108 protein-coding genes (2 of these 108 only partly in view) are annotated in these 113,327 nt (G+C 68.5%); 43 read left to right on the plus strand and 65 right to left on the minus strand.

Going from position 1 to position 113,327, the window contains the following annotated elements; translation table 11 throughout:
* Positions 1-453, minus strand: partial view of an LLM class flavin-dependent oxidoreductase gene (locus EV649_RS23590; RefSeq protein WP_130385730.1) — the 5' portion only. 399 nt of this gene lie to the left of the window's left edge; the window shows 453 of its 852 coding nt (coding positions 1-453); the start codon lies at positions 451-453; its stop codon lies off the left edge, out of view.
* A 93-nt stretch (positions 454-546) separates the two neighbouring features.
* Between EV649_RS23590 and EV649_RS23595 the strand changes: the two genes are divergently transcribed.
* Genes EV649_RS23595 through EV649_RS23605 form a run of 3 tightly spaced genes read left to right on the plus strand, consistent with a single transcriptional unit; the run spans position 547 to position 2,639 of the window.
* Positions 547-1,014, plus strand: coding sequence for an Lrp/AsnC family transcriptional regulator (locus EV649_RS23595; RefSeq protein ID WP_130385731.1), 468 nt, complete (start codon positions 547-549; stop codon positions 1,012-1,014).
* 12 nt (positions 1,015-1,026) lie between these two features.
* A complete protein-coding gene (locus EV649_RS23600) occupies positions 1,027-1,866 on the plus strand; it encodes a hypothetical protein (RefSeq protein WP_241998574.1) in 840 nt (279 codons plus the stop codon).
* Positions 1,863-2,639, plus strand: a complete 777-nt coding sequence (locus EV649_RS23605; RefSeq protein ID WP_130385732.1) for a sugar nucleotide-binding protein — start codon at positions 1,863-1,865, stop codon at positions 2,637-2,639. Before EV649_RS23600 ends, EV649_RS23605 begins: the two co-directional genes overlap by 4 nt.
* Here the strand turns inward: EV649_RS23605 and EV649_RS23610 are convergent.
* Positions 2,628-3,071: a MarR family transcriptional regulator gene (locus tag EV649_RS23610; RefSeq protein ID WP_198682647.1), complete on the minus strand. Its 444-nt coding sequence runs from the start codon at positions 3,069-3,071 to the stop codon at positions 2,628-2,630. The two genes, EV649_RS23605 and EV649_RS23610, sit on opposite strands and share 12 nt — an antisense overlap.
* 68 nt (positions 3,072-3,139) lie before the next feature.
* Here EV649_RS23610 and EV649_RS23615 point away from each other — a divergent pair, with 68 nt between their 5' ends.
* Positions 3,140-3,934, plus strand: a complete 795-nt coding sequence (locus tag EV649_RS23615) for an alpha/beta hydrolase (RefSeq protein ID WP_198682648.1) — start codon at positions 3,140-3,142, stop codon at positions 3,932-3,934.
* On the opposite strand, the gene EV649_RS23620 is transcribed toward EV649_RS23615, so the two are convergent.
* From EV649_RS23620 to EV649_RS23630, 3 genes are all read right to left on the minus strand, one after another.
* Positions 3,921-4,331, minus strand: a complete 411-nt coding sequence (locus EV649_RS23620; RefSeq protein WP_241998576.1) for an OsmC family protein — start codon at positions 4,329-4,331, stop codon at positions 3,921-3,923. The two genes, EV649_RS23615 and EV649_RS23620, sit on opposite strands and share 14 nt — an antisense overlap.
* Positions 4,332-4,401: 70 nt before the next feature.
* Positions 4,402-5,052: an SDR family oxidoreductase gene (locus EV649_RS23625; protein WP_130385735.1), complete on the minus strand. Its 651-nt coding sequence runs from the start codon at positions 5,050-5,052 to the stop codon at positions 4,402-4,404.
* 125 nt (positions 5,053-5,177) lie between these two features.
* The gene (locus EV649_RS23630) at positions 5,178-7,052 is read right to left on the minus strand and encodes a propionyl-CoA synthetase (RefSeq protein ID WP_130385736.1); all 1,875 of its coding nucleotides are present in this window, start codon (positions 7,050-7,052) and stop codon (positions 5,178-5,180) included.
* Between the two features lie 49 nt (positions 7,053-7,101).
* Here EV649_RS23630 and EV649_RS23635 point away from each other — a divergent pair, with 49 nt between their 5' ends.
* A complete protein-coding gene (locus tag EV649_RS23635; RefSeq protein WP_130385737.1) occupies positions 7,102-8,022 on the plus strand; it encodes a threonine/serine dehydratase in 921 nt (306 codons plus the stop codon).
* Here the strand turns inward: EV649_RS23635 and EV649_RS23640 are convergent.
* Entirely contained in the window at positions 8,015-8,623 is a 609-nt protein-coding gene (locus EV649_RS23640) for a rhomboid family intramembrane serine protease (RefSeq protein WP_130385738.1), read from the minus strand. The two genes, EV649_RS23635 and EV649_RS23640, sit on opposite strands and share 8 nt — an antisense overlap.
* Positions 8,624-8,733: 110 nt before the next feature.
* On the opposite strand from EV649_RS23640, the gene EV649_RS23645 reads away from it, so the two are divergent.
* On the plus strand, positions 8,734-9,933 hold the full coding sequence (locus EV649_RS23645; protein WP_130385739.1) for a Cmx/CmrA family chloramphenicol efflux MFS transporter: 1,200 nt from the start codon (positions 8,734-8,736) through the stop codon (positions 9,931-9,933).
* Here the strand turns inward: EV649_RS23645 and EV649_RS23650 are convergent.
* Complete coding sequence (locus EV649_RS23650) at positions 9,875-11,284, minus strand: APC family permease (protein ID WP_130385740.1); 1,410 nt, start codon at positions 11,282-11,284, stop codon at positions 9,875-9,877. The genes EV649_RS23645 and EV649_RS23650 overlap by 59 nt on opposite strands.
* 40 nt (positions 11,285-11,324) lie before the next feature.
* Here EV649_RS23650 and EV649_RS23655 point away from each other — a divergent pair, with 40 nt between their 5' ends.
* Positions 11,325-12,278 carry a DUF389 domain-containing protein gene (locus EV649_RS23655; RefSeq protein ID WP_130386265.1) on the plus strand — a complete coding sequence of 318 codons (954 nt, stop codon included), beginning with the start codon at positions 11,325-11,327 and terminating at the stop codon, positions 12,276-12,278.
* Positions 12,279-12,434: 156 nt separating this feature from the next.
* On the plus strand, positions 12,435-13,382 hold the full coding sequence (locus EV649_RS23660) for a LuxR C-terminal-related transcriptional regulator (protein ID WP_130385741.1): 948 nt from the start codon (positions 12,435-12,437) through the stop codon (positions 13,380-13,382).
* Here the strand turns inward: EV649_RS23660 and EV649_RS23665 are convergent.
* From EV649_RS23665 to EV649_RS23680, 4 genes are all read right to left on the minus strand, one after another.
* Positions 13,379-14,020, minus strand: coding sequence for an HNH endonuclease family protein (locus EV649_RS23665; protein ID WP_130385742.1), 642 nt, complete (start codon positions 14,018-14,020; stop codon positions 13,379-13,381). The two genes, EV649_RS23660 and EV649_RS23665, sit on opposite strands and share 4 nt — an antisense overlap.
* Before the next feature lie 137 nt (positions 14,021-14,157).
* Positions 14,158-14,970: an MBL fold metallo-hydrolase gene (locus tag EV649_RS23670; RefSeq protein ID WP_130385743.1), complete on the minus strand. Its 813-nt coding sequence runs from the start codon at positions 14,968-14,970 to the stop codon at positions 14,158-14,160.
* 125 nt (positions 14,971-15,095) lie between these two features.
* Entirely contained in the window at positions 15,096-15,857 is a 762-nt protein-coding gene (locus tag EV649_RS23675) for a peroxide stress protein YaaA (protein WP_130385744.1), read from the minus strand.
* Positions 15,854-16,798: an aldo/keto reductase gene (locus tag EV649_RS23680; protein WP_198682649.1), complete on the minus strand. Its 945-nt coding sequence runs from the start codon at positions 16,796-16,798 to the stop codon at positions 15,854-15,856. Before EV649_RS23680 ends, EV649_RS23675 begins: the two co-directional genes overlap by 4 nt.
* 34 nt (positions 16,799-16,832) lie before the next feature.
* On the opposite strand from EV649_RS23680, the gene pepN reads away from it, so the two are divergent.
* The 3 genes from pepN to EV649_RS23695 all read left to right on the plus strand — a co-directional run bounded on the left by pepN (position 16,833) and on the right by EV649_RS23695 (position 21,629).
* Positions 16,833-19,289 (plus strand): aminopeptidase N, encoded by a 2,457-nt coding sequence (gene pepN / locus EV649_RS23685; RefSeq protein WP_130385745.1) that lies wholly within the window; start codon positions 16,833-16,835, stop codon positions 19,287-19,289.
* A 188-nt stretch (positions 19,290-19,477) separates the two neighbouring features.
* Positions 19,478-20,818 (plus strand): septation protein SepH, encoded by a 1,341-nt coding sequence (gene sepH, locus EV649_RS23690; protein WP_130385746.1) that lies wholly within the window; start codon positions 19,478-19,480, stop codon positions 20,816-20,818.
* A 403-nt stretch (positions 20,819-21,221) separates the two neighbouring features.
* Positions 21,222-21,629, plus strand: a complete 408-nt coding sequence (locus EV649_RS23695; RefSeq protein ID WP_130385747.1) for a hypothetical protein — start codon at positions 21,222-21,224, stop codon at positions 21,627-21,629.
* A gap of 291 nt (positions 21,630-21,920) precedes the next feature.
* Here EV649_RS23695 and EV649_RS23700 read toward each other — a convergent pair whose 3' ends face one another.
* A complete protein-coding gene (locus tag EV649_RS23700) occupies positions 21,921-22,328 on the minus strand; it encodes a helix-turn-helix domain-containing protein (protein WP_198682650.1) in 408 nt (135 codons plus the stop codon).
* Between the two features lie 56 nt (positions 22,329-22,384).
* Here EV649_RS23700 and EV649_RS23705 point away from each other — a divergent pair, with 56 nt between their 5' ends.
* On the plus strand, positions 22,385-23,194 hold the full coding sequence (locus tag EV649_RS23705; protein WP_130385748.1) for an NAD(P)H-binding protein: 810 nt from the start codon (positions 22,385-22,387) through the stop codon (positions 23,192-23,194).
* Here the strand turns inward: EV649_RS23705 and EV649_RS23710 are convergent.
* Positions 23,166-23,732 carry a TetR/AcrR family transcriptional regulator gene (locus EV649_RS23710; protein ID WP_130385749.1) on the minus strand — a complete coding sequence of 189 codons (567 nt, stop codon included), beginning with the start codon at positions 23,730-23,732 and terminating at the stop codon, positions 23,166-23,168. The two genes, EV649_RS23705 and EV649_RS23710, sit on opposite strands and share 29 nt — an antisense overlap.
* 91 nt (positions 23,733-23,823) lie before the next feature.
* On the opposite strand from EV649_RS23710, the gene EV649_RS23715 reads away from it, so the two are divergent.
* Positions 23,824-25,185: an MDR family MFS transporter gene (locus tag EV649_RS23715; RefSeq protein ID WP_130385750.1), complete on the plus strand. Its 1,362-nt coding sequence runs from the start codon at positions 23,824-23,826 to the stop codon at positions 25,183-25,185.
* Between the two features lie 125 nt (positions 25,186-25,310).
* The gene (locus EV649_RS23720) at positions 25,311-26,399 is read left to right on the plus strand and encodes a Gfo/Idh/MocA family oxidoreductase (protein ID WP_130385751.1); all 1,089 of its coding nucleotides are present in this window, start codon (positions 25,311-25,313) and stop codon (positions 26,397-26,399) included.
* A gap of 18 nt (positions 26,400-26,417) precedes the next feature.
* On the opposite strand, the gene EV649_RS23725 is transcribed toward EV649_RS23720, so the two are convergent.
* From EV649_RS23725 to EV649_RS23760, 8 genes are all read right to left on the minus strand, one after another.
* Complete coding sequence (locus tag EV649_RS23725) at positions 26,418-26,975, minus strand: GNAT family protein (RefSeq protein WP_130385752.1); 558 nt, start codon at positions 26,973-26,975, stop codon at positions 26,418-26,420.
* Positions 26,976-26,982: 7 nt separating this feature from the next.
* Positions 26,983-28,248, minus strand: coding sequence for an ROK family transcriptional regulator (locus tag EV649_RS23730; RefSeq protein ID WP_130385753.1), 1,266 nt, complete (start codon positions 28,246-28,248; stop codon positions 26,983-26,985).
* Positions 28,249-28,303: 55 nt separating this feature from the next.
* Positions 28,304-29,557 (minus strand): enolase C-terminal domain-like protein, encoded by a 1,254-nt coding sequence (locus tag EV649_RS23735; RefSeq protein WP_130385754.1) that lies wholly within the window; start codon positions 29,555-29,557, stop codon positions 28,304-28,306.
* Positions 29,557-30,432 carry an NAD(P)-dependent oxidoreductase gene (locus EV649_RS23740; RefSeq protein ID WP_241998578.1) on the minus strand — a complete coding sequence of 292 codons (876 nt, stop codon included), beginning with the start codon at positions 30,430-30,432 and terminating at the stop codon, positions 29,557-29,559. Before EV649_RS23740 ends, EV649_RS23735 begins: the two co-directional genes overlap by 1 nt.
* The gene (locus tag EV649_RS23745) at positions 30,429-31,310 is read right to left on the minus strand and encodes a carbohydrate ABC transporter permease (protein WP_130385755.1); all 882 of its coding nucleotides are present in this window, start codon (positions 31,308-31,310) and stop codon (positions 30,429-30,431) included. Before EV649_RS23745 ends, EV649_RS23740 begins: the two co-directional genes overlap by 4 nt.
* Positions 31,307-32,221, minus strand: a complete 915-nt coding sequence (locus tag EV649_RS23750) for a sugar ABC transporter permease (RefSeq protein ID WP_130385756.1) — start codon at positions 32,219-32,221, stop codon at positions 31,307-31,309. Before EV649_RS23750 ends, EV649_RS23745 begins: the two co-directional genes overlap by 4 nt.
* Before the next feature lie 3 nt (positions 32,222-32,224).
* A complete protein-coding gene (locus tag EV649_RS23755) occupies positions 32,225-33,619 on the minus strand; it encodes an extracellular solute-binding protein (protein WP_130385757.1) in 1,395 nt (464 codons plus the stop codon).
* Between the two features lie 130 nt (positions 33,620-33,749).
* Positions 33,750-34,523, minus strand: coding sequence for an alpha/beta hydrolase (locus EV649_RS23760; RefSeq protein WP_130385758.1), 774 nt, complete (start codon positions 34,521-34,523; stop codon positions 33,750-33,752).
* An 88-nt stretch (positions 34,524-34,611) separates the two neighbouring features.
* Between EV649_RS23760 and EV649_RS23765 the strand changes: the two genes are divergently transcribed.
* Entirely contained in the window at positions 34,612-35,088 is a 477-nt protein-coding gene (locus EV649_RS23765) for a GNAT family N-acetyltransferase (RefSeq protein WP_130385759.1), read from the plus strand.
* On the opposite strand, the gene EV649_RS23770 is transcribed toward EV649_RS23765, so the two are convergent.
* Positions 35,085-36,140, minus strand: a complete 1,056-nt coding sequence (locus EV649_RS23770) for a DUF4185 domain-containing protein (RefSeq protein WP_198682651.1) — start codon at positions 36,138-36,140, stop codon at positions 35,085-35,087. The two genes, EV649_RS23765 and EV649_RS23770, sit on opposite strands and share 4 nt — an antisense overlap.
* Positions 36,141-36,340: 200 nt before the next feature.
* Between EV649_RS23770 and EV649_RS23775 the strand changes: the two genes are divergently transcribed.
* The gene (locus tag EV649_RS23775; protein WP_241998580.1) at positions 36,341-37,087 is read left to right on the plus strand and encodes an SDR family NAD(P)-dependent oxidoreductase; all 747 of its coding nucleotides are present in this window, start codon (positions 36,341-36,343) and stop codon (positions 37,085-37,087) included.
* A gap of 4 nt (positions 37,088-37,091) precedes the next feature.
* Here EV649_RS23775 and EV649_RS23780 read toward each other — a convergent pair whose 3' ends face one another.
* Positions 37,092-37,913, minus strand: a complete 822-nt coding sequence (locus EV649_RS23780) for a sulfurtransferase (protein WP_130385761.1) — start codon at positions 37,911-37,913, stop codon at positions 37,092-37,094.
* Positions 37,910-38,563, minus strand: a complete 654-nt coding sequence (locus EV649_RS23785; RefSeq protein ID WP_130385762.1) for a thymidine kinase — start codon at positions 38,561-38,563, stop codon at positions 37,910-37,912. The genes EV649_RS23780 and EV649_RS23785 overlap by 4 nt, the downstream gene beginning before the upstream one ends.
* Before the next feature lie 109 nt (positions 38,564-38,672).
* On the opposite strand from EV649_RS23785, the gene EV649_RS23790 reads away from it, so the two are divergent.
* The gene (locus EV649_RS23790) at positions 38,673-40,316 is read left to right on the plus strand and encodes a S8 family serine peptidase (protein ID WP_241998582.1); all 1,644 of its coding nucleotides are present in this window, start codon (positions 38,673-38,675) and stop codon (positions 40,314-40,316) included.
* A 9-nt stretch (positions 40,317-40,325) separates the two neighbouring features.
* Here the strand turns inward: EV649_RS23790 and EV649_RS23795 are convergent, their stop codons facing one another.
* The 5 genes from EV649_RS23795 to EV649_RS23815 form a co-directional block, all read right to left on the minus strand.
* Complete coding sequence (locus tag EV649_RS23795) at positions 40,326-41,450, minus strand: nucleotide pyrophosphatase/phosphodiesterase family protein (protein WP_130385764.1); 1,125 nt, start codon at positions 41,448-41,450, stop codon at positions 40,326-40,328.
* 4 nt (positions 41,451-41,454) lie between these two features.
* On the minus strand, positions 41,455-42,069 hold the full coding sequence (locus tag EV649_RS23800; protein ID WP_130385765.1) for a DUF5998 family protein: 615 nt from the start codon (positions 42,067-42,069) through the stop codon (positions 41,455-41,457).
* Between the two features lie 57 nt (positions 42,070-42,126).
* Positions 42,127-43,776 (minus strand): FtsX-like permease family protein, encoded by a 1,650-nt coding sequence (locus EV649_RS23805; protein WP_130385766.1) that lies wholly within the window; start codon positions 43,774-43,776, stop codon positions 42,127-42,129.
* Positions 43,773-44,474 (minus strand): ABC transporter ATP-binding protein, encoded by a 702-nt coding sequence (locus tag EV649_RS23810; RefSeq protein ID WP_130385767.1) that lies wholly within the window; start codon positions 44,472-44,474, stop codon positions 43,773-43,775. The genes EV649_RS23805 and EV649_RS23810 overlap by 4 nt, the downstream gene beginning before the upstream one ends.
* A gap of 98 nt (positions 44,475-44,572) precedes the next feature.
* Positions 44,573-45,622: a P1 family peptidase gene (locus EV649_RS23815; RefSeq protein ID WP_130385768.1), complete on the minus strand. Its 1,050-nt coding sequence runs from the start codon at positions 45,620-45,622 to the stop codon at positions 44,573-44,575.
* A gap of 297 nt (positions 45,623-45,919) precedes the next feature.
* Between EV649_RS23815 and EV649_RS23820 the strand changes: the two genes are divergently transcribed.
* Entirely contained in the window at positions 45,920-46,429 is a 510-nt protein-coding gene (locus tag EV649_RS23820) for a DUF2087 domain-containing protein (protein WP_130385769.1), read from the plus strand.
* 232 nt (positions 46,430-46,661) lie between these two features.
* On the opposite strand, the gene EV649_RS23825 is transcribed toward EV649_RS23820, so the two are convergent.
* On the minus strand, positions 46,662-49,358 hold the full coding sequence (locus EV649_RS23825) for a bifunctional GNAT family N-acetyltransferase/acetate--CoA ligase family protein (protein WP_241998584.1): 2,697 nt from the start codon (positions 49,356-49,358) through the stop codon (positions 46,662-46,664).
* A gap of 41 nt (positions 49,359-49,399) precedes the next feature.
* Here EV649_RS23825 and EV649_RS23830 point away from each other — a divergent pair, with 41 nt between their 5' ends.
* Genes EV649_RS23830 through EV649_RS23845 form a run of 4 tightly spaced genes read left to right on the plus strand, consistent with a single transcriptional unit; the run spans position 49,400 to position 53,175 of the window.
* Positions 49,400-50,446 (plus strand): SLC13 family permease, encoded by a 1,047-nt coding sequence (locus tag EV649_RS23830; protein ID WP_241998586.1) that lies wholly within the window; start codon positions 49,400-49,402, stop codon positions 50,444-50,446.
* A gap of 10 nt (positions 50,447-50,456) precedes the next feature.
* Positions 50,457-52,157 (plus strand): AMP-binding protein, encoded by a 1,701-nt coding sequence (locus EV649_RS23835; protein WP_130385772.1) that lies wholly within the window; start codon positions 50,457-50,459, stop codon positions 52,155-52,157.
* A 5-nt stretch (positions 52,158-52,162) separates the two neighbouring features.
* Entirely contained in the window at positions 52,163-52,930 is a 768-nt protein-coding gene (locus EV649_RS23840) for an ABC transporter permease (protein ID WP_130385773.1), read from the plus strand.
* The gene (locus tag EV649_RS23845; RefSeq protein ID WP_130385774.1) at positions 52,927-53,175 is read left to right on the plus strand and encodes a DUF2630 family protein; all 249 of its coding nucleotides are present in this window, start codon (positions 52,927-52,929) and stop codon (positions 53,173-53,175) included. The genes EV649_RS23840 and EV649_RS23845 overlap by 4 nt, the downstream gene beginning before the upstream one ends.
* A 9-nt stretch (positions 53,176-53,184) precedes the next feature.
* Here the strand turns inward: EV649_RS23845 and EV649_RS23850 are convergent, their stop codons facing one another.
* The 4 genes from EV649_RS23850 to EV649_RS23865 are packed head-to-tail and all read right to left on the minus strand — an operon-like array spanning position 53,185 to position 55,923.
* Positions 53,185-53,607: a TIGR03667 family PPOX class F420-dependent oxidoreductase gene (locus EV649_RS23850; RefSeq protein WP_130385775.1), complete on the minus strand. Its 423-nt coding sequence runs from the start codon at positions 53,605-53,607 to the stop codon at positions 53,185-53,187.
* A complete protein-coding gene (locus EV649_RS23855) occupies positions 53,607-54,023 on the minus strand; it encodes a CoA-binding protein (RefSeq protein WP_130385776.1) in 417 nt (138 codons plus the stop codon). Before EV649_RS23855 ends, EV649_RS23850 begins: the two co-directional genes overlap by 1 nt.
* Positions 54,024-54,025: 2 nt before the next feature.
* Entirely contained in the window at positions 54,026-54,679 is a 654-nt protein-coding gene (locus EV649_RS23860; RefSeq protein ID WP_130385777.1) for a response regulator transcription factor, read from the minus strand.
* On the minus strand, positions 54,661-55,923 hold the full coding sequence (locus EV649_RS23865; protein ID WP_130385778.1) for a sensor histidine kinase: 1,263 nt from the start codon (positions 55,921-55,923) through the stop codon (positions 54,661-54,663). The genes EV649_RS23860 and EV649_RS23865 overlap by 19 nt, the downstream gene beginning before the upstream one ends.
* Positions 55,924-56,030: 107 nt before the next feature.
* On the opposite strand from EV649_RS23865, the gene EV649_RS23870 reads away from it, so the two are divergent.
* The 7 genes from EV649_RS23870 to EV649_RS23900 all read left to right on the plus strand — a co-directional run bounded on the left by EV649_RS23870 (position 56,031) and on the right by EV649_RS23900 (position 65,158).
* The gene (locus EV649_RS23870) at positions 56,031-56,798 is read left to right on the plus strand and encodes an ABC transporter ATP-binding protein (protein ID WP_130385779.1); all 768 of its coding nucleotides are present in this window, start codon (positions 56,031-56,033) and stop codon (positions 56,796-56,798) included.
* Positions 56,795-58,732, plus strand: a complete 1,938-nt coding sequence (locus tag EV649_RS23875; protein ID WP_241998588.1) for an FtsX-like permease family protein — start codon at positions 56,795-56,797, stop codon at positions 58,730-58,732. The genes EV649_RS23870 and EV649_RS23875 overlap by 4 nt, the downstream gene beginning before the upstream one ends.
* Positions 58,733-58,866: 134 nt before the next feature.
* Entirely contained in the window at positions 58,867-61,314 is a 2,448-nt protein-coding gene (locus EV649_RS23880) for a DNA topoisomerase IV subunit A (RefSeq protein ID WP_130385781.1), read from the plus strand.
* A 5-nt stretch (positions 61,315-61,319) separates the two neighbouring features.
* The gene (locus EV649_RS23885; protein WP_130385782.1) at positions 61,320-62,024 is read left to right on the plus strand and encodes an LppX_LprAFG lipoprotein; all 705 of its coding nucleotides are present in this window, start codon (positions 61,320-61,322) and stop codon (positions 62,022-62,024) included.
* Positions 62,021-63,679, plus strand: coding sequence for an MFS transporter (locus tag EV649_RS23890; RefSeq protein ID WP_130385783.1), 1,659 nt, complete (start codon positions 62,021-62,023; stop codon positions 63,677-63,679). Before EV649_RS23885 ends, EV649_RS23890 begins: the two co-directional genes overlap by 4 nt.
* A 46-nt stretch (positions 63,680-63,725) precedes the next feature.
* Positions 63,726-64,664, plus strand: coding sequence for a sucrase ferredoxin (locus EV649_RS23895; RefSeq protein ID WP_130385784.1), 939 nt, complete (start codon positions 63,726-63,728; stop codon positions 64,662-64,664).
* Complete coding sequence (locus tag EV649_RS23900; protein WP_130385785.1) at positions 64,661-65,158, plus strand: carbonic anhydrase; 498 nt, start codon at positions 64,661-64,663, stop codon at positions 65,156-65,158. Before EV649_RS23895 ends, EV649_RS23900 begins: the two co-directional genes overlap by 4 nt.
* A gap of 304 nt (positions 65,159-65,462) precedes the next feature.
* Here the strand turns inward: EV649_RS23900 and EV649_RS23905 are convergent, their stop codons facing one another.
* Positions 65,463-66,080 carry a carbonic anhydrase gene (locus EV649_RS23905; RefSeq protein WP_241998589.1) on the minus strand — a complete coding sequence of 206 codons (618 nt, stop codon included), beginning with the start codon at positions 66,078-66,080 and terminating at the stop codon, positions 65,463-65,465.
* Positions 66,081-66,304: 224 nt separating this feature from the next.
* Between EV649_RS23905 and EV649_RS23910 the strand changes: the two genes are divergently transcribed.
* The gene (locus EV649_RS23910; RefSeq protein ID WP_130385787.1) at positions 66,305-67,627 is read left to right on the plus strand and encodes a hypothetical protein; all 1,323 of its coding nucleotides are present in this window, start codon (positions 66,305-66,307) and stop codon (positions 67,625-67,627) included.
* Between the two features lie 32 nt (positions 67,628-67,659).
* On the opposite strand, the gene EV649_RS23915 is transcribed toward EV649_RS23910, so the two are convergent.
* The 6 genes from EV649_RS23915 to EV649_RS23940 form a co-directional block, all read right to left on the minus strand.
* Positions 67,660-68,961 carry a Gfo/Idh/MocA family oxidoreductase gene (locus tag EV649_RS23915; RefSeq protein ID WP_130385788.1) on the minus strand — a complete coding sequence of 434 codons (1,302 nt, stop codon included), beginning with the start codon at positions 68,959-68,961 and terminating at the stop codon, positions 67,660-67,662.
* Between the two features lie 9 nt (positions 68,962-68,970).
* On the minus strand, positions 68,971-69,801 hold the full coding sequence (locus EV649_RS23920) for a carbohydrate ABC transporter permease (protein WP_130385789.1): 831 nt from the start codon (positions 69,799-69,801) through the stop codon (positions 68,971-68,973).
* Positions 69,798-70,784, minus strand: a complete 987-nt coding sequence (locus EV649_RS23925) for a sugar ABC transporter permease (protein WP_241998591.1) — start codon at positions 70,782-70,784, stop codon at positions 69,798-69,800. The genes EV649_RS23920 and EV649_RS23925 overlap by 4 nt, the downstream gene beginning before the upstream one ends.
* Before the next feature lie 5 nt (positions 70,785-70,789).
* On the minus strand, positions 70,790-72,256 hold the full coding sequence (locus EV649_RS23930) for an extracellular solute-binding protein (protein WP_241998594.1): 1,467 nt from the start codon (positions 72,254-72,256) through the stop codon (positions 70,790-70,792).
* Positions 72,257-72,274: 18 nt separating this feature from the next.
* Positions 72,275-75,382 carry an endo-1,4-beta-xylanase gene (locus tag EV649_RS23935; RefSeq protein WP_241998596.1) on the minus strand — a complete coding sequence of 1,036 codons (3,108 nt, stop codon included), beginning with the start codon at positions 75,380-75,382 and terminating at the stop codon, positions 72,275-72,277.
* A gap of 114 nt (positions 75,383-75,496) precedes the next feature.
* Positions 75,497-76,591 (minus strand): LacI family DNA-binding transcriptional regulator, encoded by a 1,095-nt coding sequence (locus EV649_RS23940; protein ID WP_130385791.1) that lies wholly within the window; start codon positions 76,589-76,591, stop codon positions 75,497-75,499.
* 274 nt (positions 76,592-76,865) lie between these two features.
* Between EV649_RS23940 and EV649_RS23945 the strand changes: the two genes are divergently transcribed.
* The gene (locus tag EV649_RS23945; protein WP_130385792.1) at positions 76,866-78,785 is read left to right on the plus strand and encodes a hypothetical protein; all 1,920 of its coding nucleotides are present in this window, start codon (positions 76,866-76,868) and stop codon (positions 78,783-78,785) included.
* Here EV649_RS23945 and EV649_RS23950 read toward each other — a convergent pair.
* Together EV649_RS23950 and EV649_RS23955 are read right to left on the minus strand one after the other, a co-directional pair.
* Complete coding sequence (locus tag EV649_RS23950) at positions 78,769-79,452, minus strand: HAD family hydrolase (RefSeq protein ID WP_347233148.1); 684 nt, start codon at positions 79,450-79,452, stop codon at positions 78,769-78,771. The two genes, EV649_RS23945 and EV649_RS23950, sit on opposite strands and share 17 nt — an antisense overlap.
* 112 nt (positions 79,453-79,564) lie before the next feature.
* Positions 79,565-81,649 (minus strand): DNA topoisomerase IV subunit B, encoded by a 2,085-nt coding sequence (locus tag EV649_RS23955; protein ID WP_130385794.1) that lies wholly within the window; start codon positions 81,647-81,649, stop codon positions 79,565-79,567.
* Positions 81,650-82,042: 393 nt separating this feature from the next.
* Here EV649_RS23955 and EV649_RS23960 point away from each other — a divergent pair, with 393 nt between their 5' ends.
* On the plus strand, positions 82,043-82,276 hold the full coding sequence (locus EV649_RS23960; RefSeq protein WP_130385795.1) for a hypothetical protein: 234 nt from the start codon (positions 82,043-82,045) through the stop codon (positions 82,274-82,276).
* Between the two features lie 107 nt (positions 82,277-82,383).
* On the opposite strand, the gene EV649_RS23965 is transcribed toward EV649_RS23960, so the two are convergent.
* The gene (locus EV649_RS23965) at positions 82,384-83,859 is read right to left on the minus strand and encodes a PLP-dependent aminotransferase family protein (RefSeq protein ID WP_130385796.1); all 1,476 of its coding nucleotides are present in this window, start codon (positions 83,857-83,859) and stop codon (positions 82,384-82,386) included.
* Between the two features lie 90 nt (positions 83,860-83,949).
* On the opposite strand from EV649_RS23965, the gene EV649_RS23970 reads away from it, so the two are divergent.
* Positions 83,950-84,576: a LysE family translocator gene (locus tag EV649_RS23970; protein ID WP_130385797.1), complete on the plus strand. Its 627-nt coding sequence runs from the start codon at positions 83,950-83,952 to the stop codon at positions 84,574-84,576.
* On the opposite strand, the gene EV649_RS23975 is transcribed toward EV649_RS23970, so the two are convergent.
* A complete protein-coding gene (locus tag EV649_RS23975) occupies positions 84,534-86,546 on the minus strand; it encodes a glycogen debranching N-terminal domain-containing protein (RefSeq protein WP_130385798.1) in 2,013 nt (670 codons plus the stop codon). The genes EV649_RS23970 and EV649_RS23975 overlap by 43 nt on opposite strands.
* A gap of 23 nt (positions 86,547-86,569) precedes the next feature.
* Here EV649_RS23975 and EV649_RS23980 point away from each other — a divergent pair, with 23 nt between their 5' ends.
* The 4 genes from EV649_RS23980 to EV649_RS23995 all read left to right on the plus strand — a co-directional run bounded on the left by EV649_RS23980 (position 86,570) and on the right by EV649_RS23995 (position 90,041).
* Positions 86,570-87,073, plus strand: coding sequence for a DUF456 domain-containing protein (locus tag EV649_RS23980; protein WP_241998598.1), 504 nt, complete (start codon positions 86,570-86,572; stop codon positions 87,071-87,073).
* 143 nt (positions 87,074-87,216) lie between these two features.
* Positions 87,217-87,753: a hypothetical protein gene (locus EV649_RS23985; protein WP_130385799.1), complete on the plus strand. Its 537-nt coding sequence runs from the start codon at positions 87,217-87,219 to the stop codon at positions 87,751-87,753.
* 87 nt (positions 87,754-87,840) lie between these two features.
* On the plus strand, positions 87,841-88,542 hold the full coding sequence (locus tag EV649_RS23990) for a response regulator transcription factor (RefSeq protein WP_130385800.1): 702 nt from the start codon (positions 87,841-87,843) through the stop codon (positions 88,540-88,542).
* Positions 88,542-90,041, plus strand: coding sequence for a HAMP domain-containing sensor histidine kinase (locus tag EV649_RS23995; RefSeq protein ID WP_130385801.1), 1,500 nt, complete (start codon positions 88,542-88,544; stop codon positions 90,039-90,041). The genes EV649_RS23990 and EV649_RS23995 overlap by 1 nt, the downstream gene beginning before the upstream one ends.
* Here EV649_RS23995 and ppk2 read toward each other — a convergent pair.
* The 3 genes from ppk2 to EV649_RS24010 form a co-directional block, all read right to left on the minus strand.
* Positions 90,024-90,944 (minus strand): polyphosphate kinase 2, encoded by a 921-nt coding sequence (gene ppk2 / locus EV649_RS24000; RefSeq protein WP_241998600.1) that lies wholly within the window; start codon positions 90,942-90,944, stop codon positions 90,024-90,026. The genes EV649_RS23995 and ppk2 overlap by 18 nt on opposite strands.
* Before the next feature lie 124 nt (positions 90,945-91,068).
* The gene (locus EV649_RS24005; protein ID WP_130385803.1) at positions 91,069-91,695 is read right to left on the minus strand and encodes a class I SAM-dependent methyltransferase; all 627 of its coding nucleotides are present in this window, start codon (positions 91,693-91,695) and stop codon (positions 91,069-91,071) included.
* A gap of 61 nt (positions 91,696-91,756) precedes the next feature.
* Entirely contained in the window at positions 91,757-93,070 is a 1,314-nt protein-coding gene (locus EV649_RS24010) for an MFS transporter (RefSeq protein ID WP_198682652.1), read from the minus strand.
* Between the two features lie 92 nt (positions 93,071-93,162).
* Between EV649_RS24010 and EV649_RS24015 the strand changes: the two genes are divergently transcribed.
* On the plus strand, positions 93,163-93,972 hold the full coding sequence (locus EV649_RS24015) for a phosphotransferase (RefSeq protein WP_130385804.1): 810 nt from the start codon (positions 93,163-93,165) through the stop codon (positions 93,970-93,972).
* Here the strand turns inward: EV649_RS24015 and EV649_RS24020 are convergent.
* Positions 93,965-95,443, minus strand: a complete 1,479-nt coding sequence (locus tag EV649_RS24020; protein ID WP_130385805.1) for an MFS transporter — start codon at positions 95,441-95,443, stop codon at positions 93,965-93,967. The genes EV649_RS24015 and EV649_RS24020 overlap by 8 nt on opposite strands.
* Before the next feature lie 118 nt (positions 95,444-95,561).
* On the opposite strand from EV649_RS24020, the gene EV649_RS24025 reads away from it, so the two are divergent.
* The gene (locus tag EV649_RS24025) at positions 95,562-96,284 is read left to right on the plus strand and encodes a TetR/AcrR family transcriptional regulator (protein WP_130385806.1); all 723 of its coding nucleotides are present in this window, start codon (positions 95,562-95,564) and stop codon (positions 96,282-96,284) included.
* Positions 96,285-96,329: 45 nt separating this feature from the next.
* On the opposite strand, the gene EV649_RS24030 is transcribed toward EV649_RS24025, so the two are convergent.
* The 10 genes from EV649_RS24030 to EV649_RS24075 all read right to left on the minus strand — a co-directional run bounded on the left by EV649_RS24030 (position 96,330) and on the right by EV649_RS24075 (position 105,694).
* Positions 96,330-97,385 carry a Gfo/Idh/MocA family oxidoreductase gene (locus EV649_RS24030; RefSeq protein WP_130385807.1) on the minus strand — a complete coding sequence of 352 codons (1,056 nt, stop codon included), beginning with the start codon at positions 97,383-97,385 and terminating at the stop codon, positions 96,330-96,332.
* A 1-nt stretch (position 97,386) separates the two neighbouring features.
* Complete coding sequence (locus tag EV649_RS24035; protein WP_130385808.1) at positions 97,387-98,193, minus strand: TIM barrel protein; 807 nt, start codon at positions 98,191-98,193, stop codon at positions 97,387-97,389.
* A 35-nt stretch (positions 98,194-98,228) separates the two neighbouring features.
* On the minus strand, positions 98,229-99,383 hold the full coding sequence (locus tag EV649_RS24040) for an ROK family transcriptional regulator (protein ID WP_130385809.1): 1,155 nt from the start codon (positions 99,381-99,383) through the stop codon (positions 98,229-98,231).
* A gap of 84 nt (positions 99,384-99,467) precedes the next feature.
* On the minus strand, positions 99,468-100,145 hold the full coding sequence (gene yidC / locus EV649_RS24045; RefSeq protein ID WP_130385810.1) for a membrane protein insertase YidC: 678 nt from the start codon (positions 100,143-100,145) through the stop codon (positions 99,468-99,470).
* 45 nt (positions 100,146-100,190) lie between these two features.
* Positions 100,191-100,457: a DUF6412 domain-containing protein gene (locus EV649_RS24050; protein ID WP_130385811.1), complete on the minus strand. Its 267-nt coding sequence runs from the start codon at positions 100,455-100,457 to the stop codon at positions 100,191-100,193.
* A gap of 4 nt (positions 100,458-100,461) precedes the next feature.
* Positions 100,462-101,778, minus strand: coding sequence for an RNA polymerase sigma factor (locus EV649_RS24055; protein WP_130385812.1), 1,317 nt, complete (start codon positions 101,776-101,778; stop codon positions 100,462-100,464).
* Between the two features lie 192 nt (positions 101,779-101,970).
* On the minus strand, positions 101,971-102,591 hold the full coding sequence (locus EV649_RS24060) for an HhH-GPD-type base excision DNA repair protein (RefSeq protein WP_130385813.1): 621 nt from the start codon (positions 102,589-102,591) through the stop codon (positions 101,971-101,973).
* Position 102,592: 1 nt separating this feature from the next.
* Positions 102,593-103,021 carry a universal stress protein gene (locus EV649_RS24065; protein WP_130385814.1) on the minus strand — a complete coding sequence of 143 codons (429 nt, stop codon included), beginning with the start codon at positions 103,019-103,021 and terminating at the stop codon, positions 102,593-102,595.
* 342 nt (positions 103,022-103,363) lie between these two features.
* Positions 103,364-104,842, minus strand: coding sequence for a glutamate--cysteine ligase (locus EV649_RS24070; RefSeq protein ID WP_130385815.1), 1,479 nt, complete (start codon positions 104,840-104,842; stop codon positions 103,364-103,366).
* 90 nt (positions 104,843-104,932) lie between these two features.
* Positions 104,933-105,694, minus strand: coding sequence for an MBL fold metallo-hydrolase (locus tag EV649_RS24075; protein WP_130385816.1), 762 nt, complete (start codon positions 105,692-105,694; stop codon positions 104,933-104,935).
* Between the two features lie 36 nt (positions 105,695-105,730).
* On the opposite strand from EV649_RS24075, the gene EV649_RS24080 reads away from it, so the two are divergent.
* Both EV649_RS24080 and EV649_RS24085 read left to right on the plus strand, forming a co-directional pair.
* Positions 105,731-107,086, plus strand: a complete 1,356-nt coding sequence (locus tag EV649_RS24080) for a DNA polymerase IV (protein ID WP_130385817.1) — start codon at positions 105,731-105,733, stop codon at positions 107,084-107,086.
* Complete coding sequence (locus EV649_RS24085) at positions 107,079-108,011, plus strand: tetratricopeptide repeat protein (RefSeq protein ID WP_130385818.1); 933 nt, start codon at positions 107,079-107,081, stop codon at positions 108,009-108,011. The genes EV649_RS24080 and EV649_RS24085 overlap by 8 nt, the downstream gene beginning before the upstream one ends.
* On the opposite strand, the gene ddaH is transcribed toward EV649_RS24085, so the two are convergent.
* On the minus strand, positions 107,980-108,777 hold the full coding sequence (gene ddaH, locus EV649_RS24090) for a dimethylargininase (RefSeq protein ID WP_277875693.1): 798 nt from the start codon (positions 108,775-108,777) through the stop codon (positions 107,980-107,982). The genes EV649_RS24085 and ddaH overlap by 32 nt on opposite strands.
* Positions 108,778-108,827: 50 nt before the next feature.
* Here ddaH and EV649_RS24095 point away from each other — a divergent pair, with 50 nt between their 5' ends.
* Both EV649_RS24095 and EV649_RS24100 read left to right on the plus strand, forming a co-directional pair.
* Positions 108,828-109,346 (plus strand): hemerythrin domain-containing protein, encoded by a 519-nt coding sequence (locus EV649_RS24095; protein ID WP_130385819.1) that lies wholly within the window; start codon positions 108,828-108,830, stop codon positions 109,344-109,346.
* A gap of 9 nt (positions 109,347-109,355) precedes the next feature.
* Positions 109,356-109,799 (plus strand): SRPBCC domain-containing protein, encoded by a 444-nt coding sequence (locus EV649_RS24100; protein ID WP_130385820.1) that lies wholly within the window; start codon positions 109,356-109,358, stop codon positions 109,797-109,799.
* Here EV649_RS24100 and EV649_RS24105 read toward each other — a convergent pair.
* The 5 genes in view from EV649_RS24105 to EV649_RS24125 are tightly spaced (at most 8 nt apart) and all read right to left on the minus strand, a layout consistent with a single transcriptional unit that may run on beyond the window.
* Positions 109,796-110,527: an MBL fold metallo-hydrolase gene (locus EV649_RS24105; RefSeq protein WP_130385821.1), complete on the minus strand. Its 732-nt coding sequence runs from the start codon at positions 110,525-110,527 to the stop codon at positions 109,796-109,798. The genes EV649_RS24100 and EV649_RS24105 overlap by 4 nt on opposite strands.
* Positions 110,524-110,910, minus strand: coding sequence for a YccF domain-containing protein (locus tag EV649_RS24110; protein WP_130385822.1), 387 nt, complete (start codon positions 110,908-110,910; stop codon positions 110,524-110,526). The genes EV649_RS24105 and EV649_RS24110 overlap by 4 nt, the downstream gene beginning before the upstream one ends.
* Positions 110,907-111,761 carry an alpha/beta fold hydrolase gene (locus tag EV649_RS24115; protein ID WP_130385823.1) on the minus strand — a complete coding sequence of 285 codons (855 nt, stop codon included), beginning with the start codon at positions 111,759-111,761 and terminating at the stop codon, positions 110,907-110,909. Before EV649_RS24115 ends, EV649_RS24110 begins: the two co-directional genes overlap by 4 nt.
* Entirely contained in the window at positions 111,733-112,869 is a 1,137-nt protein-coding gene (locus EV649_RS24120) for a saccharopine dehydrogenase NADP-binding domain-containing protein (protein ID WP_130385824.1), read from the minus strand. The genes EV649_RS24115 and EV649_RS24120 overlap by 29 nt, the downstream gene beginning before the upstream one ends.
* A gap of 8 nt (positions 112,870-112,877) precedes the next feature.
* A protein-coding gene (locus tag EV649_RS24125) for an SDR family oxidoreductase (RefSeq protein WP_130385825.1) crosses the window boundary here: on the minus strand, positions 112,878-113,327 show its 3' portion. Its footprint extends 441 nt past the window's final position; only the last 450 of its 891 coding nucleotides appear in the window; its start codon lies beyond the right edge, outside the window; it ends in the stop codon at positions 112,878-112,880.

Below are 113,327 nucleotides of genomic sequence, written 5' to 3' on the forward strand. Positions count from 1 at the left end.
CGCTCCGTTGCCGTAGTCCGCCGTATCGGCCCACGCGCGCCGCACCTCGGCGAGCACCTCGTCCGTACGCCGACCGCGGTGCGCATGTTCCGCGCCGAGCGCCTCGAACTCCTGCCGCGCCCAGCCGACCCCGACGCCGAGCACGAGGCGGCCGCCGCTCAACGCGTTGAGGTTGGCCGCCATCCTTGCTACGAGCAACGGATGCCGGTACGGCGCGATCAGCACCGTCGTGCCGAGCCGGACCCGCTCGGTGATCCCGGCCAGCCAACTCAGCGTCGTGAACGGCTCGTAGAACGGCGCGGGGTACTGCTCCGCGACGTCCGGTGTGATCACCATATGGTCCGACACCATCAGCAGGTCGTACCTGAGTCCCTCGACGACGCGCGCCCAGTCCCGCAGCCGCGCCGGATTCGTCCCCGGGCCGAAGTTCGGCACGTTCACTCCAAGTTCCACGCCTTCAGGCTATCCAGGCGCCGACCTGGTTCTGAAGAGAGTCCTCCCGGCGTACGTCGTCTTGAGCCGGGAAATCGCCGGTAGATTATGCGTATGACCGAGAGTCTCGATCCGACCGACTGGGCGATCCTCACCGAACTGCAGGAGGACGCCCGGCTGTCCCTGACGCAGCTCGGCAAGCGGGTCAACCTGAGCGCCTCGGCCACCACCGAGCGGGTACGCCGGCTGGAGTCGATCGGTGTGATCACCGGGTACCGCGCCGAGGTCGACCTGACGAAGGTCGGCTACCCGGTGCTGGCCGTCGTACGGCTGAAGTACCCGGGCAACAAGCACGAGCCGCTGCACCGACTGCTGGCCGAGCGGCGCGAGATCCTCGAGTGCCTGCGAACCACGGGTGATGACTGCTACACGCTGAAGGTCGCGGCCGCGTCGATGCCGCACCTGGAGGAACTCGTCAACGAGCTCACCGACTTCGGCAGTACGACGACCAACCTCGTCTACTCACAGACCCAGCGCTACCGCGGCCCACAAAAGCCAGTGACCGATCAGGCGCGAGGATGAGAGCGTTGGCCGGTGCTGACCGTGCTGGGGATCGACGTCTCGCCTGATCTGCTGCAGCGATGGGTCGACTGGCTCGCCCCGGACGAGCAGCCGTTCTTCGTGACGAAGAGGCAGGCGACTGCCTGGAAGTTGGCGACGGACGATCGGGAGCCGAGCCGGGAGGACCGCGACACCTACCGGACCTACGCAGTCGACCGGAAGGCCGCTCGGACTGCGTGGCTGAGTGAGGCGGCGTACGACGACCTGCCGAAGGCGACGCGTGCCGCGCTGGTCCGGGCGCAGGTCAACTACGACCGAGGTGCAGTTCCGACCGTGAGGAAGTGGTCGCCGATCGTCGGGCCGGAGGTTCGGCAGCAGGCGGACGGGCATCGGTTCGTCTGGTGGAAGTCGCTGCTCCGGGAGCCGGCGCGGGTGTTGCCCGAGGTCGTGAGCGAGGATCTCGGGCCGAGCCGGCACGCCGAGGTCCGGACCTGGCCCGCGGCGCTGCCACGCGTGCGCGAGTTGGCCGGCACGTTTCCGGACGGCAGCGGGCCGAACTGCTTCGGCACCGTGATGGCTGCCTGCGGCATCGAAGGCGCCGAGTCGGTGTGGATGGTGCGCGAGCCGTTCGAGGAATGGCTCGCGAACCACACCGAGCGCGGCGGTAAGGACGATGTACCGGGCACGGTGTTCGTCTGGCGCGACGCCGGCCGGCTGGTCCAGCACGCGGCGCTGACCATCGGAGACGGGTGGATGCTGCACAAGCCGTCGCAGTCGTGGATGACGCCGCGGAAGGTGCGGACGGTCGCCGAGGTGAAGCGCGCCACGCGGACCGCCGGCTGGCGGCTCGAGCGCCATAGGCTGGTCGGGTGAGATTGCTGGTCACTGGGGCCGCTGGTCTGCTGGGACGTGAACTCGTGCGCACGGCCGACCACGACGTCATACCGGCGTACCACTCGCAGGTCGTGCCGGGTGGCGTGCAGCTCGACGTACGGCGACGTGACGCGGTGCGCGATGTGATCCGCAGCGTTCGGCCGGACGGGATCATCCACACCGCCTACAAGCAGGACGACTGGGCCGCGACCGCCGACGGCGCGGTCAATGTCGCGCTGGCGGCCGGAGGCGCAAGGCTCGTGTTCGTGTCGAGCGACGCCGTGTTCGGACCACGGCACACGGCCTATCAAGAGGACGACTCGCCCTGTCCGATCACGCCGTACGGCGCGGCCAAGGCAGCGGCCGAGACCGCGATCCAGGCGATGCTGCCCGAGGCGGTCATTGCGCGGACGTCGATCATCGTTGGCTCGGACGGTCAGTCGGGCGAGGAACAACGGGTACGTCGCTTGGCGGCCGGCGAATCCGGTGCGTTCTACAGCGGCAACATCCGCTGCCCAGTCCACGTCACCGACCTCGCGTCGGCGCTGCTCGAACTGCTCACGTCGGACGTCACCGGCATCGCCCATGTCGCGGGACCGGAGGCCCTGAGCCGGTACGAGCTGGGCCGGAGGATCGCGATCCGCGACGGACTCGATCCGGATCAGCTGCCCTCGGAGCCGGGCGAGCCGTCGGACATCCAGCTCGACTGCCGGCGTACCCAACAGCTGTTGAAAACGCGCCTCAGACCGGCCGCCGAGTTCCTACTCGCCTGACCTCTGCAGGTCGCGGGCGAGTTGCTGCAGGGTGCGCGCGACCTCCGCGACGCGTGCGGGGTCATCGGTGCCGAGCGCCGCGGCGAGGGCCGGTTCGATGCTGGTGGCACGGACCTGAGCCAGGCGGTCCGAGACGTCGGGCGCCTGACTGACCAAGGCCCGGCGGCGGTCGGCGGGATCGGTTGTCGTGATGACCGAGCCGGCCTCCTTCAGCCGGGCGATCGCGGTCGACACCTGGCTCTGCGGCAGGCCCGTGCGGGCAGCGATCTCCCCCACCGCGCTCGCCGGATGCTCGGCGATATCACTCGCGACGATCAGCACCATCCGCGCGCTGCCGGCGTACTTCGCGGCACCGCCCGGCGGCTCCGGCAACGCATCCTCGCCGATCTTCATCAGCGCCCGCCCGAGCAGGAAAAGCTCCACACCGTTCACCCGACGGAATCTACATCAAACTCGATGCATCTTGCTGGATACATCTAATCAGATGTAATCTCCGAATCATGATTGACGTACCTGGAGCACGCATCCACTACCAGCTCGAAGGCAATGGGCCGCTGCTGCTGATCTCGCAGAGCGGTGAAGGCGACGCCGACCGCAGTACCGACCTCATCCGGCAGCTCGTCGACGACTACACCGTCCTCACCTACGACCGCCGCGGCCTGTCCCGCAGCAAGCTCGAGGAACCGGGCGCCACGATCGCCGACCACGCGGACGACGTACACCGTCTGCTCCAGCACGTCACCGACGAACCCGTCGCCATGCTCGGCTGCAGCCTCGGCGCGGTCATCGGTCTGCATCTGACCGTGAAGCATCCGACGCAGCTGCACACGCTCGTCGCGCACGAGCCGATCGCGCCGTGGCTGCTCCCCGAGCCCAAGCTGCATCGCGATGAACTCACCGAGCTCCGCGACCAGTACCTGGCCAACGGACTCCAGGCCACCATCCCGGCCATCGTCCGCTCACTGGGCATCGACCCGTCGAACGGCGAACCGGGCCGCACCGACTTCCCGATGGACGCCAACCGGCTCGCGAACTTCGACTACTTCATCCGCCACGACTTCACCGCCGCCGCGGACGACGACCTCGATCCGGCCGCGCTGTCAGCAGGCGGCGTGCGGATCGTTCCGGCAGCGGGTACGACGACTCCGCGGACCGTCTTCGACTACCAGTGCGCCGAGGCCCTGGCCGAGCTCCTCGGCCAGGACCTGCAGACCTTCCCGGGCGGTCACAACGGCAACCTCAGCCACCCGAAGGCCTATGCGCAGCGCCTTCGCGAAGTGCTCAGTCGTCGTTGACCGTCGTGGTGACCGGGGTGCCGAGCTCGACGGTGCGGCTGACCGTGCAGAGGCGGTCGTGGGACATCTTCACGGCGCGCGGCAGGGCTTCGCGGGCCTTGTCGCCGTCCTCGCCCTCGGGGAAGCGCACGGTGAACTCGACCGCGAGGTTCTCCATCCGGTTGCCTTCCTCGGCGTCCCGGATCTTGTCGCCACGGACGACCGCGCTGAACTCGGCCGGCTCGGCCCGGCGGCTCACCACGATGTCGACGTCGATCGCCGAGCAGGTCCCGATCGCCGCCAGCAGCAGCTCGACCGGCGTGAAGTCGGTGTCCTCGCCGCCCGAGCCGATCCGGATGCTCCCGCCGCGGGCGTTCCGCACCTCGTAGCTGCTGTTCGCGAGGCGCTCGAAGGTCACCTGCCGGAGTGTGTCTGCCATAGTGTCGCAGTCCCGTCACATTCTGTTGCTTGTGGCAACGCCATAAGGGTCAGAGGTGCTCGATGGCCTCACGGACGGGTGTGTCCCCGCCGATGAGCTCGAGCGTCCGGCCGATCGAGGCCGGAGCGTCACAGAGGCCGGCCAGCACCAGCGCGACGTCGTCGCGGGTGACCCGGCCGCGACCGGTCTTGTCGGCGAGGTACACCGTGCCGGTCCCGGGATTGTCGGTCAGACTGCCGGGCCGCAGCACCGTCCAGTCCAGATCCCTGGCCCGCAGGTCCTCCTCGGCCGCCCACTTGGCCCGGAGGTAGACCGTGAACGTCTCGTCGTCGGTCAGCGACGGCGCGAGTTCCGCGTTGATCGAACCGACCTGGATGTGCCGCCGTACGCCGGCCTCTTCGGCAGCGTCGGCGAACAGCGCGGCCGCACCGCGGTCGACCGTGTCCTTGCGCGCGTTCCCGCTGCCCGGCCCGGCGCCCGCCGCGAAGATCGCGACGTCCGCGCCCGCCAGGACCTTGGCGACCGCGCCGACGTCAGCCTGCTCGAGATCCAGCACGGCGGCCTGACCACCGGCTGCCGCGATGTCGGCCTCATGGTCCGGGTTCCGCACCACCCCGACCACCTGGTGCCCGTCAGCGCTCAGCACCCGCGTCAGCCGCAGCGCGATCTTCCCGTGTCCACCCGCAATCACGACTCGCATACCTGCAGCCTATCGCCGCAAAGAATGTGCAAGCTCGACAGGACGTCTCAGCCCGGCACCGTGAGCCCCACGCTCAGCCGACCGCGCGATCTGTCCCAGTGGAGGTATATGTCCTGTCGAGCTTGCTACCCGCGCAGCACCGGGCGGAGGGCATCTAGTACGGAGGGGTCCTCGATGGTCGACGGGACCGGTTCGTCGCGGCCGTCGGCGATTCCGCGCATCGTGCGGCGCAGGATCTTGCCCGAACGGGTCTTCGGCAGCGCATCGACCACCGACACGTCCCGGAACGCGGCGACCGGCCCGATCTCCCGGCGTACGGCGGCCACCAACTCATCTCGCAGTACGTCGTCAGACACCGTCGCGCCTGCCTTGAGTACGACGAGTGCCCGCGGCAACTGCCCCTTCAGCGCATCGTGCACGCCGATCACCGCACACTCGGCGACCGCCGGGTTGGCCGCGACGACCGCCTCGATCGAGCCCGTCGACAAGCGGTGGCCGGCCACGTTGATGACGTCGTCGGTGCGGCCCATCACGAAGATGTAGCCGTCGTCGTCGATGAACCCACCGTCGCCGGTCAGGTAGTAGCCGTCGTACTCCTTGAGGTAGCTGTCGATGTAGCGCTGGTCGTCGCCCCACAGCGTCGGCAGGGCGCCCGGCGGCAGCGGCAGCTTGATCGCGATCGCGCCCTCCTCGTGCGGCAGCAGTTCCTTGCCGTTCGGGTCGAGGATCTGCACGTTCCAGCCCGCCATCGGCACGGTCGCCGAGCCCGGCTTGGTCGGCAGCGGCTCGAGTCCGCGCGGGTTGGCCGCGATCGGCCAGCCGGTCTCGGTCTGCCACCAGTGGTCGACGACCGGTACGCCGAGATGCTCGTGCGCCCAGTGGTACGTCTCCGGGTCGAGCCGCTCCCCCGCCAGGAACAACGTCCGGAACGTGTCGAGCGGGTACTTCGCCAGCTCGCCCGCCTCGGGATCGACCTTCTTGATCGCGCGGATCGCGGTCGGCGCGGTGAACAACGCCTTCACACCGTGCTCGGAGATCACCCGCCAGAACGCGCCCGCGTCCGGCGTCCCGACCGGTTTGCCTTCGTACAGGACCGTGGTCGCGCCGACCAGGAGCGGCGCGTAGACGATGTACGAGTGGCCGACGACCCAGCCGACGTCGGAGGCGGTCCACCACACGTCACCCGGACCGATGTCGTACACGTTGCGCATCGTCCAGGCGAGTGCGACTGCGTGGCCGCCGTTGTCGCGGACGACGCCCTTCGGACGTCCCGTCGTACCGGAGGTATAGAGGATGTAGAGCGGGTCGGTCGCCGCGACCTGCACCGGGCCTGCCGGCTGGGTCTTCGCGGTCAGGGTGGTCCAGTCGAGATCGCGTTCGCCCAGTTCAGCGGGGGCTTGTTCGCGCTGGAAGACGACAGTGTGCTCGGGCTGGTGCGACGAGATCTTCAGCGCCTCGTCGATGATCGGCTTGTACTCGACGATCCGCGTCGGTTCGATGCCACAAGACGCCGCGACAATCACGCGCGGCCCGGCGTCCTCGATCCGGGCCGCGAGCTCACGGGGCGCGAAGCCGCCGAACACCACCGAATGGATCGCGCCGAGTCGGGCGCAGGCCAGCATCGCGACGACCGCTTCCGGGATCATCGGCATGTAGACGATCACCCGGTCGCCCTTGCCGACGCCTAGCGAGGCCAGCGCACCTGCGAACGCGGCCACCTCGTCCCGCAGTTGCGCGTAGGTGTAGGTCCGCCCGAACCCGGTGACGGGTGAGTCGTAGATCAGCGCCGTCCGGCCGCCGTCACCTGCCTCGACATGCCGGTCGAGCGCGTTGTACGACGTGTTCAGCACGCCGTCGGGGAACCAGTGGAAGATCGGCGCATCGGTCGCGTCGAGCGCCTGGGTCGGTGGCCTGGTCCAGGAGATCGCCTCGGCCGCCTCGAGCCAGAACCCATGCGGGTCGTCCAGGCTCCGCCGGTAGGTCTCCTCGTACGCGCCCATTCCCTGGCCTCCGTCCGTCGGCTTGTCACCATCGTGGCAGGGTTGAGCTATGACGGTAAGCCTGGACGACGTGAAGCAGGCCGCGGAGCGGATCGCTGGGCGGGTACGGCGTACGCCGGTGATCGAGGTGGCGCCGGGGCTCACGTTCAAGCTGGAACTGCTCCAGCACACGGGCTCGTTCAAGCCACGGGGCGCGTTCAACCGGCTGCTCACCGCGAAGGACAGCGGTGAACTGACCGGTCAGGGCATCGTCGCCGCATCCGGCGGCAACCACGGGCTGGCGGCGGCGTACGCGGCCCGCGAACTCGGCGTACCGGCCCGGATCTTCGTCCCCGAGACGACCCCGGCCGCGAAGCTCGGCAAGCTGCGCACCCTCGACGCGGACATCGTGCAGGTCGGATCGGAGTACGCCGAGGCGTACCAGGCGGCGCTCGCGGCCCGGGACGACACGGATGCCCTGCTGGTGCACGCCTACGACCAGCCGGAGGTCGTCGCCGGCCAGGGCACGGTCGGCCTCGAACTGCTCGAACAGGCCGGCATGTTCGACACAGTCCTCGTCGCCGTCGGTGGCGGCGGCCTGATCGCCGGTATCGCGACCGCCATCGGCAACAACGCGCAGGTGGTCAGCGTGGAACCGGCGCTCGCCCCGACCTTGCAGCGGGCACTCGAAGCGGGCGAGCCGACCGACGGAGCCGTCGGCGGAGTGGCCGCCGACTCCCTCGGTGCGCGGCGCATCGGGTCACTGGCCTTCGAGGCCGCCCAGACGTATGGCGTCCGGCCGGTGCTCGTCGACGACGAAGCGATCGTTGCTGCCCGCAATGAGCTGTGGCGGCAGTACCACCTGGCGACCGAGCACGGCGGCGCGACGGCGTACGCAGCGTTGCTCTCGGGCGCCTACCGCCCGGCTGCCGGTGAGCGGGTGGTCGTCGTGGTCTGCGGGGCGAACACCGACCCTGCCACGCTCATTTGACGCGTTGTTGTTTGTCGTCGGCCAGGACCCAGGCCGCGAGCACACCGGCGATACCGCCGAGCAAGTGACCCTGCCAGGAGATCCCGTCCTGCGGCAGCAGCCCGCTGAGCAGGGCACTGCCCCAGACCATCACCACGACGATGCCGAGCAGCACCTGGCCGAGCCGGCGGTTGAACAGGCCGCGGAGGATCAGGTACGACGCGTACCCGAACACCAGCCCGCTGGCGCCGATCGTGATCGTGTTCGGCGGTGAGATCAGCCAGGTCCCGAACCCGCCGATCACCGTCACGATCGCGGTCACCGCGAACAGCCGGGCCGCGCCGCTGACCGCGATCAGCGCACCGAGCGTCACCAGCGGCAGCGTGTTCGAGATCAGGTGACCGAACCCGAGATGCAGGAACGGCGCGGTCAGGATGCCGATCAGGCCGCGGGGCTCGCGGGAGATGATCCCGTACTGGTCTAGCGCGCCGTGCGTCGCGGTGTCGACGACCTCGCTGAGCCACATCAGCCCCACCAGACCGACGAGCAGCTTCAGCCCACTACCGATCCGCGCGGTGTCCACAGCCCGCCCGGTCCGCTTGGCCGGAGTCTGAAAGCTCATACACCAACGATGCCGTATCGGCTCAAATCTCAACCCGTGACAGGCGCGGCGACAGCGGACAGTAATCCCTGAGACACTACGAGTGGCACTCGTCGAGGTGAGGGGGAACGATGCCGATAGCTGTCTATGTCCTGGGGCTGAGTATCTTCGCGCAGGGCACGTCCGAGCTGATGCTCGCCGGACTGCTTCCGGAACTCGCGACCGATCTGCACGTCTCGATCCCCCAGGCCGGACTGCTGATCTCCGCGTTCGCGATCGGCATGCTCGTCGGAGCCCCGGTCCTCGCGGTCGTCACGCTCACCTGGTCCCGCCGTACGGCGCTGCTCCTCTTCCTCGCGATCTTCGCCCTCACCCATGTCGCGGGCGCCCTGACCTCCAGCTACGCCGTACTGCTCGCCACCCGGATCGTCGGCGCCTTCGTGTACGCCGGGTTCTGGTCGATCGCCGCGGCGACCGTGGTTGCCCTCGTACCAGCGAACAGCCGCGCGCGAGCGATGAGCGTCGTCACCGGCGGCCTCACGATCGCGACCATCGTCGGCCTCCCGCTCGGAACCGTCCTGGGCCAGCACCTCGGCTGGCAGTCGGCGTTCTGGACCGTGGCCGGCCTCTGCGTCCTCGCGACGGCCGGCGTCCTCGCGACCCTGCCGGCCGACCGGCCTGACCTCGCGAGCGCACCCCGGCTCGCCGACGAGTTCCGGGTGCTCCGCAACGCGCGGCTCTGGCTCGCGTTCGGCACGACGGCGCTGGTGACCGCGACGATCCTGGTCGTCTTCAGCTACCTCGCCCCGCTGCTGATCCAGACCACAGGGCTGCCGGCTGGAGCCGTTCCCGGCGTACTCGCCCTCTACGGTCTCGGCTCGTTCATCGGGATCACCGTCGGCGGCCGGTTCGCCGACGCGCTCCCGTTCCACACGTTGTTCATCAGCATCACGGGACTGATCGTCCTGTCCGGCGCACTGGCGGTCACAGCGTCCGTCCCCGCGGTAGCGATCGGCGTGATCGCGCTGCTCGGCGGGTTCGGCTTCGCCGCGAACCCGGCCCTCAACGCCCGCGTGTTCAGCCTGGCCGGCAACGCGCCGACGCTCGCGACCGCGACGAACTTCTCCGCGTTCAACGTCGGTATCACGGTCGGGCCGTGGCTCGGCGGCCTGGCGATCGACGCCGGCGCGGGTTACCCCGCGCTCGGCTGGATCGCGGTGGTCATCGGGCTCGCGGCTCTCGGCACCGTCCTGGTCGCGGCATTCCTTCCGGTCAGTTCACCGGACCCTGCGGGTCGAGGTGCGACGGGTCGAAGTCGGCGTGCCGGTTGAACACGTACTTGTTCAGCAGCCAGGTGATGATCCACAGCCCGACCCCGATGAGCATCAGCCAGCCGGCGATCTTGTAGTCCGCCGACGCCCGCCCGGACAACGGGCTCGCCAGGTACACGCACAGGACGACGCCCAGGACCGGCAACGCGGTCGGCGCGTGGAAGTGCTTGTGCTCGACCCGATCCCGCCGCAGGACCAGCACCGCGACGTTCACGATCGCGAACACGCACAGCAGCAGGAACGCCGTCGTACCACCGAGCGCCGCGAGATCGGCGTACCCGATCAGGACGAACGCGAGCAGCGTGGTGAACAGGATCGCGATGTACGGCGTACGGCGCCTGCGCAGCACCCGGCCGAGCGGACCTGGCAGCACCTGCTCGTGCGACATGCCGTACAGCAGGCGGCTGGCCATCAGCATGTTGATCAGCGCCGAGTTCGCCACCGCGAACATCGTGATCCACGCGAACAGCTCGAGCGGGAACCCGGGCGCGCCGGCCTGGACGACCTTGAGCAGCGGCGTCGCGCCCTTGTTCAGCTCGTCCGGCGAGACCAGCGCGACCGCGGAGATCGCGACCAGGACGTAGATGACGCCGGTGAGGCACAGCCCGATCAGCATGATCTTCGGGAAGATCCGCACCGGGTCCTTGGTCTCCTCGGCCATGTTCACCGAGTCCTCGAACCCGACCATCGCGAAGAACGCCAGCGCGGTCGCGGCCGTCACCGCGCTGAACGGCGACTCGCCCTCGGGGACCTTGAAGTCGGTCAGCCGGGAGGTGTCGCCGTCGCCGCCGATCAGCGCCCAGGCGCCGATCCCGATCACGATCAGCAGACCGCTGAGCTCGACACAGGTGAGCACGACGTTCGCCTTCACGCTCTCGCCGACCCCGCGCAGGTTCACCAGCGCGATCAGCGTCATGAAGGCGAGCGAGGTGATCATCAGCAGCGCGCCGCGGTCGGCGTCGATGTGCGCGGCGGAGAAGAAGTTCGCCGCGAACGCCTTCGACGCGCTCGACGCCGAGGTCAGGCCGGAGCACATCACCGCGAACGTGAGCAGGAAGGTGAGGAAGTGGATCCCGAACGCCTTGTGCGTGTAGACCGCGGCGCCACCGGCCTTCGGGTACTTCGTGACGAGCTCGAGGTAACTGGTCGCGGTCAGCAACGCGACCACGAACGCACACAGGAACGGCAGCCAGACCGCGCCGCCGACCTCACCGGCGACCTTGCCGGTGAGCGCGTACACACCGGTCCCGAGGATGTCTCCGACGACGAACAGAAGGAGCAGTCCGGGGCCCATGACCCGCTTCAGCTCAGGACGCTCACCAGCTTGCGCTACTGCGGCGGAATCACTCATGAAGGCTCCCCGGAGTCGGTCTGACAGCATGTGGCCCGTGATGCACCTTCGACTCATCGTCCCATCGGACCGCAGCGAGCGCGTCCTGAACACGCTCGTCGCCGACCCGCGAGTCACCAGCATCGTCCGGCTGCCCGGCGCCGCCCGCCGTCCCGAAGGCGACGTGGTCGAGTGCGACGTGACCCGCGAGGCCACCTCCGACATCCTCACCTGGCTCAAGGCACAGGGCCTGTACGACGAGGGCGCCGTGGCGCTGGCCTCCGTGGACGCGGCGCCGTCGCGGAACGCCCAGGCCGCGGAGAAGGCGGCGCCTGGCGCACCTGACGACGCGGTCATCTGGGACGCGGTCGTGGACCAGGCGTACAACGAGGCCGGCGGGTCCTGGGTGTACTACGCGTTCCTCACGCTGGCGACCATGATCGCCTCGGTTGCTGTGATCACCGACTCCGCGATCCTCGTCGTCGGCGCCATGGTGGTCGGTCCGGAGTTCGGCGTCGTCGCTGCTCTGGCCGTCGGCATTTTCCTGCGCAAGGGCGGTCTGACCCGGAGGTCGTTGTCGCTGCTCGTAAAGGGGTTCGTGCTCGCCATCGCGCTGACAGCACTGACGGCGTTGCTGGCGCGCGTGGTCGGCTGGGTCGACGTCAGTGACGTCACGGCGGCGCGGCCGCTGACGGGCTTCATCTGGCGACCTGACAAGTGGTCCGCGGTCGTCGCCGTACTCGCGGGATGCGCCGGTGTCCTGTCGCAGACGGCCGGCCGCGGCAATGCGCTGGTCGGCGTATTCATCTCGGTCACGACGGTTCCGGCCGCGGGCGACCTTGCGCTGTCCGTCGCCCTCTGGGCACCGCACCACATCGGCGGGGCCGCGGCCCAGCTCGGCATCAACCTCGCCGGGATGACCGCCGCCGGCGTCGTCACCCTGCTGCTGCAGCGACTGATCTGGCGCAGCTACCTGAAGGTGAAGCGAAGGACGGGCGCGCGCGTTGAGGCTTGACCAGACGTCCCCTGTCCGATCCGCGCGCGCCCGGCACCGTCAGACATACCCCACCTGAGGGGTCCCCGCACCTGCGAGTGGGTTGACGTATCCCGGACATGGCGCGAAGTAGCCAAACCGGTCGAGTCCGTCCACGGGACGAGATAGCCTGATCGGATGCTGGAGTCGGTGGGGGTGGAGCCGTCCGATGAGGAGGCCTACCGCGCGTTGCTGTCGGCGCCGGGTTGCGGTGTCCTCGAACTCGCCGACAGCCTCGGCCGTGACGAGCAGGAGGTCGTCGCGACGATCGGCCGGCTCGAGAAGCTCGGTCTGCTGACCAGCACCTCCGACGACCCGGTCCGCCTGCTCCCGACCCGCCCGGACGTCGCGGTCGACGCGTTGGTCGCCGTACGCCGGGCCGAGCTCGATCGTGTGCGCGCCGAGGCCCGGGTGCTGCTGTCCGAGCTGAGCACGCAGGAGCAGTACCGGCCGGAGAATCTGGTCGAGGTGATCGTCGGTCAGGAGGCGATCGCCGCCCGGTTCGCGCAGCTGCTCAACGGGACCGATCACCAGCTGCTCGTCCTCGACCGGCCGCCGTACGCCGCGCAGGCCGCCGAGTCGGACAGCACCGTTCGCGGGCTGCTCGGCGACGGGGTCGTCGTCCACGGCATCTACTCCCCCGACTCGCTCGACATCCCCGGCGGCGTCGACGAGGCGTACAGCGCGGCCGACGCCGGCGAGACGTCGCGGGTGCATCCGCAGGTGCCGATGAAGCTGGCCGTGTTCGACGGCAAGATCGCGCTCCTGCCGCTGTCGGTCGACCAGTTGGTCGACAGCGCGCTCGTCGTACATCCGTGTGCATTGCTGGACGCGTTGATCGAGATGTTCTGGCTGCTCTGGGACCAGGCGGTGCCCGTGGTCCCGGCCGCCAAGGCCGACCCGACGGACGCGCGGCTGATGACACTGCTCGCAGCCGGGTTCAAGGACGACGCGATCGCCCGGCAGCTCGCACTGAGCAGTCGGACCGTCGGGCGCCGCGTGGCCGAGCTGATGGAGACGCTGGGTGCGCGGACCCGGTTCCAGGCCGGCATCCACGCCCAGCGCCGCCACCTACTCGAGGACTAGCAGGTGCCCAGCATCTGCGTGAGTGCCGTCTTCTCCGCAGACTGCAGCGACAACTTGTAGGTGTACTTCACCCAGATCCACTCGCGCGCGTAGATGCAGTGCACCGAGGTGTTCGGCGGCTTCCACTCCGACGGGTCCTTGTCACCCTTCGAGCGGTTGCTCGACGCCGTCACCGCGATCAGCTGCGAGATGGTCAGGTTGTTCGCGAACTCTTGACGCTTGGCCGTGGTCCACGCGCTGGCGCCCGACTTCCATGCCTCGGACAACGGCACGATGTGGTCGATGTCGACGTCCGAGGAGTCCTCCACCCAGGTCGAGTCGTACACGCTGTACCAGCGGCCGGCGGTCGGCTGGCAACTGCTGTCCACGGTCACACCTGAGCCGTCGCGCTTCAGCACCTCTTCGCGGGTGTCGCACGTCCCGGACTGGTTGATCCAGTGCGGGAACTTGTCCCGGCTGTAGCCGTCGCTCGAACCCTCCGTCTTCACGGTCAAGGTCGCCAGCTGGGTCGCGGCGGTGCTCGCCGACGGCGGGGTCGGCGGGTACGCCAGCGCCGGTCCGGCACTCAGCGTCCACGCGGTCGCAGCCGCGACCACGGTTGTCAGCACAGCTGTCGTACGTTTCGTGGTACGGGGCATCGGTCAGGCCTCCGAGGGTTAGGGCGGATCCCCCCTGACGTTGCTGCCCTTCAGCCTTCCCCGATCACGCGCTGTAGGAAACCACTCACCAGTAACAGTCCAGTGAACGTCAGTCGTGTTCGACAAGCGGCGCCTGCTCAGGGTGCGGCGGACGCCGGCTCGAAGCCGGCGAGCATCTCCTCCAAGGCGTGCTGGTCCGGTCCGACGAACGCATCGGCCTGCGGTGCCGTTTCGAGCAGATCCAGGAAGTTCGTGGTGTGCCCCGGAGCCGGCGGCAGGTGGCTGCTGAGAATGACGTCCGGGTTCATCTCCCGCAACGGCTGGACAGTACGCCGGAACGCTTCCTGGTCGACGTTGTGCACCCACGGGCTGTCGAGCGTGGCCCACAGCAACTGACCGCCGCGCAGCGCGTCCCGCGGGGCATCGCTGACATCGCCGCAGTCGGCGAGCTCCGAGGTCGGCATCGGCGCTCCGAAGCAATCGGAGCTGAAGCAGGCCCGCGACCGGTCGTCGTAGAAGCCCACGGTCGCCGGGCTGTCGTACAGCGGCGGCCGGAAGGCGGTGACGGTGCGGTCGCCCAGCGAGAGCGACTGGCCGGGGTTCAGCAGGTACAGCCGGTCCATGGGCAGCGGCCGCTCGGTCGACATGATGCCGGCGCCGACGAACGTCGTGATCAGGCGTGCCTGCGGTGCCGCTTCCAGCAGGTCGAACAACGAGCCGGTGTGATCGCGGTCCGGATGGGTCAGCCAGATCCACCGCACATCGGCCGGATCGACCACCGAGCCGAGCGCGTCCATGAAGCCGCGGCCGGGCAGACTCAACCCGGTGTCGACCACCAGCGGTTCGGCCGCGAGCAGTACGAACGCGTTGACGGGCAGGAAGCCGATGCCCGGTACCGGCAGTTGATCACTGAGCACGCTGATGTCAGCGCCGACACGATTGATCCGCATGGTTCCCCCTGTGGAGTGCCGCCGTCACCCACGGCGAGCGGCCCCGGAGCTTGTTCTCTTCGGAGCGTCCGCCGCGATCCGGATCGTGTCAAGCGCGGGAGCGTAAGAGATGCCGAAGGCAAAGATCAGTCGTGTTCCACCACGGTCAGCGTCCAGCCGGACGCCCCGCGGTCGAGTTCGGCGTTCCAGCGGTCGCTGATCAGTTTGTGAAGTGATTTGGGCGTTCCCGGGTCCTTGCCGGACTCAAGCAGGTGCCGGGCGACCAGCCCGCGGGTGTGCTTCGCGTTGTGCGAGACGACCGACCGCACACCGTTGCGTTCCCGGACCACGTTCACCGACACCCACTTGTCCGCCTGGTCGCCGGACGGTCGCCACGCGGCGACGTACGTCGACGACCGGCAGTCAACGATCACACCGTCGACACCTGCCAGCGCGGTGTTCAGCGGATCGCGCCAGACCGACGCGAGCGGTCCGTGGCCCGGCAGCGTCGTACCCATTGACAGCCGGTACGGCGGAACGCGGTCGGCGGGTCGGAGCGCGCCCCAGGCCGCCGAGATGACGAGCAGACGATTCGCGGCGCGGCGCTTCGAGCCTGCGGAGAGCGTGGAGTAACCGAGGGCGTCGTACAGGACACCTGAGTACAGCTCGGAGACCGGCACGGACGGTTCGGAGCGCCACCGGGTGTTCCGCTCGACCTCGTCACGCAGCGAGGCGCCGACTTCGAGTACGTCGTGCGCGTCGGCGGACGCGGAGACCTTCGCCAGCGTCTCGAGCACCTGCTCGCGGACCGGGTTCAGCTCCGGGAACGACAGCGTGCCGAAATCAACGGCACGACCACGCGACCGCCCGGTCTTGCCTTCGGACGGCGGCAGAAGAATAAGGGTCACGTCAGTTCGTCCAACGCGGCCAGGTCGGCTGGTGTCGGGTCCCATCGACCGGCTGCGACGTTCTGCGTGATCTGCTCGGGGGTGGTGGCGCCGGCGATCACCGAGGCGACCGCGGGCTGCGCGGCGAGGCCGCCGATCGCGATGTCGATCATCGTGAGGTTGCGCTCGGCCGCGAACGTGTCGAGCGCCTCGATCTTGTCGAAGTCCGCGCGCGCCAAGCGCTCGGGCTGCGTCGCGAGCCGGGAGCCGTCGGGCGCCGCCGTACCGCGCTGGTACTTGCCGGAGAGCAGACCGGAGGCGAGCGGGAAGAACGGCAGGATGCCGAGGCCGAGGTGCTCACAGGCCGGGGCCAGCTCGTCCTCGACGTCGCGCTCGAGCAGCGAGTACTGGTTCTGCGCGCTGATGAAGTGCTCCAGGCCGTTCGACCGGGCGGTCCAGTCGGCGTCGACCACCTGCCAGGCCGCGAACTGCGAGCTGCCGATGTACCTGACCTTGCCCTCAGCAACCAACTCGGACAACGCCGCCAAAGTCTCCTCGATCGGCGTCACCGGGTCCGGGAAGTGCAGCTGGTAGAGATCGATCCAGTCGGTGCCGAGCCGCTGAAGGCTCGACTCGACCGCCTTGCGGATGTACCGGCGGGAGCCGCGGACGCCCCAGTCGGGCCCGTTCACACCACCCAGGTCACCGCCGAACTTGGTCGCGATCACGACCTCGTCGCGGCGCGCACCGAGCGCCTTGCCGAGCAGTTCCTCGCTGAACCCGTGCTCGCCGCGGTAGATGTCCGCGGTGTCGAACAACGTGATCCCCGCGTCGACCGCGGCGTTCACCACCGCGTCCGTCCGGCCCGCATCGAGCCGCCGCCCGAAGTTGTTGCACCCCAGCCCAACAACGCTCACCGTAAGACCCGAGTCACCAAGCTGCCGGTACTCCATATCCGCCATGTGCTCAGCCTAGTCTCGGCATACAGTGGCCCTCATGCCGAGTCTCACCGTCGACGGGGCCCGCACTCGGGCCGCCGCGCTTTCCGTCCAGTCGTACGACGTCGACCTCGACCTCACCCAGGGCGAGCGGACGTTCGGGTCCACCACCACGATCAGGTTCACCGCCACGGATCCCTCGAGTTGGCTGGACGTGAAACCCGACGAGCTGATCTCCGTGACGCTCAACGGTACGGCGGTCGACGTCGCTGGACTGAACGACGGACGGCTCGAGCTGACCGGCCTGCAGCCGGAGAACGAACTCGTCGTGGTCGCCTCGATGCTGTACTCGCACGACGGCGAAGGACTGCACCGCGCGGTCGACGCCGCCGACGGTCTCGCCTACACGTACGCGATGTCCTTCCTCGACGCCGGCCCGCGGATCTTCGCGTGCTTCGACCAGCCCGACCTCAAGGCGCCGTACCGCTTCAGAGTGACGGCCCCGGAAGCGTGGCTGGTGCTCGGCAACGGCGCTGCGACGCAGGTCTCCCCCGGCCGCTGGGAGCTGGCCGAGACCAAGCCGCTGTCGACGTACTTCGTCACCGTCGTCGCCGGGCCGTACCACCAGATCACCGACTCGCACGACGGCATCGCGCTGAGCGTCGTCTCGCGGCAGTCGCTGAAGGACGCGCTCGACCGTGAGGCCGCGGACATCTTCGAGGTCACCAAGCAGTCCTTCGACGCGTACCACCGGATGTTCGGGTACCGGTACCCGTTCGGCGACTACCACCAGGCGTTCGTGCCGGAGTTCAACGCCGGCGCGATGGAGAACCCGGGCTGCGTGACGTTCCGCGACCAGATGGTGTTCCGCTCGGCCGTCACCGACGGCGAGCGCAGCCAGCGGGCCCGGACCATCGTGCACGAGATGGCGCACCAGTGGTTCGGCGACACCGTGACGATGAAGTGGTGGAACGACCTCTGGCTGAACGAGTCGTTCGCCGAGTACATGGCGCACCGGGTGTCGACCGAGGCGACCCGGTACACCGACAACTGGATCGACTTCGCGTACATGCGCAAGTGGTGGGGCCTGCAGGCCGACCAGCGGTCCTCGACCCACCCGGTCGCCGCCGACGCGGTCAAGGACGCGCTCGCGTCGCTCGACGACTTCGACGGGATCTCGTACGCGAAGGGCGCCGCAGTCCTCAAGCAGCTCGCGGCGTACCTCGGTGACGACGTCTTCCTGGCCGGCGTCAACGCGCACATCGCTGCCAACGAGTTCGGTAACGCGACGTTCGCCGATCTGGTCGCGAAGTGGACCGAAGCCGGCGCGGTCGGTCTGGAGGACTGGGCGCAGGCCTGGCTGCGGACGCCGGGCCTCGACACGATCAGCGTGTCCCGGACCGCCACCGGCATCAAGCTGCACCGCAAGGCGCCCGAGGCCTACCCGGCGACACGGCCGCACAAGCTGACCGTCGGCGGGTACGACGCCGAGGGCCGCCGTACGACGGTCGACGTGCTGATCGACTCCGACGAGGTGGACGTCGACCTGGACCCGTCGCTCGCGGTCGTGATCCCGGACGTCGGTGACGACAGCTGGGCGAAGATCCGGCTCGACTCCGTGAGCCTGGAGAACCTCGCGGCGCTGCTGCCGAAGATCACCGACGGCGTCACCCGCGCCGTCATTCTGAACAGCGTGCGCGACGCGGTCGCCGACGCGGAGCTGGACCCGAAGGTCGGGTTCGACGTCGTCCTCGGGATGCTGCCGACCGAGACCAGCGACATCGCGGTCGGGACGCTCCTCAACTGGTCGAGCACCCACCTGCTCGGTGTCTACCTGCCGTACGAGCCCTACCGCGGGCAGCTGGCCGAGGTACTGCGTTCGCGTCTGGAGACCGTCGAGGTCGGAAGCAGCGTGCAGCTGTCGGTGGCCCGCGGGTTCGCGAGGTTCACCGACGACGTCGACCGGCTGAAGGGCTGGCTTGCGGGCACCGGCGTACCTGATGGCGTCACGATGGACGCCGACCTGCGCTGGATCGTGACGCTGCAGCTCGCCCGGCTCGGTGCGATCGGCGAGGCCGAGATCGACGCCGAGCTCGAGCGGGACTCCTCGTCCGAGGGCATCGTCCACGCCACCCGGTGCCGGGCCGCGTTGCCGACGGCTGCCGCGAAGGAGCGGGCGTGGACGCAGATCACCACCGACGCCGACATCGCGAACTACGAGCTCTACGCCGCGTGCGAAGGGTTCTGGCACCCGACACAGGCCGAGCTCACCGCGTCGTACGTCGACCGGTTCTTCGCGGAGTTCCCCGGCACCGAGAAGCTCCGGTCCGGCTGGGTCGTGGGGACCAGCGCGCAAGGTGCGTTCCCCCGGTACGCGATCGAGCAGCGGGTGGTCGACCGGGCCGCCGACCTGATCGCCGACGAGTCCGTGGCCGCCGCGATCCGGCGGGCCGTCGGCGACCGGGCGGACGACCTGAAGCGTGCACTTGCGGTGCGATCCGTCTTTGCTGACTGACGAGTGGTTAGCAGTCACACCGTGTTGTGACTAATGTGACTGGTGTGATCAGGAGGACCCTGGTGACCAGGCAAGATGTGGATTCGTGACGTAACCTCCACAATGACCGCGCGGCACGGCGCGCCGGTCTTGGTCAGGCAGTACGTCCCGGGAGAGACTGTCGAGAACCGCACAGGAGAACAAGGTCAATGCGCGAGGCGAGGCTCGTCGGTCTGAGCCAGGATGGGAAACAGCTCATCCTGGCGATGGCAGAGACGGGTGAGGAGTTCGCCGTACCGGTCGACGACCGGTTGCGTGCGGCCCTCCGCGGCGACCGTGCCCGACTCGGCCAGCTGGAGATTCAAATGGAGAGCGCGCTGCGCCCACGAGACATCCAGGCTCGTATCCGCGCCGGCGAAAGTCCCGAGGCGGTCGCTGCCATCGCCCAGATGCCGATGGAACGCGTGATGGCGTTCGCCGGCCCCGTTCTGGCCGAGCGGGACCACATCGCCAGCCTCGCGCAGCGTGCCTCGGTCCGTCGTCGTGGCGGCGGTGATGCGCCCACGCGGAACCTCGGTGCGTGGGTCACCGACCGGCTGCGGACGCGGCAGGTCGACCCGGCCTCGGCCGAGTGGGACGCGTGGCGGCGCGAGGACGGCCGCTGGGCGGTCCGGGTGTCGTACTTCGTCGAGTCCGAGAACGAGGCGGAGCAGAAGGACGAGAAGATCGCGATGTTCGCGTACGACGCCCCCGGGCGGTACGCGGTGCCCGACGACGACGAGGCGCGGTGGCTTGTCGGCGAGCAGGCTCAGGTAACGACGACGACGCCGGTGCAGCCGCAGCCTGGTGAGCGGCGGCTGGCCGCGGTCGCGGACATCGACCCGCTGATCGCCCCCGACCACGGCGCGGACAGCTACGAAGCAGGCTTCGAAGACACCGTCGGCCTCCGCCGCCGAAACCACCCGGTTTCCGGCGACGGCCGAGAATTCGGCCTGGAATCCCGCGAAGGCGTTCGCGACAGCGGCCGTGACGCTCGGGACGGCGGACGGGACGCTCGCGAGCGTGAGGTTGCGCGGGAGAGTTCGCGTGAGGCCGATCGGGGTCCGCGGCGGGTGCACTCGGTGCCGAACCCGGACGAGGAGCCGACGCTGATCGACGTACCGGTCGACCAGCCCCCGGCCCCGCGCCCCGCGGTCCGCGCCGTCGAACGCCCCGCCGACCCACCCGCCTTCGCCTCCCCCGCCACCCCGGACGACCGCCCCGAGGCCGCCCGCCCGGAGCGCCAAGAACCAGCACCGCGTCCAGCAGCCCGTACGTCGGAGGCCCGCCGCCCGGACCCTGTCCGCGAGCCGGCATCCCCCGAGCCGCCGACCACTCCCGAGCAGACCCCAGCAGCCAGCGCGCAGCCGGACCTGCCCGACAGCACCGAGACCACTCAGCCCGCAACCGACGACGCCGGCGCCGAGCCCAAGAAGAAGCCCGCCCGCCGAGGCAAGCGCGCCAGCGTCCCCAGCTGGGACGAAATCATGTTCGGCAAGAAAGCAGACTGAACCCGCGGTCCCGTGGTTTCACGGACCGTGCCCACCGACCTCGAACTGTCTGCACTGGCGGCTGCGAAACTCGCCGTACGACGAGATCCGGCCGCTGCCGGAGGCGACCCGATGGTTCCGTCAGTACATCGAGGCGGGCTACGTGGCTCATCAGCTGGCGGCAGCGCATCTCGGCGAGCTGAGCCGAGCAACGGATGGCCGAACTGCTGGCTGGTTGACACATCACGGACAGGCGTCCCAGATCGCGGACGGTGTTTGGTGGTGGACCCTGGGTGCTGTCATGATCGTCGGCATGCAGATGCTGTGTTGTTGCTGTTGTCGCTGACGCGCGCCGACTCTCCGGCGCACGAGGCCCTGACCTTTCCGTGGCCCGCCCGCCGACACAGCACTCACAGGAATTCGCATGAATCTCCCGGCTCTCGCCGATCTGCTCGCATCCCGTGGTCTCCGGCTCCTCCCCGGTTCGTACGCCGTACCGGTCGAGCTGCTCGTCCAGCTGCCTGACGCCACGATCGTCCAGTTCACGGCCCGCGGCACGACGCTGCGGCTGCGCAGCTACTCCCCCGACGCGCTCACCGCGATCACGATCCCCGCCGAGTGCGGCTGCGGCGACCACCACCCCCAGACCGGCCCGTCCCGCGTGACGCTCAGCCGGTACGCCGTACCGCTCGACGAACGCACCATCGACGGCGAACTCGAGTACGGCTGGCGCCACCACGAAGCCGGCCTCCTCCACCTCGCCGACGCCACCACCCACTTCCTCACCCTCCTGGACACCCTCCGCACCCGAGACCTAGTCGGCGTCGCCTGACCACACGAACGGATATCCCCTGCCGTTGTGGGTTCTCCCCTCGTGTACCAGTAGAGAACCCACAACGGTAGGGGATAACCCGTTGTCTGCTCGACGGATGGCAGCCGACCCGCGGGGCCACGGCAGGACCGACGGCGGGAAGTGGGGAGTGGGGAGAGGCACCGGTGGCTGGGGACATGCAATAGCAGGTCCCGACCCACGACTACCTGTCGCACGACCCCGCATCGGGCTGATCACCACCCACACATCGGACAGGAGAGCCGGCTGTCCCCTCGAGTGCGAACGGGCTTGTCAGGGGCGGCGGTGGGCGGGTTCGTGGGTGTCGAAGGACTCGCGGGCTGCCTCGACCTTGGCGAGGTTGGGGGACCATTCGGCGAGCGAATGGAACAGCGGGGCGAGGCTGCGGCCGAGGGGGCTGATCGCGTACTCGACGCGCGGCGGGACCTCGGCGTGGTAGGTGCGGGTGACCAACCCGTCGCGTTCCAGTTGGCGCAAGCGCTGCGTCAGGACCTTCGGCGTGATCGCCCCGATCCGGCGCTGCAGCTCGACGAACCGCTGCTGCCCGTACTCGTTCAGCGTCCACAAGATCGGAGTCGTCCACCGGCTGAAGACCAGGTCGACGACCGGCGCGATCGGGCAGGCCTGCACTGGATCAACCGCGGGATCGACCGCTGCATCAGCTGCTGTGCTCTCGCTCACAAATCCAATACTATCCTCTAGGTACCTACTATCCCGCGGCCAGTAGCGTCATCACCATGATCGTGATCACCGGAGCAACCGGCAACGTAGGCCGCCCCCTCGTCCAGACCCTGACCGCCGCCGGCGAGGACGTCGTCCCCGTCTCGCGCCATATCGAAAACCATGGCGAAGGCCACCAGGCCGACCTGACCAATCCCGCAACACTCACGCCCGTCCTCGACGGCGCAAAAGCCGTCTTCCTCCTCACCTCAGCGGACTTCCTTGCCAACGGCAACCTCCAGGACGTCGTCGACGTGATCCGCAACGCCGGCGTACCTCGCGTGGTCCTGCTGTCGTCCCAAGGCGTCGGCACCAGGCGCCACCCCTCGATCCACGAAGACGCCGTGACCGCCTCCGGACTGGACTGGACGATCCTGCGCCCAGGCAACTTCGACAGCAACGCCTTCGCGTGGGCCGACTCGATCCGCACCCAGCGGACAATAGCCGCTCCGTTCGCCGACGTCGCCCTCCCCACCGTCGACCCGCAGGACATCGCCGAGGTCGCCGCGGCCGCCCTCCGCGACCCGGCCCACGCGAACGCCGTCTACACCTTGACCGGCCCCACCGCGATCTCGCCCCGCCAGCAGGCCGACGTGATCCAGACCGCGATCGGCGAGCCGATCCACTTCGCGGAACTCACCCGCGACCAGGCTCGCACCGGCATGCTCAACTTCATGCCGGAGCCTGTCGTCGACGCCACTCTCGACGTTCTCGGTACGCCGTCAGTGGCCGAGCAGCAGGTCAGTCCCGACGTCGAGAATGTGCTCGGCCGCGCGCCGCGCACGTTCGCCGACTGGGTCAGCCGGAACGTCGAGGCGTTCCGCTGACCAACGGCAGGAACACGTCGTCGACCAATGAGGTGAGGATCGACGAGGGCACCGGTTCGTGGGTGAAGAAGATTTCGTGCCGGAGGAGATTCGTGGGCGCGGTGAGGACCTGGGCGGGAACGTCGGCCGTCGGGATCTCACCGCGCGCCGCGGCCCGCTCCACGACGGTCCTCATCACTCCGGTCATCCGGCGGTACACCTCAGGATCCAGATCCGGAGCCTCGGCCATCAGCCCGTGGATGGTGTCCGGGCCGAGAGTGGTGAACCGATCGGCCATGCGTTGCAGGACGCCTAGTACGTCGTCGCGCAGCGTTCCGGTGTCCGGGACGTTGTCGACGATCGAGCCGGTGTGATGGCGCATCGCCGCGACCACCAGCTCCGCCCGGTTCCGCCACCGCCGGTACAGCACCTGTTTGCCGGTGTGCGCCCGCGCCGCGACCGACTCCATCGTCAGCTGCGCGTAGCCGACTTCCATCAACTCGTCCCAGGCGGCATCGAGCAACACGGTCTCGAGCTCCGCACCTCGTCGACGCTCCACGCACCCTCCAAAAAGAGACCTTGCGTCTCTTAACGATTCGAGCCTACTCTGAAGTCCGTAAGAGACGCAACGTCTCTAAGGAGCTGCTCGAATGACCACCGCCACTGACCGCCTCGATCGGTCGGTCCTCAAACTCGCCGCCGTCCTCGTCCTCGGCGCGCTCGCCCCGCTGCTCGACAGCACGATCGTCACGGTCGCGATCCACACCGTCGGCACCGACCTGCACGCCTCGGTCGCCACGGTCCAATGGGTCAGCACGGCGTACCTGCTCGCGCTGGCGATGGCGGTCCCGATCACCGGCTGGTCGGCGAACCGCTTCGGCGCCAAACGGATGTGGATCGTCGCACTCGGACTGTTCCTCGCGGGCTCGATGCTGTGCGGTGCGGCCTGGGACATCGGCTCGCTGATCGCGTTCCGCATCATCCAGGGCGTGGGCGGCGGCCTGATGCTACCGATCCTGCAGACCCTGCTGCTGCGCGCCGCCGGCCGCGAACGGATCGGCCGGCTGATGGCGGTCGTCACGCTGCCCGCGGTGCTCGGCCCGATTCTCGGCCCGGTGATCGGCGGCGTCCTGGTCGGCCACCTCGACTGGCGCTGGATCTTCTACGTCAACGTGCCGATCTGCATCGCCGCGATCGCCCTCGCCGTACGTGTCCTGAAGCCCGACCCGCCGGCGATCGCGGCGCGGCTCGACGTCCTCGGTCTGCTGCTGGTCTCCCCCGCGCTCGCCGCGATCATCTACGGCCTCAGCCAGGTCGGCGACCACGGCTTCGGCCACTCCGCCGTACTCGTCCCACTCGCCGTCGGCGTACTGCTGCTGACAGCGTTCGTACTGCGACGCACCGCCGAGCCACTCATCGACTTGGCACTCTTCCGCACGAGATCGTTCACCGCCTCGACCGCGCTCATGTTCCTCACCGGCTTCGGTCTGTACGGCGCGATGCTGCTCCTCCCGCTCTTCTACCAGCAGGCCCGCGGTGAGACGGTGACTACTGCCGGCCTCCTCCTTGTGCCGCAGGGAATCGGCAGCCTGCTCGCCCGTACCGCCGGGGGTCTCACGGATCGCCTCGGCCCGCGTCCGGTCGTTCTCGCCGGGATCATCCTCACCACGCTCGGAACCATCCCGTTCGCGATCACCGACGCGTCATACTGGCTGCTCGGGGTCGCGCTCGTGGTTCGCGGCGCCGGGTTGAGTGCGGTCAATCTCGCGGTGATGGTCGGAGCCTTCCGCGACCTCGAGCCGGCGCAGATCCCGCACGCGAGCAGCACGACGCGGATCATGCAGCAGCTCGGCGGCGCTTTCGGTGCGGCGACGCTTGCCGTCGTACTGCAGAGTCAGCTCACCGGACACCACGCGTCGACGGCGTACGCGCACAGCTTCGGGTGGGCAATCGGGTTCACCGTGCTGGCCGCCGTACCGGCGTTCTTCCTGCCTCGGGGGCGGGGCTTCTGACTAAGTAACACGCTTGGTTGAACTTATAGGTATGAGATCGGCGCGCAAGTCACCGTGACGGCGGCGCCAGGATCGGATAGCGTTTTCCGGGATTGGACCGTGGACAGGACCGAAGTAGGAGCGAGATGGCTGACACACAACAGCAGGTCGCGATCGTCGGGTGCGGCATCATCGGCCGCACCCACGCCAAGACCATCGCGGAACGGCCGGACGCGATCGTCACCGCCCTGGTGGACGGTGACGCCGCGGCCGCGGAGGCACTCAAGGCACAACTGGTCGAACTCGGGCAGCCGGAGCCGAAGGTGTACGACGACCTGGCCGCGGCGCTGGGTGGGTCGGACGTCTCCCTCGTCGCGATCTGCACACCGAGCGGCACGCACGCGGCGCTGGCCGAGCAGGCGCTGAACGAGAAGAAGCACGTCGTGATCGAGAAGCCGCTCGACGTCGACCTGATCCGGGCCCGCCGCCTTGGCGCCGCGGCCACCCGGGCCGGGAGCCACGGCGTGCTGTCGTCGGTGATCAGTCAGCACCGCTTCGACGCCGGCAGCGCGGTGGTCAAGCAGGCGATCGACACCGGGCGATTCGGGCAACTGACGTCGTCCGTCGCGACGGTGGCGTGGTGGCGCAGCGACGAGTACTACGCGTCGGCGGGCTGGCGCGGGACGTGGACGCAGGACGGCGGCGGCGCGCTGATGAACCAGGGCGTCCACACCGTCGACCTGATGCTGTGGTTCATGGGCCGCCCGGTGAGCATCCAGGCACAGGCGCTGCGGGCCGCCCACCATGCGATCGAGGTCGAGGACACCGTCGTCGCCACGATCACCTTCGAGAGCGGCGCCGTCGGCACGCTGCATGCCACCACGGCGGCGTTCCCCGGCGGCCGTACCCGCGTCTCGGTCCACGGCACCGAAGGCGGCGCCGAGGTCGAGGACGACCGCCTCCGTCGCCTGAATGTGGACGGCTCCACCGACGACCAGCCCGTCGATGTCGGCGGCCCCGGCGGCCACAAAGCGCAGTACGACGACATCCTCAAGGCGATCGCCGACGGCACCCCGCCGGCCATCACCGTCCAGGACGCCATCGACGCCCTCGCTACGGTGCGAGCCGTCTACATCGCCTCGACCCTCCAGCGCCCGGTCAAGTTCGTCGACGTACTCGAAGGTCGCTACGACGATGTCGACGTCTCCCGCGGCATCGGCCTCCCACCGAGCTGAGCCGGCGAGCCCGGCGCCTCAGGCGCCGGGCTCGCGCGAGTTCAGAATCCGCTGGTAGAGGTTGCAGTCCTGCCAGTGGCCGTCGATGTGGAGGTACGTCGGCGCCATCCCTATCTGGTGGAAGCCGGTCCGCTCGAGGACCCGCTGTGACGCCGCATTCCCGGTCAGCGTGCTCGCCTCGATGCGGTGCAGCTTCAGCTGGGTGTCGGCGATCTCAGCGACGGCCTCGACGGCACGGGTGGCCAGGCCGCGGCCGAGTACGTCGACGGCCAGCCAGTAGCCGAGGGCCGCGCTGCGGAACGGGCCGGGCACCAGGTCGCTCAAGGTGATCTGGCCGACGATCCGATCGTCTGAGGCCAGCACCCACGGCACCACCTGGCCGTTCTTGTAGCGCTCGAGCTGGTACGTCATCCGCTCGGCCTGCCCGACGGTGGTGAACCACTTCTCGTCCCGGACCGGCTCCCAAGGCCGCAGATGGTCGCGGCTCCGGGTCTGTGCGTCGGCGAGAGCGGGGGCGTCGTCGAGGGTCGCGATCCGGAGCTCGACGTCCGGTGTCAGCGGGCGGGGTTCGATCACTGTTCGATCACTTGGGCAGCCTACGTGCCTGACTCGATCCCGAGACCCGAGGGGTGAACGCGTCGTGGAAGATCGTCGACGCCGCCCCGACCGCGGCCGCGTCGGTCTGCAGCATCGACTCCTCGACCGCGACCGGTCGGGTCTCCCGCGCCACCGGATGCGCGTTCACCGCGCGCCCGATCTCGGTCAGCAGGATCTCCGAGATCTCCTTGCCGTACGCCGGCCCGCCGAGCACCACGAGATCGATATCGAGCAGATCCACCAGCCCGACCGCGCCCTGCCCGATCACGCGGGCGACCTGCGTGACCGCCTTCACCGCCGCGACGTCCCCGTCGGCCGCCGCCTTGCACACGGCGCGGTACCGCTTGGCCTCGTCGGTCGCGGCCGGATCGGTCTCGACGTACCCGAACTCGGCCGCGATCACCGGCAGCGACGCTGTCGGGTTGCACTCGGGGATCATGCGGGGTCCGTCGACAGGGTCCCGCTCCCCCATCCGCAGCGCCGCGATCTGCCCGAACTCACCGGCGTTCGCCGTACCGCCGCGGTAGATCGAGCCGTTCAGGATCAGCCCGCTGCCGACGCCGGTGCCGAGATAGAGGTACGCGAAGTCCCGCGCCCGCGCCGACCGGCCGATCCACCGCTCGCCGATCGCAGCCGCCGTACCGTCCTTCTCCACCAGGACCGGATGATTCAGCTTCTGCTGCAGCAGCTGCCGGATCTTCAACCCGCGCCAGGCCGGCTGCAACGGCAGCGCGAGCAGAGTCCCGTCCGCGTCGATCGGGCCCGGTACGGCGACGCCGACGCCGAGCATCGACGCCAGGTCGACCTGGCTGATGCTGAGCGCCGCGTTCACTGTGGCCGCGGTCAGGTCGATCAGCTTGTCCGCCTCGAGGTCGTCCGCGAGATCGACGGTTTCGCGACGGACGATCGTGCCGTCCAGGTCGACCACGGCAACGGTCAGCAGTTCGGGATCGATATGGATGCCGACCGCGTGCGCGGCCTTCGACCGCAACCGCACCGGCGTCCGCGGCTTGCCGAGCCGCTCAGCGCGCTCCTGCGCCTCCTCCACCAGCAACCCCTGCTGGAGAAGGAGACGCAGGATCCGCGACACCGACTGCTGGGTGAGCCCGGTACGGCGGGCGATCTCGGTCCGGCTGATGATGCCGGCCAGCCGGATCGTCTCGATGATCACGGCCTCGTTGAACGAGCCCAGGTCGTACTGGTTCGCGCCCGCGCGCCGCAGCTCGGCGAGTCCCTCGACCGAATCGCTCATCTCGACCTCCCGTCTCGTCCCTACTGGCCGTGATCGTACTGCCCGACGCCCGATCTCACGGAGCTTCGAGCGCTCCGTCGATGCGTCGTACCCCGGCCGCCCACTCGTCGTGACCGGACAGTTCCGCCGGATAACGGGCCGCTGCCTCCAGATCGACGTCGATTCCCCAGCCGGGCGCCTCGTTCGGCCGCAGCCAGCCGTCCTCGATCCGCAGCGTCCCGGGGAACACCTCGTACGTCGCCTCGTTGTAGATGTGGCCCTCTTGGATGCCGAAGGCAACGGACGTCACGTCCAGCGCGACGTTCGCCGCGGCGCCGATCGGCGAGGTGTCACCCGGCCCGTGCCAGGCCGTCCGTACGCCGGAGATCTCCGCGAGATCGGCCAGCTTGCGGGCCGGGGTCAGACCGCCGATGTCCGAAACATGCGAGCGGATGAAGTCGACACCGCCGTCCCGGATCAGCCGGACCGCGTCACCGAACGACGTCGTGAGCTCGCCCACGGCCAGGGGAACCGGGGAGGCGGCCCGGACCTCGGGCAGCCGGTCCCACAGCTCCGGCGCGAGCACATCCTCGAGGAAGAACAGCCGGTGTTGCTCGAGCGAACGAGCCAGCAGCACCGCTTCCTTCGGCGTGAGCCGCGAGTGCACGTCGTGGAGCAGTTCGATGTTGTCGGGCAGCGCGTGCCGCGCCTCGGCGAACAGTTCCGGCGTGGTCCGCAGGTAGTCCCGCGCCGACCAGCCGTTGTGGTACGGCGCGTCCGGGTAGAGCGTCGGTACCTGCGGAGCGCCGTACCCGCCACCGCCTGGTGTCGAGATCTGCAGCCGGATGTGCCGCCAGCCCTGCGTGATCAGCTTCTGCGCGTGGTCGATCGTGTCGTCGATCGTCCGCCCGCTCGCGTGGATATAGGTGTCGGCGGCCGCGCGGACCTTGCCGCCGAGCAGTTCGTACACCGGCATCCCGGCGCGCTTGCCGGCGATGTCCCACAGCGCCTGGTCGATGCCGGAGATCGCGTTGTTCGTCACCGGTCCGCCACGCCAGTACCCGGAGTACGACGCCAGCCGGGTGAGGTCACCGATGTCGCCCGGGTAGCGCCCGACGAGCAGCCGGGACATGTGCTCGTCGACGAACGTCTGGACGGCCTTCCAGCGCTGCGTGAACGTGGCGCACCCGAGCCCGTACAGGCCCGGTTCGGTGGTGTCGATCTTCACGACCACCAGCGGGATGCCTTGCGGTGCCGTGACGATCGCCTTCACCTCGCGGATCCGGATGTCGTCCCGCGCTGGCCACGGCTGGTCGAAGTTCGAGGGCATCAAAGCTCCAGGGAGAGGGTGGGCAGGTCCAGTTCGTGCCGGGCCTCGAAGCCGAGCACAGTCCGTACGGCGGTCAGATCGATCGGCACCTCGCGTCCGGCGAACCGTCGCGACCGCGGCACGTCGGGCGCGTACGCGTCCAGCAGGTCCTCGGTCGGGTACGGCGCGGTGGTGGTGCTCGCGGTCACGAAGAAGGTCTGTGCGCCCGACAACGGCGCGGTCAGTCCGAGCTCGATGGCGTACGCCGCGTCGCGGGTGTCCAGGTAGCTCCAGGCCTCCCGCAGTCCGCTGCCCGGATGCTCCCGGACATGGTCGGACATCTGCTGCAGCACCTCCGTCGAGTTCACGTGCGGGAACCGGAAGGCGACCACGTCGATCCCCCATCGCCGCCACGCCATCCGCGCGGTGTTCTCGTCGTTCTGCTTCGACAGCGAGTACGCGTCGCCGATATCGCTCGCCGCCTGCTCGTCCCACGGGAAGTACGGCGGCCGGATCTCGTGCGGATTGAACGGTACGCCGGTCGCGTTGATGCTGCTCGCGATCACAGCCCGGTCGATGCCGAGCGCACCAGCCTGGGCCAGCACGTTGAACGTCGACACCACGTTGATCGAGTACACCTCGTACGGCGTACCGGCCGAGGGGTGCGGGAGCGCTGCCAGGTGCACGACGTACTCCACGCCCTCCAGGGCATGCGCCACGTCCGTCTCGGATCGCGTGTCGCCGATCAGCACCCGGTCCGCCTTCAGATCCGGGTGCTCGACGTTCGACAGGGTGGTCACCTTCGCACCCACCTCGTTCAGGTGCTCGACCGTGACCAGCCCGATCCGCCCGGCGGCCCCCGTCACCAGCACCCGCCGACCGTTCAGTTCATTCACTCTTTGATACCTCCGGCCATCCCCACGCCGCGCAGGAATTGTTTCTGGAACAACAAGAAGAGCACGACAGGGATCAGAACCGCGAGGAACAGCGCGCTCATCTGCAGGGAGATCTCTGTGGTCTTGGCCACCCGTGGCAGTGCGACCGAGATCGGCTGCAGCCGTGGGTCCGGCAGGACGAGCAGCGGCCAGAGGTAGTCCTTCCACGAACCGATGACGGTCAGTAGCGCGACGACTCCGACGATCGGTTTCGACAGCGGCAGGATCAGCGACGTGAACAGCCTCAGGTTGCTCGCGCCGTCGATCCGGGCGGCCTCGATCAGCTCGCGCGGGATCGAGTCGAAGTACCGCTTCATCACCAGCACGTTGAACGCGCCGGCCGCCTGCGGCAGCCAGACCGCCCAGAACGTGTTCTGCAGGCTGATCCCAAGCACCGGCATCTTCAGCACCGGCATGTACAGCGGGACAAGCGAGATGACACCAGGCAGGAAGAGTGTCGCCAGTACGGCGCCGGTGACGACCGGTCCCCACTTCGGCCGAAGGATGCTCAACACGAAGGCACCCGTCGTACACACGAACAGGGTCGAGATCATCGAACCGATCGCGATGAACGCGGTGTTGCCCAGGTACGCGCCGATCTGCACGCGGTTCCAGGCGTCCGGGATGTTCTTCAGCTGGATCCCTGACGGCCAGAGCTGCATCGGGCCGCGCAGGATGTCCTGGCTCGTCGAGACACCGGACTTGAGCAGCCAGAGCAGTGGGCCGACACCGGCGATCAGGACACCGATGAAGATCAGCACCTGGATCGTCGGCAGGCCGTAGCGGACCAGGCCGCGCTGGCGGTCCGCGGTTGAGATGATTCCGCGTTCGTAACTCATGTAGTACTCCAGCGGCGAGTGACGAAGTGGTAGACGACCGACAGCACGCACAGCACCCCGGCGAGCAGCACGCTGAGCGCGGTCGCGGCGCCGAAGTCGCCGTTGATGAACGCGTACCGGTAGATCAGCAGCAGGATCGTCGTGGTGGCGTTGTTCGGGCCGCCGCCGGTGAACAGGAACGGCTCGGTGAACACCTGGAACGTCCCGATCAGCTGCAGCAGCATCATGATCAGGATGATTCCGCGGATCTGCGGCAGCGTGACGTGCCAGACCCGGCTCCAGATCCCCGCTCCGTCCAGCTCGGCCGCCTCGTACAACTCCGTCCGTACGCCGGTCAGCGCCGCCAGGTAGATGATCGACGTGGCACCGGCACCGGCCCACGTCGCCTCGAGCACGATCGCCGGCATCGCCAGGGTCTGCGAGTTCAGCCATGCGAACGGCCCGAGCCCGAACCAGCCGAGGATCGAGTTGAACACGCCCGCCCCGCTCGGGTCGTAGAAGAACGTCCACAACAGGATCGCGGCCACCGGCGGTACGACGGCCGGCAGGTAGGAGAGCACGTTGTAGAGCCAGCCGGTCTTGCGCAGCTCGCTGATGAACACGGCCAGGAACAACGGCACCGGGAAGCCGAAGACCAGGGCCAGCAGGCAGAAGTACAGCGTGTTGAGCGCTGCCTGCGGGAGCTGCGGATCAGTCAGCACGTAACTGAAATTCGACATCCCGACCCACTCGGGCGGGGCGACGAGGTTGTTCTTCTGGAAGCTGAGCACCAGGCCGCGGACGATCGGGCCCCAGGAGAAGTACAGGAAGATCAGTACTAGGGGCAGGGCGAAGAAGACGGCGCTCAGCCCGCCGGAGCGGTACCAGGTGGCAACACTCCGGCCGGACTTCTGGGTTCGTTGCTGGAACATGGGCTACCGGGCCAGACGCGCGTCGATCTTCGAGGCCGTGTCGCTCAATAGCTTGTCGATGTCCGCATCCTTCTTCGTGAGCACCTGCTGCACCACCGGGTCGAGCAGCGAGTAGACCTCCTGGCCCTTGTTCGACGGCTCGGGCAGCAGTTTCAGCGACGTGGTCGAGTCGATGTAGCCCTGGAACTGCTTCACCGGGACGTTCACGTACGGCTCACGCCACTTGTTGAACTGGTCGTACGTCTCCTGGCTCAACGGCGTGATCCCCGGCCGGCCCACGAAACCCTTGTCGGCGATCGTGGTCTTGGCGTCCTGGACGGCGACCGACTCGGTCGTGTACTTGTCGAACTGGTCGAACTTGATCCACTTCAGCGCGGCGACGACCTCGTTCTTGGTCGCCTTCGGGCTGATCATCTTCAGCGAGCCACCGGTCAGCGTGCCGTGCGGACCGCCGTCCTGCGGCAGCGCGCCCTCGCCGAAGTCGGCGGGCTTCATGCCGAAGTTCTTCACGCTCATGTCGTAGGCGTCCGGCGCCTGCAGGACCATGCCGATCTTCCCGGCCGCGAAGTCCTGGCGGACCTCCTCCTGGTTGTACAGGAACCTGCTGCCCATCGAGTTGTCGGTCCAGCGCATGTCCTTGAGCAGCTGCAGCGCCTTCTTGGTCGGCGCGTCGTTGAACGTGCTCTTCTTGCCGTCCGCGCTCTCGACCGTGCCGCCCATGCTGTAGGTCATCGTGGTCAGCATCCAGCCGCCGGTGTTGTTCGTGGTCAGCTGCGCGTACCCGGCTTTGCCGGTCTTGTCGGCGATCTGCTTCGCGTACTGGCGGACCTCGTCCCAGGACGTCGGCGGCTTGTCAGGGTCGAGGCCGGCCTGCTTGAACAGGGCGCGGTTGTAGGCGATGCCGACCGAGAAGACGTCGATGGGTACGCCGTAGATCCGGCCGTTCGCGTCCTGGACGATCTTCAGGACGTTCGGGTTCAGGTCCTTGGTCAGGTCGACCAGTTTCAGCTCGTCGGTGATGTCCGGGAGCTGCTTGTTCGGGATCATGTTGGCCGGCTCGGTGAAGCTGATGTTCATCACCGTCGGCAGCGTGCCGCCCGCCACCTGGGCCTGGAAGGTCTGCGCCTCCCACTTCGTCTCGGTCGACTTCACCGTGATGTTCGGGTACTTCGCCGTGAAGTCCTTGATCTTCTGCTCGAACGCCTTGATGTCGTTCGGCTTGTCGGGGGTCGGGCGGTCCCCGATCGTGATCGTGACCGGGGCCTTCTCGTCGATCTCGCCACCGGCGCCGCCGGACGCGGCGGGCGTCGTGGCCTTCGCACATCCCGCCGCCGCGAGCATCAGCCCGGCAACCCCCAGGGCAGTCCCGCACCTGCCCCACCTGCGCACTCTCGTCATCGGAACTCCTCAGGTTTCCGGATGCCGCCGATGTGCTCTGAGCCACACACCGGCCAGGTCCCGAGTAAGTTAAACCAAGCGTGTTACTAACTCAAGACCTTGATCGCCATCTCTGCGGAAACGCTTTCCTTCAGGAGCTCAGATCACCCAGCGGCATGAACTTCGGCGCCTGCGGACCGGCCAGGAAATCCAGCAGGAGCCGATTCACCACCTCAGGCTTCTCCAATGGCAGCCCGTGCGACGAACCGGGTACGACGGCAACCTGGGCGTCCGGGATCGCGCGGGCAACCTCGGCCGTGTGCTCGATCCGGACGCAGTCGTCGTCACCCTGCATGAGCAGTACAGGCATCGGCAGCGCCTTGAGTACGGCGAGCTCGACGTCCGGGAGGGTCTTCCACATCTGAGCCCACTTGGCGAAGACCACGTCGAAGTGCTCAGGGCCGTCAGGTGAGAGCGGCTCGTACTGCGCGCGAAAGGCTGCGGCGAGGAACTCCAGGCCCCCGGGCTCGAGGAGTGCCTGGTTGGCAGCGGTGCCGCCTGCGTGGGTCAGTTCGGTGCCGATCAGGACGAGCTTGCGGACGAGGTCCGGCCGGGACAGCGCGAGGCTCATGCCGACCTTGCCGCCATCACTCCACCCGACCACGTGCACCGGCCCGAGCTCGAGTGCCTCGACGAACGCGGCCGTGTCCGCGGCGAAGATCTCCATCGACACCGGCCCGTCGACGTCCGGCGTACGCCCGTGTCCGCGCCGCTCCGGGATCAGAACCCGGTACTGCGCGGCCAACGCCCGCGCCTGCCCCTGCCAACTGTCCGCCGTCACTCCCCCGCCGTGCAACAGCACGACCGGCTCGCCCGTGCCGAGCTCGTCGTAATACGTCCGCACACCCCGGGCATCGACATCCATACCCGTGGAACGAGCGACAGCGACTCCGGCGTTCCCGGGCCGCTGTAAATCGGTGGAGGTGGTGATCGGCGGAGGCGAGGATGGGCGCATGCATCTGCGCCCGGCGCTCGCCGCTGATCTTCCGTTCCTGCTCGAGATGTTGCTCGAGGCGTGTAACTGGGACGGGACTGCCTGGTACGACGAGGCGAAGGTGCGGGGGGACGGTCATGCGTGGCGGTACCTCGACGGATGGCCGCGAGAGAGAGACTTCGGCGTGGTCGCGGAGATCGACGGCTCCCCCGCGGGTGCGGCGTGGGCGCGGTTGCTCACCGCGGAGCGGCCCGGGTACGGGTACATCGCGGCCGACGTTCCCGAGCTGACCCTGGGTGTGGCGGCCGGCTTTCGGCGGCGCGGGGTCGCCCGGGGCGTGCTGACCGAAGTGATCGCACAGGCGCGCGCAGCGTCGTACGGACAGCTCTCGCTCAGCGTGGACCCGGACAACCCGGCTCGGAACCTCTACGAATCACTGGGGTTCCGGAAGGTCGGTGTCGTCGGCACGTCCGACACGATGGTGCTCGAGCTTTAACCGAAGCCTCGGACGCGGAACTGCCTGACGCGGTACGGCCAGCCGTTGTCGGTGTTCCACTGGCTCACCGACAGATGCATGTCTGAGAGCGTGGAGCCCGGGATCACGTAACCGCCGTACAGCTGGGCGACATGGTTGTCGTCCTCCGAGCCCCACGCGCCGCCGTAGATCAGGGTCTGCCGGTACGCCGTGTAGAGGTTGGACGTCGGCGTGTCCATGATCATGCCGTCGATCCGGTAGTCGCCGGCGTTGAACCAGGTCAGCACCCACTTGCCGCCGAGCGGACGCAGGCTCATCTCGCCGAAGCTCCCGTTCAGGATCGGCGTCGCGGGGTTGCCCCACGCCCAGACCCCGTCCCGGTAGCCCCACGGTTCGTACGCCGTCGGGTTCGCGATCTGCTCCTGCCGCACGCGCTTCAGGATGATCGGCTTGTTGCGCTGGAACCCGGTCGAGTAGACGTACACGTACCCGTCGTTGCCGAGTCCCCAGGTCAGCAGCTGGAACATCCCGCCGTCGATGTTCGGGTCGAACTTTGCGCCGGTGTGGTACCAGCTCGCGCCGGAGTTGTCGGAACGCCAGATCTCTGTCCACACAACGTTTCCGAGGCCTTTGTTCACCATCGCGTGCAGGTACATCGACCCGCCGATCGTGATCACGTCCGAGGGCAGCACGGTCGAGAACGTCGGATTGTCGTGCGGGTAGTCCCACAGCTGCTGCGCCGCGTCTCCCCCGACCGCGCCGGACCACGTCACGCCGCCGTTCAGGTCCGTGGTCGTCGACCACAGCGCGACCGGTGACCGCCACCAGCCGCCGCCGACGCGCGCCTCCTCGAAGGTGTCGCCGAACATGAACAGCAGCCGCCCGTCCGGCGTCCGCGCCGGAATCCCCAGGTCGGTCGCCGCCATCCGGAACCGGTCGGTCAAACCGGGCCCGGTCAGATCGGCCACTTTGTTGGTCAGCACAGCCTGGCTGCTCCCGAAGGCACGGCCCGGTACGGCGGCCAGCACGCCGGCACCCACGGCCGCGCGCAGGAACGTGGATCGCTTCATCATCGACTGACTCCCAGGGGCGGTTCGAAGGATGGGAAATCGATTGCTCGCACACCATCCCGCGCCCACCACGACGAAGTCAACCCTTTCGTCTCCCATGCACGAGGACGTTCCGGGCGGTGACTCAGCTCACGTCGATCGGCTGTCACGGACCAGAGCACCGCGGCATCTCGTGGTCGAACAATTGTTTCGACAGGAGGAACATGATGACGAACGCGGAGCAGACCGCCGTACTGATCACCGGGGCGAACAAGGGTCTCGGCTACGAAGCGGCCCGTCGGCTCGGAGAGATGGGCTGGAAGGTCTTCCTCGGTTCGCGTGACGAGGAGCGCGGGCGGGTGGCCGTCGAGAAGTTGGCGGCCGACGGCGTGGATGTGGTGCTGGTGCCGTTGGACGTCACTTCCGAAGAGTCCGTGGCAGGCGCCCTGCAGGTCGTCTCCGGGCACACCGAGCGGCTCGACGTACTGATCAACAACGCGGGCGCGCCAGGGCATGCCGTTCACCCGAGCGAGGCGACAGCCGACGAGCTGCACGCCGTGTACGACGCCAACGTGTACGGACCGGTGCGGGTCACGCATGCGTTCCTTCCGCTGCTGCAAGCGGCGAGCAACCCACGCGTGGTGATGGTCTCCAGCGGAGGCGGTGCATTCAGCGTGGTGCTCGACCCGGAGCAGCCGGTTTCCAAGATGCACGAACTCGCGTACAGCTCGTCCAAGGCGGCGCTGAACATGCTGACGATCAGGTACGCGCAGGCGCTGCCGACCATCAAGTTCAACGCCATCACGCCCGGTGAGACCGCGAACCACACGTTCGCGGCCACCGATATGAACAACCACAAGGGTCAGCTGACCGTCACCGAAGGCACCGACGTCATCATCCGCATGGCCACGCTCGGCCCGGACGGCCCCACCGGTACTTTCGAGGACCGCCTCGGTCCAGTGGATTGGTAAGCGGTCAGTCCTTGCCGGTGGCCACTGGGCGGGTGGGGTCGGTGATCCATTCGGACCAGCTGCCGATGTACACGGTGGCGGGGAGGCCGGCGGATTCAAGGGCGAGGGCTTCGTGCGCGGCGGTGACTCCGGATCCGCAGTAGACCGCGGTTTCGGTGGAGGGTGTGACGCCGAGTGCGGTGAAGCGGGCCTGGAGGTCGGAGGCCGGGAGGAAGTGCCCGGTCTCGTCGACGTTCGCGGTCGTCGGGGCGTTCACGGCCCCGGGGATGTGGCCGGCCACCGGATCCATCGGCTCGACCTCACCCGCGAACCGCTCGGGTGCCCGTGCGTCCAGCAGGATGCCCTTCGCGGCCACCGCGGCAGCGCCATCGGCGTCGAGCACGGGCAGGTGGCCGGGTGTCGCGGTGAACGTACCGGCACCACCAGCCGGCGCATCCACGGTGACCTCTCCCCCGGCGGCCTTCCACGCGGCCAGCCCGCCGTCCAGGACGCGTACGTCGGTCAGCCCGAAGTACCTGAACACCCACCAAGCGCGGGCCGCGGACATCGAGTTCGCAGCGTCGTACACCACGACCGGGGTGTCGGCGGAGCTGATGCCGAGCCGGAGGAACGTCTCCGTCACGGTGGTTGCGGTGGGCAATGGGTGACGGCCGGGGCCGGGAGCGGCGGCGAGCTCGGTCTCGAGGTCGACGAAGAATGCACCGGGCAGGTGGCCGGCGTCGTACGCCTCCTTGCCGGGCGGACCGGCCAGGTTCCAGGTGACGTCGACCAGCACCGGAGCGGCGCCCAGCGCACGCAGGTCGTCGACAGTGATCAACGGGCTCATGACGCAGCTCCTCCGAACGGCAGGACTTCGGGTGACAAGGTGGCGCGGGCGCGGGCCTGGGTGAGACGGCGGCGGTGGTGCCGGCGGCAGAGCACCTCGTATGCGACCTCGTGGTCCAGCGACACGATGTCGCCCACGACCAGCTGCTCGCCCTCGGTCACCATCTCCCCACCGATCGTACGGGCGTTGTGCGTGGCCCGTTCACCGCACCAGCACAACGCCTCGACCTGGAGCAGTTCCATCCGGTCCGCGAGCTCCACCAGCCGCGCCGACCCCGGGAACAACGTCGCCCGGAAGTCGGTCAGGATGCCGAAGCAGAACACGTCGATCTGCAGTTCGTCGGTCAGCCGCGCGAGCTGCTCGATCTGCAGCGGGCTGTAGAACTGTGCCTCGTCGCAGACCACGTAGTCGATCCGGCCGCCGGCGGTCAGCTCGTTGACGACGTAGTCCCAGAAGTCGAACTCCGTGCGTACCTCGACCGCGTCCGCGGACAGCCCGAGGCGCGACGAGAGCACCGACTCCCCCGCCCGGTCGTGGCTGGTGAAGATCCTTCCGAGCCTCCCGCGTGCCTTGTGGTTGTGATCCATCTGCAGCGCCAGCGTCGACTTGCCGCAGTCCATGGTCCCGGTGAAATACAGGAGCTCCGCCACGGGCGAACATCCTGCCAAGTCAAAGGTTCCCTGTGCACGCCGGGGTGCACACCGGGTTGTGTCGGAGCGGTGGGTTGGGTTCTGAGCCTCCGTTCAGCTTGAATGGATTGTGCGCAAAGCCCTGTTCCTCGTCCTCGCGGCCTTCCTGGTCGTCGCCACCGCCACCCCTCCGGCCGGTGCGGCGCCGGCCCGGTCCGAGGCGGGACTCCGGGCGTACTTCGTGATCACCGCGCCGAACCAGACCGGCAAGGTGACCGGCGCGATCACGCAGAACGGCGGCACGGTCTACGCGACGTACGACGCGATCGGGGTGATCGTGGCGCACTCGACGGCGACCGACTTCGCGGACCAGCTGCGCGGCGTCGAGGGCGTGCAGAAGGCCGGCGCGACCCGCACCTCCGACCTCCCCGCGGCCGTCGCGAACCCAGCCGTCCCGCCGGCGGTCCCGGAGACCCCGACGGCGCAGCCGGAGTCCGACCGCGCGGACATGACCCAGATCGGCGCCGACCGCGCGTGGGCGAAGAACCCGGGCTCGAAGACCGTCACCGTCGGCGTGCTCGACACCGGTGTGGACGACCAGCACCCGGACCTCAAGGCGAACTTCGACGCGGCCAAGTCGGCGTCCTGCGCGTACGGCAAGCTCGACACCCGGCCCGGCGCGTGGCGGCCGGTCGGCGAGCACGGCACGCATGTCGCGGGCACGATCGCGGGCGCGAAGAACGGCATCGGGATGGTCGGCGTCGCGCCGGGCGTGAAGGTGTCGTCGATCCGGGTGGCCGAGGCCGGGAGCCAGCTGTTCTTCCCGGAGAACACGGTCTGCGCGTTCATGTTCGCCGCCGACAAGGGTGTGTCGGTGACGAACAACAGCTACTACGTCGACCCGTGGCTCTTCAACTGCCCGAACGACAAGGACCAGGACGCGATCCTCGAAGCCGTACGCCGCTCCGTCGCGTACTCGGACAGCAAGGGCGTCGTGAACGTCGCCGCAGCCGGCAACGAGGACTACGACCTCGCGAACAAGACCGTCGACGAGTCCAGCCCCGACGACTCGACCGCGACCGTGCGCCCCGTCACGAACGATTGCATCGGCCTTCCGCACGAGCTGCCGAACGTGGTCATGGTCGCGGCGGTCGACCCGCGCAGCGCCAAGTCACCGTTCTCGAACTTCGGTGAGGGCAAGATCAGCCTCGCCGCCCCGGGTCAGGACGTGTACTCGACGATTCCGGGCGGCGGCTACAAGATCCTCGAGGGTACGTCGATGGCGTCGCCGCACGTCGCCGGCGTCGCGGCCCTGCTCCGCAGCGTCGATCCGAAGCTGAACCCGTCCCAGGTCCGCGCCCGCCTCGCCCAGCAGGCCAACGACCTCGCGTGCCCGCCCGCGGCCTCCGGTGAGTGCTCCGGGTCCGCGGGGAACAACTCGTACTTCGGTGAAGGTCTCGTCGACGCGGCCGAGGCGGTCGGCGCTGCGTCCGCGCAGCCGCAGGGCGCGATCACGGTCACCCAGCCGTCCGAGCAACTCGGCGTCGGCGGCATCCCGGCGGTCCCGCTGCTGCTGAAGGGCACCGGCGGCACCGGTGACATCAGCTACTCGGCGGCCGGTCTGCCGCCGGGCCTCTCCATCGACGCGGAGCGCGGCTGGATCACCGGCGTGCTGACGCCCGGCGCCGGCCGGTACAAGGTGACTGTCACGGCCCGCGACGGCGAAGCGAAGACTGCCCGCACCAGCTTCTTCTGGGACGTCTGGAGCTTCTAGACCAATCGGCTACCCAGCGTCGATGAGCAGCGGGATCTCCATCTCGTCCGGAGTCAACGAGCCGTGCAGACCGATCAGGTCCGCCTCCTGTGCGTGGCGGCGGCTGGCCACCAGCGCGACCGGGCCGAGCGCCGCGACGATGACGTCTCCGAGGCGCGGCGCGACCCGGTCCTCGACAACCGGACCGAACCAGCCACGCGCGATCGCCTCAGAGCGTGACAGTACGAGCGCCTTCTCGCCCAGCCGTTCCTTGTAGACGGCGAGTACGTCGGCCTCCGCGCCGGGAACGCAGTACAGGTGACGGAAACGCGACTCGCCACCGATCAGGGTCAGCCCTTCGGTCAGTGCGGGCTCCGCGTCCAGGTCCACGCGGTGCTCGGGGGCGACGTCGATCATGCCGTGGTCGGCGACGACGAGCAGTACGGCGTCACGCGGCAGCGCCGAGCGGACCTGTTGTGCGAACGTGTCGGCTGCGCCGAGTTCCTTCTGCCACTGCCAGGAGTCGCAGCCCTGCTGGTGGCCGATGTAGTCGAGCTGCGAGTCGTACACGTAGACCAGTGACGACTGCCCTTCACGACTCGCGAAACGGGTCGCGTCCAGACGGTCCTCAACAGTGTCGGCGCCGCGGTGTGCGCTCCCCCGGAACGCGGCCGCTGTCAGCCCTGACGTGTCGAACCGCGCCTTGCTCACGTTGCGCGTGGCAACACCTGCTGCCGCTACCCGATCGAAGACGGTTCCGTGCGGCTGCCAGCGACGTGGGTCGACCGGCGCGTCCCAGGACAGTGCATTCAGCAGCGCACCGGTCTCCGGGACGATCGACGTGTAGCCGACGATGCCGTGCGCACCCGGCGGCAGACCCGTGCCGAGGCTCGTCAGGCTGACAGCGGTCGTCGACGGCACTCCGGCGGTCAGACTGCGGCTCTTCGGGATCAGCGACGACAGGTACGGCGCGGCGTCGCCGTACCGCTGGAGCAGCTTCCAGCCGAGTCCGTCGAGCAAGAGAACGGCGTACCGGGAGGCGGGCGGCAGGCCGAGGAGGTTGGTCTCCCTCGGCACCGACAGCGCGCCGGCCACGGACGGCAGGACGTCGGCGAGCGCGCCGCCGCCGTACTGCGGCGAAACCGGCTGGATCACGGCGCTACCTGCTGGTGGTCGCGAACGAGAGTGCCTTCGCGAACTCGAGCACCTGCTGGATCCCCGCCGGGCCGTCGGCCGCGGCGCTGATCCGCAGCGAGATGTCGTCGGCCGCGACCGAACCGGTGTACCCGTGGTCGGCCTCGCAGTTCGGGTCCGCGCAGACGGCCGGCTCCAGGTCGATCCGGTTGACCATGCCCCAGCCGATGGTCAACACCACCTCGCCGCTGCCCGCCACCGCCGGGTCGGCCTTGCCGGTGGCGTAGCCCGCCGGGTTCGGTACGACGCGGTTCACGACGACGGCGTTCACGCGGGACAGCGGGATCGCCTCGGTCGAGGTGGACGCGTACGGCGCGCGGATCAGTTCGTCGGCCGCGTGCTCGTCGGTGTGCCCGACGATCAGCCGGGTCGGGGTGAGCGCCAGGATCGTGATGTGCCGCCGAACCTCGTCCCGGTCGAACGTCGGTTCGTGCTGCAGCACGTAGGCCCGGATCGGTTCGCCGGCGACCGCTACCTCGAGCGAGTCGGTCACCACGTCGGGGTAATAGCCGCACCGATCGATCGCGTCGCGCAGGTCCGCCGACGCGTCCGCGAGCTCCGGTGTATTCAGGTCACGCATGCCCTCATCCTCGCACGATCGTGCCCCGGAGCGTTTCACCCTTGTGGACAACCGCGATCAGTTCGCACTTGCCTTCCGCAGGACCGGCGCACCGGCCGCGCCCGCGACGGTGACCAGGACCAGCCCCGCGACGACCTGCCCGAGCAGCAGCAGTACGCCGGAACTCCCCTGGGTGATCACCTTGCCGCCGCTCAACGCCAGCCCACACAGCGCACCGAACCCGACGACGGGCAGGCCGACAGCGACAACCGGTACCACGGCCGCGACCCGAGCCGCTCGCTCGATCACCGACAGCGGTACGCCCGACCGCCGTAGCGCCCGTGCAGGAGCGGCCTGGTCCAGCGCCGTACCCACTGCTCCCGCAGCGGTCGAGGCAGCCACGGTCAGGAAGACCAGCGAGAGCAGCAACGCGACACCGATCCGCATGTCGTTGAAGCTCGGGTCGTCGTCACCAGAGGGCATGAATACCGAGATGAACCCAGTGACGAAGCCGGACAGCACCAGTGCGGCCACAGGTCGGAAAGCGCCCTTGGGGTCATCTACCAGGCGTCGACCGGCCAGCAACGTCACAGGTCCGTTGGCTGCCTTCGCCATCGTCTTGCCCACCAGCTGCACCGCCCACGGCCCGACCACGCGTACGGCGAGTGCGGCGAAGCCGACCGCGATCAGCAACGGCAGCAAGGCCGCCTTCATCCCGTAGTACGCCAGCATCACCGGACCGATGACCAGCAACCCGATGCGCAGCACACTGAGGCCCTTGCGCGTTTGGCCGCGTACGACGCCCAGCGGGGTGATGCTGACGCGTCCGAGGCCGATGAGCGCACTGATGACGGACAGCACGGGTACGGCGACCAGTACGACGAGGACTGTCCACCACTGCACTGTGATGTCACCGACGTACCAGCGTCCGCCGCCGAGTGGGATCTGCGCGATCAGCGGACTCAGAACGGTGTAGCCGACCAGACCGACGACTGCACCGGCCGCAGCGAGCACTGCTTGTTCTACTGCGCTCAGCCAGAGCACCTGGGTCCGGGTGGCACCAGCAAGACGTAGTGCAGCCAGCCGGTGCTCGCGACGCTTGGCTGCAACACCAGCAGCCTGTCCGACGAGGCTCAGGATCGGGAACAGCACCAGGATGATGCCGGACGCCACTGCGATCAGCAGACCGAGCATGCGGCTGTCCCAGACCTTCTCGTTCCAACTGCTGACGTACTGCGGGTGCTGGTCGGCAGGGATCGTCTGGACGCCGCGGATGATGATGAACTCTTCTGGCGAGGACAGGCCCTTGTCACTGATCACACCGGTCGGCTTATCGACGCCGTACTGCTTGCTGAGGCTGGACCAGCGTTTGGCGACCTCAGGCGAGACGAAGACCTCGCCGGGCTTGGGTGTGTGGTCGAGGCCGGGCGGTGGTTCGAGCTCGTTGGGGCGAAGGATCGCGAGGTCGAGAACGCTCAGGCGGTGGCCGTCGACGCGCTGGTCGTCGTCCAGGTTCAGCGAGCCGATCGCGGTCGCCGGGTCAGCCTTGTCCGCACTCCGCCACCCGATCCGCTCAGACCGTTGCGACAACCCGAGCGAGCCGGCAATCAGAAACGTGACCAGCAGGGCGACCACCGCGGTCGCGCCGAACGCCGCCAGGTTCGCGGCACGTCCGCCTGGCCCGGGACGCCGTACAAACCGCAGGCCGAGCTCAGTCATCGGATTCATCGCACGGCTCCCATGGCATCGCTGACTCGGCCGTCGACGATGTGGAGGGCCCGGTGGCAGCGGGCGGCCACGGCGTTGTCGTGGGTGACGACCACTACTGCCGCACCGCGGTAGGTCGCGGCGCCCACGAGCAGGTCGATCACCTGTGAGCCGGTGGCCGCGTCCAATGCGCCGGTTGGCTCGTCGGCGAACACCACCTGCGGCTCGCCGACGAGTGCCCGCGCGATGGCGACCCGCTGCGCCTGCCCGCCGGACAGCTCACCCGGTCGACGACCGACCTCGGCGGCCAGCCCGACCTGGGCGAGCGTGTTGCGCGCCCGTCCGATCGCCTCGCGGCGGCTGAGGCCGTCGACCATCAGTGGCAGGGCAACGTTCTCGTCCGCGGGCAGCTCGGCGAGCAACTGGTTGTCCTGGAACACGAAGCCGAGACGGCGGCGACGCAGTACCGTCCGGGCGGAGTCGTTCAGCTGGTCGACACGTTCACCGCCCAGCCAGACCTCGCCCTGGTCCGGCGTGAGGATGCCGGCGAGTACATGCAGCAGGGTGGTCTTGCCGTTGCCACTCGGGCCCATGACCGCGAGCGCCTCGCCGGACCGGACAGCGACGTCCACTCCGGCCAGACCGACCACGCTGCCGTAGTGCTTGACCAGGCCGTGCCCGCTCAACACAACCTGCGATTGGGGACTCTGAAAGTTCATGCCCCGAGCCTGTCGCGATCACGGCCCGCGATCGTCGGCCCGCGGACCGGTCCTGTCGTCTCCTTTAGACCGGTACGGCGTACGACTCCAGTCGTACGTCAGTCGGCCAGGAACGCCGACGGGTACGCGTCGCGGTAGCTCGGGATCGTCCCGGCCGGGGTCTCCACCGACTCAGCGTTCAGCATCGCGTGCACGATCGCCCGCGACAGCGTCCGCGCGCCGGCGGCGTACACGGTCTCCAACTGGCCGAGCGCGAGCGGATCGGTCACGCTCAGCCGCGGCTCGTCCGACGTCCGGGTCGAGAGCGCGAAGATGCTGTCGCCGTCGACGAGCGTGTGGATCGGGTCGATCGCCCGCGCGAGCCCGTCGTGCGCCACCATCGCCATCCGTTGGGTCGCGGCCTTGTCCAGCGGTACGTCGGTGGCGACGATCGCGATCACAGTGTTCATCGACGGGCCGGGGATCAGGTTGCGGCCGGGCGCGTTGGGTGGCGGCGGCTCGACCGGGGTTCGCAGGTGCGCGAACTCGTCGCCGAGTCCGAGGCGGGCGCCGTACAGGTTGCCGTCGGCATCGACCGTGGAGCCGGCCGCGTTCACGATCACCAGCGCGCCGACCGTCGTACCGTCGTCGAGCCGGACGCTCGCCGAGCCGACGCCGCCCTTGAGCGAACGGGCCCGGGCGCCGGCTCCGGCACCGTGGTTGCCCAGGGCAACCGGACCGTCGGTGGCGGCGGCGATCGCGTCCGCTCCCCAGGACGGCTCCGGCCGGGCCTTGAAGTCGCCGCCGCGGGCGAGGTCGAAGATCACCGCGGTCGGGACGATCGGCACCACGTCGTACTCACCCTGACCGACGCGCACACCCTCGCCGCGCTCCTCCAGCCAACGCATCACGCTGCCGGCGGTGTCGAGCCCGAACGCGCTGCCGCCGGTGAGGACGATCGCGTTCACGCCACCGTTCGAGTTCACCGGCGCGAGCAGGTCGGTCTCGCGAGTGCCGGGCGCGCCACCGCGGACATCGACCCCGGCGACGGCCGTCCCCGGCACGTGCACAACCGTCGTGCCGGTCAGGTACGGCGGGTCCAAGCGCTCGACCTGTCCGACCAGGATTCCAGGGACATCGGTGATCGCGTTCTGCGGTCCAGGCTGCATGCCGCCGATCCTTTCATGCCGAAATCGGGCTCTCACGCCTGATGTGTGGGTGAGCTGCGGGCCGTGGGACAGGTAAGGCCCACCGGGAGCTGCAGCTCGACAGTACGTATACGTCGACTACCCGCGACCGCACGCCTGGCAGCTGTCCGAATCACCGGACAGTGGACGTATACGTACTGTCGACCTGCACAACATCCGAAACACAGCCCAGACTCAGCCTTGGCAGCTCACCGTCGCCGGCCTCACAGACGGCAGAAGAGCCCGAAATCGGGTTGCGGTGAGCGTTAGCGTGAAGGCATGAACGCCGATCAGCTCTGTGGTCTGCTGGCCGAACCGTCGAGGTTGCGGACGTACTCCGCCATCGTCCTCGGCGCCTCCACTCCCGACCAGGTTGCCGGGAGCACCGGACTCCCCGCACCGGTCGTGGTGAAGGCACTGCAACGGCTGACCAAGGGCGGGCTGATCGCGGCGAGCAGGGACGGGTTCACGGCGGACGAGGCCGCGTTCAAGGACGCCGTACGGGAGAGCCGTCCGGAGCGGGTTCCGCTGGATCCCGATCCGGCCCGGGACAACGTGCTGAAGTCGTTCATCCGCGACGGGCGGCTGACCCACTTCCCGACATTCCCGGACAAGTACCAGATCGTCCTCGAGTACCTCGTCCAGTCGTTCGAGGTGGGTCGCCCGTACCCGGAGTCGGAGGTCAACGAGATCCTCAACCGCTGGCACCCGGACCACGCCGCCCTCCGCCGAGGTCTGGTCGACGCCACGCTGCTCGTCCGCGAGAACAGCATCTACACCCGCCCCTAACCTCCCGCCACCACCCCGCCCCCCAGCCCTCACTGCCAACCCCGGCACAACCCTCCCCAAACCGGTTTGGGGCAGCCCTCCGACCGCGACCGGGGAGCCGTACAGCCCAATCCGGGCGGATAACCCTCCCCAAACCAGTTCGGGGAGACACTCAACCGCGAACGGGGAGCCGTACTGCCCGATCTGGGTGGGTAACCCTCCCCAAACCGGTTTGGGGAGGGGGTTGTGGGGGTTAAGTGAGGCGGCGGGCCGGGGTGTCCTGGCGGGGCTTCTCGTTCGGGGCGATGCGGATTCTCGTGTCGAGGACGGTGGCGCCCTGGGCGGCGACCAGGACCGAGCGGAGGTCCAGGCGGACGACCTCTTCCAGGTCGAGGGTCAGGCGGGACACCCGGTGCAGGAGGTCCTCGATCGCCGGGATGTCCACGGGGTCCGAGCCGCGGTAGCCGTACAGCAAGGGCGCGGCCTTCACCTCGCGCACCATCTCGGCCGCGTCGCGGGTGGTGAGCGGCGGCATCCGGTACGAGCGGTCGCCGAGCAGATCCGTGGCGACGCCCGACAGCCCGAACGTCACCACCGGCCCGAACGACACGTCCTCGATCGTCGAGATCACCACCGGTACGCCGGGCGGCGCCATCTTCTGTACGACGAACTGCGCCCGCCCCGGATCCGACGCGACCCCGAACGTGTGGGTCATCTCGGCCCAGGCCGCGCGCATGTCCTCCTCGTCGTGGATGTGCCGCCAGATGTCGGCGAGATCCGGCCGCATCCGCCACTGCTCCGCGGTCGCCTTCAGGATCACCTCGAACCCGAGATCCGCGGCCCGGTCGACGGCCTCGTCCGCGGACAGCACCGGGAACGCCGGCAGCACCATGATCCCGTAGAAGGTCAGCAGCCGCTGCCGATCGGCCTCGTCGAGGTCCGCGCCGGACGGGTTCCGTTGCAAGAACTCCGCGACGAAGTCCTCTCCCCCGGCGGTGTCGATGTCCGGCAGGTCCGGGATCCGGCTGTCCGACCGGCGCCGCCACTCGGCGTACTGCGTCGCCTTCGCCAGCGCGCCGACGGCGTACTGCGGGTTGAGGAACGAGGGGATCGAACCGCGCGCGGCGCCGCCGTCCTCGTCCGGCACCTGCAGCTCGGCCGGCACGCTCCGGGACGCGAGGAAGGTCGACACCACCGGCTTGTCCGAGCCCGCGGCCGCCGCGGCGAGCACCTGCGCGACCTCGCCGCCGTTCGACTGCACGGGCGGTGTGTAGATCACCACGACCGAGTGCACCTTGTCGTCGGCGAACACCTCCGACAGCGCGAGACCGAAATCGGACGGGGTCGCGTCGGCGCTCAGGTTCCGCGGCTCGCCCGCGACGTCGAGGCCGCAGCCCGCCATCGTGTCGAGCGCGAGCAGCGTCAGCGCGTCCGAGTTCGAGACGATCGCGACCCGGCGGCCCTTCGGCAACGGCTGGTGCGCGAGCAACTGCGCGACGTCGAACAGCTCGCCGGTGGTGTCCACACCGATCAGGCCGCTCTGCCGGAACATCGACTCGATGCTTGCCGGTGGCAAATGGCTGCGCCGCACGAGCTGTCCGACCGGCACACCCTGAGTGGCGCGTCCGGACTTGAGTGCGATCACCGGCTTCCGCCCTGCCAGCCGGCGTGACACCCGGCTGAACTTGCGCGGGTTGCCGAGCGACTCCAGGTAGAGCAGGACGACCTCGGTGGCCTCGTCGGAGTACCAGTACTGCATCAGATCGTTGCCCGAGACATCCGCCCGGTTGCCCGCCGACACGAAGCTCGACAGCCCGAGACCACGCCCGACCATGTCGGCGAGGATCGGCACACCGAGCGCGCCCGACTGGCAGAAGAACGCGACCCGGCCCTTGCTCGGCATCAGCGGCGACAGCGTCGCGTTCAGCGAGACCCCACTCGCGGTGTTGATCAGTCCCAGCGCGTTCGGCCCGATCACCCGCATGCCGTAGGACCGCGCGAGACCGACCAGGTACCGCTGCCGCTTCCGCCCCTCGTCACCGATCTCCGCGAACCCACTCGACACCACGACCAGCCCGCGCACACCCTTCGCCGCGCAGTCCAGGACGACGTCCGCGACCATGTCGGCCTTGACCGCGACCACCGCGAGGTCGACGGTGTCCTCGACCTCCCGGATCGTCGGGTACGCCGGGACGCCCTCGATCTCGGCCGCTTTCGTGTCGGTGTTCACGGCGTACAGCCGTCCGGGGAACCCGCCGTCGCGGAGGTTGCGCAGGAGCGCATTGCCGATCGTGCCCTCGCGGCGGCTCGCGCCGATGACGGCGACCGAGGACGGGGTCAGCAATCGTGCGATCGACAGTGCCTCGGAGCGCTGCTCGCGGGCCTGCATCACCCCGAACGACGTGTCGGTCGGCGCGATGTCGAACTCGACCATGATCACGCCGTCCTCGAACTCCCGCGCGACCTTGTAGCCGGCCTCGGTGAAGACCGTGATCATCTTCCGGTTGTCCGGCAGCACCTCGGCGACGAACCGGTGGATGCCGTTCTCCCGGGCCGCCTGCGCCAGGTGCTCGAGCAGCAGCTGCCCGAGCCCGCGCCCCTGGTGCGCGTCCTCGATCAGGAACGCGACTTCCGCCGTACGCCGGCCGGTGCCCTCGTAGCGTCCGACACCGATCATCTCGTCACCGACCGTGACGATCAGCGCAAGCCGTTCGTGGTAGTCGACCTGCGTGAACCTCGCCACATCACGGTCGGACAGTTCCGGGTACGGGGCGAAGAAGCGGTAATACTTCGACTGTTCGGACACCCGCGCGTAGAACGACACCAGCAGCGCCGCATCGTCCGGTGTGATCGGCCGCAGGTGCGCGGTCGCGCCGTCCCGCAGGACGACATCGGCCTCGTACTCCGCCGGATAGCCGTCCGGAGGCTGGTGGTCATACTGATCCGGCACCCAGACAGCGTACTCAAACAGCCACTGGAGAGGTTCTGAATTTGGTCGAGCGGATCGCGCCGGTGCTGGTGTTCCTGGTCGCAGTGACCGTCATCGCCGAGCTGGCCGACCATGCCAAGGTGTTCGACGTCGCGGCGCGGGAGGCGGCGCACCTCGCCCGCGGCCGGGTCTGGCGGCTCTGGCTGCTGGTCGTGGCGCTGGCCACGGGGCTCACGATCGTGCTGTCTCTGGACACCTGCGCGGTGCTGCTGACGCCAGTCGTGCTGTCGATGGCCCGCCAACTGGACATCCCGCCGAAGCTGTTCGCGTTCACCACTGTCTGGCTGGCCGGTACGGCGTCCCTCCTGCTGCCGGTGTCCAACCTGACGAACCTCCTCGCCCTGCACCCGTTCCGCAAGCTGGACGTCAACTACCTGTCCGTCAGCTGGCGCCCTGCGCTCGCTGCGATCGTCATCACCGTCGTGGTGCTCGCGGCGCTCTTCCACCGCGACCTGCCACGTCGGTACATCGTCCCGCCGACACCTGCGGTCGAGGACAAGGTCCTGTTCTGGGGCTCCGCGGCTGTGTGTCTGCTGCTCGGCCCGGCGTTCGTCTCAGGCATCGAGGTGGCGTGGCCCGCGAGCATCGGGGCGCTGGTGCTGGTCGTCCTGTTTGCAGTACGGCGACGCAGTGTCCTCAGGTGGTCGCTGATCCCGTTCAAGCTGGTCGGCATCGTCGTGGTGCTGTTCACCGTGGTCGGGTTCCTGAGCTCCCACGGTCTCGAGGACCTGCTGCGGCGGGTCGCCGGCACCACCTCCGAGCTGCGCTTGAGCGCGACCGCTGCGCTCGGGGCGAACCTGTTCGACAACCTCCCGGCGTACCTCGCCATGGAACCCGTCGCCGCGGACAGCCCGCACCGCATGCTCGCACTGCTCATCGGCGTCAACTGCGGCTGCCTCCTCACCCTGTGGGGCTCGCTGGCCACACTGCTCTGGCGGGCACGCTGCGACGCCGCCCGCGTGGACATCTCCTGGTGGTCGTTCCTGTGGCGCGGACTGATTCTCACGCCACTCGTGGTGACCGGAGCTGTCCTCTCCCTGAATGGGTAGTGTGCGTCGCATGGCGACGGAGCAGAGTACTTCGGAGGTCACGCGGGAGTTCCGGACGGCGCGCGACTTCTTGGTGGCGCATCGGGACGACTACGAGACGGCGTACCGGGACTTCAGCTGGCCGGCGTTCGAGCGGTTCAACTGGGCGCGCGACTGGTTCGACGCGCTCGCTGTCGAGCAGCCCGAGGTGGCCGCGCTGACGATCGTCGAGGAGGACGGCGAGGTCAACTCGCGGACGTACGCCGAGATGGGCGAGCGGTCCCGCCAGGTTGCCGGCTGGCTGACCGAGGCCGGGCTGAAGCCGGGCGACCGCGTGCTGATCGTCCTCGGCAACCAGGTCGAGCTGTGGGAGACGATGCTCGGCTGCATTCGCGCCGGTGCGGTGATGATTCCCGCCACCACCCTGCTCACCGACGCCGACCTCGCGGACCGGATCTCCCGGGGCAACGTGCGCGCCGTCGTCACCAGCGGCGCCGACGCCGGCCGGTACGCCGGGATCGCCGAGCACTGCATCCGCGTCGCCGTCGGGGAGCCCGCGGAGGGCTGGCTGCACTACCCCGACTCGGAGAACTACGACGGCCCGGTGCCTGAGGTCGATACCGCGGCCGACGACTCGCTGCTGCTCTACTTCACCTCCGGTACGACGAGCCAGCCGAAGCTGGTCGAGCACACGCAGGTGAGCTACCCGATCGGCCACCTGTCCACGATGTACTGGATCGGCCTGCAGCCCGGCGACGTACACCTCAACGTCTCCTCCCCCGGCTGGGCGAAGCACTCGTGGAGCAACGTGTTCGCGCCGTGGAACGCCGGCGCGACGGTCTTCCTCTACAACTACACGCGGTTCGACGCCGAGAAGATGCTGCAGGTGCTGCAGGAGTACGGCGTGACCACGTTCTGCGCACCGCCGACGGTGTGGAGGATGCTGATCCAGGCGGACCTGTCCGCGGTCGAAGTCAGGATCCGCGAATGCATCTCGGCCGGTGAGCCGTTGAACCCCGAGGTGATCGAGCAGGTCCGCAACGCGTGGGGCATCACGATCCGGGACGGCTACGGCCAGACCGAGACGACCGCGCAGATCGGGAACCCGCCCGGCCAGCCGGTGAAGCTCGGCTCGATGGGGCGCCCGCTGCCCGGGTACAGCATCGCGCTGATCGACCCGTCCACCGACGAGATCGGCGACGACGGCGAGATCTGCATCGAGCTGGCGCCCGCACCGGTCCCGCTGATGCGCGGGTACCGGGACGCGCAGGAGCTCACCGAAGAGGCGATGCGGAACGGGTACTACCACACCGGCGACGTCGCGAGCCGGGACGAGGACGGCTACATCACGTACGTCGGGCGCTCGGACGACGTGTTCAAGGCCAGCGACTACCGCATCTCGCCGTTCGAGCTGGAGTCCGTGCTGATCGAGCACCCGGCCGTCGCCGAGGCGGCCGTCGTCCCGTCACCGGATCCGGTGCGTCTCGCCGTACCGAAGGCGTACGTCGTCCTTGCTGCCGGGCACGAACCATCACGGGAGCTGGCTGGGGAGATCCTGGCGTTCTGCCGCGAGCACCTGGCGCCGTACAAGCGGATCCGGCGGATCGAGTTCGCCGAGCTGCCGAAGACGATCTCCGGGAAGATCCGGCGGGTCGAGCTGCGCGCGGATGAGGCAGCCAAGGTTGAGAGCGGGACCGGCGGGCAGACGTACGACGAGGCGGACTTCAAGTAACCGCGATGTCGTTCCATACCGGGCTCGGCTGGGCCGCCGTTGTCGTCCTGCCGTTGCTGATCGCCATCGGGGTCGGCGCTTCGCGGTACGCCGGCCTCCGGCACGACAAGGGCATCGTCACCGCGGCGTTGCGTGCGGTCGTGCAGCTCGCCGCGGTCGGGGCAGTGGTCGGGGTCGCGCTGCAGCACACGCTCGGCGCACTCGCGTTTGTGCTGTTGATGTTCGTGGTCGCGACGGTGACGAGCACGCGACGGCTCCAGCACACCGTGGTCGTCCCGCGGCAGTGGCTGTACTGCGCGGCCGCGATCGGGAGCGGCGCGTTCGCCGTACTGCTGCTCCTCATCCTGCCGGGCGTCGTACCGCGGAACCCGGCGAGCATCCTGCCGATGGGCGGCATCATCGTCGGCGGTGCGATGACCGCGACCACGCTCGCCGGACGGCGGGTGCTGAGCGAGTACGGCAACCGGTACGGCGAGTTCGAGGCGGGACTGTCGATCGGGCTGCTGCAACCGGACGCGTTCAAACTCGTGGTCGGCCCGGTCGCGGGTGACGCCCTGCTGCCGGCCCTGGATCAGACGCGAACCGTCGGCCTCGTCACGCTGCCGGGTGCGTTCGTCGGCATGGTCCTCGGCGGAGCCTCACCGACCCAAGCAGCCGCGCTCCAGCTCGTCGTACTGATCGGATTGGTGGCCGCCGAGGCGCTGGCGATCCTCGTCATCACCGAACTCCTGTCCCGCTCCCGGCTTCCGGACGGGCGTACCGTTCTCTCATGAGCGACGACAAGAGCATCTTCAGCCGGATCGACGACCTGGTGGCCGAGGAGCACGAACTGCGGACGAAGCACGCGGCGGGACAGGTGGACGACGCCGACGAGCACGCCCGGCTCCGGGCGCTCGAGGTCGAGCTGGACCAGTGCTGGGACCTGCTCCGCCAGCGGCGCGCCAAGCGCGAGTTCGGCGAGAACCCCGACGACGCCGCAGCCCGCTCCAGCGACACCGTCGAGGGCTACCTGAACTAGATACCCGGACTAGAAACCGCGCAGTTTCCCGGGGGTGATCCGGATCAGGACCGAGTAGGAAGCGTGGAACTGGTCCGGGGTCATCCCGAGCCCGGCGATGTCGTCGGCGTACTTCGTGTTGTACGCCGCCAGCGCCTCGCCGCTGATCGGGTCCGGGTCGATCACCGCCGTACCGGAGATGACGCCGACGTCTCCTCCGGTGTGGGTGGCGTTGAAGTTGACCGTGACCTGCGGATGGCCGGCGACGTTGCGCAGCTTGGCCTTGTCCGGCTCGCTGCTGATGAGGATCTCGTCGTCGTGCCAGAGGAACCACACCGGGGTCGGCGCCGGCGTGCCCGACGGGGCGACGGTGGTCAGCCAGACCACCCGTTCGTCGTCGAGATGCCGCGCGATCCGCTTGCCGAAGCCGGTGGACGTGTCGATCGTGAACATCAGAGCCCTTCGGAAGAGATCGGTCCGAGACGTCCCCACTCGATCGCCGGGCAGTGGTCCATCACCATCGTGAGGCCCGCGGCCGTCGTCCGTGCGTAGGCGTCCTGATCCACTACGTCGAGCTGGAACCACACCGCTTTCGCGTTGATTCCCACTGCCTGGTCCGCGATGTCCCCGGCCAGCTCGGACCGCACGAACACGTCCACGCAGTCCACCGGGAACGGGATGTCCGCGAGCGTCGCGTACCCCTGCTCGCCGTGCACCGTCTCCGCCGCCGGATGCACCGGCACGACCCGCTTCCCGTGACTCTGCAGGAACCGCGCCACGCCGTACGCCGCCCGTCCGGTGTTGCTCGACAGCCCCACCACGGCCCACGTGTCGCACTCGGCCAGGATCTTCCGAATCGCCTCGTCCATCGCTAACCCCTCAAATACGTCAGCACTGCGGAAACGCGCCGGTCCAACCCTTCGTCCAACCGCAGCTTGGCGAAGATATTCCCGACGTGCTTGCGGACGGCGGCCTCACTCACCACCAACTGCTCCGCGATCGACCCGTTCACCCGGCCCTCCGCCATCAGCGCGAGTACCTCCAGCTCGCGCGGTGTCAGCGCCGACAGCGGCCCGTCGTTCCGCCGCCGTGCCAGCAGCTGCCGCACCACCTCGGGGTCGACCACGGTCCCGCCGTCGGCGACCCGGTCCAGCGACTCGAGGAACTCGGTCACGTGCCCGACCCGGTCCTTCAGCAGGTACCCGATCCCGCCGGTAGTTGTCTCCAGCAACGACGAGAGGTACGCGTCGGCGACGTACTGCGACAGCACCAGGATCCCGATCGCGGGCAGCTCCGCCCGGATCGCCGCCGCGGCCCGCAATCCCTCGTCGCTGTGCCCGGGCGGCATCCGTACGTCGGTGATCACCATGTCCGGCGGGTCCTTGCGCACGACGGCCAGCAACGCGTCCCCGTCCCCCACAGCGTCCCGTACCTCGTGCCCGGCGCGATCGAGGATGCTGGCCAAACCCTCCCGCAGCAGCAGTGAGTCTTCCGCCAGCACGATGCTCAGTCGCCGAGTCGGCACGGGCTCTCCATCCTCAGTCGTGTCGGCCCACCGGTCGGGCTGTCGACGTCGAGTGTGCCGCCCAAAGCGTCCAAGCGTGTCACCAACCCGGTGAGACCCGTTCCGGCACCGAGCCGCGCGCCACCGACGCCGTCATCCTGCACCGTGATGATCAGCCGGTCGCGATCCACCCAGCCGGTCACCTCGCACGTCAACGCCTGCGCGTGCTTGGCGACGTTCGCGAGCGCCTCACTGACGACGAAGTACGCCGCAGCCTCGATCGGCCCCGGCAACCGCGTCGGGATCGACAACTGCAGCGTCACAGGCAGGGGCATCCGATCCGCCACTTCCCGTACGGCGGCCTCCAGCCCGTGATCCACCAGCACCCGAGGATGAATGCCTCGTACAGCGGCCCGCAGATCCGCCAACGCAGCCTCCGCCTCCCCATGCGCCTTCACCACCAGCCGCCGCCCTTCACCCTCCGGCAGGTCCAGCTCGGCCAAACCGAGTGTCATCGTGAGCCCGACCAGCCGCTGCTGTACGCCGTCGTGCAGGTGCCGCTCGATCCGCACTCGCTCGGTCTCGAACGCGTCGACCAGGTCCAGCCTGGAACGACGCAGTTCGGCGAGGTTCCGCTGGAGCTCCTCCTGCCGGGGTCCGAGCATCGCCTTCGCGAGCGACGCCTCCGCCCCGGCGATCACCCCGAGCAGGTACGAGCTGACCGCGTAGAACACCGGCCCGAACAGGACCAGGAACACGAACCCTTCCCCCACCGTGTCCAGCGTCCAGGGCCCCATGCCCATCTGGTCTTCGTCCGCGATGACCGGCGCGGCCAGCGTCGTCAGCAGAATGGTCGCGCTGAGCCCCGCGAACAGCGCGCTCAGCGGCCACACGAACACACCGAGCACGAAGCCGTACCCGAGCGCCCGCATCGACGCCTGCTCGCGCCGCCGGAACGTCAGCTTCGCCCGCCGCGTGAGCCCGGCCGGCAGCTTCGCGTGCGGGCTCTTGATGCCATCAACCAGCATCAGCCCGGCCCGCCGCCGCTCGACCCACCCGATCGCCGCGCCAATCAGCGGGAACGCCGTAAGCATCAAGATCCCGATCAGGATCGGACTCAGCACCGCACTCAGTCCGGCCAGCCCGACCAGGACCACGATCGACACCGCACCCATCGGCACGGACGTGAACAGGTACGCATAGCTCCGCCACGGCCACGACGAGATCAGGTAGCGCGGCGACGCCAACGCGGCCCAGACGGTCATGGCCCAACCCTAGGCGGGCTCTGGGCGCTGGGCGGTAGCGTGCGCGCTACTGCGGGTCTCCCCCGTGGACCAGGGTCCAGATCGCCGTACGACGGTTTGCTGGGACTATGACCGCTACCGCGCCTTCCTATCCGTTCACTGCACCGGCCGAGCCGCCTGCGCTGCTGCTGGACGGCATCACCAAGACCTACCGTTCCAAGGCCGGAGCGGTCGACGCGCTGCGCGGGGTGACGTACCACTTCGCGCGGGGCTCGTTCACAGCCGTGATGGGCCCGTCCGGCTCTGGCAAATCGACACTGTTGCAGTGCGCGGCCGGACTCGACCATCCGACCACAGGCACCGTCGTACTCAACGGAGTCACCCTGCTCGGGCTGAACGAGGTAGAGCTGACGAAACTGCGTCGGGCCGAGATGGGCTTCGTGTTCCAGGCGTACAACCTGCTGCCGTCGCTGACCGTGTACGACAACGTGGCGCTCCCGCTGCGTCTCACCGGTCGCCGCCCGGCGCGGAACGACGTACAGCGCGTGCTGGAACAGGTCGGTCTGGAGGGGAAGGCGAAGCGGCGACCCGCCGAGCTGTCCGGCGGGCAGCAGCAGCGGGTCGCGATCGCGCGGGCGCTGATCACGAGGCCGTCGGTGTTCTTCGCCGATGAGCCGACCGGCGCGCTGGACAGCGGCACCAGCCGGCAGATCCTCGGACTGTTGCGCGAGGCAACCGACCGCGCGGGCCAGACCGTGGTGATGGTGACCCACGACCCGGTCGCGGCCGCGTACGCCGAGCGCGTGCTGTTCCTGTCCGACGGACTGCTCGCCGGCCACCTCGATCGCGCCACGCCCGCGCAGATCGCGGCGGCGATGAGCGACCTGGAACGATGATGTTCTTCCTCAGCCGGCAAACCGTCGGCCGGCACCGCTCGCTGTACGCCGGATCGTTCGTGGCACTCGCGGTCGGGGTGTTCCTGCTCGGGCTGGCCGCGACCGCGACGGCCGCCACCATCGCCTACCACGGCCCGACCTCCGCGAGCATCAGCGTCACGACCCTCGGCGGCGACGGTACGGCGCCCCAGAGCGTGAAGGTGCCGTTGTCGGACGCCGATGTGTCCGGTTTGCAGACCGTGCTCAGCATGGTCGGGACGATCAGCGGATTCATCACGATCTTCGTCATCGCCAGCACGTTCGCGTTCGCCGTCGCGTCGCGGCGGCGGGAGTTCGGGCTGCTGCGGCTGATCGGCGCGACGCCGCGGCAGATCCGCCGGATGGTGCTCGGCGAGGCGCTCGCCGTCGCGCTCGCCGCCTCCCTGACCGGGGCGGTCGCGGCTCAGCTCGCGACACCACTGCTGCTGCGCAAGGCGTCGTACACCGAGTTGGCGCCCGTCAAGCTGGAGCCGGCATCGCCGTGGGTCCCGCTCGCGATCGCCGTCGCGGCCGGGTTGCTGGTCGCGATGCTCGGTGCCCGTTCGGCGGCGCGGCGGGCGGGCCGGGTTGGGCCCATCGACGCGTTGCGAGAGGCATCTCTGGAGCCGCCGCGGATCGGGCCGGTGCGAGTCGTATTCGGGCTGCTGTTCCTGGCCGGCGCGATCACGATGCTGACCCTGATCAGGCCATCGAGCGGTGAGGGCGCCGTACCGCTCGCGATGTTTACGCCGATGGTGTTGGTGATCGCGCTGACCTTGCTCGCGCCCGTCGTCGTACCGCTGGTCGGACGGGTGTGGGCCGTGCCGCTCGTGGCGTGGACGCAGGTGTCTGGGCGGCTGGCGCGGAGCAATGTGCTCGCTGCACCGCGGCGGAGTGCGTCCCTTGCGGCGCCGATTCTCGCCATCTCGGCGATCGCCGGGTCCATGGTGCTGAGCCTCAGCTTTGCCGCGGACAGTGCGGCGGCGACCATCCGGGACGCGGTCCGGGCGCCGATCGTCGTCACCGGCGCTGCACCCGTTGAGAGCGCTGGGGTGAAGGCGGTTGATGCCGGACTGCCACTTCAGGTGGTGCGGGTCGCGGCTGACTACGCGGAGCTCGAGGACGCCGAAGGGATCGATCCGGGCATCGCGTCGCAGACCCGGGACCTGACCGTGCGATCCGGTGATCTCGGCGGGCTGACCGGCAATACGGTTGCTGTCAGCAAGGAGATGGCGGGGTTCGAGAGCTATCGCGTCGGCGACGAGATCCCGGTGGTGTTCCCCGATCGGACGCCGGTGAAGCTTCGGGTGGTCGCGATCGTGAAGGACGCGTTCGGGGTGAACCCGTCGTTCCTGATCCCGCTCGATCTCGCGCGCAAGCATGCACCGGAGGCCCGGACGGAGCGGAGTTTCGTGCTGCCCGCCGACGGGGTTGCCCCGGCCGACCTCGTGAAGCAGATTCCCGGTGCGCAGCTGGCCACCGATTGGGAGGCCGACCAGGCGGACGGCGTGCGGAACGGAAACCGCCTCGGGCTCGTCATGCTGCTCGGGCCGGCAGCGCTCTACAGCGCCATCGCGATCGCCAACACGCTCCTGATGGGCAGCCTGCAGCGCCGCCACGAGTTCGTCACCTCACGGTTGCTCGGCGCGACGCCGGCCCAGCTGCGGCGCATGGTGCTCTGGGAGTCGTCGCTGGTCGGGACGATCGCGCTCAGCCTCGGGGCCGTCATCACGGTGACGGTCGGTGTACTGATCCGGCATGCGATGACCTCGGGTGTGGCCGACGTGCCGACCACCGTGCCGTGGGGCATCCTGCTGGGTATCGGCGCGCTTTGTCTGATCCTGGCGGTAGGGTCCGCTCTGGCCCCGACGACGTACCTCCTGCGCCGGTCGCAGCCCTCCGCAGCAGTGGACTAGTCCGCAACCGCGGAGGAGATCGGCGACAGGGTGCGTCGTGGCCGGAAGAATCGCCGTTCACCAGGGACAATGGGTGCGGCGCGCCGGACCGTCGCGGCGCCCGTACCGCTTGATCGAGGAGTTCGTAGACCCGCATGGCACGCCGTAGCAGCACCGCCGAACCCGAGGACTTCGAGGAGCGCATCCTCGACATCGACGTCTCCGACGAGATGCGTACCAGCTACCTGGAGTACGCCTACTCGGTGATCTACGCCCGGGCGCTGCCCGACGCCCGGGACGGGCTCAAACCGGTCCAGCGGCGGATCCTGTTCTCGATGGCGGAGAACAACATCCGCCCCGACCGCGGCCATGTGAAGTCGGCCCGCGTCGTCGGTGAGGTCATGGGTAAGTACCACCCGCACGGCGACGGCGCGATCTACGACGCCTTGGTCCGGACCGCCCAGCCGTGGTCGATGCGGGTCCCGCTCATCGACGGCCACGGCAACTTTGGATCTCTGGACGATGGTCCGGCGGCGATGCGTTACACCGAGTGCCGGATGGCGCCGCCGTCGATGGCGATGACGACCGGGCTCGACGAGAACGTCGTCGACTTCAAACCGAACTACGACGGCCAGGAGACCGAGCCGTACGTCTTGCCGGCCGCCTTCCCGAACCTGCTGGTCAACGGCGCCGCAGGCATCGCGGTCGGAATGGCCACCAACATGGCCCCGCACAACCTGGTCGAGGTGATCCAGGCGCTCCGGCACCTGATCAAGACCCCGGGCGCGGACCTCGACGACCTGATGCGGTTCATCCCCGGGCCGGACCTGCCGACCGGCGGCAAGATCGTCGGCCTGGAAGGCATCAAGGACGCGTACGCCACCGGCCGCGGCAGCTTCAAGATGCGCGCCACCGCCCGCGTCGAGAACGTCACCCCGCGCCGCAAGGGCATCGTGGTCACCGAGCTGCCGTACTCCGTCGGTCCGGAGAAGGTGATCGAGAAGATCAAGACCCTGGTGCAGAGCAAGAAGCTCCAGGGCATCGCGGACGTCAAGGACCTCACCGACCGCAGCCACGGCACGCAGCTCGTCATCGAGGTCAAGAACGGCTTCGTCCCAGAGGCGCTGCTCGAGCAGCTCTACAAGCTGACCCCGCTCGAAGACGCGTTCCACGTCAACAACGTCTGCCTCGTCGAGGGACAGCCGCGCACGCTCGGCCTGAAGGAGCTGCTCGAGGTCTACCTCGAGCACCGGTACGACGTGACTCGCCGGCGCAGCGAGTTCCGCCGGAAGAAGGCCCAGGACCGGCTGCACATCGTCGACGGCCTGCTGATCGCGATCCTGGACATCGACGAGGTCATCCAGGTGATCCGGAGCAGCGACGACGCGGCCGCGGCCCGGTCACGGCTGATCGAGATCTACGAGCTGTCCGAGATCCAGGCGAACTACATCCTGGACATGCCGCTGCGCCGGCTGACGAAGTTCTCGAAGCTCGAACTGGAGACCGAGAAGGGCGAGCTGGAGCGCGAGATCGAGGCGCTGACCGCGATCATCGAAGACCCGGCGCTGCTCCGCAAGATTGTGGGCGACGAGCTCGCCGAGGTCGCGAAGACGTACGGGACGCCGCGGCGGACCGTGCTGCTGGAGTCGTCCGGCGCCACCAAGACGGCTGCTGTGCCGCTCGAGGTCAGCGACGACCCGTGCTGGATCCTGATGAGCTCGGCCGGGCTGCTCGCGCGGACCAACGGCGTGGAGCCGTTCGGTCCGAGTGAGTCGCGCGCGAAGCACGACGCGATCGTGTCCGCGGTGAAGAGCACGGCCCGCGGGCAGTACGGCCTGATCACCAGCGCGGGCCGGCTGATCCGGCTCGAGTCGCTCGACCTTCCCGCCGTACCGACGACCGCGAACGCGCCGAACCTGCAGGGTGGCGCGCCGATCGCGGAGTTCGTGTCGCTGGAGCCGGGCGAGAAGGCGCTGGCGCTGACCACGATGGATCCGGACTCGGTCGGCGTTGCCCTCGGTACGACGGCCGGCGTCGTGAAGCGCGTCGTACCGGATCACCTCAGCAACAGGGACTCGTGGGAGATCATCGGCCTCAAGGACGGCGACGAGGTCATCGGCGCGGTCGAGCTGACCACGGGTGACGAGGAGCTGTGCTTCATCACGTCCGACGCGCAGCTGCTGCACTTCCCCGCGTCGGTCGTGCGGCCGCAGGGGCGGACCGCGGGCGGTATGGCCGGCGTACGGCTCGCTGCGAAGGCGAAGGTGGTCTTCTTCGGCGCCGTCGACACCGCGCGCGAGGCGCAGGTCGTCACCATCGCGGGCTCCTCGTCCGCGCTGCCGGGGACCGAGGTCGGCGCGGTGAAGGTCACGCCGTTCAGTGAGTACCCGGGCAAGGGACGCGGGACCGGCGGTGTGCGTTGCCAGCGGCTTCTGAAGGGCGAGGACGGCCTGCTGCTCGGGTACATCGGCACGGCGCCGGTGAAGGCCAGCGCGAACAGCGGTGCACCGGTCGAGCTGCCTCGCGTCGACATGCGGCGCGACGGCTCCGGCGTGCCGGTTGCTCAGCCCATCGCTGCATGCGCTCCCGATCTGGCAGGCTGACCTCTGTGAAGAGAGTGCTCGCGCTGTGCGCGGTCGTGGTACTTGCGGTGGCGGGCTGTAGCGACAAGAAGGAGTCCGGCGGCGGAGGCCAGACCGGTGGCGACGCGGTCGCGCTGCTGACCGACGTCAAGAAGACCATCGACGAGGCCGCCAGCGTGCACATCGTGCTGACCGGGCGCGACCTGCCGGACAGCGGGCAGACGCTCGCCAGCGGTGACGGCGTCGCGACGCACGCGCCCGCGTTCAAGGGCAAGCTGACCGTGCGGTCGGGCGGTTCGCCGATCGACGCCGAGGTGGTCGCGGTCGGGAGCAAGGTCTACGCCAAGGTGTCGTTCTCCCCCAGCTACATCGAGCTCACGCCGACGCAGCTGGCCGGGCTCGGCGCGCCCGACCCGGCGATCCTGCTCGACCCGGCGAAGGGCCTGACCGCGGTCCTGCCGACGCTCAAAGACGCCAAGGTGAAGGGCGAGACCCGCGAGGGCGCGAAGGTCCTCACCGAGGTCACCGGCTCCGTCGAGGGCAAGTCCCTCCAGGGCATCTTCCCGAAGGCCCCGGCCGACCAGAGCTTCCCGAGCACCTTCAAGATCGACAAGAGCAGCAAACAGCTGATCTCGGCGACCATCACCGGCCCGTTCTACTCCGGTGCCACCAGCAGCTACGACGTCACCCTGGACAAATACGGCGAGAAGATCGAAATCACCAAGCCGTGACCCCGCGGACCCGCCTCACGCTGGCTTCGATCGCGGTTGCGTTTGCGGCGGCGGATACGTACGTCGTGGTGCTGGCGTTGCCCGACATGATGGCCGGGGTCGGGCTGTCTGCGGACGAGTTACAGCGGGCGGCGCCGATCATCTCCGGGTTCCTGCTCGGGTACATCGCCGTACTGCCGCTGATCGGGCGCATCGCTGACGTTGCCGGGCGTACGCCGGTGCTTGTCGGGGCGCTGTTGCTGTTCGCGGTCGGGTCGCTGATCACGGCCGGTGCATACGACCTGCCGCTGGTGGTAACCGGTCGGTTTCTTCAGGGGGTCGGCGGTGGCGGGCTGGTGCCGGCCACGTTGGCGTTGGTCGCCGACCTCTGGCCTGCGGAGCGGCGTGGGTTGCCGTTGGGCGTGGTCGGGGCGGTGCAGGAACTTGGCTCCGTCTTGGGTCCGCTGCTGGGTGCCGCCGTACTCGCGGTGGCTGACTGGCGGTACATCTTCTGGCTCAACCTGGTCGTCGCAGTCGTCCTCGCGCTGCTGCTTCGCGGCCGGTGGCGACCCCGGATCTCGGGAGCCGTCGGGCTGCTCGCCTGCATCGCGCTCGGCCTGACGCTCACAGCGCCGGATCGACTCGCGTCCGGGGTGACGCTCGGTCTGCCCTTTGTGCCCTTCACTGGAACGTCGCGGCTGCTCACGCCGATCGGGGTCGTCACGCTGGTACTGGCGCTTGTCTGGCTCGGCCTCGTGCTTTTGGGGACCCGTGGGCACCTGACTGCGTTGCTCTCGAGAGTCGATCTCGTCGGTGCGCTACTGCTCGCGCTCGCACTGGCTGGTGTCGTGCTCGCTTTCGCGACGGCGGATCCCGAGCGCGAGCTGATGTCGCCTGCCGGGCCGTGGCTGCTCGTTGCGGCCGCGGTGTTCGCCGTCGCATTCGCGCTGTGGCAGCGTCGTACGGCGGCCGCGATCGTGCCTCGTGGTCTGTTGGGTGGTCGCCCGGCGTGGGGTTCGTTGGTGGTCAGTTTTCTGATCGGGTGCGCGTTGATCGCGGCGCTGGTCGACGTACCGGTGTTTGCTCGCACGACCCAGGGCGGTGGACAGCTGGCGGCCGCGCTGGTGTTGCTGCGGTTCCTGATCGCTCTGCCGGTCGGTGCGGTCGTCGGTGGGTGGTTGACGCGACGCCACGGGCTCGGGTTGATCACCGGCGCTGGGCTCGGGTTGTCCGGGGCCATGTTCGTCGTGATGTCGTTCTGGAGCCGTACGGCGCTGGATCACTGGCCGGCGACCGTCGTACTGCTCGTCTGCGGCTTCGGATTCGGGCTGGCGTTGTCACCGCTGAACACGGCGATGCTCGGCGCCACACCCGCCGACAGCCACGGTCTGGTGAGCGCGCTCGTCGTGGTCGCGCGGATGGTCGGCATGCTCGTCGGCGTCTCGGCCTTGACCGCGATCGGCCTGCGCCGGTACTACGCGATTGCCGACGGCATCAAATCGCCCAACGAGCTCTGCCCGACCTCCCCCGGCAACTGCCGCCCGTTCGTCGACGCGCTCCGCGACGCGGCCGTTTCACAAGTTCACGCGATCTTCGCCGGGGCCGCTGTGTGCGCGTTCCTGGCCGCGGTCCTGGGCGTCCTTCTGCTCGGGCGGCGTGGCGCACTGCACACATGATGATCATCATGAGGGACAGGCGTCTCAGGTCGCGTACCGTGAGGGTGTGACTCCTGGGACCTCTGCACCTGCCGCCGGCCTGTGCTCGACGTTCTGTCGGGTACTGCAGGAGCCGTTGCCCGGTACGGCGGTCGTCGCGACCGGATGGGTCCTTGTCGAGCAGCCCGGTCCGTGGGGTGCGAAGGCCCCGACACAGAGTCACCTCGACCCGGTATTCGGTGGATCCTTCGACGACGAGTGCAAGAAGGTCGACGTACGGTTCGGCCTGATCCGCTCCCCTGGCCGGCACGCCGACTCGGTCGAGCGGGCGCACCAGGTCTTCGTCGCGTCCACGAGGCCAGGGAATTCGTGGCTGCTCGGGGGCCGGGTCACCGATCCGTCCGAACTCAACGACCTCGATCTCGGCGCGGTCGCCCGTGGTGATCGCGCGGCAGCCGCTGCGTCACTGCCTGTCCTGACGCCGGTCGACGATCCGATCGTGCTGGTCTGTACCAACGGGAAGCGCGACGAGTGTTGCGCCGTACTCGGCCGGCCGTTGGTGTCGGGGCTCGCTGAGCGCGTGCCGGGGCGGGTATGGGAGGCCAATCATCTCGGCGGGCACCGGTTCGCGCCAACCGCGACGTACCTGCCGGCCGGGACCATGCACGGGCATCTCACGGTCGACACCGCGGTCAAGGTGCTGGCCGCGGCCGACCGTGGCGAAACAGTATTGACCGGGCTGCGCGGCAGGTCCACCTGGACCAAGCGCGGTCAGGTCGCCGAGGTCGCCGTACGTTCATTGATCGGAGATTTCTCACTGGATTCGTTGGAAGTCGTCGGCGAAGGCGCCGACACTGTCACTGTCCAGCATGCCGACGGGCGGTCGTGGATCGTGCCGGTCACCAGCGCACCAGCCGATCCACCCCGTCCGGACTCCTGCGGAAAGGAACCGTTCGCCATGTCGATTCTGCACGCCGGTACCCCAGTGTCAGGCTCAGCGCGATGAGCGGCGGGTTCGACGACCTGCTCGCCGCCAACGCGGACTACGCCGCCGACTTCCACTACGGCGGATTCGACGGCATCGCCCATGCCGGGATCGGCCTGGTCACCTGCATGGACTCGCGGATCCCGCCGCTGGAGATGCTCGGACTCAAGCCCGGCGACGCGAAGGTCCTGCGGTCCGCCGGCGGGCGGGTCACCGAGATCACGATGACCGGCCTGATCCTCGGCGTCCAACTGCTCGGCGTCCGGCGGATCATGATCATCCCGCACACCCGCTGCGCGATGGCTGCCATGTCCGAGGACGAACTCCGCGAGAAGGTCGAACTGGCCGCCGGGAAACCGGCCGGTTACCTGCCGATCTCGGTCATCCCCGACCAGCTCGAAGCCCTCCGCCGCGACGTCGCCGCCGTCCGCGAACACCCGCTGATCGGCGACGACATCCTCGTCGGCGGCTTCATGTACGACGTGGACAACGGCCGCCTCTCCGAGATCGACTGACCCGCGCGTCTCCGGTCACCAGGTCCTGTCCTCTGTGACCACCGCTGCCACCCAGCTGCCACACCAGGAGCGACCAGCCACACCCCGGTTTCCGGCAAGGCAGGCGTTCCGCGCGACAGCCGACCGGCCCCGTCGAGCCGCCCGGCGTTCCGCACACCCGAGTCTGAGGAGCGCGCGTCAGGAGAGCCGAGGTTATCCCTTCGCGTGCAGGGTTCTCCCTTCGTACATCAGTAGAGAACCCACAACGCGAGGGGATAACCCGTCGTGCTCACTGCTCCTCTTGCCCCGGGGTAGGTCGTGTTGATCAGGGTTCGAGGGTCACCTTGCCGGTGTCGAGTTCGTAGTAGGCGCCGGCCAGGTGGAGGGTGCCAGATTTCTCCAGTGGGGCGATGACGGGTGACTGGCGGAGTTCGGCGAGGACGTGGGTGACGTTCGCGTGGACGGCGTTGGTGAGGCGGTCGCCGGGTTTGCCGGAGATCTGGCGGACGGCTGGGGCGAGGGTGTCCACGAGGTAGCCGAGCTTGCCGGGGTGGGCGGTGGGCTTGTCGAGGGCCTTGATGGTGGCGTCCAGGGCGCCGCAGCGTTGGTGGCCGAGGACGAGCAGGAGCGGGGTGTGGAGTTCGGCGACTCCGAACTCCAGGCTGCCGATCACGGACTGGTCGAGTGCTCCGCCTGCGCTGCGTACGACGACCAGGTCGCCTAGGCCCTGGTCGAAGACGAGCTCGATCGGCACGCGGGAGTCCACGCAACCGAGGATCGTCGCGAACGGGTGCTGTCCTTTGCTCACTGCGATCCGCCGGGCGATCCCCTCGTCAAGATCCTGCTCCTGCGCGGCGACGAACCGCACGTTACCCGCCCGCAACCGCTCGAGCGCCTGGTTGCCATCAGCAACCACACTTCCGGTCGGCGGCACTGTTCCCACCACCGGCTCCTCAGACCGTTGATTCCCACATCCGACCAGTCCTACTGCCAGAGCGGTGGTGAGAATGCTGCGGCGCGACGGGGTGTTCATCAGCTCGATCTCCTCACGCGCGGACGGCGGGGCGGTGCCATCTCATCGACCGTAGCAGATTGCATACAGTCTGCAGTACCCACGAACACTGAGGATCTCTCGGATCCCGCCCCGAAATCTGATAGACAGCCCTTATGAGACTCCGCCCCAGCTCATTCCACCGCTCCCTGGTCGCCGGTGCCCTGGCGCTGACTGCCGTTCTCTCCGGCGCACCGATCGCTCAGGCACTCCCAGCCACTGCGCCAGCGTTCCGCGGTGGACCGGTCACAGGCTGCCTGGACCACTCGATCGTCGGCACAGTCGAGGAGCAGCGACTCAGCCGGGGCGTCAACGGCGGCCCGTCGGTGCCCGCGGAGATCCTGCGCCGCTCAGGCTTCGACCGCCAGGTCGCCCTGTTCACCCAACTCCTGTGTCGCGTCCCCAGCCGTCAGGCCGCCGCAACCCTCGTACGCACACAAGGCGAGGCCCTCTGGCGTACGGCGACCCAACGCGCCCAACGTGCCCAGCAAGGCACCGACGCGCTACCCGCAACAGACGACCGCGGCCTGTACTGGGCGCGCATCTCGATGGCCCTCGCCCTGCGCCAATGGCAACCAGCCTTCGGCCTCGGTACGACGGAACGCGCGAACCTGATCCGCTCGTTCGAGTATGCCTCCCGCGGTATCACCAGCACCCGCTTCACCCCGGGCGTCCGCAAGATCCTCGTCACCGGCTTCGACCCGTTCACGCTGGACGCGGACATCCGGATCGGCAACCCGTCCGGCGCCAACGCGCTGACGCTCGACGGTCAGCGCTGGCGGGTGAACGGGACGACGTACGAGATCCAGACGGTGATGTTCCCGGTGCGGTACACCGACTTCGACGAGAACATGGTCGAGAACGCGCTCGCACCGCACTACCGCCCCGGTCCGCAGCACGCCGACCTGGTGATGACAGCGAGCCAGGGCCGGGTGGGCATCTTCGATCTCGAGGTCTTCAACGGACGTCGGCGTTCGGTCAGCTCGATCGGCGACAACAACAACCTCTGGGGCGGCGGCACGATCAGCGCCCCGGTCGTCTCCCCCAGCATGCCGACAGGCCCCGAGTGGCTGACCTCGAGCCTGCCGCTCGCGCGGATGGCGCAGACCGAGGTCCCGCCGTTCCGGACCCGCGTCAACACCTCCGTGCTGGAGATCCCCGCCGGCGAGACCACACCGGTCCGTCGGCCAGACGGTCCCACGGCCGGTTCGATCGCCTCCGAAGGGGCGGGCGGTGGCTACCTCTCCAATGAAGTTGCCTACCGCAACACTCTGCAGCGCGATCTGCTCGACCCGTCGATGCCGGCCGGGCACCTGCACGTCCCGGTGCTGTCGTTCGACCTCGCGAACAAGACCGCCATCACCGACCCGACGTACGAGGCGAACCGCGACGCGATCGTCGCTGGCGCCCACGCGATCCTGCGCTCCGCCCTCTCGTGATCAGAATAGTGGTCATGTGATCACTATTCTGGTCACAGCTTGAGGAGGTCGGCCGTCCGGACCGGCAGGCCCGTCTCGAAGGAACGGTTCGCGGCCAGCCCGGTCACCAGCGCCAGCGCCGCCTGTCGCGCGTCGGCGATGTCTGCACCATCAGTCGGGTCGTCGTCGAGAAGCGCCGCCAGAACTCGCGCGTCGGCGCCTCCATGGCCCGCATGATCATGGTCGACCGTGTGATCGACGGGCGGCTTCCACAACGGCCGCAAGGTGATGCTCGTCCGGCCCGCGGTCGGCGCGGCCACGTCGCCGTGGACCCATCCCTTGGCCGACTCGACCCGGTGGTGAGGCATGGTAAATGTCGACTCTTCGACATGCAGCTCGAGCCGGCCGGCGGATCCGTTGAACATCACGCGGTAGCCCTCGGCCGGCGAGTACGCCGTCAAGTGGTACGTCATCGTCGCCCCGCTGTCGTACGAGACGAGGAGCGCCATGTCGTCCTCGATCGAGACACCTGGGGCGAAGACATTGCGATCCCGGTAGTAGCCGTCCTCCGCCTCGGCCTCCAGGTACAGCTCGCGCAGCGTCGTGTTGCGGGCCAGGTGCAGCGCGAACGGATCGTCCACAGCCTCCGCCGAACCGTTGACCCGCGAGTAGTCCCGCGCGTACCCGTGCCGGTGCCCAGGCCCGTAGAAGGCCAACTGCCCTTGCCCGTACACGATCCGCGGTTCAGCGCCCAGCCACCAGTTCACCAGATCGAAGTGGTGGCTGGCCTTGTGCACCATCAGGCCACCGGAGTTCGCCTTGTCCCGGTGCCAGCGCCGGAAGTAGTCGGCACCGTGCGACACGTCCAGCAGCCACTCGAAGTGGATCGAGTGGATGTCACCGATCGCACCCTCGGCCAGGAGTTCGCACACCCGGCGGTGGACCGGATTGAATCGGTAGTTGTAGGCCACCGACAACGAGCCACCGGTTTCCTCGACGACGTCGAGAATGCCCTGTGCCTTCACGGCATCCGTGGTCATCGGCTTCTCGCTGATCACCCGTACGCCGGCCCGCAGCGCGGCCTCGATGTACTGGTTGTGGGTCGCATCGATGCTCGTCACCACCAGCAACCCGATCCGCTCGACCTTGAGCATCTCCTCAAACCGCGCCGGCGGCCACTGGTGCGCGGTGTGCCGCCCGGCCGCCAGCAGCATCCGGTTGTGGAACGCCATCCGCACCGAATTCGGGTCGCACAACGCGACGACCTCGTAGCCGTCCCGCTTCGCCAGGCCCTCGGTGAACAGCTGGGCTCGGTTGCCGGTGCCGACGATCGCAGTTCGCACTGCTTCTGGCATGTAGACCCCCTATTGCTTGACCGCGCCGGCCAGGCCGTTGACGAAGAAGCGCTGCAGGAGAACGAAGAGCAGGATGATCGGCGCGAGCGTGATGACGGTCCCCGCGCAGAGCAGCGTCCACTCGGTCGAGTTCTCGCCGATGAACGCGTACATCCCGATCGCCAGCGTGCGCAGCTCGGGCCGGCCGAGCGTGAACACCAGCGGGATGAAGAAGCTGTTCCACGCCGTGATCGCCGTGAACAGGCCGACCGTGGCCAGCATCGGACCGGACAGCGGGAGCATGATCCGCGCGAACGTCTGGTGGAAGTTCGCGCCGTCGACCTGGGCGGCGTCCTCGAGTTCCCTGTCGACGGCCATGAAGTAGCCCATGAACAGGAACGTTCCGAAGACCACTCCCCCGGATGCCTGGACGATGATCACCGACCACAGGCTGTTCAGCAGATGCAGCCGCTGCATCAGGTCGAACACCGGGATGATCGTGTACCCGTGCGGCAGGAAGAGCGTCGCGGACACCAGTCCGAGACAGAACCCACGCCCCGGGAACCGTGTGCGGGCAAGTACGTATCCCGCGCAGGAAGTGACTACTAAAGTGATCACCACCGTGCCTAAGGTGATCAGAATTGTGTTCATGAAGTACCGGCTGAACGAGGCCTCCTGCCAGGCGTTCAGGTAGTTCGCCCAGAGGAAGTGCGACGGCATCGGATTCAGTCCGTCGGTGAAGAAGTCGTCGTCGCTCTTCAGCGAGCTCCCGAGCGCCCAGAACAACGGGTAGAGCCACGCGAGCCCACTGACCAGCAGCGCGACATGCGTCATCGCCGTCACCATCCGCCGCCGCGTCATGCGATCCCTCCTGTCCCACGACGCTTCGCGAGAGACCGCAGTACGACGACCTGCACGACCGAGAACGCGATGAGCAGTACGCCGTACACGAACGACGCGGCCGAGGCGAGGCCGATGTCCGGTTGTACTGCGTTCGCGTTACTGCCACCGAACGCCAGGTGGTAGATGTACGTGTTCACAACCTCGGTCGCGAAGAACGGGCCGCCGCTGGTCAGCACCTGGACGAGGTCGAAGATCTGGAACGTCCCGATCACCGCGAGGATCACGATTACTACGCCGACCGCGCGCAGCATCGGGATCGTGATGTACCGGAACGTCGCGAACCGCCCCGCACCGTCCAGCCGGGCGGCCTCGTACAGCTCCTCCGGGATGGTCTGCAGGCCCGCGAGGAAGTACACCAGGTTGTAGCCGAACGTGTGCCAGATCCCCACCAGGATGATGATCCCGAGCGCGAAGTGCGGATCCCCCAGCCAGTCGATGTGCCGGTCGATCAGGTGCAGCTTCATCAGCAGGTCGTTGATCGAGTCACCGAAGTTCGACACCAGCAACTGGATCACGACACCGATCACCGCGGCGGACGTGACGACCGGAAGGAAGAACAACGTGCGGTAGAACGACGCGAACCGCAACTTCTTGTTGTTCAGCACGAGCGCCAGCGCCAACGCCAGTACCAGCTGGACCGGTACGACGAACGCGGCGTACACGAAGGTGTGTCCGAGCGATCGCCAGAAGATGCTGTCGTGGACGATCTGGCGGAAGTTGTCCAGCCCCACGAAGTCGGACGGATCGCCGATCCCGTCCCACTTGTAGAAGGTGTAGCCGAGCGAGGCGACGATCGGGTAGACCACGAACACCAGCAGCAGCACCATCATCGGTGCCAGGTACACGTACGACCACAGGTAGGTCCGGCGGCGCGCGCGACGCCGCTCGGCCGAGCGCGGAGGCTCGGCGCGGGTGACGTCCTCGCGGACCGTGGCGGTCATCACCATCAGGCGCCCGGCTTGGTGGTGTAGGGCTTGGTCAGGTCCCAGTCGGCGAATGTGAAGTCCTTGGCGCTGACACCAGGCGCCTTCTTGATCGCGTCAGCGAGCGCCTGGTTCATCTTGTCCGTCAGCTCGTTCAGCGCAGCCTGCGGATCCTTCAGCTGTCCGGTGTAGACGCCGGCGAGTACGTCGTTGATGTCCGGCTTCACCCCGGGCAGCTGAACGGCCGACACTTTTGGGTTCCGGATCGTCGGCTGCGGCCCGACGACGGCTGCGCCCGACATCGCGACGTACTGCGCGAACGGCGCGAAGGTCACGCTCTTGGGATCGTTGTTCTTCGCGTACACCGAGAGTCCCTGTCCCTGCTCGACCCACCGCTTCCCCGCGTCGGGGCTGTACAGCCAGTCGAACCACGCCCACGCCTCGTCGGCGTGCGGCGTCTTCGCGTTGACCGCAACGAACTTCCCGCCGGGCGGACCGTAGAACAGCGCCTTCGGATCACCGGCCGTCGGCGTCGGCAGCGTGACCAGGCTGTAGTCCGTGAACTTGTGCTTGGTCCACTCCGGCTGGTTCCACACCCCGCCGACGGTCATCCCGAACCGTCCGCGTTCGAAGAAGGCCCGGGCCTGCTCGTCGGAGATGCTCATCGAGTTCGGGTAGAACCAGTTCTTGTTCTTCCACTCGAGCAGCAGGTTGATGACGTCGAGGTAGTTCCGGTCCGAGCCGAACGTCCACTTGCCGACCCGGTAGTCCATCCCGTCGATGCCGCCGACGGCCGCACCACCCGGCGTACCGGCGCCGCGGACGAACAGATCCAGCCACCAGGCCAGGGTCGTGTTCGTCGAGTTGCCGAACCCGAACGGCGCGACCTTGCCACCGCTCTTCGACGCGATCGCCTCCGCGGCGCTGGTGACGTCGTCCCAGGTCTTCGGCAGCTTCACGCTGCCGTCCGGGTTCGTCAGCCCCGCGTCCTTGAACACACCGTGGTGGACGTACAGCTGCAGCGACGGCGCCGGCGCGGCGAACGGCGCCGTGTAGACCTTCCCGCTGAAGACGTCCACGCCCTCGACGAAACTGTTCTCCGGGAATCGTCCCTGCCAGGAGTCGGTCGCCCACTTGTCCAGCGGCAGCAGCCAGCTCTGTGAGATCTGCTGGCTCAGCTGTGGGCTCTTCGGCACCATCAGGATGTCCGGCGCGTTGTTGCTCCGGTACGCCAGCGACACCAGGTCGGCGTACTTGTCGCTGACCTGCGTGGTCTTCTTGACCGCGATCCCGGGATGCGCCTCTTGGAACAGCTTGATCTCGTTGTCGACCCAGCCGGCCTGGCTGGCGTACCAGTCCCAGTACGTTATGGTCGTCGCGGCCTTCGACCCCTGGGCGTTGCCGTCCGACGAGCAGCCGGCCAGTGCCCCGGCGCCGGCCAGTCCGGCCGCCCCGCGGAGCAGTGTCCGTCGTGAGATGCGTGATGACATGAGTGTTCCTCCAGTGACTTAGCTGCAGGCCGGCGTGGTCGACGACGCGGTCTGGGTCAGTGCGCCGAGCCGCCAGGTGAGTGGGCTGCCGTCCCAGGTGACCGCCACGCGGCGTGGTCGCTGGAAGGGCAGGAACGAGACGGTCTGGCCGCGATCGGACGGCCCGGGGCTGAACGCGTTGTCCGCGCCGACCGGGACCGGGATGTAGTAGTTGTTCGCGTTGGAGTACCCGAAGTACGCCGTGTACGTGTTGTCGCCGGTGTTGTGGACGACGCAGGCCGCAGTCGGCTGCACGGGGTTGAACGCGGTCTCGGCAGGACCGGTGCCCGGATCGGTGACGGTCTTGGCCATCGGAGCGAAGGATGCGTCGTCCACCAGCAGGTCGCCTGCACCGGTCGTCGTACTGATCCACCACTCGGCTTTGGTCAGCGTGCCGGTCCAGCTGACCTGCGCGTTGGCGGCCGACAGTTGGGTCCACCCGGTGCTCGTGACCGGAGCTGTGCCGAGGCGGATCGTGGTCGATCCAGTCGAGGTGGTGAGCTTCAGACTCACCATCGCGGTGTCCGAACCACTGGCCAGGCGGACCCACGCCGACGAGTCGTACAGACCGCCGTTCACCACAGACACACCCTGCGCCGGACCGGCCCATGCGGCCGCTCTACCGGTCACCGACAGATCACCACTGCCGCCGTGCGGAGTCGTCGACGCGTTCTTCAACGTGCAGGTCCCCAAGCAGTACCAGCCTGTGGTGTTCGACTGGTTCTCCAACGACCCGTTCCCAAGCACCGAAGGCGTCGGCAGGTACGGCGCTATTGTCGGCGGACCCTGGGCCGGCGGTGGTGTGCCGTCCGTGGGTGTGATGGCGAGGTCGTCAAGGGTGCACTCGGTCGAGGTGGTACCGGGGTTCGACCAGGCGAACGCCTGAATCCATTTCGTCCCTGTCGGTGGTGTGAAGGCGGCCAGCTTCTGTGTGTAGGCGCGTTCGTCCGCATAGGAGAGGACGTATTGGAAGGTCGGCGTACCTGCGGTCGCGCCCCCACGTACGCCGACGTAGCACTGGGTGCCGCCGCCGTTGAGCCTCCCCCAGCCGGACAACAGGTAGCTGATGCCGGGCGTGATTCCCGTGAGGTTCTGCGTGACGCCGGAGCCCGGGCTCAGCGACAGCGCGGTGTGGCCGCTGTGCGCGTTCGCTGCGGTTGCGGGGCCGGTGCCGAGTGGCGTCCAGCCGCGGGTGCCGCTCTCGAAGTCGCCGTCGCCGATCGGGTTCGGCTGATCCGTGCGCACGGTGGTGGCGATGCCGTCGGCGATCACCTTGACCGATGCGCCGGCCGTGGTCGGCATCGCGACCTTGACCTGCTTGGACACGCCGTTCACGGTGACGGTCACCAGGTAGTCACCGAGGAAACCGCGCGTTCCGAACGTTCCGGCCGCACTGGTCTGACCGCTCGCGCTCGTGTGCCACTGGCGGGTGATCAGGTCCTCCCACACGAGTGCGTTCGGCTTGGGTGACCAGTCGTCGTTGTAGAGCGCGACGCGTGGGTTGTAGATGTTCTTCGTCCAAAGACCGAAGTTGCTGATCTGGTTCACGTTCGGGTTCGAGAACATCGCGGTCATGAAGTCGCGGGTGTAGTCCGCCTGCAGTTGCAGGTCGTCGGTGTCCACGTCGAACTCCGTGATCGCGACCTTCACACCGAGCCCGGCGAACTGGTCCACGATCGACAGCAGATCGTCGGGCGACGTCAGCTGCACCCCGTTGAAGTGGCTCTCGAAGCCGACCAGATCGATCGGCGCACCGGCGGCCTTGAGCGACTGCACGATGCCGTAGACGTGGTCGCGGTGCCGCGTCTCCCAGCCGTTGTTCTCGACCAGGCCGTAGTCGTTGAGGGCGAGCTTCGCGTTCGGGTCCGCCTGGTGCGCGAGCTGGAACCAGGACGCGATCTCGTTCGGCCCGAGGATGTCCTGCAGGCTGTGCTCCGAGTACGGCTCGTTCACCACGTCCCACTCGTCGACGATCCCGGCCAGTGCGCCGGCCTCGTCCAGGACGTGGTTGTTGACACGGGTCCGCAACGCGGCCGGGTCGTTCTGCAGCGTGCTCAGATCGGGCGGCAGGTATCCCCACGACGGCCAGACCAGGTTGTGTCCGCGGATCCGCAGTCCGTGTTCGCGCATCCACTGCATCGCCGGCAGCGTGATCGTGTCGCGTTCGGTCGGGTTCTCCCAGTGGTTCCACTTCAGGTTGTTACCCAGGGCCCCTTGGTTGAAGATCGTGGACGCCTTGCTCTGGTACTGCGCGAGATCGGCCGCGCTGATCCCGCTGGACGGATCACCGATCAGCCGCGCGCCGTCCGACGCAGCGCCGAACTTGAACGCACTGGTCTGCTGTACGGCGGAAACGGTCGCACCACTGACCGGGTTGCCGGCCGGGTCGACGACCGAGACCGCGAGATTCCCCTTGCGGTACTGGTCGATCCGCGCGTTGGCCGCCGTACGCCAGGCCGCGTTCGCGTCGCGGCCGTCGTACGTCACCTGCGGGTAGCCGGTCGGCGTACCGGGGCCCCAGTTCTGCACGGAGACACCAGCGATCTGGAACGTCTGCGCGCCGTACCCGAGCCAGAGGTTCAGATGCGCTGCGGTGGTGGTCCCGGCCGTGTACGTCGTGGTGGCGCGGAACGGGAACTGGAACTTCTGCCACTCGGTGCCGTACCGCAGCGCGGCGTTGAGCGACTTCTTGTACGGCGACCCGTCGGTCTCGAACACCACGTGGGCGTTGCCGGCCGCGGGCGAGATCGACCGTGCCCAAAGCGTGGCGACGAGCGCATCGCCTTCGGTCACGGTCGCAGCAGCCGGTACGCCGAGCGTGATCTCGTACTCGCCATCGAGACCGGGACTCTGCGGCCCGTTCGGGACGGCGATCTGGAGGGCCTTGGTGAAGTTGGGGTTGCCGGTGATCGGGATCTGTTGGGTCGCGTCGGCGGGGAGGTTCTTGAACTCGGTGAAGTTGGCGACGGCATCGGGCGGGAGGACTTCGACGGGGGCGGCGTCGGCGCGCGCAGCGGGCTGGAGCGCGACCACTGCGACGGCCGCAACCAGAGCGACGGTCACCCCGGTGGCCAGTTTTCTGATCACTGGACGTTCCTTCCAGAGGGCGCACAGCAGCGCGGACCCACCGGCGGTACGCCGGGGTCCTGAACGGGGACTGCTGCGATCGGGCGGTCGGGCGGGACCTCGATCCGGTACGGATCAGGCCTTGGAGGTCGTCTGCGAGCGTCCGCGCGGGGATCGGGTCACGGGCGCCGGCCCGCAACTCGCCCGGACGATCAAGCTGGTCGGCATCACGAGCCGGGGGTGCCCGTCGGCCGGTTCTTCTTCGGGTGCAGCGTCAGGCAGTGGGTCGGCAGGGCCGATCGCGTCGAGCAGCATCTCGGCGGCGCGCTTGCCCATGTCCACGAACGGCTGCTGGATGGTGGTCAGCGGCGGCCGGATCTGGGCCGCCGACTCGATGTCGTCGAAACCGATCACGGAGACGTCTTCCGGGACCCGCAGTCCGGCCTCGGCCGCGGCGGTCATCACGGCGTACGCCGTCACGTCCGAGTGCGCGAACACGGCGGTCGGCCGCTGGTCCGGGGGCAGCGCGAACAGCTCCCGCGAACGGGCGCGGATCTGCTCGGGCAGGAAGTCACCGGGTTTGGTGAGCTCGGGATCGGGCTGGATGCCGGCCGTCCGGAGCGCGTCCAGGTAACCGCGGTAGCGGTCCTGACAGCACCGGTAGACCATCCGGCCTTGGACACAGGCGATGCGCTCGTGTCCCAGCTGAAGCAGGTGGTCCATCGCCGTCAGCGCGCCGTCGTAGTTGTCGGCGGTGACCGACGGCAGCGCGACATCGGCGTCGACCGTGTTCACGAGGACGACCGGCAGGCCGTCGGAGTGCAGTTGGACGAGCGGTTCCAGCGGCTGCTCGTGGCTGACCACGAGCAGGCCGGACACCATGCTCGACGTGAGGATGCGGTCGATCAGCGAACCGTAGTCGCGGTCGTTGGTCGCGGTGTACAGGATGATGTCGAAACCGCTGCGCTCGGTCACCGCGGCCACCCCGATGTTGATCGAGGCAACCATGTGCCAGGACAGGCCCGGCACGACCATCCCGATCAGCCGGGTGCTGCCCTTGGCCAGCGCGGTCGCCGCGAAACTCGGGACATACCGGTTCCGCCGCATCACCGCGAGCACGTGCCGCCGCGTCGCCGGGTCGACCTTCGGGCTGTTGTTCAGCACCAGGGAGACCGTCGACTTCGAGACACCGGACAGCGCGGCGATGTCACGAATCGTCAGCTTCGCCATCCGGCCACCTCCCTCTGCTGGATCCGTTGGACTGGTCCAACGGGCTTGTGCACCGGAACGTAACAGCGGCCCGCAACCCCGTCAACACCTCGCCCGAAAACGGTTTCCCGCCAGGGGATTGCGCCGTACGCCGTCATCATGCCACGATCGGCCCACCGTGTTGGACCGGTCCTACGTAGGCCGGGATCACCTGCCCGGACCGGTCCGGCACGCTCTGCCCCGGCGCACTCGGCTGCGGGCGCCTCGCGCTGCCCGCGAATCAGGAAGGCCGCCCATGCCGCCGTACTCCCTCGACGACTTCAGCTTCGACCTGCGCCGCGCCGTACCGCCCGCCGAGCTCTGGGTGCGCAGCCCGACCGGCACCGTCACCCAACTCGCGAACACCGTGTGCGGCGTCGGCGGCTGGTTCGCTCCCCCACTGGCCGCGCCTGACAGCCGGCTGACGATCTCGTTCGAGGTCGACGGCCGACGCATTGTCGACGCTGCACGACCTGGAGCCGGAGATCGCGGGCTGCTGCCGGCCGGCGGCACGTGGCGTCCGGATCGCCTGGTCCGCCACGGCACTTATCACCAGTACGCCGACGGCCGACTGACGTCGCTCGCCGTTGAGTCCATGCTCGTTCCGGGCGCGGTCGGGTACGAGCTCACGCTGACGGTCACCAACCGCTCCGCCAACACCCACGAGGTGTCGATCCAGCCCGACCTCGCCCCGACCAAGACCCACCGGGTACCGCTCTCCGAATGGGGTTGGGTCCCACCCGGCCCGGGCGCGGACGACGAGATTCCCTTCCACCACAGCGATCTGACCGTGGCGCTCCCACCCCGGGGCAAGGTCACCTTCACCCTGACAGTCGGCCCCACCGGAAACACATCGCCGCCCGACGACCTCGCCGACCTCCTCGGGCGGCTCCCTGTGCTCACGTCCGACATCCCGGGGCTCGAGCAGTACTACCGGCGTTCGCTGGCCAGCGGTTTGGTGTGCTGGTGGGATCATCCGGACTTCGTCACCCGGCCGTTCATCTCGACCTCCGGCCTCGACGGCGGCGCGCTCTGCGCCTACGCCTGGGACACCGGCGGCTACGCGCCCAACCTCCTCAGCCTGATGCTCGGCGACCGCGTCATTGACATCATCGAGTCGTTCCTCGACGCCGACCTCACCGACCGGTACGCGATCGCCCCCGACGGCACCGGCCTCGGCGTCGCCTACGCGTACAGCGGCTGGTCGCTCGTCTCCCTCGCCCGCGCCGCCGCCGCGGAACGTCGGCTCGATCCCACGCTGGTGTCACGGCTGTACGACGTACTGATCGCGCTCGACAAGCGGTTCCAGCCGGACGATCAGACCGGCGTACTGCGGGACTACGGCGATCAGAGCAATCTCCTCGAGATGCGAAGTACCGGCTGGGAGCACGTCGTCGCGAGCCCGAACGCCGAACGTGCGTGGGCCCTCGACGCCCTCGCCGACCTGTCCGACCTCACCGGCGCCGCACTTCCGACCACCGAACTCCGGGAGTCCGCGCAACAGATCCGCACCGAGGTGATCCGCCAGTTGTGGGACGCCGACGCCGGCTGGTTCCGCAGCCGCTACCCGGACGGCCATACCGAGCTCGCGTACTCGATCCAGGCGTACGACGTACTTCGCGCCGGCGCCTGCCCACCCGAGGTCGCCGCCGCGCTGATCAGCCACCTGCGACCCGGCGCGTTCCTTGGCGAGTACGGCGTCAGCAGCGTCAGCGCCGAGGATCCAATGCACTACGAGACGGCCGACATCGACTGGTCCGGGGCCGGCGCCTATACCGGCGAGGCCCCGCAACTAGCGCTCACCCTTTGGGAACACGGCGAACCCGACCGCGCCTGGGACGTGCTACGTCGTCTGTTCTGGATGGGCGAGCACTACCCGTACTTCCCCCAGGACCACTACTCCGACAAACCCGGCGCCCCCGCCACCGGCCGCCGCATCAACATCATCGCCGGCCTGACCGGAGCCGAATCCCTCCTCACCGGTCTCCTAGGCATCCAACCCCAACCCGATGGGTCGTTGACCATCAGCCCCAATCCGGTTGCTGCAGGCAACGTCAGGCTCACCAACCTCAGCTACCGCGGCCACGCGATCGAGGTCGCGATCGAGTCCCGCCGTACGACGATCACTGTCGACGGACGCGAGGTCGCGCCGGGCCAGGTCATCCCGCCAAGATGACCGGGAACGCTTTCACTACCGATTCGAACTGATGATCCGCGACCGGCGCGTCTGGCACTTGCCGGCTTCCGATCTGGATCGTGTGGAGGCCTGCCGCGATGCCGCCGGCAATGTCGTGGGATGGGTGGTCGCCTACCATCCAGCCGTCGTCGAGGGTCGTGCCGGTTTGGGTTCCGGCTAGTTCGAAGATTCGTCGGTCGGGTTTGCGGACGCCGACTGTTTCGGAGACGCAGGCGTAGTCGATGGCGTCGGCGATCTGGGTGTACTCGAGTTTCAGGTTCTGCTGGATGGTGCCGCCGTTCGTCACGACCGCGATGCGCCAGCCGGCTGCGCGCAGGTCGGCCAGTCCGTCGAGCACGGGCTGCTCCACCCAGGTGAACAACGGATGTTCCTCGTCGTACGACGCCACCAGTTCGTCCACCGGAGCCGCGAGCCCGAACCGCGCCCGCGCCAGCTCGAACAGCTCCGCCCGCGGCCTGAACCCACCGTCGTCATGAGCAAGCAACCACTCGACACCGGACTCCCCCAGCCCATTCAAGTCCGCCCACCAACGCGCCCACTTCAGAAACGCCCCATCCCGATCGATCAGCGTGTTGTCCAAATCAAAACAAACCAACCCAGGTGTCCGCTCCACACCCCCACCCTCACACACCCCAGTCGGCACCACCTCAGCCGGAGAGCGTGGACGTCCAGGCCATCACAATCGATCGCGGCTGGCGTGCGCGAGCGTGGATCGCCGGGCGGCCGGCAATTGTGATGGGCTGGACGTCGGCGGCAGATCAGACGTCGATGCGGTTTTCGTCCAGGTCGTAGGCGCCTTGGACTATGAACTCCTTGCGGGGGGCTACGTCGTTGCCCATCAGGAGGTCGAAGACCTGGGCGGCGGCTTCGGCGTCGTCTACCGTGATGCGGCGGAGGGTGCGGTGCCGGGGGTCCATGGTGGTTTCGGCCAGCTGGTCGGCGTCCATTTCACCGAGACCCTTGTAGCGCTGCGGTGGCTCCTTCCAGCGGACGCCCTTCTTCATCAGTTCGGCCGTCTTCCGCTGGTACTCCGAGTCGCTGTACGTGTACAGGTACTTGTCCTGCCCCTTCTTCGGGTTCGTCAGCTCGAACCGGTGCAGCGGCGGTACGGCGGTGTAGACCCGCCCCGCCTCCACCAGCGGCCGCATGTACCGGAAGAAGAGCGTCGCGAGCAGCGTCCGGATGTGGGCGCCGTCGGAGTCGGCGTCCGCCATGAAGATGATCTTGCCGTAGCGCGCCTGCTCGAGGTCGAACGTGCGGCCCGAGCCGGCACCGACCACCTGGATGATCGACGCGCACTCGACGTTCTTCAGGACGTCGCTGACGGATGCCTTCTGCACGTTCAGGATCTTGCCGCGGATCGGCAGCAGCGCCTGGAACTCCGAGCTCCGCGCGAGCTTCGCCGTACCCAACGCCGAATCACCCTCGACGATGAACAGCTCGGACCGGTCGACGTCGTTGCTCCGGCAGTCCGCCAGCTTCGCCGGCAGCGCAGACGACTCCAGCGCGGTCTTCCGCCGCTGTAGCTCCCGGTGCTGACGCGCCGCGACGCGCGTCCGGGAAGCGGCGACGATCTTCTCCAGTACGGCGCGCGCCTGCGCCTTGTACTCCCGTTTCGTCGACGTCAGGAACGACTCGAGCTCGGACTGCACGACCTTCGCCACGATCCGCGACGCCGCCGGCGTACCCAGCACTTCCTTCGTCTGCCCGTCGAACTGCGGCTCGGCCAGCCGTACCGTCACGACCGCGGTCAGACCCTCGAGTACGTCGTCCTTGATGATCTCCTCGCCGCTCTTCAGCAGCCGGGTGCCGTCAAGTGCGTTTGTGAAACTCTTCGACAGCGCCCGCTCGAACCCGGCGACGTGGGTGCCGCCCTTCGGGGTCGCGACGATGTTCACGAACGACCGCAGCTCGGTCTCGTACCCGTCGCCCCAGCGCACCGCGATGTCGACGTCCAGGTCCCGCTCGACGTCGGTCGGCGTCATGTGGCCGGCGTCGTCGAGCATCGGCACGGTCTCGGTGAAGTGACCGGTCCCGGCCAGCCGGACGACCTCGGTCACCTTCTGGTCCGTCGCCAGGAACTCGCAGAACTCGCTGATGCCGCCGTCGTGCTTGAAGGTCTCCTCGGTGATCTCGTCGCCGCGCTCGTCGCGGATCACCAGCTCGAGCCCCGGCACCAGGAAGGACGTCTGCCGCGCCCGGGTGACCAGTTCGTCGTAGTTGAAGGCCGCGTCCTTGGTGAAGATCTGCCGGTCCGCCCAGTACCGGATCCGGGTGCCGGTGACGCCCTTCTTCGCGCGGCCCGCCTTCCGCAGTCCCTTCGCCGGGGTGAAGCCGGCCGCGGCCCCCTCGCCGTCGAACTCACCGGCGACACCGCGCCGGAAGGACGTCGTCCAGATCACGCCGCCACGGTCGACCTCGACGTCCAGCCGCGCGGACAGCGCATTCACCACCGACGCGCCGACACCGTGCAGACCACCGGACGCGTTGTACGACCCGCCGCCGAACTTGCCGCCGGCGTGCAGCTTGGTGAACACGACCTCGACACCGCTGAGCTTGGTCTTCGGCTCGATATCGACCGGGATCCCGCGCGCGCGGTCCACAACCTCGACCGAACCGTCCTTGTGGAGCACCACGTCGATCCGCTCGCCGTGCCCGGCCAAGGCCTCGTCGACGGCGTTGTCGATGATCTCCCACAGGCAGTGCATCAGGCCGCGGCTGTCGGTGGACCCGATGTACATACCGGGCCGCTTCCGGACCGCCTCGAGACCTTCGAGGACGAGCAGATGGCGGGCGTTGTACGCCGGGTCGATCTCGGTACTGCGAGGCGTCGGGGCGGCCACAGGGCTCCTTCACTGGATTGCCACACTTACACACCGCAGCTTATGCGGCCGCACCCCCAAATCGTGGCAGGCGGGGCCTGTGACGACTGGCGGGTGGGTACCGGAGACAGGCAACGAGACAGGTATCGATCCGGACTCGATTAAGAGTGGCGTACGACACTCCGAACCCGAGCAGACGGTGACGGGTTCATGGCGCACAGTGAGAGAAGAAGCACCCCGCCTCCGTGTCTCACCAGAAAAACGCCCGCCGACGAAACGATTCCGCGTCAGCAAGCGTCATACGAAGACAGGTGGTTCGTCTCACATACGGACACGTTGTCCCCACCGGGAAGCGATCCACGTGTCAGGATGTTGCTATCTGGTGAGTACGGAACTAGATGAGATGAGGCCTCAATGACTACAGCACTCGCCCCGAGTTCGGCGCTGTCTGCCGCGGATCGTTGTGACCGCTGCGGTGCGCAGGCCTACGTCCGAGTCACCCTGACCAGCGGTGGGGAGCTACTTTTCTGCGCCCACCACGGCCGCGAGCACTCGGAGAAGCTGCGCGACATCGCGATCACCATCCACGACGAGACCGGTCGGCTCGAAGCCACCCCCACCACGGTCGCCGTAGACGACGAGCGGTGACCCTCACGCTGTTCTAAACGCGCCAGCGCCGGCGCCAAAGTCATCACAGGCTTCGATGGCGGTTCACCCGAGGGGTGAACCGCCATCCCTCTTTTGACCCAAAAGGCTTACACGACAGGTACGCCGGGACCGGGCCCGTGTCGCCGCAGTTCCTGCCAGGCCCGCGACAGCCGCGCGACCGCATCATCAAGCACTTGCTCGGAGTAGGCGAACGGCACCCGTAGGTAGTCGTCGTGCGCACCCGACGGATCCATCGCCTGCCCGGCCACCACCTCGACGCCGTGCCGCAGCGCCACCTGTGCGAACACCCGCGCATCGGTGTCCGGCAACCGGACCCACAACGCCGACCCACCGACCGGCGACGACCATTCCCAGTCCGGAAGTCGTTCGGTCAGCAACTCCCCCATCAACTTCTTCCGCACGGTCGCCAGCCGCGCCCGTGCCGACGTCAGCTCGGTGAGCCGCGGCAGCAGCCGCGCAGTCAGTGCCTGGTCGATGACCGGACTCCCGAGGTCGGCCAGCGCCTTGTGCCGCGCCAGCCGCTCAGCAAGCGGCCGCGACGCCCGGATCCACCCGATCCGCAGTCCGCCCCACACGGCCTTCGACACCGACCCGATCGTCAGCACCTCGGCGTCGTCCGGCGCGTACGCCGCTAGCGGTGGCGGGATCTCCGGACCGGCCGGATCCCACGCGGAGTACGCGTTGTCCTCGACCACGACGACTCCGTGCCGCGCGGCCAGCTCCGCGACCTGGCGACGACGGTTCGCCGACATCAGCCGGCCGGTCGGGTTGTGGAACGTCGGCATCACGAACAGCATCGCCGGCTGATGCTCCGCGAAGGCGGCCTCGAGCAGGTCCGGCCGGATCCCGGCGTCGTCCAGCGGTACGCCGACCACTCGCCCGCCGGCCGCGCCGAACAGGTCGAAACATCCCGGCCAACTCGGCTGCTCGATGGCGACCGCGGCGCCGTTGCGCAGGTACATCTGCGTCGCCAGCGCGATCGCCTGGTGCGCGCCGGTCGTCACCACGATCTCATCGGGCGACGTCGGCAGCCCGCCCTCGGTGAAGTGTTCCGCGATCCGCTCGCGCAGTACCGGCAGACCACGCGGGTGGTACCCGACGTCGCCGAGCAGTGCGGGCAGCTCGTCGGAGGCCAGCTCGATCAGCTCCGACGACAGTTCGGGCAGCCCGGGATCCACGGCGTACGTGAGCGAGATGACCTCGCCCGGTCCGACGGTGATCCGGTGGAACAGCGACTCGCCGTACCCGGCCGGCATCTGCTTGTCCGATCGTGAACGACCACGTCCGGCCGCGCGTGCGACCGTCGTACCGCTGCCGCGCCGGCTTTCGACCAGGCCGCGGGCGCGGAGTTCGTCGTACGCCGCGACGACCGTCGAGCGACTGATCGCCAACGAGTCGGCCAGCCGTCGTTCGGCCGGGAGGCGGGCGCCGACCGGGAGCTCGGCGGAACCGATCAGGGCGCCGATCTCGTCGGCGAGCCGCCGGTACAGGCCGCCGGTGCGGGTGCTGAGCCGGTGCCCGATGAGGTCGGCCAGTGCCGACGGGTCTCCAGAACGGTCCACTTCTCCTCATATTGGCTCGGGTGGACTGCTTCTCGCGCCGCCAGGCTAGTACCGGAAGGCAGTCCAGTTCGAGAGCAGGAGTGAGAAGAGATGATGATCGGTCAGCTGCTGGGGTTCACCGGCGCGACGGTGGTGCTGGTCGGGATGCCGGGGCCGAACAACCTGTACATCTCGCTCCGCAGCCTCACCCAGGGCCGCCGCGCAGGCGTCGTCTCGGCGCTGGCCATCGAGACCGGCACGCTCGTCTACATCGTCGTGACCGCGCTCGGTCTCGCCACCCTCGTGCAGGCGTCGCCCACGCTCTTCACGGCGATCACCGTCGCCGGGGCGCTCTACCTCGCGTACCTCGGCCTCAAGCTGCTCAAGGCTCCCGCGAGCGACCACGCAGCCGATATTCAGGCCGCGCCGCTCGGCCGCGTGTTCCGCGACGGCGTCGTGGTCAACCTGCTCAACCCGAAGGCCGCGCTGTTCTTCCTCGCGTTCCTGCCGCAGTTCGCGACCCGCGGCGCGGATCCCGCCCAGCTCCGCTCCGAACTCCTGGTGCTCGGCGTCGGCGCCTTGCTGATCGGCCTCACCCTCGACCTCTGCTACGCGGTCGGCGCCGACGCCGTCGGTCGCCGCTTCCGCTCGGTCCGTACATCGAGCCGCCGCCGCAACCTGATCGTCGCTGCGATCTACCTCGGGCTGTCGGCGTTCGCGCTGATCACGGCACTCTGAGGACCTTCCACAACCACCACGGAGCCGTTCTCGAACCGGAGCGACAACGTCTCGCCGCCGACCCGCAGCCCGTCGAGTTCGAGCACCTGCCAAGGCACCGAGTCAGCGGGATTGATCGTCAGCGTGCCGCCGGGTACGTCGGGCTCGATACCGAACGCGGCCACCAGGACGGCGACCGCCGAGGCCGCCGCCCACGCCTGCGGGCGGCACGAGAGCGGGTACGGCGTCGGCGCACGCTCCGCGCCCGTCCCGCGTCCGCCGTACAACTCCGGCAGGCGATAGCCGAACGCCTCCGCAGCACGGACCAGACCCTCGACGTACGACGACGCCACGTCGGACTGACCGCTCGCGAAGAGGCCTTGGACGGTCATCGCGGTGTCGTGCGGCCACACGCTGCCGGTGTGGTAGCCGAGTGGGTTGAAGCGGGTCATCGTGGTGGACAGCGTCCGCAGCCCGAAGCCACTGTTCAGGTCCTCGCCGGCCAGCACGTCGGCGACCGTCTGCTCCTCGTCCGCGTCGAGCAGCCCCGTGCCGAGCAGGTGGCCCATGTTCGAGGCACGGCCGGCGACCGGGTTCTTCGCGCCGTCGAGCGCGATCGCCGGGTAGCCGTCGACCCAGAACGCCTCGCGGAAGCGTTCCTGCAGCGCGGTCGCCCAGGTCCGCCACTCGTCGCCGGACTCGCCGTGCGCATCGAGCAGCTCGGCGCCCTGCACGGCAGCGGCGTACGCGTATCCCTGCACCTCGCACAGCGCGATCGGCGCCGTCGCCAGCGTCCCGTCCGGCCATTGCACCGCGTCGTTGGAGTCCTTCCAGCCCTGGTTCGCGAGCCCGTGGCCCGACTCGTCGACGTACTCGAGGAAGCCGTCGTCGTCCGGGTCGGCGTACTCCTTCAGCCAGGTGAGGGCGCGCTTCAGGTTCGGCAGCAGGTCGCGGACCTCGTCGGCGGGCATGCCCCAGCGCCACGCCTTGTGCAGCGTCATGATCCACAGCTGGGTGGCGTCGTGCGTGCCGTAGTACACGGCCGGGAGAACCAGGCCGCCGCCGTGGTCGGCGACCTCGGCGCGTAGCTCGTGCGGGATCTTGCCCGGTTGTTCGGCGGACCCGGTGTCGACCTTGGTGCCTTGCCGCGCGGCGAGCGCACGCAGCGTGCCCGCGGCGAGCGTGGGGTCGACGGGGATCAGCATGCCCGACGAGATGAGTGAGTCGCGGCCGAAGAGCGTGAGGTACCAAGGCGGACCGGCGCCTAGGTAGCGGTCGTTGTCGGCGGCGAGCTGGAGCGCGCGGACGTCCTCCAGCGAACGGTCCAGCCAGCGTTCGACGCGTTTGTCGTCACAACGGACACTGACGTCGTACGGCGTGCGCTCGGCCGGCGGCTCGATCGAGAAGCCGGTGTTCGACTTCGGGAAGTCGGCCGTCACGCGCACGGTGATGGTGAACTCCTCCCCCGGCTCGACGCGCGGTGTGGCCGACACGCCCGGGTCGGCGGTGACGACGACGCGGGTGTCGTCGCTCTCCCAGCGCGTACGTCCGGGGCCGTCCGGGAGCGGAGCGAGTTGCGGCAGGCTGGTGGCGGCGCCGCTGCGGACCGCGGCCGTGCCCGCGAGGTCGGTGCCGAGGGCAACGTCCAGCCGACCCTCGATCGCCGACCGGGAGCGGTTCACGAGGGTGATGCGCTCGGTGAGACCTTCGGAGTCGACGGTCCGGGTCCGGTACAGCATCACGGTCGGGTCGTGCCGGGTGTCGCCGAGTCCCTCGACCATCGCGACGTACTGATGGGTGGCCGCGTCCCGCTCGTCGACATGCACCGGGAGCGGTTCGCGTCCGTCGACCGTCACGCTCAGGTGGGACAGGATCCGGCGGTCCCGGGCGTACACGCCCTCGGAGCCGGAACCCGTCAGCTGACCGGACCTGGGCGACAGGACCACCCAAGGGGCGGCGAGGGCGGTGACGAGTTCGTGTAACGGGGACATGTCTCCACCCTAAAGGTGCGCCGATGCGAGAGAGTGTGGGTATGGAGACAGGGGTGACCGTACTGGTCGGGATCGCGATCTTCGTCGGGATCGTGGGCATCGTCGTACCGATCCTGCCCGGGGCGATCCTGAGTCTGGCGGCGATCCTGGTCTGGGCGATCGTCGAGCGCAGCGCGATCGGCTGGGTGGTGTTCGCGATCGCCGTGGTCCTGATCGGTGCGAGTCAGGTGGTGAAGTACGTCGTACCGGAGCGGCGGCTCCGGGAGGCCGGCGTACCGCGGCGGTCGATGATCATCGGCGTCCTGCTCGGCATCGTCGGGTTCTTCGTCATCCCGGTGGTCGGGATGTTCGTCGGCTTCCCGATCGGCGTCTACCTGTCCGAGTTGCAGCGCCAGCGTGACCATGCCGCGGCCTGGACCTCGACCAAGCACGCGCTGCGCCAGACCGGCGTCTCCATCCTGATCGAGCTAGTCGGCACCTCCCTCGCCGCCGCTGTTTGGCTCATCGCCGTGCTGTTCATCGTGTGAACTGCCAGGGACCTTCCAGGGTTCTCAGGTGATTGCCAGGTTGTTCTTATCCGCAGTGGAGGTTCGTCCAAGCTCCACGCGGCACCGTGGGAAGCAACAGTGCCGGGTGACGTCCCGGCACGTAGTACGGAAGGCACAGCAGGATGAAGCTCTCACAGAAGCGATGGCGGCTGCTCGGCACCGTGGCCGCCGTGGCCGTGACCACCACGGCCGGCGGGGTCGCTTGGGCCACGAGCAACGCGGATCCGACGCCGTCGCCGTCGGCCTCCCCCTCCAGTCCGTCGACGCCCGGGCAACAAGAGAAGCCGGACAGACCGGGCAAGGGCGGATTCGGGCCGCGGGGCGAGTTCGGGCTCGGCGCGGCGCTGCACGGCGAGTTCGTCGTACCGAAGGACGGCGGCGGGTACCAGACCGTCGCGACCCAGCGCGGCGAGGTCACCGCGGTCAGCAAGGAATCGATCACCGTGAAGAGCGCGGACGGGTACAGCCGCACCTACACACTCACCGAGGACACGCTGGTGAACGCGGCCCGCGACGGCATCGACGACGTGAAGACCGGGAACACCGTGACCGTCACGGCCGTGGTCACCGACGGCAAGGCGACCGCCAGCTCGGTGAACGACGGGACCGTCCGCGACGCGGCGGGCCAGAAGTGGGGTTTCAAGCACGGTCCACGCTGAGCCTGCTCTGAGCAGGCGCGGACGACTCACAGGTGATTGCCAGGAACCTTCCAGGGTTCGCATGGGAACCACCGGCACACTGAGACCATGAGTCCGCATCTGCTGGTTGTCGACGACGAGCCGAACATCGTCGAGCTCCTGTCCGCGAGCCTGCGTTTCGCCGGGTACGACGTGACCACGGCGACTCACGGCGCCGAGGCGCTGCGCAAGGCGCGGGACGTGGAGCCGGACCTGGTCGTGCTCGACGTCATGATGCCCGGGCTGGACGGCTTCGAGGTCGTACGCCGGTTGCGCGGTGAGGATCGGCACGTGCCGGTGCTGTTCCTCACCGCCCGGGACGCGGTCGAGGACAAGGTGCTCGGTCTGCAGACCGGCGGCGACGACTACGTCACGAAACCGTTCAGCCTGGACGAGCTGGTCGCCCGTGTCCGTGCGCTGCTCCGCCGTTCCGGTCATCGCGAACAGACCACGACCGAGGCCGCCGTACTGCGCTATGCGGATCTGGAACTGAACGAGGACAGCTACGAGGTCTTCAAGTCCGGTCAGGCCGTGCAACTGTCGTTGACCGAGTTCAAACTGCTGCGATGCCTGCTAGAGAACGCCGAGCGGGTGATGTCGAAAGGCCAGATTCTGTCCGCGGTCTGGAACTACGACTTCGCCGGGGACGCCGGCGTGGTCGAGTCGTACATGTCCTACCTGCGCCGTAAGGTCGATACCGGCGATCAGAAGCTGCTCCACACCGTCCGCGGGGTCGGCTACGTCCTGCGTACTCCGCGAGGCCCCAACTGATGCAACTGAACCACCGGCGGTTCGCCGACCGGTACCCGCTCCGCGTCACCATCGTCGTGGTCCTGCTGGCGCTGGTCGCGCTCGCGCTGGCCGCCTCCGGTGTGCTGGCGACGACGATCATGCGCGGCTACCTGACCGACCGCGTCGACGAGCAACTGCAGCAGTCCGCCATGCCGCTGTCGCACGTCCCGTCGGATCGGCGTCCGTTGCCTCCCGGCGTCGGTGGTGCGGCGCGTCGGCAGCTACCGAGCGAGTTCGTGGTGCAGTTCAACGACTCCGAAGGTACGAGCGACAAGGGGCCGGTCGGGTCGCCGCTCGCCGAGACCGAGCCGCTGCCGAACCTGCCGATGCTCAACCTCAACCAGGTGCGGAACCTGGCCGGGAAGCCGTTCCAGGTCGACGCACAGTCCGGCGGAGCGACGTGGCGGGTGCTCGCGGTGCCTACCGACGACGGGAAGGGCTCCGTCATCGTGGCGCTGAGCCTGAAGGAGATGGACCACACGATCCAGCGGCTGGTGGGGATCCAGGTCGCGGCCGGGGTGATCCTGCTGGTGTTGCTGGCCGGCGTCGGGACTTACGTCGTACGGCGAAGTCTGCGCGGACTCGAGGATGTGGAGCACACCGCGGTCGCGATCGCCGGCGGGGATCTGAGCCAACGGGTGCCGCAGCGGGACCCGCGGACCGAGGTCGGACGGTTGTCGCTGGCGCTGAACCAGATGCTCGGGCAGATCGAGACCGCGTTCGCGCAACGCACCGCGTCGGAGTTCACGGCGCGGCGGAGTGAGGATGCTGCGAGGCAGTCGGAGGAAGCCGCTCGGCAGTCCGAGGAGCGGATGCGGCGCTTCGTGGCGGACGCTTCGCATGAGTTGCGTACGCCGTTGACGTCGATCCGGGGGTTCGCGGAGCTGGCCCGGCACCGGGGAGACGTGACAGACGCCGACACGATGCGCCGGATCGAGGACGAGGCCAAGCGGATGGGGCTGCTCGTCGACGACCTGTTGCTGCTCGCGCGGCTGGATCAGCAGCGCCCGTTGCGTTCGGAGTCCGTCGATCTGCTTCCGATCGCGGCCGACGCACTGCACAACGCGCAAGCCGTGCAGCCCGACCGCCACATCTCGCTGACGATCCTGCCCGACTCGGAAGCGCCGGTGGTCTCCGGTGACGAGGCACGTCTGCGGCAGGTGCTCGGAAACCTGGTCAGCAACGCCCTCCACTACACCCCCGTCGACGCACCCATCACCGTCTCCGTCGGCACCCGCGGCTCCGAAGCCATCCTCGAAGTCAGCGACACCGGCCCCGGCCTCACCGACGAACAGAAGGCCCGCATCTTCGAACGCTTCTACCGAGTGGACACCGCCCGAACCCGCTCCACCGGCGGCTCCGGCCTAGGCCTCTCCATAGTCGCCGCCCTGGTAGCCGCCCACCACGGCCACGTAACCACCACCGACGCCCACCCCCACGGCGCCACCTTCACCGTCCACCTACCTCTCAGCACGTAGGTCCGGGAAGGTGCGGGTGGCGGATTCGCCGTGTTCTAGGACTTGGGCTGCGGGGCCGAGGATTTGGGGGTCGGGGTGGCCTACTAGGTCCTCGTCCTTGTCGGTGTAGTTGTAGAGGGAGAGGACGTGGCGCATGGCTTCCAGGCGGGCGCGTTTCTTGTCGTTGCTTTTGACAACGGTCCACGGGGCGTGGGGCGTGTCGGTGTAGTGGAACATCGCCTCCTTGGCCTCGGTGTACGCCTGCCACTTGTCGAGGGACGCGAGGTCGGTGGGTGAGAGTTTCCACTGCCGGACCGGGTCGATCTGCCGGATCGTGAACCGGGTCTGCTGTTCGGCCTGCGACACCGAGAACCACAGTTTCACCAGCAGGATCCCCGACCGCACCAGCATCCGTTCGAACTCGGGCGTCTGCCGCATGAACTCCTCGTACTGCTCCTGGTCGCAGTACCCCATCACGTGCTCGACGCACGCGCGGTTGTACCAGGAGCGGTCGAACAATGTCATCTCACCAGCCGCCGGCAGATGCGCGACGTACCGCTGGAAGTACCACTGGGTCTGCTCGCGCTCGGTCGGCTTCTCCAGCGCGACGATGCTCGCCCCGCGCGGATTGAGGTGCTCCATGAACCGCTTGATCGTCCCGCCCTTACCGGCCGCGTCACGACCCTCGAACACGATCACGAGCCGCTGCTTCGACCGCTTCACCCAGTACTGCAGCTTCAGCAACTCGATCTGCAACAGCCGTTTGTCCCGGTCGTAGACCTCCCGCGCCAGCCGCTCGCCGTACGGATAACCCTCGCGCCAGGTATCCACCGGCGTACCGTCGGCCCGCAGCAACACCGGGTCGTCGTCCTCCTCGTCCAGCACACGAAAGCCGAGCTCTTGCACCAGATCAGGCCCACTCATCGACGTCCTCGCTTCGCTCCGGGCGCCGATGAGGCACGAGGTGTCCTGTGCCATTTGATGACCTCGCTTCGCTCGCTCATGAGCACAGACTCAGCCCCGAGGATGACGCCCAGGTGAACAAGCCTCAGTGACGGCGCAGCTTGACCGTACAGTCGCGGCGATTAATCGGTACGCCGTCACGCAGCACCTGCGCCCGGTCGTGGACGCGACTGACCAGCGTCTCCCACTCGCCGTCAGGAAGCGCCAGGCTCTCGATCACCTCGTCGGGTTCCGGGAAGTGAATGTCGGGGTGCGGATTGTGCTCGCCGGGCGGGAAGCCCAGGTGGCCCTCGATCAGCAGTACGCCGCCTCGCGCGACAGCCGCCGCTGCGCTACGCAGGATTGCGTCGCGCGCCAGTTCGGTCTTGGAGTGCAGGAACTGCGCGGACACCAGGTCGAACTCCCCGTCCGGGAACGACTTCCCCAACTCGTGCTGCTGCCAATCGATCCGGTCGCGGACCCCGGCGGCCTTCGCATGCTCGGCTGCCCGACCCAGCGCGACCGTCGAGATATCAACAGCCGTCACCGTCCAGCCCTGCCGAGCGAGCCAGATCGCGTCGGCCCCTTCGCCGCAGCCGAGGTCGAGCGCCCGGCCCGGCGTCAGGCCGGACACCTCGTCGACGAAGGCGACGTTCGGCTTGCCGCTCCAGATCTGCTCGTGCTCGGTGTAGAACGCGTTCCAGTGCTCGTCAGGGAGCTGTTCGGTGGTCATGGACCGATGGTGCGCGAACCCACCGCCGCACGGCAAACAATGTTGCCGGATTGGCAATCACCTAGCTGTCGCGGACCGGCAGCGGCTCGGCCTTCCCGACCACGAACGCGTACGTCAGCGCGCCGATCACCGCCACCACCCCCGCGACGGCGAACGACGGCAGGTACGACCCGTGGTAGATGTCGAGCAGCAGGCCGAAGACGTACGGGCTGATGATCCCCGCGATGTTCGACGCGAAGTTCTGGATGCCCCCGATCGACGCCACGTGCCGCGACGACGGCGCTACGTCGCCCGGCAACGACCAGATCCCGGTCGCCGCGATCGCCAGGCTCGCGTACGAGATCGCCAGGAACAGCAACGCGACGTACACCGACTTCGCCGGTGCCGCGAACACGATCGCCGCACCGCCGAGCAGCCCGCCGACCATCACGGTCTTCCGCACCCGCGTCACGTCCGCGCCCGCGCGGATCCGCCGGTCGGCGACGATGCCGGCGATCCAGCCGCCGGCGATCGCGGTGATTCCGGGCAGTGTGCCGAGCGTCCCGAGCTCCTTCAAGTCGAGCCCGCGGGCGTCCTTCAGGTACGACGGGAACCAGGTGAGGAAGAAGTAGATGACGAAGTTCAGGCAGAAGAAGCCGAGCATCATCCCGCGGATCGTCCGGTACCGGAACAGGTCCCGCCAGCGCACCTGCGCCGCGGCCTCGGAGTCGTTCTCGTCGAGCCGCGCACCGTTCGACACGATGTACTCGCGTTCCTCGGCGTTCGCATGCCTGTGCTCCATCGGATCGCGGTAGTACCAGTACCAGACCGCAGCGAGCATGATCCCGAGCACGCCGAGGACGACGAACGAGAAATGCCAGCTCACCAGGGCGATCAGCGCGGTCACGACCGGCAGCGACAGCACCGTCCCGACCCGCGAACCCGAGTCGATCACCGCGCTCGCGAACGCCCGCTCGTGCGCCGGAAACCACCGCGACGCGGCCTTGGTCGCACTCGGGTACGCCGGAGCCTCCCCCGCTCCGAGCGCGAACCGGAACGCGAACAACGACCAGAACCCACGTGCCAGCGGCGTCAACGCGGTGACGATGCTCCACCACAGCACGGCGAACGTGAACGCCTTCCGCGAGCCCACCTTGTCGGCGAACCAGCCCGCCGCGAGCATCGCCCCGTCGTACGCCCAGAAGAACGCGCCGAGGATCAGGCCCTTCTCGGCGTTGCTGAGGTCGAGGTGCAGGTCGTCCTCGATGAACGGCAGCGCGACGCTGAGGTTCGCGCGATCCAGGTAATTCAGTGAGAGCCCGACGAACGCGAGCCCTAGGATCAGGTACCTCGTACGGCTGGCTCCTGGTGGAGCTTTCACAGAGGTGGCGGTCACTGTGCGCCTCCGATCGAGTGCGGATCGTGGCACGCTACCGCGCACATCTTCTTTGTGCAGACAAACGTTTCATCCAGCGGAATGAGGCTTGAGTGATCGAGGACGGCGAGGAGATCCCGCTGCTCGGCGGCGACGTGACCGAGGGTCTGGTGCGCGTCGGCGACACGGTACGGCGGCCACCCGGGGAACGCGCCGAACTTGTCCAGGACGTCCTGCTGCACCTGGAGAAGGTCGGCTTCGACGGCGCACCGCGGTTCCTCGGCATCGACTCGGCCGGCCGCCAGGCGCTCACGTACGTCGAGGGCGAGGTCGCAGGCCGCCCGCGACCGCCGTGGATCGCGGACGAGGAGCGGATGGTCTCGGTCGCGCGGTTGCTGCGTGCGTACGACGACGCCGTCGAGGGATTCGGCATCCCGGAGAACCTGCCCGCGCCGATCGAGCCGCCCGGCTTGCCGGACCTGAACGATCCGCCGGAGCTGGTCGGCCATCAGGACGTGACGCCGGAGAACGTGGTCTTCCGGGAAGGCCGCGCGTACGCCCTGATCGACTTCGATCTCGCCCGCCCGGTCAGCCGTGCCCGTGAGTTCGTGAACCTGATGCTGTGGTGGGCCCCACTCGGCGCCGACGCGGATCTCGACCCCGAACTCCGCGGCCTCGACCGTCCCCGCCGCAGCCGGCTCCTCGCCGACGCCTACGGCCTCTCCCCCGCCGACCGCGCCCGCACACTGGAGCTCACGATCGGTTTGAACGAGCGCGCCTGGCACACGATGAAGTACCGCGCCGACACCCTGGGCGGCGGCTGGCAGCGGATGTGGAGCGAGGGAGTCGGCGACAAGATCCGCGCACGGCAGACCTGGCTCGAGGAGAACGCCGACTCCCTCACCACCGCACTACTCAGCTGACAGCAACCTCGTCCTGGATCTGCTCCTGATCTGACGACTTCCGGTCCCGCAGCAGCACGAGGGAAAGCACGGCCGACCCGAGAACCGCCACCGCGCTCACCACGAACGTGCCTGACATCGCTTGTGCGAAAGCAGTTCGGGCGATGTCAGCCACCCCCGCGTCACCTAAAGCGAACGCCTCGCCGATCGACCGCCGCGCCTGAGCAGGCGCTGACTCGGGCATGTTCGCGGTGAAGTTGTTCGCCAGCGCCGACCCGAGGATCGCGATCCCCAACGCGGCGCCCGCCTGCTGCACGGTGTCGTTCAACGCCGATTCGACGCCGGCGTGCTCGTGCGGCACCGCTCCCATCAGCGCGGCGGTCGCCGCCGGCTGGGCCAGTCCGGCGCCCGCGCCGAACACACCCAGCGCCAGTGCGACCATCCCGAACCCGTCGTCCGCGGTGAGCGTCGACATCACCCAGAAGCCGCTGGCCAGCACCACCAACCCGGCAACGGTCATCGGCCGGTTCCCGATCTTCTGACCGAGTGTCGCCCCGACGCCGTTCACCAGGATGACCGCCACCGCCATCGGCGCCATCGCCAGACCGGTCTTCGTCGGCGAGAACCCGAGCACGAACTGCAGGTACTGCGTCAGCGCCAGAATCAACCCGCCGTTGGCGATCTGCAGCAGCACCAGCGACAGGCTGCCACCGCTGAAGTTCCGGTCACGGAAGAGTGCCAACGGCACCATCGGTACCGGAGTCCGCAGCTCCCACCCGACGAACAACGTCAGCCCGGCGACGGCGACTGCTAGCATCGGCCAGGACAGACCGTGCTCCGGCAGGTCGATGATCACCCAGACCAGCGCCACCAGTCCGACCATCGACAGCAGCGCACCGATCGGGTCCGGCTTGCGCCACGGCCCCTTCGACTCGGGCATCAGGACCACTGCCGCCGCAATCGCCAGCACCACCACCGGCACGTTGATCAGGAACACCGAGCCCCACCAGAACTTCGCGATCAACGCGCCGCCGAGCACCGGTCCGCCGATCAGCCCGACCATCAGCACCGAGCTCCAGATCGACATCGCCTTGCGGCGTTCGTCAGCGTCGAAGACCGTGATCAGCACCGACAGCGTGCTCGGCATCACGACCGCCCCGCCGACGCCCATCAGCACCCGTCCCGCGATCAGCATCTCCGGGGTCCCGGCGTACGTCGCCAGCAGGGACGCGGCGCCGAAGATCGCCAAGCCGACGATCATCACCTTCTTGCGCCCGTACCGGTCGGACAGACTGCCGGCCGTCAGCAGCAGGCCCGCGAACACCAGGATGTAGCTCGCGACGATCCACTGGATCTCCTGCGCGCTCGCACCGAGGTCCTCGGTCAGCACCGGGATCGCGACATTCAGGACGCCGTTGTCCAGCACCAGCACCATCGTGCTCAGGCAGAGCACGACCAGAATCAGCCACCTGCGCGGATGCCGAGCGGTCATCGCGCACCTCCTCGAGTCAGTTACTTGAACAGTGTTCAGCTTGCCTGAACAGTGTGCAATTGGAATTGAACGCTGGTCAAGTCCTGCACGGTGTTCAGTCATCGGCTAAGGTGAAGGCATGGCGAGCGAGGAGTACACGTCGGTCTGGACTCGGCCGAAACGCGGCCGGCGCCGGGAGCAGCCCGCGCTGACGCAGGAGCAGATCGTCGCGGAGGCGATCAAGCTGCTGGATGCCGACGGGCTGGAGGCGCTCACGATGCGCAAACTCGGCGCGGCGCTCGGCGCGGTGGCGACCGCGGTCTACTGGCACGTCGCGAACAAGGACGAGCTGCTCGAGCTCGTCGTCGACGAGGTGTACGGCGAGGTCGAGGTGCCGAGAGTCGCCGACCCGTCGGAATGGCGCCCGGCAGCAGAAGCCGCGGCGCGCAGCGTGCGCGCGATGATCGTCCGGCACCCGTGGCTCGCACCCACACTCGCCGACGTGGGCATGAACTACCTCGGGCCGAACCTGATGCGGATCTCCGATGATCTGCTCGGCACCTACCTGGCCGCCGGCTTCGAGCTGATCGAGGCGGACCGGGCCGCCAACACCGTGCTCGGCTACGTCATCGGCGTCGCGTCCGTCGAGGCAGCGACCGTCAGCAAGCTCAAGCGCACCGGCAAGGACATGGCCGCGTGGCAGGCTGAGGTCTGGCCCGCCGCGGTCCAGGCTGCCGAGCCGTACCCGCACATGCGGGCGCTGTACGCCGCCAACAGCAACACCGACCTCGAAGCAGGCGGCGAGGACAGCTTCAGCTACGGCCTCGCCAGAATCCTGGACGGGCTCGAAGCTCGCCTGTGATCCGGCCGGTTGCCCGAGGCGGAAGAGCCTCGGGCAACCGAGCGGTCAGCGGGTGATTGCGACCTCGGCGCCGCTCTTCGCGGACTCGTAGATCGCGGACAGCATGCGGGCCATCTCCAGGCCCTGTTCCGCGGTCGCGTCGGCCGGGATCTCGCCGCGGCAGATCCGCAGGAAGTGGTCGATCTGGTTCGCGAACCCGACCCGGAAGTCGAACCCGAGCGAGTCGATCTGCGGCTGGACGTGCAGCAGCGTGTCGTGCCGCTCCGTGATCATGAGCAGCTCGGGCTCGATCTCCGCGCCGCCCTTGTCACCGTGGATCCGGACGCTGATCTCGTTGCGCGCGTGCAGCGAGTACGACGTGGCCACGTCGAGGACCGCCCCGCCCTCGAAGCGGATCTGCGCGGTCGCGAAGTCCTCGACCGTGTTCGGCCGCGCCGCCGACGCGGCCTTGTACCTGGTCAGGTTCTGGATGTTGTCGCGGGCACCCAGCAGCGTGAACGTCGCACCGGACGCGGTCACCGCCTTCGGCATCCCCATCAGGTACCAGCACAGGTCGATGATGTGGACGCCGAGGTCGATCAGTGGACCGCCGCCGGAAAGCTCCACGTCACCGAACCAGCCGCCGGGATTGCCGGCCGTCCGCAGGAGCGTGGCCCGGGCCGCGTAGATGTCACCGAACTCGCCCGCGTCCAGGAACCGCTTGGTCACCAGCGCGTTCGGCGCATACCGCCGTACGTACCCGATCTGCAGTGCCTTCCCGGTCTCCTCGACCGCCTGCACCAGCGCCTCGGCCTCGGGCACCGTCACGGTCATCGGCTTCTCGACCAGGACGTCCTTGCCGGCCCGCAGTGCCGCCTCGGCGATCGGGGCGTGCAGCGTGTTCGGTACGCACACGCTCACCGCGTCGATGCTCGGGTCCGAGAAGATCTCCGCCGCGTCGCCGGTCACCCGCGCCACACCGAACTCCTCAGCGCGTGCCTTCGCCCGTTCGAGGTCCACGTCGCACACGGCGACGAGCTCGGCCTGAGGGTTCTTCTGATACGCCTTCAGGTGCTCGACGGCGATCGAGCCGAGCCCGATCACTGCAATCCGCGTCGTCATGTCATGCCACGCTTTCGGTCAGTCGGATGATGTTCGCGAGCGAGCGCTCGATGGCCGGCAGCGGCGCCTCCATGCCCTCGAACTCCAGGCTCACCGGTACGTCGGGCTTGGTCGCGACCAGTGCGAGCAGGCCCGGGAGGTCCACGTCACCGTGACCCGACACCGTGCCGAGCAGGTAGTCGCCGGCCAGCGTCTTGAGCCAGCCGTCGCCCGCCGAACGGCGGATGTGGAAGTCCTTCACCCCGATGGACGCCGCGACGTCGATCAGTCCGGCGGCGGTCTTGCCGGGCACCTCGCCGACACACAGGCCGTTGCCGAGGTCGAGCGTGACCCGGAAGTTCGGGCGGTCCACGGCGTGCACGAGCCGGGCCAGCCGGTCGCTGCCGTTCATGAAGAAGCCGTGGTTCTCGATCGTCGACACGATGCCCAGGTCCGCGGCGTGGTCGGCGACCGCGCGGCAGCCCTCGACGACCTTCTCGAACGTCGTCTCGAACTCGCCCGGGTCCTGCTCACGCCACGCCCACGGCGCGACGTCGTGCCGGAAGATGCGGGCGCCGAACCGGTGCGCGACGTCCAGCTGCCGGCGGAGACGGTCGATTTCCTCGCCGTCGGCGGTCCGCAGATCGCCGCTGACCAGGTAGTTCACGATCGGTACGCCGATCTCCTCGGCGTGCTTCGCCGTGTCACGGACGACGTTCTCGTTCTCCAGGTAGTACTCGCCGTCCATCGCGGCGACCTCGATGTGCCCGGCCGACGAGGCCGCGACCCAGTCCAGGACCGCGATCAGGTCCATCTCACCGCTCGTCATGAGCTGGCGGAAGCAATACGAGCTGACTCCTAGCTTCACTGCGTGGTCCTCTCGAGTTCTTGAGTGATGTGGGCCCACGGACTGGGGTAGCCGTGGACACCGTAGATACCTGAGCTGCACCGGTCGAACGCATTGCCGACCGCCCCGAGCACCACCGCCTCGCGCCCCAGCGCCGAGGCGACGAACGGTGGACGCTCGGGGAAGACCAGTTCCTGCTCGACCGCTGCCGCGAGCGGACGAAGCAGAGCGTCGCTGTCCTGCAAGGCCCCGCCCCGCACGACCACGACCTCGGGATCGACGACCAGCAGCACCGTCGCGATCCGCCCGGCGATCTGCGCGCAGAGGTCCTCGACCTCCGCCTGCGCGTCGGCGTCGCCGGCGGCGGCCGCACTCAGCACCTCCGCACTGGTAGGCCGCACGGACCAGATCAGCTGCCCGCGCTGCGCGTTCCGCGTCCAGCGCATGCCGCGCTGCGCGCCGAGCTCACCCGCGAGCCGGTGGCGGCCTTGCCGGATGACTCCGTTCAGGACGATCGACACGGACAGCCGATGACCGATCTGGAGATAGACGACATCGGAGTACCCACGGCCCGCGCCGCCACGTTGCTCCGCCAGCGCCGCCAGCTTGATGTCGTTGTCCACGACGATCGGCTGTTCGAGCTCCTTCGCCAGCAACTCCGCGACGGGCAGGCCGACGAGGTCCGGCATCGCCAGGCTGGCACGCAGGCGACCGTCGGCCTCGACCACGCCGGGCAGGCCTACACCAACCGCGCGGAGACGCCCGAGGTCGGTCGAGCCGGCTGCGGCGTCTAGTGCGCGTGGGATCAGTGAGAGATCGGCCTTCCGCTCGGGCGCCAGTTCGGCGTACCCGAGCCGGCGGCCGGACAGGTCGCAGATGATCGCGCGTGCCCCGCGGGGACCGAGGTCGACGCCGGCAACCAGCCCGGTCTCGCGGGCGAACCGGAAAGCACGGGCAGGTCGGCCCGGGCCGGCCGTCGCCGGGCTGGCCGCCTCGACCAGCCCGGTCTCGAGGAGATCGTCCAGGACGGCATGCACGGTCGGTCGCGACAGGCCGGTGCCCTCGCTGATCGCCCCGACCGTGCGCGCCTCGTCGGCGTCGGCGAGGAAGCGCAGACACGCGACCTGGTTCGCAGATCGCTCCGCCTGGGCGGCGCCGCGTGCAGTATCCATCGACCCCAACCCATTATGGAACCGGCTTTAATAAAGACGGTAACAGAATGGATCGCCGGAAGGCAACGGTATTGCCGGCGACGACTAGCGCTGCAGGATTGTGCGCTCGGCAACCGTCCAGGTGGTGGTTGTCAGGAGGTAGAGGCCGGCGGCGAGCGGTACGAAGGCGGCTGTCAGTAGCGTGCCGAAGGGCAGCAGTTGGGCGAGCCGGCGTGACAACGTGGTCGCCGACGAGTCCAACTGTCGTAGCTGGAGTCGTGCCGAGAACCAGGCGACCACAGCGAGTAGTACCGCGATCACGGCGTACGCCGGGGTGCCGGTGAGGATCGGCCAGTGCACGCCGAGCGGGGCGCCGAGCAGGTTGCCGCTGATGAGTTGGTTCGACTCCCCCGCCACCATGGTTCGTGAGAACAGCGTGTACATCAGCCAGAAGAACGGCAGTTGCGCGAGCGTCGGCAGGAAGCCGGCGAACAACGACGTACCGGACTCCGTCTGCAGCTTCGCCACTTCACGCTGCAGGCGCTCCGGGTTGTCGCGATGCCGCTCGGTCAACTGCTTCAGCTGCGGCATCAACTCCGCGCGGGCCTTCAGCCCGCGGTGCGCCCGCACGCTCAGCGGGACGAGGGACAGCCGTACGGCGAGGGTGCACAGCACGATCGCGATGACCGCGGCGTACGCACCGGCCAGCGGTTCGAGAGTGGCGACGAGGGACGTGAGCAAGTGATAGGCACCGGCGACCGGTGCCTCCAGAAAGGAAGGCACAGCAAAACTCCACGAGTGTGTAGGAACAGGTAGCGAGGTGGAGCGCTACTGTCCCGGTGCTCGTGGGCGTGGTCGACCGGCTGCGTCGGGATCGCGCAGCCGGAGGAACACAGTCTGCTCGGCGCGGTCCCGGACCGAGGTGGCGCGGGCGAGCAGCGGCGCGGCGGTGTGCACCGACCAACGCGCGGACGTCCGCGCGACCACAACCAGCGCCAACAGCAAAGCCGCCGCCGTAAGCACGGCGGCGGCCAGTGAAGCCGTGTCGAACACAGGGATCACCGACGCGAGCACGCCGGCGATCCACTGCGTCATGACATCAATCCAGGTAGTCGCGGAGCACCTGGGACCGCGACGGGTGCCGGAGCTTCGACATGGTCTTGGACTCGATCTGGCGGATCCGCTCGCGGGTCACGCCGTACACCTTGCCGATCTCGTCGAGCGTCTTCGGCTGGCCGTCGGTGAGACCGAACCGCATCGAGACCACGCCGGCCTCGCGCTCGGACAGCGTGTCGAGGACCGCGTGCAGCTGCTCCTGCAGCAGCGTGAACGAGACCGCCTCGGCCGGCACGATCGCCTCGGAGTCCTCGATCAGGTCACCGAACTCGGAGTCACCGTCCTCACCGAGCGGGGTGTGCAGCGAGATCGGCTCGCGACCGTACTTCTGCACCTCGATGACCTTCTCCGGGGTCATGTCGAGCTCCTTGGCGAGCTCTTCCGGAGTGGGTTCGCGACCGAGGTCCTGCAGCATCTGCCGCTGGACGCGGGCCAGCTTGTTGATGACCTCGACCATGTGCACCGGGATCCGGATGGTGCGGGCCTGGTCGGCCATCGCGCGGGTGATCGCCTGCCGGATCCACCAGGTCGCGTACGTCGAGAACTTGTAGCCCTTGGTGTAGTCGAACTTCTCGACCGCGCGGATCAGACCGAGGTTGCCCTCCTGGATCAGGTCCAGGAACAGCATGCCGCGACCCGTGTAGCGCTTGGCCAACGACACCACCAGGCGCAGGTTGGCCTCGAGCAGGTGGTTCTTGGCGCGCCGGCCGTCCTCGGAGATCCACTCGTACTCGTCGCGGACCTTCTCCTTGAGCTTGGCGGCCTCGTCGGCGATCTGCTCCTCCGCGAACAGGCCGGCCTCGATCCGCTTGGCGAGCTCGACCTCCTGCTCGGCGTTCAGCAGGGGGACCTTGCCGATCTGCTTCAGGTAGTCCTTGACCGGGTCCGCGGTGGCCCCCGCGACCATCACCTGCTGCTCGGGCTCGTCGGTCTCGTCGGCCTCGGAGACGATGAAGCCCTGGTCCTCGGTGAGCTCCTTCTCGAGTGGCTTCACCGCGTCCGGGCTGAAGTCGGCCTCGTCCACATCGTCCAGCGCGCGCGGCTTACCGGTCTTCGGGTCGATGGACAGACCCGCCTCGGACACTGCCTTCTTCGCCGGAGCCTTCTTGGCAGCGGCCTTCTTCGCGGGGATACCGTCCTCCTTGGTGCCGGCGGCCTTCGCCGCGGCCTTCTTCGCGGCCACCTTCTTGGCGGCGGGGTCGGTCACTCGAGCGCTGGTCCTCGGAGCCGTGCTACGGGCCGTGGCGGCCACGGTCCGGGCCGGCTCGGCGGGAAGATTCTCGGACGAGCTGGACGACACGAATTACCTCTCGTCTGACGCAGGGTTTGTACGACGGTACGACGTTGTGTTGCTGAGTCTTTGGGTACTGCTGTTCGCGGCTGCTCGCTGGTCAGGCGGCGGCAACAGTCCATTGTAATCCGCGAACCAAGCCCAAGCGTCGCGCGACCCCCCGCTGACATCATTTCAGGGGGGCCGCCGCCGTCGATCGTCTCACCCGTTACGGGTCTGCCGCAGTGGACGCGCCACCACCCGCTGCCGGACCATTTGCTGCTCCTGCTTGAACTGCCGCACCTTGACCAGCGACGCCACGTCGATGACGTCCGCGACCGACTTGAACGCGCCGTCCTCGCCGTACGGCTCGGAGGCCTCGCGCCAGCCGCGCGGCCGGACCTTCAACTGCTTGCCGAGCAGCGCGACGAAGATCTTCGCCTTCTGCGCACCGAACCCCGGCAGGGCCGACAGCCTGGCCAGCAGATCGTCCCCGGACTTCACGTCGGACCACAGGCCCGACGCGTTCCCGGCGTACTGGTCGTCCAGGTGCTTGGCCAGCGTCTGGATCCGGGCCGCCATCGCGGTCGGGAAGCGGTGCACGGCCGGCGGACCGGCCACCACCTCGACGAACGCGTCCGGGTCGTAGTGCGCGACCGTCTGCGGGTCGAAGGGACCGATCATCCGCTTCGAGATCGCGACCGGGCCGGCGAACGCCCGCTCCATAGGGATCTGCTGGTCGAGCAGCATGCCGACCAGCAGGGCGAACGGATCTCTGCTCAACATCTCGTCGGCGTCGGGCTGCTGCGCAAGGCACAGCTTCCTGCTGCGTGTGGAAGTCACCTCAGTCCTCCTCCCCTTCAGACAACTCAGGCTCGGCCTTCACGGCCAGCACCGGACACGGAGCATCGAGCAGCACCCGCTGCGCGTTGCTGCCGAGGATGAGCTTGCCGACCGGGGAACGGCGCCGCAGGCCGATCACGATGAACTCCGCATGCACCTGCTCGGCGACGGCCACCAGGTCCTCCGCCGGGTCCAGGCCACGCACCAGCTGCCGCACCTCGTACGGCACACCGGTCGAGTCCAACTGCTCCCGTACCTCCGTCAGAGCGGCGTCACTCGCCGCAGCCTCGTCGCTGTCGAAGCCGCGCCCACCTCGGTGCGAGTTCACCACCACCAGCTTGGCGTCCCGCAGCGTTGCCTCCTCCGCTGCGCGCCGAAGGGCCGCACGGCCTTCCGCCTTCGGCACATAACCCACGACGATGGTCGTCATCGCCCTGCCTCACCTCCGGGTGTGTGTCGACCCGTCTCGAACGATACTGCTCCCGACCGCGGTCGGCATCCGCTGCATTTGCACCTGTTGTGTCGCACCGGTGACGGAGGGCTGCCGGTGCCCGGGTCCTACCCGCGGCGGGCCCGCCTAACCTTCCGGTGGCCACACCTTTGCAGGGCTGTCACCAAAAGCGCCACCCCTGTAGTCCGGGTCGTTATCGAACTCGTCCGGAAACCGTCCATCCCGTTGCCTTGGGCAAGATCGAACGGGTTCCGCCAGAAGGACCGGGGTTCCGCGACCGCTGTCCTACGTTGTCCTGCGTACGCCGGCGTACGAACCGGTTCAGTCGACCGGCCATTCGTGCACCGGCGTGTTGTCGTGCATGTGGTCGCGGTACCTGCGGAGCATCCCGCGCAACGCGTCCTTGCGGCCGTGCGATCCCTTTGTATACAAGCGGTGGAACTCGTCGGCCTGCCACGACGCGCCGTTGCGGCCGGTCAGGCACCGCTGCTCGATGATCCCGAGCAACCGGTCCCGTACGGCGACGTCCACCCCCCACGCGTCGAGACCGCGAACCGCCAATGGTAGAAGGCGTCTGAGCACCAGCTCCGTCGCACGCGCCGTACCGACGCCGGGCCAGAACACCTCCGCCTCGATGCCGTTGCGGGCCGCGGCGTGGAAGTTCTCCTCGGCGGCGCTGAAGGACATCTGCGACCAGATCGGCCGTTCGTCGTCGGCCAGCGCGCGCACCAGCCCGAAGTAGAAAGCGCCGTTGGCAATCGTGTCGACGACGGTCGGGCCGGCCGGCAGGACCCGATTCTCCACGCGCAGATGCGGCTTCTCCCGGACAACGTCGTACACGGGCCGGTTCCAGCGATAGATCGTCCCGTTGTGCAGCCGCAACTCCGAAAGGGCCGGCGTGTCACCGCGGTCCAGGACGGCGATCGGGTCCTCGTCCGAGGTGACCGGCAACAGTGCCGGGTAGTACCGCGAGTTCTCCTCGAAGAGGTCGAAGATCGAGGTGATCCAACGTTCACCGAACCAAACCCGCGGCCGCACGCCCTGCGTCTTCAGTTCGTGGGTGCGCGTGTCGGCGGCCTGTTCGAACAACGCGATCCGGGTCTCGCGGAGCAGTTCCTTGCCGAACAGGAACGGCGAGTTGGCGCCGACCGCGAGTTGTACGCCGGAGATCGCCTGCGCCGCGTTCCAGTACCGCGGGAACGCCTCCGGTGTCACCTGGAGATGGAACTGCGTCGACGTACAGGCGGCCTCGGGGACGATGCTGTCCGCGGTGACCTGGAGCCGTTCGACGCCGTCGATGGAGATCTGCACGTCCTCGCCGCGGGCGGCGAAGATCTGGTCGTTGAGCAGCGCGTACCGCGGGTTGGTGCTGAGCGCCTCGCGGCGGATGTGCTCGGTGAGCAGCGTCGGCAGGATGCCGACGACCACCATCGACGAGCCGGTCCGGGCGGCCTTGTCCTCGGCAGCGTTCAGGCTCTCCCGGATGCTCGACTCCATGTTGTCCAGACCGAGTCCGTCGATCTGGCCGGGCGGCACGTTGATCTCGATGTTGAACTGGCCGAGCTCGGTCTGGAACGCGTCGTCCTCGATCGCGCTCAGCACCTCGGAGTTCTTGAACGCCGGGTCGCACTTCTCGTCGACCAGGTTCAGCTCGATCTCGATCCCGGTCATCGGCCGCTCGGGCGCGAACCGGTTCTCGCGCAGCATCCGCGCGAAGGCGTCCAGATTGCGGTGCACCTGTTCGCGGAACGCGGTCCGGTCCGCCCGGGTGAACTCGACCCGGTCGACTTCCTCACCCATCAGCGCCTCCCCTGGTGGCTCCCCCGCTATGACATGGCCTCAGTGTGCCTGAAGGTGCCCATCCGTGTACGGCGCAATCGCGTGGTGGACTCAGACTGGGTAGACGATGAAATGGTCGCGCTCTATCCGCACCGGAGCCTCCCCCGCCTCGGCGACGACCTCGGCCAGCTCGGTCAGTACGTCGGGATGCAGCTGCAACTCGTGCTCGTCCGGGTGCCTCGCATCCCCCATCTCGTAGTCCTGCCCCGGCGTGTTTGTCAGCTCGATGTGGGCACCCAGGACCCACTCGACCGGATTGCCGTCAGCAACAAACGCCGCGAGCCGCGCGACGCTCGCCCGGAACGCCGGCCAGTCGAACACGTACAGCCGCCCGGGGTAGAGCGAGTCGCCGCTCAGGAGCAGCCGCGTGTCCCGGTCGTAGACCGCGAGGTGCGACGCGTGGTGGCCCGGGATCGCCAGGGCGTCGAGAACTCGCCCGCCGAGGTCGAACTGCACCACACCGTTCGGCCAGTCGGCGAACCCGAAGTACGCCGCGACCTCCTCGGCGGACCGGCCGACGGGCTTGTCGAACTCGCCGTCGCCGCCGACGTGGTCGCCGTGGCCGTGGGTGTGCGCGATGACCAGCTCCCGCTCCCCCGCCAGCTCCTCGATCAGCGGGCGCAGCGGCACATGTCCGGTGCCGGTGTCGAGCAGCAGGGCGCGCTCCTCGCCGAGCAACAGGTACAGGAACGGGCCCTCGAAGTTGGTTCGGAGCGACTGGCGGATGATCGCCGTACGTTCGTCGTACCAATGAACCTGATGGTCGGGACTGGACGGATCTGTGCCGTCGTCCCAGTGGCTGGGGAAGGTCATCCGGTAATTGTCGGTGGCGGCAGGGACACTGGACAGGTGCGAGACGATCCGTCGGTGCTGCACGTGGACCTGGACGCGTTCTTCGCGGCGGTCGAGCAGCGGGACAAGCCGTCACTACGGGGCAAGCCCGTGGTCGTCGGCGGCATCGGTGTGCGCGGGGTCGTGTCGACTGCATCGTACGAGGCACGCAAGTACGGCGTGCGCTCGGCGATGTCGACCGCCGAGGCGCGATCGCGTTGCCCGCACGCGGCGTACCTGAGTCCGCGCTTCGAGGTGTACCGGCAGAGCAGCAAGGCCGTGATGGCGGAGATGCGGGCGCTGTCGCCGCTGGTCGAGCCGCTGTCGCTGGACGAGGCGTTCATTGATCTGGCGGCCAGTGGGTTGACCGGGTTGACGGTCGAGGACGTGCAGGCGATCGCCGACGACCTGAAGGCGGCCATCTACAAGGTGTCCGGCGGACTGACCGCGTCCGTTGGTGCGGGTACGTCGAAGTTGATCGCGAAGATCGCCAGCGATCTCGACAAGCCGAACGGCGTGGTCGTCGTACCGGCGGGGACCGAGGCCGAGTTCCTCGCGCCGATGCAGGTCACGGTGATCCCGGGAGTCGGCCCGGCGACCGCGCAGCGGCTGAGCATGGCCGGCGTGCGCACCGTCGCGGACCTGCAGCAGCTCGACGAGGACGAGTTGATCCGCCAGGTCGGGTCCGCGCACGGCAGCAGCCTGCACCGGCTCGCGGTGGCGGCGGACGACCGGCCTGTTGTGAGTGATCGGGAGACCAAGTCGGTCAGCGTCGAGGACACGTTCGAGACCGACATCATCGACCGCGCGCTGCTGACCGCGATCAGCGACCGGATGGCGCACCGTGTCGCCGAGCGTCTGCAGAAGGCGCAGCTGTCCGGCCGGACCGTGACGGTCAAGACGCGGATGCACGACTTCACCACGCACACCCGCTCGTCGACACTGGCCGGCCCCACCGACGACGCGCGGGTGGTCGCGCGGGTCGCGCGCCGGCTGCTCGAGGAGAGCGACATCGGCGGCGGCATCCGATTGCTCGGTGTAGGCGTCTCGTCACTCGCCGACTGGATTCAGGATGATCTGTTCACCGAGGGAGAGCACGCCGAGGACCCGGTCGAGGTGGTCGAGCTGCCGGCCAGGCCGCGCGACCAGATCGGATTCCATCCCGGGCAGGACGTCGCGCACCCGGACTACGGCCGCGGCTGGGTCTGGGGCTCCGGACGCGGCCGCGTCACGGTCCGGTTCGAGACCGCGGACACCCCGCCGGGTCCGGTCCGGACGTTCTCGGTCGACGATCCGGCCCTGACAAAAGTGCAGCACACCGGTGCGGATGCAGACGACGAACCCGAAACTGAGCACAATGTCTCGGGTGAATGAGGAACGGCGGGGGGTGTACCCGTTCTGCGCGCCCTGCACGGCGACGTCGGAGGCATGGCGCGGGGCCGAGGCAGCGGGCCCGATGGGTGGCCGGTTCTACGGGCACCGGGACGTGTGCGAGAACTGCGGGTCGTCGGTGCGGACGCTCTACAACACGGTGCTGTGGCTCCCGGTGTCGAAGGTCGGACGGTTCCGGATCATCCCTACCGGCGGGCGCACGTACGTCGGCCGCAAGGTGGTCGATCAGCCCGTGCCGGCGGTCGTACGGCGGGAGCCGGTGTCGGCGATCGTGAATCATCCGGAGCTCGACGGCGCCCCGGCGTACAAGCAGGCCGAGGCGTACTGGGACGAGAACGAGCCAGGGCAGGCGCTGCCGTTCTACCAGTCGGCGCTGGCCGAGCGGGAGAAGGTGCTGGCGGCCGACGACCCGGCGACGTTGCGGGTCCGGTTGCGGGTGGCCCAGGGTCTGCTGGCGACTGCGAACTACGGGCGCGCGATCGCCTGGTTCGAGTTGGTGACGCCGCAGTTGGGCGAGGTGTTCGGGCCGCATCACGAGTTGACGCGGGCGGCGACCGAGGCGATTACCGGTGCGCGTTTGATGGTCGGTGGTCCGCGGTCGGAGGCTCAGTTGCTCGCGGACATCGTCGCGGCCGACGAGGTTGTGGACGACGATGCACAGTTGTTGCGCGATCAGGCAGCACTTGGGAAGGCGTTGCTCGCGTGCGGCGACATCGCGGAGGCCGTCGAGGCGCTGACCCAGGTCGTCCGGGACGCCCCGCCTGGCCATCCGGATACGGCGATCTACCGCACGGCACTGGTGGGGGCGTGCGGGGTCGCCGAGGCGCGGGGGAAGAAGCGCGATGTGCAGCTCGCCGCAACCGCTCGGCAGTTGCTCAGCGGCGTAGACGCACCGACAAGCACGTGACACAGCCCTCGAGCTTCTCGAACTCGCTGATGTCGACCACGATCGGCCGATAGCCCAAGCCCTCGAATAGCTGCGCCGACTTCGGCGCCGACGCGGCCATCAGCAGGCGGTCGTCGTCCAGCAGTACGACATGCGCGCCCGCCTCCTCGGGCACCGGGCGGAACGCATCGAACGCGGTCGGGTCGTCGACGAGCGGCTCGTACCCGACGACCGTCCCGTCGGGCAGCGCGGTCACGGCCGACTTGAGGTGCAGGACCTTCTGCACCGGGACCGCGCGCACCTCCGCGCCGAGCGGGGCGAACGCGTCGCGCAATTGCTGGATCCCGGCCGCGTTCGTACGGCCGCCCTGCCCCACGTAGATCGTCGAGCCGATCTTCAGTACGTCGCCGCCATCGAGCGTCCCGGGCTCGTTGATCCTTGCGATCCGGTACCCCTGCGCCGCAACGGTCTCCTCGGCCGCCGTCGCCTCCGCGCGTCGCTCGTCCGCGCCGGCCCGCGCGATCACCGCGAGGTCGCCGTACACGACCATCGTGTCCTCGATGAACACGCCGTCCGGGCACTCGTCGATCGGCGGTACTTCGACGGTGCACCAGCCGGCGTCGTGCAGCGCGTCGACGTACCGCTGCCATTGCTCGAACGCCAGGTCGAGGTCCACCGGCCGGCGCTCGATGTGCGTGACGAGACCTTCGGCGAGTCGCGTGCTCGGGCGGCGGATCAGGGCTGTCGGCACGGTTGGCGGCGTGGTTGGCGGCATGGTTGGCGGCATGGCCGCAGAGTATCCGGGTACCGGCAGGCATCCGAGAAAGGAGACGACGGATGCCGAAGATCCTTCCGGCAGCGGGTGGTGACGTGGTCGAGATCATCCTCGCCGACCACAGGTGGTTCGAGGAGGCGTTGCGCGAACTGCGTGACGTGCGCAGCGACCGTTCGGCGGTGCTCGCCGACCTCGCCACCGTCCTGATCGCGCACGCCGAGGCGGAGGAGTCGAAGGTCTACCCGGCGCTGCGGCACAAGGACGCGATCGACGCCGACGAGGTCGAGCACTCCGAGCACGAGCATGCCGAGGGCAACGACGCACTGCTCGCCCTGATGGAGGTCGACGACACCGCCAGCGAGGAGTTCAGCGAGAAGCTGCACGAGCTGTCCGAGGCGCTCACGCACCACCTCGACGAGGAGGAGCGAGACGTCCTGAACCCGGCGCGGACGGACGTCGCCGAAGGGGTCCGCCGCAAGCTCGGGGACCTGTTCGCCGAGGAGCGCGCCCGATTGATCGAGTCGGGCTGCGGCGAGCTGGCGAACGTCCGGAAGGTCGTCGCGGCCGAACAGCAGAACTAGGCTGCGCCCGTGCGCGAACTGACCGCCGTGGCCGGCCTGACGGTCCCATCCGATGTGGCCTTCGAGATCTTCACCGACGAGTTCGGTCGATGGTGGCCACCGGAGTTCTCGTGGTCAGGAGCCGAACTGCTGACCGACATGGGCCTCCTCGACGGAGTCCTGTACGAGCTCGGTCCGCACGGTATGCAATGGGATTGGGGCCGGGTGCTGACCTGGGAGCCGGGTCGCCGGCTCGTGTTCAGCTGGCAGATCGGTCCGGACAGGGTGCCGGTCCCCCGTGCCGAGGACGCGACGGAGGTGGAGGTCACCTTCGAGGGGTCGACGGTGACCGTCGCCCATCGCGGCTGGGAGCGGCACGGCGAGGCCGGCGCCGAGTACCGGAAGAACTTCGAGCAGGTCTGGCCGTACGCGCTCGGTCGGTTCGCCGAGTACGCCACCAAGCGTCCTCGCTAGAGCTGGATGGTGAGGCCTTCCTCGGCGGCGATCACTTCGCCCGCGAACGCCCGCTTCGCCTCGGCCACGGACACTGATCGATCCGACCCCGGCCAGAAGTGCGTCAGCAACAGCCTCGATGCTCCCCGCGCGCCCTCGGCTGCTTCCGTGGCAGTCATCACGTAACGGGGCTGGGTCTGCGGAGACGGACCTTGAAGCGTGGCATCGGAGATGAAGAGGTCAGTTCCGGCGGCCAAGCGCGCCAGGTCGGGCGATGGGCCGCTGTCCCCCGTATACGCGACCGATACCCCTGGCGCGGTGAGTCGCACGCCGAGATTCGTCTTGTAATGCGGGAGTTCCACGGTCAGCACCTCGAACGGCCCGATCCGCGTTGTCGACGCCAGGTCGTGGACGGCGAAGACGTCTGCCGGATCCGGGTGGGGCTCGAGTGCCCGCAGTACGTCGAGGACGCCGGGAGCGCAGTGCAGCGGGACCGGTGGTGCGTCTGGCTCCTCGTAGTACCTCACTCGGGCCAGACCACTCACGTCGACGCAGTGGTCCGGGTGCTGGTGGGTCACGACGATCGCGTCCACCTCGCCCTTCGGACAATGTTCGAGCAGTCGCGGCAGAGCGGCGTACCCGAGATCGAGGACGACCCGGAAACCGTCGTACTCCAGCAGGAATCCCGCGCAGGCCCGGCCCGCCTCCGGCCAGGCGCCACAGGAACCGAGGACGGTCAGCGACCTCACGCGAACGGCTGATTGGTCGGCACGATGGTCTTGCCGAGCGGCACCAGCGAGACCGGGATCAGCTTGAAGTTCGCGACACCGAGCGGGATGCCGACAACCGTCAGGCACAACGCGATGCCGGTGGTCAGGTGGCCGAGCGCCAGCCACCAGCCGGCGACGACGATCCAGATCAGGTTGCCGAGCAGCGCGCCGGCCCCGGCGCTGCGTTTGTCCACGATGGTCCGCCCGAACGGCCACAGGGTGTACGCCGCGATCCGGAACGACGCGATCCCGAACGGGATCGTGACGATCAGCACGCAACAGATGATCCCGGCGACCGCGTAACCGACCGCCAGCCAGAACCCGGCCAGAACCAGCCAGATCAGGTTGAGGAGCGTCTTCATGTCCTCCAGCGTGCCACCTGGCCGGTGTGTTCCAGCACCAACTGGGCGACAAGTCCGGGATCGTTCCGGGGTATCCAGTGGCCACCCCTGATCACCTTGACCGTGAGGTTCGGGGCCCAGCGTGCGATGTCGGTCTGCAGCGGGGTGGTGACGAACGGGTCGGCATCCGGTGACACCGCGAGCACGGGTACGTCGGTACGCCGTTGTGCGGGCCGGAGGAGCCGTGGGATGACGTTCGCGCGGTACAGCTTGATGCCGTTCACATAGTCGCCGAGAGAGCGGTTGTCGTCGGGCTGCTGCTTCTCGAGGCGGTTGAACGCGCGGTGCGCCCAGCCTTTGCGCCAGCCAAGCTCAGGGAGCCATGGGAGGTGGAAGTAGAAGATGTACCAGGAGTGCAGCAACTGCCTGAGCGCTGCGAGAGAGCGCTTTCTGAGGAAGTAACCGGCGTGATCGAGTGACGGGCCGGAGATGGACGTGAAGGACGCGATGCGGGGTTGTAGGTCCGGGGCGGTGACGAAGTGCCAGGCCTGGATGGAGCCCCAGTCGTGGGCCAGTACGTGCACAGGCCGGTCGGGTGACACCTGGTCGATGACTGCCTGGAAGTCGTCCTGCAGGCGATCGAGTGTGTACGCCGCGGTGCTGGTCGGATGGTCGGATTCGCCGGCGCCGCGGACGTCGTACGCGACCACCTGGAAGTCGTCGGCAAGCAGATCGGCCACCGGCTCCCAGAGCGCCGCGTTGTCCGGATACCCATGCACACACACCAGCACCGGGCCGCCGTGGATGCTGTAGTCGTAGACGGCGAGGGTGGTGCCGTCGGGGCTAGTAGTTGTCGACTTCGAGGGTGGCAAAGGTCATTCCCGCTTTCACCAGGCGCTCGCGCAGAACGGGTCCCATGGCCGCGGCCGTCGTGGTTTGGCCGGCGGTCTCCGGCAGATCGTCGAGCGCCAGACAGAGAGCGCTCTCCCCGAGCATCTTCGCGGTCTCGTCGTACCCGGGGTCCCTGCCCGCGACCTCGGTGATCACCTGCTTGCCGCCGCCGCGACCAATGAATCGCACGTTGAACCACGACTGCGCCCGCCGTTCTGCACTCGGTCCGTCACCGGGCTGGAGCCGCTTCAGCAGCGCGTTCCGGATCGGCGGGACCTGGGCGCCCGCGATCAGCAGTCCGATCCCACCGATGCCTGCGGCAACAGTCGGGAGATGCTTCACCGCGGCGTAATGCGAGTACCGGAAGTCCGGTCCGTAGCGATCGAGCAGCCGGCCCGAGTACCCGACGATCTGCGGATCGATCGTCGGCAACGGAACCGCCCAGAACCCTTGCTGGCGGTGGATCTTCCCGGCAACCGCACGCGCCCTCCGATCCGTCGGCAGGGGCTCGGCTGCGCGCCGCGCGCGGTGCGCTTCCAGGTTCTGCTTCGGCCGCGAGAACGCGGTGATCGCGGTGTGGAACGTTCCCCCGGACGGACGGCCACCGCCACGGACCAGTCCGTCGACCTGGATGGGCACGCTCTGCGGCAACTGCTCGACCGTGTACTGCACGCCGAGGTCGTACGGGATCGAGTCGAACCCGCACGCGTGAATAAGCCGTGCGCCGGTCTGCGTCGCGCGCTCGTGGTACCGAACGTACATCCGGTCCAGGAACTCCTGCTCACCCGTGAGATCGAGATACCCCGTCCCGGCCTCGGCGCACGCGGCGACGAGCGGTTCGCCGTACTCGACGTAGGGGCCGACGGTGGTGGCGACGACCTTGGTGGACTCGGCGAGTTCGCGCAGCGACTTCGGGTCGGTGACGTCGGCGATCAGGATGTCTCTGCCGAACCGCTCGAGCTTCTGTTTGTTGCGTCCGGCAACCGCCCAGCGAAGGCCGTCCGGCGCGTTCTCCTCCAGGTACTCCGCGGTGAGCGCTCCCGTGAACCCGCTCGCACCCAGCAGGACGACGTCGTACTCGCGACTCATTTCTGCGCTCACTTCTGAGCAGCCTGGGCGTCAGCGAGACCACCCGCGCCGCTCGGTCGCGAGGACACCTCGGCACCGCGGGCCTGGACGTCGGCCAGCGCCGCCGCGTCGGCCTTCGGCACGCTGAAGCGCGAGCCGGCCTCGATGACATGCGGGATCACCCAGCGGAACACCTTCAGCGCGCCGATCCAGCCCGGCACGTGAACGGTGCGAGAGCGCTTTCTGATGCCCTCGACGAACTTGCCCACGGCGAACTCCAGCGAGTACGTCTTGCCCACTCCCGGGATCCCGGTCCGCACCTTGCCGAACACCGGGTGCGTGTCGACCCCGCGCACCATGTCGGTGTCGACGAACGTCATGTGCGCGACGCCGACCCGTACGCCGAGGTGCTTCAGCTCGGACCGCAGCGTGTTCCCCATCGCCTCGACTCCGGCCTTGGACACGTTGTACGACGCGAG

The organism is Kribbella sp. VKM Ac-2569, from assembly GCF_004216905.1.
In the GTDB taxonomy this organism is placed as follows: Bacteria; Actinomycetota; Actinomycetes; order Propionibacteriales; family Kribbellaceae; genus Kribbella.

What these genes read in the sequence shown, in the direction of transcription:
- EV649_RS23595 (WP_130385731.1), top strand. Translation starts at nt 547, where the DNA reads ATGACCGAGAGTCTCGATCCGACCGACTGGGCGATCCTCACCGAACTG.
- EV649_RS23615 (WP_198682648.1), top strand. Translation starts at nt 3,140, where the DNA reads ATGATTGACGTACCTGGAGCACGCATCCACTACCAGCTCGAAGGCAAT.
- EV649_RS23625 (WP_130385735.1), bottom strand. Translation starts at nt 5,052, where the DNA reads ATGCGAGTCGTGATTGCGGGTGGACACGGGAAGATCGCGCTGCGGCTG.
- EV649_RS23630 (WP_130385736.1), bottom strand. Translation starts at nt 7,052, where the DNA reads ATGGGCGCGTACGAGGAGACCTACCGGCGGAGCCTGGACGACCCGCAT.
- EV649_RS23635 (WP_130385737.1), top strand. Translation starts at nt 7,102, where the DNA reads ATGACGGTAAGCCTGGACGACGTGAAGCAGGCCGCGGAGCGGATCGCT.
- EV649_RS23640 (WP_130385738.1), bottom strand. Translation starts at nt 8,623, where the DNA reads ATGAGCTTTCAGACTCCGGCCAAGCGGACCGGGCGGGCTGTGGACACC.
- EV649_RS23645 (WP_130385739.1), top strand. Translation starts at nt 8,734, where the DNA reads ATGCCGATAGCTGTCTATGTCCTGGGGCTGAGTATCTTCGCGCAGGGC.
- EV649_RS23650 (WP_130385740.1), bottom strand. Translation starts at nt 11,284, where the DNA reads ATGAGTGATTCCGCCGCAGTAGCGCAAGCTGGTGAGCGTCCTGAGCTG.
- EV649_RS23655 (WP_130386265.1), top strand. Translation starts at nt 11,325, where the DNA reads ATGCACCTTCGACTCATCGTCCCATCGGACCGCAGCGAGCGCGTCCTG.
- EV649_RS23660 (WP_130385741.1), top strand. Translation starts at nt 12,435, where the DNA reads ATGCTGGAGTCGGTGGGGGTGGAGCCGTCCGATGAGGAGGCCTACCGC.
- EV649_RS23665 (WP_130385742.1), bottom strand. Translation starts at nt 14,020, where the DNA reads ATGCCCCGTACCACGAAACGTACGACAGCTGTGCTGACAACCGTGGTC.
- EV649_RS23670 (WP_130385743.1), bottom strand. Translation starts at nt 14,970, where the DNA reads ATGCGGATCAATCGTGTCGGCGCTGACATCAGCGTGCTCAGTGATCAA.
- EV649_RS23680 (WP_198682649.1), bottom strand. Translation starts at nt 16,798, where the DNA reads ATGGCGGATATGGAGTACCGGCAGCTTGGTGACTCGGGTCTTACGGTG.
- pepN (WP_130385745.1), top strand. Translation starts at nt 16,833, where the DNA reads ATGCCGAGTCTCACCGTCGACGGGGCCCGCACTCGGGCCGCCGCGCTT.
- sepH (WP_130385746.1), top strand. Translation starts at nt 19,478, where the DNA reads ATGCGCGAGGCGAGGCTCGTCGGTCTGAGCCAGGATGGGAAACAGCTC.
- EV649_RS23695 (WP_130385747.1), top strand. Translation starts at nt 21,222, where the DNA reads ATGAATCTCCCGGCTCTCGCCGATCTGCTCGCATCCCGTGGTCTCCGG.
- EV649_RS23705 (WP_130385748.1), top strand. Translation starts at nt 22,385, where the DNA reads ATGATCGTGATCACCGGAGCAACCGGCAACGTAGGCCGCCCCCTCGTC.
- EV649_RS23715 (WP_130385750.1), top strand. Translation starts at nt 23,824, where the DNA reads ATGACCACCGCCACTGACCGCCTCGATCGGTCGGTCCTCAAACTCGCC.
- EV649_RS23720 (WP_130385751.1), top strand. Translation starts at nt 25,311, where the DNA reads ATGGCTGACACACAACAGCAGGTCGCGATCGTCGGGTGCGGCATCATC.
- EV649_RS23730 (WP_130385753.1), bottom strand. Translation starts at nt 28,248, where the DNA reads ATGAGCGATTCGGTCGAGGGACTCGCCGAGCTGCGGCGCGCGGGCGCG.
- EV649_RS23735 (WP_130385754.1), bottom strand. Translation starts at nt 29,557, where the DNA reads ATGCCCTCGAACTTCGACCAGCCGTGGCCAGCGCGGGACGACATCCGG.
- EV649_RS23745 (WP_130385755.1), bottom strand. Translation starts at nt 31,310, where the DNA reads ATGAGTTACGAACGCGGAATCATCTCAACCGCGGACCGCCAGCGCGGC.
- EV649_RS23750 (WP_130385756.1), bottom strand. Translation starts at nt 32,221, where the DNA reads ATGTTCCAGCAACGAACCCAGAAGTCCGGCCGGAGTGTTGCCACCTGG.
- EV649_RS23755 (WP_130385757.1), bottom strand. Translation starts at nt 33,619, where the DNA reads ATGACGAGAGTGCGCAGGTGGGGCAGGTGCGGGACTGCCCTGGGGGTT.
- EV649_RS23760 (WP_130385758.1), bottom strand. Translation starts at nt 34,523, where the DNA reads ATGGATGTCGATGCCCGGGGTGTGCGGACGTATTACGACGAGCTCGGC.
- EV649_RS23765 (WP_130385759.1), top strand. Translation starts at nt 34,612, where the DNA reads ATGCATCTGCGCCCGGCGCTCGCCGCTGATCTTCCGTTCCTGCTCGAG.
- EV649_RS23770 (WP_198682651.1), bottom strand. Translation starts at nt 36,140, where the DNA reads ATGATGAAGCGATCCACGTTCCTGCGCGCGGCCGTGGGTGCCGGCGTG.
- EV649_RS23775 (WP_241998580.1), top strand. Translation starts at nt 36,341, where the DNA reads ATGATGACGAACGCGGAGCAGACCGCCGTACTGATCACCGGGGCGAAC.
- EV649_RS23780 (WP_130385761.1), bottom strand. Translation starts at nt 37,913, where the DNA reads ATGAGCCCGTTGATCACTGTCGACGACCTGCGTGCGCTGGGCGCCGCT.
- EV649_RS23800 (WP_130385765.1), bottom strand. Translation starts at nt 42,069, where the DNA reads ATGCGTGACCTGAATACACCGGAGCTCGCGGACGCGTCGGCGGACCTG.
- EV649_RS23805 (WP_130385766.1), bottom strand. Translation starts at nt 43,776, where the DNA reads ATGAATCCGATGACTGAGCTCGGCCTGCGGTTTGTACGGCGTCCCGGG.
- EV649_RS23810 (WP_130385767.1), bottom strand. Translation starts at nt 44,474, where the DNA reads ATGAACTTTCAGAGTCCCCAATCGCAGGTTGTGTTGAGCGGGCACGGC.
- EV649_RS23815 (WP_130385768.1), bottom strand. Translation starts at nt 45,622, where the DNA reads ATGCAGCCTGGACCGCAGAACGCGATCACCGATGTCCCTGGAATCCTG.
- EV649_RS23820 (WP_130385769.1), top strand. Translation starts at nt 45,920, where the DNA reads ATGAACGCCGATCAGCTCTGTGGTCTGCTGGCCGAACCGTCGAGGTTG.
- EV649_RS23835 (WP_130385772.1), top strand. Translation starts at nt 50,457, where the DNA reads ATGGCGACGGAGCAGAGTACTTCGGAGGTCACGCGGGAGTTCCGGACG.
- EV649_RS23840 (WP_130385773.1), top strand. Translation starts at nt 52,163, where the DNA reads ATGTCGTTCCATACCGGGCTCGGCTGGGCCGCCGTTGTCGTCCTGCCG.
- EV649_RS23845 (WP_130385774.1), top strand. Translation starts at nt 52,927, where the DNA reads ATGAGCGACGACAAGAGCATCTTCAGCCGGATCGACGACCTGGTGGCC.
- EV649_RS23850 (WP_130385775.1), bottom strand. Translation starts at nt 53,607, where the DNA reads ATGTTCACGATCGACACGTCCACCGGCTTCGGCAAGCGGATCGCGCGG.
- EV649_RS23855 (WP_130385776.1), bottom strand. Translation starts at nt 54,023, where the DNA reads ATGGACGAGGCGATTCGGAAGATCCTGGCCGAGTGCGACACGTGGGCC.
- EV649_RS23865 (WP_130385778.1), bottom strand. Translation starts at nt 55,923, where the DNA reads ATGACCGTCTGGGCCGCGTTGGCGTCGCCGCGCTACCTGATCTCGTCG.
- EV649_RS23870 (WP_130385779.1), top strand. Translation starts at nt 56,031, where the DNA reads ATGACCGCTACCGCGCCTTCCTATCCGTTCACTGCACCGGCCGAGCCG.
- EV649_RS23875 (WP_241998588.1), top strand. Translation starts at nt 56,795, where the DNA reads ATGATGTTCTTCCTCAGCCGGCAAACCGTCGGCCGGCACCGCTCGCTG.
- EV649_RS23880 (WP_130385781.1), top strand. Translation starts at nt 58,867, where the DNA reads ATGGCACGCCGTAGCAGCACCGCCGAACCCGAGGACTTCGAGGAGCGC.
- EV649_RS23900 (WP_130385785.1), top strand. Translation starts at nt 64,661, where the DNA reads ATGAGCGGCGGGTTCGACGACCTGCTCGCCGCCAACGCGGACTACGCC.
- EV649_RS23910 (WP_130385787.1), top strand. Translation starts at nt 66,305, where the DNA reads ATGAGACTCCGCCCCAGCTCATTCCACCGCTCCCTGGTCGCCGGTGCC.
- EV649_RS23915 (WP_130385788.1), bottom strand. Translation starts at nt 68,961, where the DNA reads ATGCCAGAAGCAGTGCGAACTGCGATCGTCGGCACCGGCAACCGAGCC.
- EV649_RS23920 (WP_130385789.1), bottom strand. Translation starts at nt 69,801, where the DNA reads ATGACGCGGCGGCGGATGGTGACGGCGATGACGCATGTCGCGCTGCTG.
- EV649_RS23925 (WP_241998591.1), bottom strand. Translation starts at nt 70,784, where the DNA reads ATGACCGCCACGGTCCGCGAGGACGTCACCCGCGCCGAGCCTCCGCGC.
- EV649_RS23930 (WP_241998594.1), bottom strand. Translation starts at nt 72,256, where the DNA reads ATGTCATCACGCATCTCACGACGGACACTGCTCCGCGGGGCGGCCGGA.
- EV649_RS23940 (WP_130385791.1), bottom strand. Translation starts at nt 76,591, where the DNA reads ATGGCGAAGCTGACGATTCGTGACATCGCCGCGCTGTCCGGTGTCTCG.
- EV649_RS23945 (WP_130385792.1), top strand. Translation starts at nt 76,866, where the DNA reads ATGCCGCCGTACTCCCTCGACGACTTCAGCTTCGACCTGCGCCGCGCC.
- EV649_RS23960 (WP_130385795.1), top strand. Translation starts at nt 82,043, where the DNA reads ATGACTACAGCACTCGCCCCGAGTTCGGCGCTGTCTGCCGCGGATCGT.
- EV649_RS23970 (WP_130385797.1), top strand. Translation starts at nt 83,950, where the DNA reads ATGATGATCGGTCAGCTGCTGGGGTTCACCGGCGCGACGGTGGTGCTG.
- EV649_RS23975 (WP_130385798.1), bottom strand. Translation starts at nt 86,546, where the DNA reads ATGTCCCCGTTACACGAACTCGTCACCGCCCTCGCCGCCCCTTGGGTG.
- EV649_RS23980 (WP_241998598.1), top strand. Translation starts at nt 86,570, where the DNA reads ATGCGAGAGAGTGTGGGTATGGAGACAGGGGTGACCGTACTGGTCGGG.
- EV649_RS23985 (WP_130385799.1), top strand. Translation starts at nt 87,217, where the DNA reads ATGAAGCTCTCACAGAAGCGATGGCGGCTGCTCGGCACCGTGGCCGCC.
- EV649_RS23990 (WP_130385800.1), top strand. Translation starts at nt 87,841, where the DNA reads ATGAGTCCGCATCTGCTGGTTGTCGACGACGAGCCGAACATCGTCGAG.
- EV649_RS23995 (WP_130385801.1), top strand. Translation starts at nt 88,542, where the DNA reads ATGCAACTGAACCACCGGCGGTTCGCCGACCGGTACCCGCTCCGCGTC.
- ppk2 (WP_241998600.1), bottom strand. Translation starts at nt 90,944, where the DNA reads ATGAGTGGGCCTGATCTGGTGCAAGAGCTCGGCTTTCGTGTGCTGGAC.
- EV649_RS24005 (WP_130385803.1), bottom strand. Translation starts at nt 91,695, where the DNA reads ATGACCACCGAACAGCTCCCTGACGAGCACTGGAACGCGTTCTACACC.
- EV649_RS24020 (WP_130385805.1), bottom strand. Translation starts at nt 95,443, where the DNA reads ATGACCGCTCGGCATCCGCGCAGGTGGCTGATTCTGGTCGTGCTCTGC.
- EV649_RS24025 (WP_130385806.1), top strand. Translation starts at nt 95,562, where the DNA reads ATGGCGAGCGAGGAGTACACGTCGGTCTGGACTCGGCCGAAACGCGGC.
- EV649_RS24030 (WP_130385807.1), bottom strand. Translation starts at nt 97,385, where the DNA reads ATGACGACGCGGATTGCAGTGATCGGGCTCGGCTCGATCGCCGTCGAG.
- EV649_RS24035 (WP_130385808.1), bottom strand. Translation starts at nt 98,193, where the DNA reads ATGACGAGCGGTGAGATGGACCTGATCGCGGTCCTGGACTGGGTCGCG.
- EV649_RS24040 (WP_130385809.1), bottom strand. Translation starts at nt 99,383, where the DNA reads ATGGATACTGCACGCGGCGCCGCCCAGGCGGAGCGATCTGCGAACCAG.
- EV649_RS24050 (WP_130385811.1), bottom strand. Translation starts at nt 100,457, where the DNA reads ATGACGCAGTGGATCGCCGGCGTGCTCGCGTCGGTGATCCCTGTGTTC.
- EV649_RS24065 (WP_130385814.1), bottom strand. Translation starts at nt 103,021, where the DNA reads ATGACGACCATCGTCGTGGGTTATGTGCCGAAGGCGGAAGGCCGTGCG.
- EV649_RS24070 (WP_130385815.1), bottom strand. Translation starts at nt 104,842, where the DNA reads ATGGGTGAGGAAGTCGACCGGGTCGAGTTCACCCGGGCGGACCGGACC.
- EV649_RS24075 (WP_130385816.1), bottom strand. Translation starts at nt 105,694, where the DNA reads ATGACCTTCCCCAGCCACTGGGACGACGGCACAGATCCGTCCAGTCCC.
- ddaH (WP_277875693.1), bottom strand. Translation starts at nt 108,777, where the DNA reads ATGCCGCCAACCATGCCGCCAACCACGCCGCCAACCGTGCCGACAGCC.
- EV649_RS24095 (WP_130385819.1), top strand. Translation starts at nt 108,828, where the DNA reads ATGCCGAAGATCCTTCCGGCAGCGGGTGGTGACGTGGTCGAGATCATC.
- EV649_RS24110 (WP_130385822.1), bottom strand. Translation starts at nt 110,910, where the DNA reads ATGAAGACGCTCCTCAACCTGATCTGGCTGGTTCTGGCCGGGTTCTGG.
- EV649_RS24120 (WP_130385824.1), bottom strand. Translation starts at nt 112,869, where the DNA reads ATGAGTCGCGAGTACGACGTCGTCCTGCTGGGTGCGAGCGGGTTCACG.